At 71.4% G+C, this 115,343-nt stretch carries 86 protein-coding genes and 2 pseudogenes (1 of these 88 only partly in view); 45 read left to right on the forward strand and 43 right to left on the reverse strand.

Annotation, left to right across the window (positions count from 1 at the left end):
• Positions 1–25: 25 nt before the first annotated feature.
• Complete coding sequence (locus ACIRJT_RS06110; protein ID WP_403905127.1) at positions 26–526, forward strand: NUDIX domain-containing protein; 501 nt, start codon at positions 26–28, stop codon at positions 524–526.
• 218 nt (positions 527–744) lie between these two features.
• On the opposite strand, the gene ACIRJT_RS06115 is transcribed toward ACIRJT_RS06110, so the two are convergent.
• The gene (locus tag ACIRJT_RS06115; RefSeq protein ID WP_403905129.1) at positions 745–2,079 is read right to left on the reverse strand and encodes an ROK family protein; all 1,335 of its coding nucleotides are present in this window, start codon (positions 2,077–2,079) and stop codon (positions 745–747) included.
• Between the two features lie 142 nt (positions 2,080–2,221).
• Here ACIRJT_RS06115 and ACIRJT_RS06120 point away from each other — a divergent pair, with 142 nt between their 5' ends.
• From ACIRJT_RS06120 to ACIRJT_RS06140, 5 genes are all read left to right on the forward strand, one after another.
• Positions 2,222–3,532 (forward strand): ABC transporter substrate-binding protein, encoded by a 1,311-nt coding sequence (locus ACIRJT_RS06120; RefSeq protein WP_403905131.1) that lies wholly within the window; start codon positions 2,222–2,224, stop codon positions 3,530–3,532.
• Positions 3,533–3,543: 11 nt separating this feature from the next.
• On the forward strand, positions 3,544–4,557 hold the full coding sequence (locus ACIRJT_RS06125) for a carbohydrate ABC transporter permease (protein ID WP_403905134.1): 1,014 nt from the start codon (positions 3,544–3,546) through the stop codon (positions 4,555–4,557).
• Entirely contained in the window at positions 4,550–5,443 is an 894-nt protein-coding gene (locus tag ACIRJT_RS06130) for a carbohydrate ABC transporter permease (RefSeq protein ID WP_403905137.1), read from the forward strand. The genes ACIRJT_RS06125 and ACIRJT_RS06130 overlap by 8 nt, the downstream gene beginning before the upstream one ends.
• Before the next feature lie 47 nt (positions 5,444–5,490).
• Positions 5,491–6,849 carry a GH1 family beta-glucosidase gene (locus tag ACIRJT_RS06135; protein WP_403905138.1) on the forward strand — a complete coding sequence of 453 codons (1,359 nt, stop codon included), beginning with the start codon at positions 5,491–5,493 and terminating at the stop codon, positions 6,847–6,849.
• A 262-nt stretch (positions 6,850–7,111) separates the two neighbouring features.
• Positions 7,112–7,948 carry an alpha/beta fold hydrolase gene (locus ACIRJT_RS06140; protein WP_403905141.1) on the forward strand — a complete coding sequence of 279 codons (837 nt, stop codon included), beginning with the start codon at positions 7,112–7,114 and terminating at the stop codon, positions 7,946–7,948.
• Between the two features lie 530 nt (positions 7,949–8,478).
• Here the strand turns inward: ACIRJT_RS06140 and ACIRJT_RS06145 are convergent.
• From ACIRJT_RS06145 to ACIRJT_RS06160, 4 genes are all read right to left on the reverse strand, one after another.
• Positions 8,479–9,240, reverse strand: coding sequence for an isocitrate lyase/phosphoenolpyruvate mutase family protein (locus tag ACIRJT_RS06145; RefSeq protein WP_403905144.1), 762 nt, complete (start codon positions 9,238–9,240; stop codon positions 8,479–8,481).
• 156 nt (positions 9,241–9,396) lie between these two features.
• Positions 9,397–11,163, reverse strand: a complete 1,767-nt coding sequence (locus ACIRJT_RS06150) for a discoidin domain-containing protein (RefSeq protein WP_403905146.1) — start codon at positions 11,161–11,163, stop codon at positions 9,397–9,399.
• A gap of 188 nt (positions 11,164–11,351) precedes the next feature.
• A complete protein-coding gene (locus ACIRJT_RS06155; protein ID WP_403905147.1) occupies positions 11,352–12,452 on the reverse strand; it encodes a DUF1996 domain-containing protein in 1,101 nt (366 codons plus the stop codon).
• A 406-nt stretch (positions 12,453–12,858) separates the two neighbouring features.
• On the reverse strand, positions 12,859–14,004 hold the full coding sequence (locus ACIRJT_RS06160; RefSeq protein ID WP_403905149.1) for a S1 family peptidase: 1,146 nt from the start codon (positions 14,002–14,004) through the stop codon (positions 12,859–12,861).
• Between the two features lie 275 nt (positions 14,005–14,279).
• On the opposite strand from ACIRJT_RS06160, the gene ACIRJT_RS06165 reads away from it, so the two are divergent.
• Together ACIRJT_RS06165 and ACIRJT_RS06170 are read left to right on the forward strand one after the other, a co-directional pair.
• Positions 14,280–15,320, forward strand: coding sequence for an SCO7460 family lipoprotein (locus ACIRJT_RS06165; RefSeq protein ID WP_403905152.1), 1,041 nt, complete (start codon positions 14,280–14,282; stop codon positions 15,318–15,320).
• A gap of 159 nt (positions 15,321–15,479) precedes the next feature.
• On the forward strand, positions 15,480–16,055 hold the full coding sequence (locus ACIRJT_RS06170; RefSeq protein WP_403905153.1) for a GNAT family N-acetyltransferase: 576 nt from the start codon (positions 15,480–15,482) through the stop codon (positions 16,053–16,055).
• A gap of 142 nt (positions 16,056–16,197) precedes the next feature.
• Here ACIRJT_RS06170 and sigJ read toward each other — a convergent pair whose 3' ends face one another.
• Entirely contained in the window at positions 16,198–17,166 is a 969-nt protein-coding gene (sigJ, locus tag ACIRJT_RS06175; protein WP_403905156.1) for an RNA polymerase sigma factor SigJ, read from the reverse strand.
• A 96-nt stretch (positions 17,167–17,262) separates the two neighbouring features.
• Here sigJ and ACIRJT_RS06180 point away from each other — a divergent pair, with 96 nt between their 5' ends.
• Positions 17,263–17,625: a hypothetical protein gene (locus tag ACIRJT_RS06180; RefSeq protein WP_403905159.1), complete on the forward strand. Its 363-nt coding sequence runs from the start codon at positions 17,263–17,265 to the stop codon at positions 17,623–17,625.
• A gap of 145 nt (positions 17,626–17,770) precedes the next feature.
• Positions 17,771–18,589, forward strand: a complete 819-nt coding sequence (locus ACIRJT_RS06185) for an ABC transporter ATP-binding protein (RefSeq protein WP_403905161.1) — start codon at positions 17,771–17,773, stop codon at positions 18,587–18,589.
• 416 nt (positions 18,590–19,005) lie between these two features.
• On the opposite strand, the gene ACIRJT_RS06190 is transcribed toward ACIRJT_RS06185, so the two are convergent.
• Complete coding sequence (locus tag ACIRJT_RS06190) at positions 19,006–20,511, reverse strand: UDP-N-acetylmuramoyl-L-alanyl-D-glutamate--2,6-diaminopimelate ligase (RefSeq protein WP_403905164.1); 1,506 nt, start codon at positions 20,509–20,511, stop codon at positions 19,006–19,008.
• 1,097 nt (positions 20,512–21,608) lie between these two features.
• On the opposite strand from ACIRJT_RS06190, the gene ACIRJT_RS06195 reads away from it, so the two are divergent.
• The 6 genes from ACIRJT_RS06195 (at position 21,609) to ACIRJT_RS06220 (ending at position 28,915) form a co-directional block, all read left to right on the forward strand.
• Positions 21,609–22,148, forward strand: coding sequence for a DUF5709 domain-containing protein (locus ACIRJT_RS06195; protein WP_403905167.1), 540 nt, complete (start codon positions 21,609–21,611; stop codon positions 22,146–22,148).
• A gap of 239 nt (positions 22,149–22,387) precedes the next feature.
• A complete protein-coding gene (gene gndA / locus ACIRJT_RS06200; protein ID WP_403905169.1) occupies positions 22,388–23,827 on the forward strand; it encodes an NADP-dependent phosphogluconate dehydrogenase in 1,440 nt (479 codons plus the stop codon).
• 453 nt (positions 23,828–24,280) lie between these two features.
• Positions 24,281–25,354, forward strand: coding sequence for a Dyp-type peroxidase (locus tag ACIRJT_RS06205; protein ID WP_403905172.1), 1,074 nt, complete (start codon positions 24,281–24,283; stop codon positions 25,352–25,354).
• Positions 25,354–26,151 carry a family 1 encapsulin nanocompartment shell protein gene (locus tag ACIRJT_RS06210; RefSeq protein WP_403905174.1) on the forward strand — a complete coding sequence of 266 codons (798 nt, stop codon included), beginning with the start codon at positions 25,354–25,356 and terminating at the stop codon, positions 26,149–26,151. The genes ACIRJT_RS06205 and ACIRJT_RS06210 overlap by 1 nt, the downstream gene beginning before the upstream one ends.
• Positions 26,152–26,242: 91 nt before the next feature.
• Positions 26,243–27,649 carry a diaminopimelate decarboxylase gene (locus tag ACIRJT_RS06215; RefSeq protein WP_403905177.1) on the forward strand — a complete coding sequence of 469 codons (1,407 nt, stop codon included), beginning with the start codon at positions 26,243–26,245 and terminating at the stop codon, positions 27,647–27,649.
• A 495-nt stretch (positions 27,650–28,144) separates the two neighbouring features.
• Positions 28,145–28,915: a PIG-L family deacetylase gene (locus ACIRJT_RS06220; protein ID WP_403905180.1), complete on the forward strand. Its 771-nt coding sequence runs from the start codon at positions 28,145–28,147 to the stop codon at positions 28,913–28,915.
• Between the two features lie 73 nt (positions 28,916–28,988).
• Here the strand turns inward: ACIRJT_RS06220 and ACIRJT_RS06225 are convergent, their stop codons facing one another.
• From ACIRJT_RS06225 to ACIRJT_RS06260, 8 genes and pseudogenes are all read right to left on the reverse strand, one after another.
• Complete coding sequence (locus ACIRJT_RS06225) at positions 28,989–29,342, reverse strand: GNAT family N-acetyltransferase (protein WP_403905182.1); 354 nt, start codon at positions 29,340–29,342, stop codon at positions 28,989–28,991.
• 61 nt (positions 29,343–29,403) lie between these two features.
• Positions 29,404–29,829: an aspartate 1-decarboxylase gene (gene panD / locus ACIRJT_RS06230; RefSeq protein WP_403905185.1), complete on the reverse strand. Its 426-nt coding sequence runs from the start codon at positions 29,827–29,829 to the stop codon at positions 29,404–29,406.
• Between the two features lie 302 nt (positions 29,830–30,131).
• The gene (locus ACIRJT_RS06235) at positions 30,132–32,477 is read right to left on the reverse strand and encodes an ATP-binding protein (RefSeq protein ID WP_403905187.1); all 2,346 of its coding nucleotides are present in this window, start codon (positions 32,475–32,477) and stop codon (positions 30,132–30,134) included.
• Positions 32,474–35,668 carry a hypothetical protein gene (locus ACIRJT_RS06240; RefSeq protein ID WP_403905189.1) on the reverse strand — a complete coding sequence of 1,065 codons (3,195 nt, stop codon included), beginning with the start codon at positions 35,666–35,668 and terminating at the stop codon, positions 32,474–32,476. Before ACIRJT_RS06240 ends, ACIRJT_RS06235 begins: the two co-directional genes overlap by 4 nt.
• Positions 35,665–39,336 carry an AAA domain-containing protein gene (locus ACIRJT_RS06245; RefSeq protein WP_403905191.1) on the reverse strand — a complete coding sequence of 1,224 codons (3,672 nt, stop codon included), beginning with the start codon at positions 39,334–39,336 and terminating at the stop codon, positions 35,665–35,667. Before ACIRJT_RS06245 ends, ACIRJT_RS06240 begins: the two co-directional genes overlap by 4 nt.
• Before the next feature lie 49 nt (positions 39,337–39,385).
• On the reverse strand, positions 39,386–43,636 hold the full coding sequence (locus tag ACIRJT_RS06250) for a hypothetical protein (protein WP_403905194.1): 4,251 nt from the start codon (positions 43,634–43,636) through the stop codon (positions 39,386–39,388).
• Positions 43,637–43,647: 11 nt separating this feature from the next.
• Positions 43,648–45,135 (reverse strand): esterase/lipase family protein, encoded by a 1,488-nt coding sequence (locus ACIRJT_RS06255; protein ID WP_403905197.1) that lies wholly within the window; start codon positions 45,133–45,135, stop codon positions 43,648–43,650.
• Between the two features lie 203 nt (positions 45,136–45,338).
• A pseudogene (locus ACIRJT_RS06260) lies at positions 45,339–46,044 on the reverse strand (transposase family protein); the annotation flags it as partial.
• Between the two features lie 97 nt (positions 46,045–46,141).
• Here ACIRJT_RS06260 and ACIRJT_RS06265 point away from each other — a divergent pair.
• The 3 genes from ACIRJT_RS06265 (at position 46,142) to ACIRJT_RS06275 (ending at position 48,373) form a co-directional block, all read left to right on the forward strand.
• Complete coding sequence (locus tag ACIRJT_RS06265; RefSeq protein WP_403905199.1) at positions 46,142–46,756, forward strand: ArsR/SmtB family transcription factor; 615 nt, start codon at positions 46,142–46,144, stop codon at positions 46,754–46,756.
• Positions 46,753–48,009, forward strand: coding sequence for an MFS transporter (locus ACIRJT_RS06270; protein ID WP_403905203.1), 1,257 nt, complete (start codon positions 46,753–46,755; stop codon positions 48,007–48,009). The genes ACIRJT_RS06265 and ACIRJT_RS06270 overlap by 4 nt, the downstream gene beginning before the upstream one ends.
• Before the next feature lie 190 nt (positions 48,010–48,199).
• Positions 48,200–48,373, forward strand: a complete 174-nt coding sequence (locus ACIRJT_RS06275; RefSeq protein ID WP_403905206.1) for a hypothetical protein — start codon at positions 48,200–48,202, stop codon at positions 48,371–48,373.
• Between the two features lie 384 nt (positions 48,374–48,757).
• Here the strand turns inward: ACIRJT_RS06275 and ACIRJT_RS06280 are convergent, their stop codons facing one another.
• Both ACIRJT_RS06280 and ACIRJT_RS06285 read right to left on the reverse strand, forming a co-directional pair.
• Positions 48,758–49,096, reverse strand: a complete 339-nt coding sequence (locus ACIRJT_RS06280; RefSeq protein WP_403905208.1) for a thioredoxin family protein — start codon at positions 49,094–49,096, stop codon at positions 48,758–48,760.
• Positions 49,097–49,443: 347 nt separating this feature from the next.
• Complete coding sequence (locus ACIRJT_RS06285; protein ID WP_403905211.1) at positions 49,444–50,583, reverse strand: helix-turn-helix domain-containing protein; 1,140 nt, start codon at positions 50,581–50,583, stop codon at positions 49,444–49,446.
• A gap of 132 nt (positions 50,584–50,715) precedes the next feature.
• Between ACIRJT_RS06285 and ACIRJT_RS06290 the strand changes: the two genes are divergently transcribed.
• A complete protein-coding gene (locus ACIRJT_RS06290; RefSeq protein WP_403905480.1) occupies positions 50,716–51,726 on the forward strand; it encodes a ferredoxin reductase in 1,011 nt (336 codons plus the stop codon).
• A 7-nt stretch (positions 51,727–51,733) separates the two neighbouring features.
• Positions 51,734–52,852, forward strand: a complete 1,119-nt coding sequence (locus ACIRJT_RS06295; protein ID WP_403905213.1) for a fatty acid desaturase family protein — start codon at positions 51,734–51,736, stop codon at positions 52,850–52,852.
• A 340-nt stretch (positions 52,853–53,192) separates the two neighbouring features.
• Here ACIRJT_RS06295 and ACIRJT_RS06300 read toward each other — a convergent pair.
• A pseudogene (locus tag ACIRJT_RS06300) lies at positions 53,193–54,947 on the reverse strand (SulP family inorganic anion transporter).
• Positions 54,948–55,001: 54 nt separating this feature from the next.
• Positions 55,002–55,487: a DUF1269 domain-containing protein gene (locus ACIRJT_RS06305; protein ID WP_403905217.1), complete on the reverse strand. Its 486-nt coding sequence runs from the start codon at positions 55,485–55,487 to the stop codon at positions 55,002–55,004.
• A gap of 369 nt (positions 55,488–55,856) precedes the next feature.
• Between ACIRJT_RS06305 and ACIRJT_RS06310 the strand changes: the two genes are divergently transcribed.
• From ACIRJT_RS06310 to ACIRJT_RS06320, 3 genes are all read left to right on the forward strand, one after another.
• Complete coding sequence (locus ACIRJT_RS06310; protein WP_403905220.1) at positions 55,857–56,534, forward strand: GAP family protein; 678 nt, start codon at positions 55,857–55,859, stop codon at positions 56,532–56,534.
• Positions 56,535–56,854: 320 nt separating this feature from the next.
• A complete protein-coding gene (locus ACIRJT_RS06315; protein WP_403905223.1) occupies positions 56,855–56,992 on the forward strand; it encodes a hypothetical protein in 138 nt (45 codons plus the stop codon).
• A 271-nt stretch (positions 56,993–57,263) separates the two neighbouring features.
• Positions 57,264–58,397 carry an EcsC family protein gene (locus ACIRJT_RS06320; protein ID WP_403905225.1) on the forward strand — a complete coding sequence of 378 codons (1,134 nt, stop codon included), beginning with the start codon at positions 57,264–57,266 and terminating at the stop codon, positions 58,395–58,397.
• Positions 58,398–58,611: 214 nt separating this feature from the next.
• Here the strand turns inward: ACIRJT_RS06320 and ACIRJT_RS06325 are convergent, their stop codons facing one another.
• On the reverse strand, positions 58,612–60,264 hold the full coding sequence (locus tag ACIRJT_RS06325) for an N-6 DNA methylase (RefSeq protein ID WP_403905228.1): 1,653 nt from the start codon (positions 60,262–60,264) through the stop codon (positions 58,612–58,614).
• Positions 60,265–60,524: 260 nt separating this feature from the next.
• Between ACIRJT_RS06325 and ACIRJT_RS06330 the strand changes: the two genes are divergently transcribed.
• Positions 60,525–61,463: an SDR family oxidoreductase gene (locus ACIRJT_RS06330; RefSeq protein ID WP_403905231.1), complete on the forward strand. Its 939-nt coding sequence runs from the start codon at positions 60,525–60,527 to the stop codon at positions 61,461–61,463.
• 131 nt (positions 61,464–61,594) lie between these two features.
• On the opposite strand, the gene ACIRJT_RS06335 is transcribed toward ACIRJT_RS06330, so the two are convergent.
• The gene (locus ACIRJT_RS06335) at positions 61,595–62,857 is read right to left on the reverse strand and encodes a tetratricopeptide repeat protein (protein ID WP_403905234.1); all 1,263 of its coding nucleotides are present in this window, start codon (positions 62,855–62,857) and stop codon (positions 61,595–61,597) included.
• Positions 62,854–64,341, reverse strand: coding sequence for a DUF4331 domain-containing protein (locus ACIRJT_RS06340; RefSeq protein ID WP_403905237.1), 1,488 nt, complete (start codon positions 64,339–64,341; stop codon positions 62,854–62,856). Before ACIRJT_RS06340 ends, ACIRJT_RS06335 begins: the two co-directional genes overlap by 4 nt.
• A gap of 296 nt (positions 64,342–64,637) precedes the next feature.
• Between ACIRJT_RS06340 and ACIRJT_RS06345 the strand changes: the two genes are divergently transcribed.
• Entirely contained in the window at positions 64,638–65,339 is a 702-nt protein-coding gene (locus ACIRJT_RS06345; RefSeq protein ID WP_403905240.1) for a hypothetical protein, read from the forward strand.
• A gap of 161 nt (positions 65,340–65,500) precedes the next feature.
• On the opposite strand, the gene ACIRJT_RS06350 is transcribed toward ACIRJT_RS06345, so the two are convergent.
• The 7 genes from ACIRJT_RS06350 to ACIRJT_RS06380 all read right to left on the reverse strand — a co-directional run bounded on the left by ACIRJT_RS06350 (position 65,501) and on the right by ACIRJT_RS06380 (position 83,216).
• On the reverse strand, positions 65,501–66,778 hold the full coding sequence (locus ACIRJT_RS06350) for a pyroglutamyl peptidase (protein WP_403905243.1): 1,278 nt from the start codon (positions 66,776–66,778) through the stop codon (positions 65,501–65,503).
• Positions 66,779–67,062: 284 nt separating this feature from the next.
• Positions 67,063–68,253, reverse strand: coding sequence for a cytochrome P450 (locus ACIRJT_RS06355; protein WP_403905246.1), 1,191 nt, complete (start codon positions 68,251–68,253; stop codon positions 67,063–67,065).
• A gap of 48 nt (positions 68,254–68,301) precedes the next feature.
• Positions 68,302–69,357: an MDR family NADP-dependent oxidoreductase gene (locus ACIRJT_RS06360; protein ID WP_403905250.1), complete on the reverse strand. Its 1,056-nt coding sequence runs from the start codon at positions 69,355–69,357 to the stop codon at positions 68,302–68,304.
• Entirely contained in the window at positions 69,354–71,078 is a 1,725-nt protein-coding gene (locus tag ACIRJT_RS06365; RefSeq protein WP_403905252.1) for a phytoene desaturase family protein, read from the reverse strand. The genes ACIRJT_RS06360 and ACIRJT_RS06365 overlap by 4 nt, the downstream gene beginning before the upstream one ends.
• Entirely contained in the window at positions 71,075–72,757 is a 1,683-nt protein-coding gene (locus ACIRJT_RS06370; RefSeq protein ID WP_403905255.1) for a phytoene desaturase family protein, read from the reverse strand. The genes ACIRJT_RS06365 and ACIRJT_RS06370 overlap by 4 nt, the downstream gene beginning before the upstream one ends.
• Positions 72,747–82,214: an amino acid adenylation domain-containing protein gene (locus ACIRJT_RS06375; protein ID WP_403905258.1), complete on the reverse strand. Its 9,468-nt coding sequence runs from the start codon at positions 82,212–82,214 to the stop codon at positions 72,747–72,749. The genes ACIRJT_RS06370 and ACIRJT_RS06375 overlap by 11 nt, the downstream gene beginning before the upstream one ends.
• A gap of 57 nt (positions 82,215–82,271) precedes the next feature.
• A complete protein-coding gene (locus tag ACIRJT_RS06380; protein WP_403905262.1) occupies positions 82,272–83,216 on the reverse strand; it encodes a sterol desaturase family protein in 945 nt (314 codons plus the stop codon).
• A 567-nt stretch (positions 83,217–83,783) separates the two neighbouring features.
• On the opposite strand from ACIRJT_RS06380, the gene ACIRJT_RS06385 reads away from it, so the two are divergent.
• Positions 83,784–84,983, forward strand: coding sequence for a cysteine desulfurase-like protein (locus ACIRJT_RS06385; protein ID WP_403905265.1), 1,200 nt, complete (start codon positions 83,784–83,786; stop codon positions 84,981–84,983).
• A gap of 33 nt (positions 84,984–85,016) precedes the next feature.
• Here ACIRJT_RS06385 and ACIRJT_RS06390 read toward each other — a convergent pair whose 3' ends face one another.
• Complete coding sequence (locus ACIRJT_RS06390) at positions 85,017–85,988, reverse strand: MerR family transcriptional regulator (RefSeq protein WP_403905482.1); 972 nt, start codon at positions 85,986–85,988, stop codon at positions 85,017–85,019.
• Positions 85,989–86,195: 207 nt separating this feature from the next.
• Between ACIRJT_RS06390 and ACIRJT_RS06395 the strand changes: the two genes are divergently transcribed.
• Positions 86,196–86,741, forward strand: a complete 546-nt coding sequence (locus tag ACIRJT_RS06395) for a DUF4383 domain-containing protein (RefSeq protein WP_403905267.1) — start codon at positions 86,196–86,198, stop codon at positions 86,739–86,741.
• Here ACIRJT_RS06395 and ACIRJT_RS06400 read toward each other — a convergent pair.
• Positions 86,726–87,568 carry a DUF1206 domain-containing protein gene (locus ACIRJT_RS06400; protein WP_403905269.1) on the reverse strand — a complete coding sequence of 281 codons (843 nt, stop codon included), beginning with the start codon at positions 87,566–87,568 and terminating at the stop codon, positions 86,726–86,728. The genes ACIRJT_RS06395 and ACIRJT_RS06400 overlap by 16 nt on opposite strands.
• A gap of 152 nt (positions 87,569–87,720) precedes the next feature.
• Between ACIRJT_RS06400 and ACIRJT_RS06405 the strand changes: the two genes are divergently transcribed.
• From ACIRJT_RS06405 to ACIRJT_RS06415, 3 genes are all read left to right on the forward strand, one after another.
• A complete protein-coding gene (locus tag ACIRJT_RS06405) occupies positions 87,721–88,299 on the forward strand; it encodes a fasciclin domain-containing protein (protein ID WP_403905272.1) in 579 nt (192 codons plus the stop codon).
• A gap of 100 nt (positions 88,300–88,399) precedes the next feature.
• Positions 88,400–88,900 (forward strand): MarR family winged helix-turn-helix transcriptional regulator, encoded by a 501-nt coding sequence (locus ACIRJT_RS06410; protein WP_403905275.1) that lies wholly within the window; start codon positions 88,400–88,402, stop codon positions 88,898–88,900.
• A 147-nt stretch (positions 88,901–89,047) separates the two neighbouring features.
• Positions 89,048–91,189: an MMPL family transporter gene (locus ACIRJT_RS06415; RefSeq protein WP_403905277.1), complete on the forward strand. Its 2,142-nt coding sequence runs from the start codon at positions 89,048–89,050 to the stop codon at positions 91,187–91,189.
• Here the strand turns inward: ACIRJT_RS06415 and ACIRJT_RS06420 are convergent.
• Together ACIRJT_RS06420 and ACIRJT_RS06425 are read right to left on the reverse strand one after the other, a co-directional pair.
• Positions 91,147–91,722: a hypothetical protein gene (locus tag ACIRJT_RS06420; RefSeq protein ID WP_403905280.1), complete on the reverse strand. Its 576-nt coding sequence runs from the start codon at positions 91,720–91,722 to the stop codon at positions 91,147–91,149. The two genes, ACIRJT_RS06415 and ACIRJT_RS06420, sit on opposite strands and share 43 nt — an antisense overlap.
• Positions 91,722–92,249 (reverse strand): DoxX family protein, encoded by a 528-nt coding sequence (locus tag ACIRJT_RS06425; RefSeq protein WP_403905282.1) that lies wholly within the window; start codon positions 92,247–92,249, stop codon positions 91,722–91,724. Before ACIRJT_RS06425 ends, ACIRJT_RS06420 begins: the two co-directional genes overlap by 1 nt.
• A gap of 202 nt (positions 92,250–92,451) precedes the next feature.
• Between ACIRJT_RS06425 and ACIRJT_RS06430 the strand changes: the two genes are divergently transcribed.
• On the forward strand, positions 92,452–94,467 hold the full coding sequence (locus ACIRJT_RS06430; protein WP_403905284.1) for an FAD-dependent oxidoreductase: 2,016 nt from the start codon (positions 92,452–92,454) through the stop codon (positions 94,465–94,467).
• A 73-nt stretch (positions 94,468–94,540) separates the two neighbouring features.
• The gene (locus ACIRJT_RS06435) at positions 94,541–95,071 is read left to right on the forward strand and encodes a PadR family transcriptional regulator (protein ID WP_403905287.1); all 531 of its coding nucleotides are present in this window, start codon (positions 94,541–94,543) and stop codon (positions 95,069–95,071) included.
• Between the two features lie 57 nt (positions 95,072–95,128).
• Here ACIRJT_RS06435 and ACIRJT_RS06440 read toward each other — a convergent pair whose 3' ends face one another.
• Together ACIRJT_RS06440 and ACIRJT_RS06445 are read right to left on the reverse strand one after the other, a co-directional pair.
• Complete coding sequence (locus ACIRJT_RS06440) at positions 95,129–96,097, reverse strand: hypothetical protein (RefSeq protein WP_403905289.1); 969 nt, start codon at positions 96,095–96,097, stop codon at positions 95,129–95,131.
• On the reverse strand, positions 96,094–97,086 hold the full coding sequence (locus ACIRJT_RS06445) for a phosphatase PAP2 family protein (RefSeq protein ID WP_403905292.1): 993 nt from the start codon (positions 97,084–97,086) through the stop codon (positions 96,094–96,096). The genes ACIRJT_RS06440 and ACIRJT_RS06445 overlap by 4 nt, the downstream gene beginning before the upstream one ends.
• Before the next feature lie 160 nt (positions 97,087–97,246).
• Between ACIRJT_RS06445 and ACIRJT_RS06450 the strand changes: the two genes are divergently transcribed.
• The 10 genes from ACIRJT_RS06450 to ACIRJT_RS06495 all read left to right on the forward strand — a co-directional run bounded on the left by ACIRJT_RS06450 (position 97,247) and on the right by ACIRJT_RS06495 (position 103,982).
• The gene (locus ACIRJT_RS06450) at positions 97,247–97,876 is read left to right on the forward strand and encodes a TetR/AcrR family transcriptional regulator (protein ID WP_403905294.1); all 630 of its coding nucleotides are present in this window, start codon (positions 97,247–97,249) and stop codon (positions 97,874–97,876) included.
• Positions 97,877–98,174: 298 nt separating this feature from the next.
• Positions 98,175–98,969: an SDR family oxidoreductase gene (locus ACIRJT_RS06455; RefSeq protein ID WP_403905296.1), complete on the forward strand. Its 795-nt coding sequence runs from the start codon at positions 98,175–98,177 to the stop codon at positions 98,967–98,969.
• A gap of 55 nt (positions 98,970–99,024) precedes the next feature.
• Entirely contained in the window at positions 99,025–100,038 is a 1,014-nt protein-coding gene (locus tag ACIRJT_RS06460) for an SPFH domain-containing protein (protein ID WP_403905299.1), read from the forward strand.
• A complete protein-coding gene (locus ACIRJT_RS06465) occupies positions 100,035–100,934 on the forward strand; it encodes a hypothetical protein (RefSeq protein WP_403905301.1) in 900 nt (299 codons plus the stop codon). Before ACIRJT_RS06460 ends, ACIRJT_RS06465 begins: the two co-directional genes overlap by 4 nt.
• A 100-nt stretch (positions 100,935–101,034) precedes the next feature.
• Positions 101,035–101,535 (forward strand): NUDIX hydrolase, encoded by a 501-nt coding sequence (locus tag ACIRJT_RS06470; protein ID WP_403905304.1) that lies wholly within the window; start codon positions 101,035–101,037, stop codon positions 101,533–101,535.
• Positions 101,536–101,639: 104 nt separating this feature from the next.
• A complete protein-coding gene (locus ACIRJT_RS06475) occupies positions 101,640–102,044 on the forward strand; it encodes an SHOCT domain-containing protein (protein WP_403905306.1) in 405 nt (134 codons plus the stop codon).
• A gap of 76 nt (positions 102,045–102,120) precedes the next feature.
• Positions 102,121–102,537, forward strand: coding sequence for a hypothetical protein (locus ACIRJT_RS06480; RefSeq protein ID WP_403905309.1), 417 nt, complete (start codon positions 102,121–102,123; stop codon positions 102,535–102,537).
• A 56-nt stretch (positions 102,538–102,593) separates the two neighbouring features.
• Positions 102,594–103,103, forward strand: a complete 510-nt coding sequence (locus ACIRJT_RS06485) for a hypothetical protein (RefSeq protein WP_403905312.1) — start codon at positions 102,594–102,596, stop codon at positions 103,101–103,103.
• A 106-nt stretch (positions 103,104–103,209) separates the two neighbouring features.
• A complete protein-coding gene (locus ACIRJT_RS06490; protein WP_403905314.1) occupies positions 103,210–103,524 on the forward strand; it encodes a hypothetical protein in 315 nt (104 codons plus the stop codon).
• A 32-nt stretch (positions 103,525–103,556) separates the two neighbouring features.
• A complete protein-coding gene (locus ACIRJT_RS06495; protein ID WP_403905484.1) occupies positions 103,557–103,982 on the forward strand; it encodes a tail fiber domain-containing protein in 426 nt (141 codons plus the stop codon).
• Positions 103,983–104,023: 41 nt separating this feature from the next.
• Here ACIRJT_RS06495 and ACIRJT_RS06500 read toward each other — a convergent pair whose 3' ends face one another.
• Positions 104,024–105,397, reverse strand: coding sequence for an alkaline phosphatase (locus ACIRJT_RS06500; RefSeq protein WP_403905487.1), 1,374 nt, complete (start codon positions 105,395–105,397; stop codon positions 104,024–104,026).
• 360 nt (positions 105,398–105,757) lie between these two features.
• On the opposite strand from ACIRJT_RS06500, the gene ACIRJT_RS06505 reads away from it, so the two are divergent.
• Entirely contained in the window at positions 105,758–106,492 is a 735-nt protein-coding gene (locus ACIRJT_RS06505) for a LuxR C-terminal-related transcriptional regulator (RefSeq protein ID WP_403905317.1), read from the forward strand.
• A 67-nt stretch (positions 106,493–106,559) separates the two neighbouring features.
• Here the strand turns inward: ACIRJT_RS06505 and ACIRJT_RS06510 are convergent, their stop codons facing one another.
• Positions 106,560–107,555: a Rieske 2Fe-2S domain-containing protein gene (locus ACIRJT_RS06510; RefSeq protein WP_403905319.1), complete on the reverse strand. Its 996-nt coding sequence runs from the start codon at positions 107,553–107,555 to the stop codon at positions 106,560–106,562.
• A gap of 89 nt (positions 107,556–107,644) precedes the next feature.
• Between ACIRJT_RS06510 and vph the strand changes: the two genes are divergently transcribed.
• Entirely contained in the window at positions 107,645–108,508 is an 864-nt protein-coding gene (gene vph, locus ACIRJT_RS06515; RefSeq protein WP_403905321.1) for a viomycin phosphotransferase, read from the forward strand.
• 248 nt (positions 108,509–108,756) lie between these two features.
• Here the strand turns inward: vph and ACIRJT_RS06520 are convergent, their stop codons facing one another.
• The 6 genes in view from ACIRJT_RS06520 to ACIRJT_RS06545 are tightly spaced (at most 5 nt apart) and all read right to left on the reverse strand, a layout consistent with a single transcriptional unit that may run on beyond the window.
• Positions 108,757–110,172, reverse strand: coding sequence for a KamA family radical SAM protein (locus ACIRJT_RS06520; RefSeq protein WP_403905324.1), 1,416 nt, complete (start codon positions 110,170–110,172; stop codon positions 108,757–108,759).
• The gene (locus tag ACIRJT_RS06525) at positions 110,156–112,075 is read right to left on the reverse strand and encodes a non-ribosomal peptide synthetase (protein ID WP_403905326.1); all 1,920 of its coding nucleotides are present in this window, start codon (positions 112,073–112,075) and stop codon (positions 110,156–110,158) included. Before ACIRJT_RS06525 ends, ACIRJT_RS06520 begins: the two co-directional genes overlap by 17 nt.
• Complete coding sequence (locus tag ACIRJT_RS06530; protein WP_403905328.1) at positions 112,072–112,263, reverse strand: MbtH family protein; 192 nt, start codon at positions 112,261–112,263, stop codon at positions 112,072–112,074. The genes ACIRJT_RS06525 and ACIRJT_RS06530 overlap by 4 nt, the downstream gene beginning before the upstream one ends.
• The gene (locus ACIRJT_RS06535) at positions 112,260–113,585 is read right to left on the reverse strand and encodes a condensation domain-containing protein (protein ID WP_403905330.1); all 1,326 of its coding nucleotides are present in this window, start codon (positions 113,583–113,585) and stop codon (positions 112,260–112,262) included. Before ACIRJT_RS06535 ends, ACIRJT_RS06530 begins: the two co-directional genes overlap by 4 nt.
• 5 nt (positions 113,586–113,590) lie before the next feature.
• Positions 113,591–114,520: an ornithine carbamoyltransferase gene (locus ACIRJT_RS06540; protein ID WP_403905333.1), complete on the reverse strand. Its 930-nt coding sequence runs from the start codon at positions 114,518–114,520 to the stop codon at positions 113,591–113,593.
• Positions 114,517–115,343, reverse strand: partial view of a hypothetical protein gene (locus tag ACIRJT_RS06545; RefSeq protein WP_403905335.1) — the 3' portion only. Its footprint extends 253 nt past the window's final position; the window shows 827 of its 1,080 coding nt (coding positions 254–1,080); its start codon lies beyond the right edge, outside the window — the gene reads right to left on this strand; its stop codon occupies positions 114,517–114,519. Before ACIRJT_RS06545 ends, ACIRJT_RS06540 begins: the two co-directional genes overlap by 4 nt.

Raw genomic sequence — 115,343 nt, forward strand, 5'->3', positions numbered from 1 at the left:
GCGGGCATGGGCGAGGATGCCCTGCATGACCTCACCTCCGACCGGCCCCCGCCTCCGGGTCGCCGCCTATGTGATCCGGCGTCACCCCTTCCCCGCTCTGCTGGTGTTCGACCATGGGGACGCTCCCGAGGCGGGTACCCAGGTACCGGCGGGCGGCGTCGTGCCGGGCGAGGATCCGGAGCGGGCCGTCCTGCGCGAGGTCGCCGAGGAGACCGGGCTGACGGGCACCCGCGTGGTCCGGCGGATCGCGGTGGACGCGCGGCCCCACCCCGAGACCGGGCAACCCCGGCTGACCACCTTCCTCCTGCTCGACGCCCCGCCGGACGGGCCTTCGGCGTGGGAGCACCGGGTCGGCGGCGACGGAGCCGACGCGGGGATGCGGTTCGCCTGTCGGTTCGCGCCGCTCCCCCTGGAGCATCCGCTGGCCGACGCCCAGGACGCGTGGCTGGGCCTGGTGGATCCGCACTGGTCCGCGTCGGGCGGCGCGGCCGGGCGCCCCGGCCCCGCGCGGGACACGGCCCGCTGAAGCGCGGCAGCGACGACGCACGACAGGCCGACGCCTCGGCGGGCGCACGGGCAGACGCGCGACGGGCAGTCGGCGCACGGGCAGACGCGCGGGGCGGGCAGACGCGGCGCGTGAGCCGACGCGGCGCGTGAGCCGACGCGGCGCGTGAGCCGACGCGGCGCGTGAGCCGACGCGGCGCGTGAGCATCCCCGGACCTCGCTCCCGGTCCCGGTCGGCGCTCAGTTCACCGCCGTGCGGTGTCGTTCCCGGACCGCCTGGACCGGCGTACGGGGCGGCACGCCGGCGCCGCCCGGCCCGGGGCGGCTGCCGCCCCGGGTGAGGAAGTCGGCGAGCGGGAGCGTCGCCGCGCCCACGGTGACCGCGTCCGGGCCGAGGCGGCCCATCTCGATGGTGGTGCGGGCCGCCGCGTGGCGCAGGGCGTACTCGTTCGCGTACCGGCGGATGTCGGGCAGCAGGCGGGGGCCGATGAGCAGGCCCGCCCAGCCGCCGATCAGGATGCGCTCGGGCAGGAAGAGGTTGATCAGGTCGGCGAGGGCCGCGCCGAGGCATTCGGCCGTCTCGTCGAGCAGCGAGAGCGCCACCGGGTCCGGGGCGGGGCCGTCGCCTACCGGGTAGGCGGCGGCGAGGAGCGCGGCGAGCGCCGTCTCGTCGTCGGCGTCCTCGGGCAGCGGGCCACCCGCCTCGCGCCAGCGCTCACGCAGGGCTTGCGCGCCCGCGTACGCCTCCAGGCAGCCGATGGAGCCGCAGCGGCACCGGCGGCCGCGCAACTGGACAATGGTGTGCCCCCATTCGAGGGCGAGGCTCGTGCGGTCCTCGTCGAGGATGTCGCCGTGGTCGACGCACGCGCCCACGCCCGAGCCGATCAGGGCGATGGCGGCGGCGCCCGCGCCCCGGCCGCCGCCGAACCACATCTCGGCCTGGCCGAGCGTCTTGGCGCCGTTGTCGATGAACAGCGGCACCTCGGGCGGCACGTCGACGGCCTCGCGCAGCAACTGCTCGAAGGGGACCGCGCGCCAGCCTATGGTCTGGCCGTGGACCACCGCGCTCCGGGAGCCGTCGGGCCCTTCGGGGCCGTCGCGCTCGATGATGCCGGGGACCCCGATGCCGATGCCGAGCAGCCGGCTCGGGTCGGCGCCCGCGTCGCGCAGCACGTCCGCGACGCCGGTGCGGACGTGGGCGACGATGCGGTCGACGTCGTAGCCGTGCTGGGCCAGCAGCCTTTCGGTGCGGGCCAGTTCGGTCAGGGAGAGGTCGAACAGCTCGACGCGGACCCGGGTCTCGCCGATGTCGATGCCGACGAGCAGCCCGCCGTCCGGGGCGACACGCAGCAGCGTACGGGGGCGGCCACCGTCGGAGTCGACGACGCCGGCCTCCTCCAGGAGTCCCTCGGCGGAGAGTTCCGCAACGACGTTGCTGATGGAGCCTGAACTCAGCCCCGTGACCGGTCCGAGCTCCTGGCGGCTCAGCGGGCCGTCGAAATACAACCGTTGCAATACCCTCGCCCGATTGCCCCTTCGCAGGTCACGCACGGTCCGTCTGTTGCGCTCGGCCATGTTGCTCCTTCCCGTCCAGGAACATACCCCGGTCCCAGGCCTTGACGCGACCTTCTCTCACCTCTTAAATCACGGCATAAATTAAGTCATGGAGGCCGTTCGGTTCCCGAACGCAGCCATCCCCGGAAAGGGGCCACCTCACATGCGTCACGTCAGAGCCGCAAGCGCTGCCACCCTCGCCCTCGCCATCGCCGTAGCCGCCACCGGCTGCGGTGGCGGGACCACCTCGGGCGGCAGCAACGAGTCGCCGAAGACCCTCACCTACTGGGCGTCCAACCAGGGCCCCAGTATCGAGGCCGACAAGAAGATCCTCACTCCCGAGCTGAAGAAGTTCGAGAAGGAGACCGGGATCAAGGTGAAGCTGGAGGTCGTGCCGTGGGCCGACCTGCTGAACCGGATCCTCGCCGCCACCAGCTCGGGCCAGGGCCCGGACGTGCTGAACATCGGCAACACCTGGTCGGCCTCGCTCCAGGCGACCGGCGCGCTCCTGCCGTGGGACGAGAAGAACTTCGAGGCCATCGGCGGCCGGGACCGCTTCGTCGACTCGGCGGTCGCCTCGGCCGGCAAGGAGGGCGAGCCGCCCGCCGCGGTCCCGCTGTACTCGCTGGCGTACGCCCTCTACTACAACAAGAAGATGTTCGCAGAGGCCGGCGTCGAGAAGCCGCCGGCCACCTGGGACGAGCTGGTCGCGGCGGGCAGGAAGATATCCAAGGACGGCAAGTGGGGGCTGGGCGCCGAGGGCGGCAACCTCTCCAACAACATCCACCAGACCTTCGTCCTGGGCCAGCAGCACGGCGCCGACTTCTTCGACCAGGACGGCAAGGCGACCTTCACCTCCGACGGCGCGGTCGCGGCGGTGAAGCAGTACATCGACTTCATGGCCAAGGACAAGATCATCGCTCCGGGCAACGCGGAGTACGCCCAGAACCAGTCCCTCACCGACTTCGCCAAGGGCAAGACGGCCATGGTGCTGTGGCAGGCCGCCGCCTCCACCTTCGCCGCCCAGGGCATGAAGCCCGAGGACTGGGGCGCGGCCCCGGTGCCGGTCCCCTCGGGCGTACCGGGCGCGGACAAGCAGACCAACTCCATGGTCGCGGGCATCAACATGGCCGTCTTCAAGAACACCAAGAACATCGACGGCGCGAAGAAGTTCGTGAAGTTCATGACGAGCGACGCCGAGCAGAAGCTGCTCAACAAGACCTACGGCTCGATCCCGCCGGTCAAGGCCGCCCAGGCCGACGAGGCCTTCGGGGCTCCCGACCTCGAGGTCCTGCGCGACACCCTCGCCACCAGCGCCGCCCCGCTCCCCCAGGTCCCGAACGAGTCGCAGTTCGAGACGGCCGTGGGTACGGCCGTCAAGGAACTGTGGGCGGACGCCGCGGCCGGACGCCCCGTGACCGAGGAATCCGTCAAGGCGCGCCTGGAAAAGGCCCAGCAGACGATGCAGCAGTGAGGCCCTGATCCATGACCGCCACCGTCACCACGAACCCCGAGGTCGACAAGTCGACCGGCAAGGGTACGAGCCGGGGCACCGGGGGTGCGCGCAGGAGACTGCCGCGCATCCCCGACCGGATCCGCCAAGGCGGACTGCCCTATCTCCTGCTCCTGCCCGCCGTCCTGCTCGAACTCCTCATCCACATCATCCCGATGGTCATCGGGATCGTGATGAGCTTCCGGCAGCTCACGCAGTTCTTCATCAGCAACTGGGGCGCGGCGCCCTGGATCGGCCTCGACAACTACAGCATCGCCGTCGACTTCGACGCTCCGATCGGTGAGGCCCTGCTCCACTCGTTCTTCGTGACCTGCGTCTTCACGTTCTTCTCGGTCGGGTTCGCCTGGCTGTTCGGCACCGCGGCGGCGATCCTCCTCCAGGAGAGCTTCCGGGGCCGGGGCATCCTGCGGGCGATCTTCCTCGTCCCGTACGCCCTGCCGGTCTACGCGGCCGTCATCACCTGGGCGTTCATGTTCCAGCGGGACAACGGGCTGATCAACCACGTCCTGCACGACCAGCTCGGCATCACCGACGAGCCGTCGTTCTGGCTGATCGGCGACAACAGCATCTACGCCCTGATCATCGTCTCGGTGTGGAAGGGCTGGCCGTTCGCCTTCCTCATGCTGATGGCCGGGCTCCAGAACATCCCGCGCGAGCTGTACGAGGCCGCCTCGATCGACGGCGCCGGCATCTGGCAGCAGATCCGCCGGATCACGCTGCCCTCGCTGCGCCCGGTCAACCAGGTCCTGGTCCTCGTGCTCTTCCTGTGGACGTTCAACGACTTCAACACCCCGTACGTCCTGTTCGGGAAATCGGCCCCGGAGAGCGCGGACCTGATCTCGATCCACATCTACCAGTCGTCGTTCGTCACCTGGAACTTCGGCACCGGATCCGCGATGTCGGTCCTGCTGCTGCTCTTCCTGCTGGTCGTGACGGCCGTCTACCTGTTCCTCACCTCGCGCGGAAGGAAGGGCGCCGATGTCTAGCCTCACGCGGCCGACCCGCACCACCCGGTCGCGGACCCGCTCGCCGATGGCCGCGCCGCAGTCCTTCCTCTGGACCCGCCGCATCGTCCTGAGCCTGCTCGCCGGCTTCGTCCTGCTGCCCGTCTACGTGATGGTCAGCAGTTCGCTGAAGCCGCTCCAGGACGTGTCGGGGAAGTTCCAGTGGATCCCGTCCACGCTGACGATCCAGCCGTACTTCGACATCTGGGAGACCGTTCCGCTCGCCAAGTACTTCGTCAACTCGCTGATCGTTGCGGGCTCGGCGACGGTGCTGTCGGTGACGATCGCGGTGTTCTCCGCCTACGCGGTGAGCCGCTACCGGTTCCGGGGCAAGCGGGTCTTCACCGTCACGGTGCTGTCCACGCAGATGTTCCCGGGGATTCTCTTCCTGCTCCCGCTGTTCCTCATCTTCGTCAACATCGGCAACAGCACCGGCGTCGCTCTGTACGGCTCGCGCGGCGGGCTCATCCTCACGTACCTGACGTTCTCGCTGCCGTTCTCCATCTGGATGCTGATCGGGTACTTCGACTCCATCCCGCGGGACCTCGACGAAGCGGCCCTGGTCGACGGCTGCGGACCCGTCCGCGCCCTCTTCCAGGTCGTCGTGCCGGCCGCCGTCCCGGGAATCGTGGCGGTGTCGGTGTACTCCTTCATGACGGCCTGGGGCGAGGTCCTCTTCGCCTCCGTCATGACGAACGACGCCACCCGGACCCTCTCCGTCGGCCTCCAGGGCTACGCCACGCAGAACGACGTGTACTGGAACCAGGTCATGGCCGCGTCCCTCGTCGTCAGCGTCCCGATCGTCGCCGGATTCCTCCTCCTCCAGCGCTACCTGGTCGCCGGTCTCACCGCGGGAGCCGTGAAGTGAGCTCCACCGGCGAACGCCGCCCCTCGTCCCCCGCAGAAAGGCAGCACGTGTCCGACCTCAACGCCCTCCCGGCCGATTTCACCTGGGGCGTCGCCACCGCCGCGTACCAGATCGAGGGAGCCGTGGCCGAGGACGGCCGCTCCCCCTCGATCTGGGACACGTTCTCGCACACCCCCGGCACGATCGACAACGGCGACACGGGCGACGTGGCCTGCGACCACTACCACCGGGTCCCCGAGGACATCGGCCTGGTCAAGCGGCTCGGCGCGGACGCGTACCGCTTCTCGGTCGCCTGGCCGCGCGTCGTGCCCGGCGGCGACGGGCCGGTCAACAAGGCGGGCCTGGACTTCTACGACCGGCTCGTGGACGGTCTGCTGGAGGCGGGCGTCACCCCGTTCGCCACCCTCTACCACTGGGACCTTCCGCAGGCGCTCCAGGACCGGGGCGGCTGGACCGTACGGGAGACCTCGGAGCACTTCGCGGCGTACGCCTCCCACGTGGTGGAGCGGCTCGGCGATCGGGTCAAGGACTGGGCCACGTTGAACGAGCCGCTGTGCTCGGCCTGGATCGGGCACCTGGAGGGCCGGATGGCGCCGGGTCTCAGCGACCTGACCGCCGCCGTACGGGCCTCCTACCACCTGCACCTGGGCCATGGCCTGGCCGTACGGGCGATCAGGGCGGCCTCCTCGGACGCCCGGATCGGCATCGTCAACAACCTCAGCCCCATCGAGCCGGCGAGCACGGGCGCGCCCGACCTCGCCGCGGCCCGCCGCGCCGACGGCCACATCAACCGCTGGTGGCTGGACCCGATCCTGGGCCGCGGCTACCCGCAGGACATGGTGGAGCTGTACGGGGTCGAACTCCCGGTCCGGCCGGGCGACCTGGAGACGATCGCCGCACCGCTCGACTGGCTGGGGTTGAACTACTACTTCCGGCAGATCGTCACCGCCGACCCCGACGGGCCCGCACCGCACGCGAAGCAGGTCTCCGTCCCCGGCGCGCGGCTCACGCACATGGACTGGGAGGTCCACGCGCAGGGGCTCGAGCAGCTGCTGCTGCGCCTGACCGGGGAGTACGGCGTCTCGCGGATCTACGTCACCGAGAACGGCTCGGCGTACGAGGACGTCGTCGCGGCGGACGGTTCGGTGCACGACCCGGAACGCGTCCGCTATCTGGAGGAGCACCTCGCCGCCTGCGCCCGCGCGGTCGCCAAGGGCGCACCGCTGGCCGGGTACTTCGCCTGGTCGCTGATGGACAACTTCGAGTGGGCGTACGGCTACGACAAGCGGTTCGGCCTGGTCCACGTGGACTACGCGACCCAACGCCGTACGGTCAAGAGCAGCGGCCGCCGGTACGCCGAGCTGGTCCGGGAGCACGCGGAACGAAGCACCCACCCGGCCGCCTGACCAGGCACCCTTCAGCCCTCTCCTCCCACCCTCTCCCTTCCGGCCGCCCTCCGGCCGCGGCGCATCGCTCGCCGCGGCCGGAGGTTTTCGCGTCTCGGCCAGTGACGCGACGGGACGGGCGGACCACCACGATGACGGAAACCACGGCTGCTCGGCGGACGGTTCGGAATTCGATCCTGCGGGACCGGTGATTTTTCCGCCGAGCCGCAGTCACTGTCCGCGTCAGTAGGACAACGCCTTTACGTGAAGCGGAGAAACAAGCATGCCAGCAACTCGCAAGCCGACGGCCACCGTGAAGTCGACGGTCGTGTCGAGCGACGGAACCCCCATCGCGTTCGAGCAGTCCGGCAGCGGACCCACGGTGATTCTGGTGTCCTCGGCGCTGGCAGACCGCTCCGACACCAAGAAGCTCGCCGGCCTCCTCGCCCCGCACTTCACCGTCGTCAACTACGACCGCCGCGGCCGGGGCGCCAGTGGCAACAACGCCGACTACACGGTGCGGCGCGAGATCGACGACATCGCGGCGCTGATCGAGCATGCGGGCGGTTCTGCCTCGCTGTTCGGCAGTTCGTCCGGTGCGGTGCTCGCCCTGCGCGCCGCCGCGGCCGGCCTGAACGTCAAGCGGCTCGCGCTCTACGAGCCGCCCTTCGCCGTCGCCCCCAGCGACTTCGGACCGCCGCGGGACTTCGCACGGCACATCGACGGTCTGATCGCCGAGGACCGGCGCGGCGAGGCGGTCAAGACCTTCATGACGAAGGCCCAGGGCATGCCCGCGTTCATGGTCGGATCGATGCGGTTGATGCCCGGAGTGTGGTCGAACCTCAAGGCAATGGCCCATACCCTGCCCTACGACATCGCGGTCATGGGCGACACCCAGCAGGGCAAACCCCTCGCCGCGGAAGTGTGGTCGCCCGCGGCCGCACCGACACTCGTCATCACCGGTTCCAAGAGCCCGGACGGCTTTCGGAGCGCCGCGCGAGCGGTCACGGAGGTGCTGCCCGACGCCGACCATCACACGCTCCAGGGCCTCAATCACGGCGCGGTGGTCATGGCGCCCAAGAAGCTCGCGCCGAAGCTCATCGAGTTCCTTCGAGGCTGAGCCTGTTCTTGACCTTCTCGCTTCGAACGGCGTCCCGGACTTGATCACCCGGGCGAGGGTTCACCGGATATGGAGGCGGCCTTCGTCCGATTCCGCGCTCCGGCCAAGGTACACATGCCCGCGGCGGAGGCCGTGAGGGTGGGTCTGCCGCCTGATGCTGTCCGGACGGAGGCATTCGCTACGAGCCCCGTCCCACGGCAGCACACGGACAGAGGCCGACTGGGCGGGCGAGAGCCGAAGCCGTCGCGCGGGTACCGGTCGGCGAAGTGCGCGTCACGCCACAGCCCTCCCCCGTGGTCTCTCACCCATATCGCCGTCGTACCAAGCCGGTTGCTCACTCACGCCATCTGCGCGGCAGGAGAGGGAACTTGCTCACCGGAGCGAGCACGGAGCGGCAACGGGCACCTCGACCACTGCGCCGGTTCTCGAACAGGGCCGAGCATGCCCGCTGATCATGCTGCCCTGTCGGGGTCCTCAAGATCCCCGACAGGGTCGAGCTCAGGAGGGTGTCCGGGCGAAGGGGGCGCCCGCTAAGGGGCCCACGGCCCGAGCATGCCCTTCATCGCGTCCGTCATCGCGAACTGCAGCAGGGGGCCGTAGGTGATCCGGCGGACGCCGAGGCGGCGGAAGCGCTCAAGATCGTGCTTGACCGGATGGGCCGTGGAGTTCACCGGCACGGAGACGGCGGCCGTCACCGCCGCGAGCAGTTCGTCGTTGTCCTGGATGCGCACCGGGTAGACACTGTCCGCGCCTGCCTGCTCCAGGGCCCGCAGCCGCTCGATCGCCTCGTCGAGAACGGCGGAGGCGTCCTCCGCGTACACGAACAGGTCGGTGCGGCCGTTGATCCAGACCGGGACTCCCGCCTCGTCGGCCGCCGCGCGCAGTCCGGCGACGTAGTTCGCGTGCTCCTGCGTGCTGCGCACGCGTCCGCCCTCGGAGTGGACGGTGTCCTCGATGTTGAGGCCGACACCGCCGACCTCGATGAGACCGGCGACGAGGTCCGCGGGCTTCTGCCCGTAGCCGGCCTCCAGGTCCACGGAGACGGGGACGTCGACCGCCGCGATGATCGGCCCGACGGCGGCGAGCACCTCCTCGAAGGTCTGCCCCTCCTGGTCCGCGGCCCCCCGGGAATCGGCGAGCGGATGGCTGCCGATCGTCAGGGCGGGGAACCCGGCGTCGGCCGCTGTCCGCGCCGACCAGACGTCCCAGACGGTCGGCAGCACGAGGGGCCGGTGATCGGCGTGCAGTTGCTTGAGTCGTTGAGCGCGCTCAACGGTGGTACGAAGGTCCATGCCGAGCAGGCTACCCGCCACATCGTGCCGGAGGGCGTCGCCCAGTGCGCGAGCAAGACGAGCCCGCGGCGGTCACGGATGTCCGTGGCCGCCGCGGGCTCCCTCCGCGCCGACAGCGGGGACGGGACGGCGCGGAGGGCTCGCCGGCCTGCCGGATCAGCTCCGGTAGACGCCGAACTCGTAGAGCGAGTAGCCCCACGGGGTGCCGCGCTCGGAGGTGCTCACGCGGACGTAGCGGGCGTTGCCCGCGACCTCGATGTCATCGATGCCGCCGTTGCCCGCCGCCTGGGTGTGGACGGTGGTCCAGTCCTGCCCGTTGTCCGAGGTCTGGACCGTGTACGCCTTGGCGTAGGCCGCCTCCCAGGCCAGCTGGACATGGTCGAAGGAGGTGGTCGCGCCCAGGTCGACCTGGATCCACTGCCGGTCGCCCCACTCGCTGGCCCAGCGGGTGTCGAAGGATCCGTCGACGGCGTTGGCCGCCGGGCAGGGGCAGCCGACGCCGTCCGGCTGGTAGGACGACGCCTCGGCGGGCTTCCCGGAGGACAGGTTCACCCCGTCGACCTTGGGCGGCACCACCTTGAAGGACTTCGTCTCGATGCCGACGTTGCCCTTGCCGTCGGTCGACTTGAGGTAGACCTTCCAGACGCCGAGCTTGTCCGGTGCGGTGACCTCGAACGTCCCGTCACCCCGGTCGGTGAAGGCCGTTTCCGTCAACTGGCCAGCTTCGTCGATGTACTTGGAGTTGACCAGCACCTGATGGGTGAGCGGGTCACCGTCCGGGTCGGAGACGGATGCCTTGAACGTGAACGGCTTGCCCGCCTGAACGGCGGAGGCGTTGTCGACGGTCATACCGCTGATGACCGGCGGGGTGTTGTCGCCGGAGGTGTCCGCGCCGTAGGCCTCCTTCACCGCGTAGTAGGAGAGCCGCTTCTGGCCCGCGGGGAGCAGATTGAACCAGACGCCGCCGAAGTCGTACTCGGTCCCGTAGTGGAACAGCGTGGCGCCGAGCGCCACCCCCTCGTGCCCGTCGACGCAGTCCCAGGCCCGCTGGTAGCCCTCGGCCTTCGCCACGTCGCCGGGCTCGTCCGGTACGCCGTTGGCGTCGTCCGGCACCTCCCACTCACCGGCGGGCCCGCCCTCGGTGACGATGTAGGGCTTGTCGTAGCCGCCGCTCTCCCAGGTGTCCTTGATGTCGCAGACGGCGTCGTAGGAGTTCACCGCGTACAGGTCGAGGTCGGGCGCGTTCTTCTTGTAGTACGGCCAGGCCCCGGTCCACGCGTCGGTCGAGGTGACCGGGTGGTTCGGGTCGACCGCGTGGATCTTCTTGGCGACCTCGTTGACGAACGTGGTGTAGGCGTCGCGCTGCTGCTCCAACTCGGCGCCGCTGTAGCAGTTCTGCAGACCGAGCACCGACTCGTTGCCGACGTTCCACATCAGGACGCCCTCGTGGTCCTTGTAGGTCTGGACCCACTTCGGGAACTCGGCGAGCATGTCGTTCTTGTACGCGGTGTCCGTCAGGTAGTTCACACAGCCGCCGCTGCCGGGACCGCCGCCCGGTTGCAGCCAGAACCCGGCGATCACCTTGATGCCGTTCGCCGCCGCGGTGTCCAGCAGGGGCGCCGTCGTGGCGTCGGTGCCCCACGTACGGATCGTGTTGACACCCATCGACTTCACGTCGGGCATGTACTGCCCGGCGTCCGCGACGGACGGCCCCCAGGTCAGGCCCTTCACGGTGTACGGGGCACCGTTCACGGTCAGCTGCCAGGTGCCCTGGGAGCCGGTCACCTTCACCACGCTGCCGGCGGCCTGAGCGGCGGGCACCGGAAGCGCGGCCGCCGCGGCGGCCAGGAGTGCGGCGACGGCGAGGCGTGCGGTGGTACGGCCCCGGGCGCGGGCCGGTCGTCGGAATCGCGACGTGATCATGGGGGGAGGGTCTCCTCACGGGAGTGCGGGCGGGGTGGGAAGCGTAGGAAGGGTGGGCCAGGAGGCCATTGATGACGGGACGGCCGGGGCAGAGCGGGCAAGCAGGTCGTGGAGAGCCGGGAGAGCACGGGGAGAGCGCTCTCCCTCATGGGTACGGTGCGCCCACGAGGGAGACGCGACAGGCAGGGTCAGGGCAGTTCGTAGTTCTCGTCCAGAACCGCGCCCTCACCCGGGTTGTTCTCGTCGTAGCCACGGGCGTTGCACTGGAGAGCACCGACGATGCAGTGGTCGACCAGGGCGTCGAGCGTGGCGTTGTCCCAGGCGTTGAAGAAGTCGTAGTGGAAGGAGTGGCCGGTGCCGCTGGCCAGTCTCACCTGCGACATGTCACCGTTGACCGGCCACGCCATCTTGAACTCGATCATCGGCAGGGCGACCGGGTGGCTCGTCGGGCAGACGTCCTGGTTGGCCCCCATCACGACCGGATAGGCCATGTGGGCCTTGTGGTCGGGGGTGTCCAGATGCTTGCCGTCCCAGCAACTGGGCGCCTGCATACGCAGGTTGAGCTGGGCGTCCCGGCTGGTCGGGCAGGCGGCCGGGAAGTCGTAGTTGTGGTAGCTCTCGCCACACTCGTACCCCTCGACCATGCCGGGGTGGTCACGGAACTCCTGGGCGGTCTGCGTGGGGCTGCCGACGACGAACCGCAGCCCTTTGGGGAAGGGGCGTACGGTGCGGTAGTCGGTGACTCCGGCCTTGTAGTAGATGGTCTGGGGGCCGACCGGGCGGATCTCCTCGTTCCCGTCGTAGAGGGTCGGCATCCAGTAGGCGGACAGGTCGCCGGGGGCGAGGCAGGCGGTTCCGCCGGCGCCCAGGGAGGCGGTGGTGCTGTTCGCGTCCGTGGTGTCGTTGCCCATGAACGTGTGGTCGTGCGAGGCGCCGGCCCGGCCCGGGTAGACGATCGGGTCGTCCGGGGCGGTGTGGTTGACCGAGCAGTTGGCCTGGAACTCGTGGAAGTAGCGGTGCGGCGGGATCTCGTCGGACGGCTCCACTCCCGTGACCGGCGGGTCCGCCGGTATGTAGCCGTCGCCGTCGGGGTCGTCCCCGAAGGCGACGGGCTTCGCCGGGGCCATCTTGTGGCCCTGCATGACGTGCGAGGCCGCCGCGGACTTGTCGGACGCAGGCGGGGCCGCCCCGGCGTTCGTGATCGCGGTGAGCCCGAGCGCGACCAGCGCCAGGGCGGTCGCCACGATCAGGGCGGACACCAGGGTCGTTCTGTTGAGTCTTGTCACCATAGGGACCTCCATGCCGCTCTTCATCCCTGCACATCGGGTGCACGGTGGGGGGAAAGGGTGAGCTGGACGGTGCAGCCGGGAAGAGACTCCGCCCGGCGGTCACGAGGCCGGCGGACCGCGGAACCCTTCGGGAGAGCGCTCTCCAAGGCGGTGTCAGTGTTGCGCCGGTGTCGAGAGGGTGTCAATAGCTTGTGAACGATGCGCTGGGCAGAGGCTGTTGGGCATCGGGAAAACGCTCTCCCGGGAGGCCCGCGCAAGGAAGCGGCCCCGCACGCAGGCGGGGCCGCTCACAGTGCCTTCGCCGAGCCGAGTGGATCCGGCCGACCCGGACCGCTCGCGGCCCGGCTCCCCCACCCATCGGCGGGAGCCGCACCGCCGGGGAGGACGGCGGGACGGCTCCCCCGGATCACGCGGTGTGCAGGGTCAGCCCGTAACGGTTGAGGATCTCGTTGACCGGCTGGTACCAGGTCTCCCCGCCGCCGGAGCAGTTGCCCCAGCCGCCGGAGGTGACGCCCTGGGCCTGGTCGCCGCTGATGAACGATCCGCCGGAGTCGCCTCCCTCGGCGCAGACGCTCGTCTTGGTCATCTGGTGCACAGCGCCCTGGCTGTAGTTGACGGTCTCGTTCTTGGCGAGGACGTTGCCGCAGTGCCAGTGGGTGGTGGAGCCGGAGCGGCAGATCGAGGCACCGATCGGCGCTTCGTTCGACCCGCGGACGAGCCGGTCGGAGACGGCGCCCCAGCCGATGACGACCGGCACGGTCCACCAGCCGTTGGCCACGTGCACCCAGGCATAGTCGTCGCCGGGGAAGGACGAGCCCTGGAAGTTACCGATGGCCGAGCCGTCCCAGCCGCGCACGGACTGGCCGGCACCGCCGCAGTGCCCGGCGGTGACGAAGCCGCCGTGGACGGAGAAGCCGATCGAGCAACGCACGTTGCCCGTGTAGTACGGGTCGCCTCCGACCGTTCCCGCGGCGAAGGTCTGCGGCGCCTCGGCGGTCGTCTCGACGGTCACAGGCCCGGCCTCGCGGGCTTCGGCGACGAAGGAGCGGACATCGTTGTCACGCTGCTCGGAGGCCACGACATTCACGACGACACTGCTGGTCACCGGGTCGACGTGCCAGCTGCTCACGCCGGACGGTGCGGGCAGGGCGTCGATGCGGGCCTTCGCCGCGTCGAGCCGCTCGGCCGAGTGCTCGACGAGCCGGGCGTCGGCACCGGCGGCCCGTACGGCCTCGGCCCTCCGGGCGTCCGTGACGGCGACGATCAGCTTGCCGGTCTTCGCGTCGAACCAGGACCCACCGAAGGCGGAGCCCGCGGCACGCCGCGCTTTCGGCTCCAGGGCGGTGGCCGCCTTCTCGTCGGCGAGCCTCGCGACCGCTTCGCCCTCGGTGAGGCCGAAGTCGCGCTGCATCGCGGTGAGCAGGGCCGCGGAGGCGGGGGCTTCCGCGGAGTCGGTGGGGGCGGCGGAGGCGGTAGACGGGCCGGCGGCGGCCCAGGCACCGAGGAGCAGGAGTGCGGACAGACCGGTCCGCAGCACGGTTGCGTGTCTCAAGGGAGTGGCCCTTCCTGTTGTTCCAGCGACGTGGGGGTGGAACGGGAGGCGTCCGGGAGCGCATGGTGATCGCGACTCTTGAGAGCGCTCTCAGATATACCGTCCCGGACTGTAGCGGAGTTCGATAGTCAGGTCCATGCCAACAGCGACGATGGGGCGGAAGAGGTGCGCGAGGACGCCGAACACCCGGGTTGAGTAGGCGTACTCATCCGGCCCGCAGGCACGCGTCCTACTGTCACAGGAACAGGGGACGGGGCCAGGTGGAGGAGCTCATCATGACCGGATCGCACCGCAGACGGTGGAGAGCCGCACTGACCGGCACGCTGGCGGGTTCGCTGGTCGTGCTGCTGGGGGCGTGCGGAGTGGTCGACACCGATGACGACCGCCGGGCGGCGGAGGAACTGGCCGAGGAGCACTTCCCGGGGCAGCTCAAGGCAATCGGAGCGCGCACGCTCTTCCCGGGCTCGGGCGGCTCGGAGGTCACGTTCGCGGTGGCCGACGACCGCGACGCCGTGGTCCGGCTCCGCATCGACACGGACCGGGCCGACGAGGGCAGGTGCGACCGCGAGGACTGCGCGGGCGTCCTGGCCGAAGCCGTGAAGCGCGGGCGGCAGCAGGCCGAGGACTTCCGTACGCTCAAGGGCGCCTTCGACGCCTGCGGTTACGAGGTCGTCGCCCTGGGCCCGACCGGCACCCCGCCCTACGTCGTGGCCGAGCTGACGAACGCCACCGTCGCGAAGGTTCTCGGCGAGATCGGGGAGTGCGTCCAACGCTGGGTCACGGCGAGCGGGGCCGACAGCACGTTGGCGAAGGCTCAGGGGGCGTACGTGAACGTGGTCTCCCCGTCCGTCGCCGACCGGCGTGCCCGGGGCAAGGATTCCTGGCCCACCGTGATGCGGCTGACCCGGCAGGACCTCCTGGCCTCGCTCACCGAGCAGGCCTACTTCTCGGCGAGTTACGAGATCGGGGCGGGCCGGGTCGACACGACGGGCAGCGCCCGGGTCGTCCGCCCGTTCGGGGAGCGCCAGAAGTTCGGTGACACGGTGCAGGAGGCGGTGAGGGAGCGACTGCGCGCCACCTACCCCCGGGTGGTCATGAGCACCTATCAATGGATCTGGCGGCTGGAGCCGGGCCGCGTCGACCGGCAGACCGGCTACGTACTGTTCTGCCCCGAGCCGGACGCGCGCGGGCGGTGCGTCAACAGCGATGACGCGGCGCTGGTGACCACGGACGAGCACGGCAGTCCGGTGGGGAAGATCCGGCTGGTGCACGACGTACGCGAGGGCACCGGGACGCTGCGTCTGCCGCCGTACTGAGGACGGGCGGACGGAGGCCCGGCTGTCCGTGCTCAGCCGCGGGCACCCGGGACCTCAGCCGTTCACGCCCGGCGTGCGCGGGACACCTCTGGACCTGGACCAGTTCGCTCCCGACGCTCCCCGCGGGCGTGGCCGGGTGTGTCATGGCATCGTGGCGCCATGACCATCGCAGTTCGCCCGGCTTCGGCATTCGAGGATGTGCGTACCCTGGTCGGCCCGAAGTCGCCCGATGCCAACGTCTGTTGGTGCCTGAGCTACCGGATTCCGTCCAAGCTCAACACCGAGCTCCGCGGTGCGGCACGTGGCGATTACGTCGCCGGGCTCTGCCGCGCGGAGCCTCCGCCGGGGGTACTCGCCTACGACGGCGACGAGCCGGTCGGCTGGGCCGCCGTGGCGCCGCGCTCGGACACCTCCTTCGCCCGCGGCCGAACGATCCCGCACGTCGACGACCTGCCGGTCCGGTCCCTGTGGTGCATCCGGGTTCGCCCCGGCCATCGCGGGAAGGGGATCTCGCGCGAGCTGATCTCCGGCGCGGTCGAGTTCGCCCGCGCCCACGGTGCGCCGGCGATCGAGGCGTACCCACTCGACAGCGGTGACGCCAAGGTCGACCTGACGATGGCGTACCCCGGGATCCGGAAGAACTTCGAACGCGCCGGGTTCACCCACGCCTCCGACACCACCTCGGTGCTGGCCCGTCACCCGCGCGTCCTGATGCGGCTCGACCTGCGCCGGTAGAACCGACATGCCCCCATGACTCCGCGGCTCTGTGGCTCCGCAGCTCCGTGGTTCCGCGTCTCCGCGTCTCCGTGGCTCTGTGCCTCCGTGGCCGGTGGACCCGACCGAGTTCGATCCAGAGCAGACGTCACCCCCAGGGGCATCACAGCGGTCGGCGGTCGAAAGCGGTCAGCGACCCCGAGACGCCCCGGACTTCCTCGTCGTCACGCCTGCGGGTCGCCCACGGCCGCAGCTTCTCCGGGTTGCGGACCACCCAGATCCGGCCGACGCGCCCGTCGGTCATGTCGAACGAGGCCACGGTCAGGACGACACCGTCCCGTAGCGCCACCAGGCCCGGCGCACCATTGACCGACCGCTCCCACAGCACCAGCCCCGGGGCCCGGTCGGCGATGGCGACCATGTACGAAGCGATGCGCGCGTCACCTTCGATCGGGTGCGGGGCGGCACCGACCAGGCCACCGCCGTCGGCGGTCATCACGGCGGTCGGGTCGAGGAGGTCGACGAGGGCCGCGATGTCCTTGTTCTCCCACGCCTCCTTGACCCGCCGCACCACCTCGGTCCGCGTGTCCGCCGTCACCGGAGCCCCGGCGTCGGGCACCCGCCGCCTGGCGGAGGACGCGAGTTGCTTGCAGGCGGCGGGCGTCCGGCCGAGGACGTCGGCGATCTCGGCGAAGGGGTAGCGGAAGACATCGTGCAGGACGAACGACACGCGCTCGGCGGGGGTCATCGTCTCCAGGACGACGAGGAAGGCCATGGTCACCGACTCGTCCAGAACCATCCGGTCGGCGGGGTCGGAGCCCTGGCCGTCGCCGCGTTCGACCGGGTCGGGCAGCGGATCGGGCAGCCACGCACCGACGTAGCGTTCGCGCCGGACCCGCGCCGAGCCGAGCACATCCAGGCAGATGCGGCCGGTCACCGTCGTCAGCCAGGCGCCGGGCGACACGATCTCGTCCCGCCGGCTCAGCGGCAGCGCGTACCAGCGCGCGAAGGCCTCCTGCACGGCGTCCTCGGACTCGGCGAGAGATCCGAGCAACCGGTAGGCCACGTTGATCAGTCGGCCGCGCTCACCAGCTGTCCCCCCGGCGTCCGCCCCCTCCCCCTGCGCCTCCATGCTCCCGACCTCCTGGCCTTACCTTTCGCCGGCCCGCGTCGTCGGGTTGGTGAGACCTTATCGATCGACTGCCCACGGGCGGAAAAGGGGCGTGGCATGGCCACTCCGGTGACGACACGGCGCGCGTTCCCGTTTCTGCGGATCGCGATCGCCCTGCAGACACTCACGATCTTCCTTCAGGCGGTCTCCTCCGGGCTGCTGATGACCTCGTCCTACGGGGAGACGCTGCACAGCGCCGGAGCGCGCGTGATGTACGGGGCGTCGATGCTGTACGTGCTCGCGGCGGTACTGGCCTGGAAGCCGGGCGGCGGCTCGCCCCGGCCCGTCCTGTACGCGTCCGGTTTCCTGGTCCTGGCCTCGCTCCAGGTCGCCGTCGGCATCGCCCACCTTCCGTCGGTCCATCTCCCCCTGGGAGTGCTGATGTTCGGGCTGAGCCTGCTCGCCCTGGCCCGGCGCTGAGGTCCGCCGCGAAGGGGCACGGGGAGCGGCGGCCAGGACCGGCCCGTGCCCGCGATGCAGTCACCCACGCCGATGAATGCCGCCTACAGCTACCCTCCGTGCGGTAGACCGGGTACTCACCGACGCGAAGGGGCCGCACGACAGCATGGACGGGAACACCGGCAACAGTCAGGGGCGTGTCGTCGCCGCCCTCGACGGCGTGAGCATGCGCCGCCACACCACCGACCAGGTCATCCTCGACAGCATCGGCTGGACCGTCCGGGCCGGCGAGCACTGGGCGCTGCTCGGCCCCAACGGAGCGGGCAAGACCAGCATCCTGCGGCTCGTCGGCGCCACCGTCTTCCCCACCTCCGGCACGGTCGACGTCCTCGGCCACCGGCTCGGCCGCGTCGACGTGCGGGAGTTGCGCGCCCGCATCGGCCACGTCTCCACCTCCCAGCGCGTCCCCGGGGACCTGACCTGCCGCGCCACCGTCCTCACCGGCCATTCCGGCACCGTCCAGCCGCTGTGGAAGTCGTACGACGACGAGGTGCGCGAGCGTGCCGACGGATTGCTCGCCGAGCTCCGGATCAAGGACCTCACCGACCGCCCGTACGGCGTCTGCTCGGGCGGCCAGCGCGCCCGGATCCTCATCGCCCGCGCCCTCATGGCGGATCCGGCGCTCTTGCTGCTCGACGAACCGTTCAACGCTCTCGATCTGCCCTCGCGCGAGGACCTCATCGACACCATGAGCCATCTCGCTCTGAAACGACCTGAGTTGTCGACAGTGACCGTCACCCACCACCTGGAGGAGCTCTCCCCGGCGATCAGTCACGCCCTGCTCCTACGTGAGGGGCGCGTGCTCGCGGCAGGGGCGGTCGAGGACGTCCTCACGGAAGAGCGCATGACCGCCTGCTTCGGTCGCCCCGTCGAGGTGTCACGGCACGCGGGCCGCTGGCTGGCCCGCTCGGGCGGCTTCGCGTAGGAGCGAGCCCGGCTTCGGCTCCGGCTCCGGCTCCGGGTGGACGAGAGTCCGGCGCGGACTTCGCCTAGCCGGGGGCCGCCCGCCGCCCGGACCGAGGCCTCACGCCGAGCTTCCTGTCGAGTTCAGCCTGTCGCAAGCAGAGGGGCACCGAACCTGCGGAAGCGGACCGCCCCGGCGACGGCGATATACCCACTACTCAGTACGGCGACGATGCCGCGGTCCCGAGCGGCGCGACGCCCCCGTACCCTCCCGGGTACGTCGTGAAGACGTCCATGGCTCCCGCCCCCGTGCGTGCCCCGTCCGGCGCTCCGCGCGGCCCGGCCAGCATGCCGGACCCCCCGGTGCCACCACCACTGGATCGATCTGGTCCTAGCGCCCCGCTCCCGCGCCCTCCTGCGCCTCTGCGCGCGTGCGCGTCAGCCCGTCTTTCCGCTATCCCTCATCCCCTGTCCGCCGATCAGTTCACGCACGGTGGCCATGTCGCTGAACGGCAGCAGCTCGCCCCGGATGCTCTGGTGCGGTTCGCTGCCCTTGCCCGCGATGAGCACGATGTCGGACGGCCCCGCCTCCGTCAGCGCCGCGGCGATGGCCAGGCGGCGGTCGGTGATCCGCTCGAACGGCGTTCCGGTCGACGCGATGCCGGGGGCGATCTCGTCGAGGATGGCCTCGGGGTCCTCGTAGCGGGGATTGTCCGAAGTGAGGACGCACAGGTCGGAGTGGTCGCCCGCGATGGCGCCCATCTCGGCGCGCTTGGTGGTGTCGCGGTCCCCGCCACAGCCGAAGACGGTGATGACCCGGCCCCGGGCGAAGCCCCGGATCGTGGTGAGCACCTTGCTGAGGGAGTCCGGCGAGTGTGCGTAGTCCACGATCACCGAGGTGCCGCCGGGAGTGTGGAGGCGTTCGAAGCGGCCGGGGATCTGAGGCATCCGCTCCAGCGCGTCGACCAGCCCGGCCAGATCGTGGCCGAGGAGGTGGCAGGCCGCCACCGTGGCCAGCGCGTTGGAGACCGAGAACCGGCCCGGCGAGGGGATCGCTGCCGGGTACTTGCGGCCGTCGTGGTGCAGCGTGAACCGGGTGCCCGAGGCGTCCACGGTGAGATCGCTCGCGCGGTAGTCCGCGTCGCCGTCCAGCGCGAACGTGGTCACGGCGTCGGGCATCAGCTTCCGGATCCCGGCGCCCACCGGGTCGTCGGCGTTGACCACGGCGCGGCGGCACAGCCCCTGGAAGAGGCGGAGTTTGGCGTCCCGGTAGTTCTCCATGGTGCCGTGGTCGTCGAGGTGGTCCTGGGTGAGGTTGGTGAAGACGCCCACGTCGATGAACGTACGGTCCAGACGGTGCGTCAGCAGCCCCATGGAGGTGGCCTCCAGGACGACGCTGCCGGTGGCGCGGTCGCGCATGTGCCCCAGCAGATACTGCATATCAGGTGATTCCGGGGTGGTGAGCACCGAGGGGGGCATCGGGATGGGCTCGTCCCCGATGCGGCTGCCCGCGGTGCCGATCACCCCGACCCGGGCCCCTTCGGCGATCCGCAGCACCGACTCGGTCATGTAGGAGACGGAGGTCTTGCCGTTGGTGCCGGTGATGGCGATCAGGTCCATCGCCCGGCCCGGTTCGCCGAAGTAGCGTGAGGCGAGGACCGCCGCGGCCCTGCGGACGTCGGGGACGCGTACGGCGCACACGTCGCCCAGCGCGGCGGGCAGCGGCGGCGCCTGTTCGTCGACGAGTACGGCTACCGCGCCGCGGGCGACCGCCGGGGCGACGGCTTCCGGGCCGCCGGCGGCGTGGCCGGGCACCGCGGCGAAGACGGAGCCGGGGGTGACCCGGTCCGCGTCGAACGTCGCTCCGGCGGTGACGTCCGTGCGGGCGGGGGTTCCCCGCAGCACGTGGTGGTCCTGCCCGGCCATGAGGTCGCTCAGCTTCACGATGATCCCTTCGAGTGCGGCGCCGGCCAAGTGGTGCGGCCGTCGCCGGGAAGCGGCACGGCGGGTGCGCCGTGGGCCGCGTGGTGCTGTGGAGCCGATCGTGACTCGCGCGTCCGGCGAGGGCCGGAGGCGACGGTGAGCTCCGGCGCTCAGCGGGCCGGAGTGGTGGGTGTGGCGATGGGGGGTGTAGTGCCGGAGGGGGGTGGTGCCGGAGAGGGTGTGGGGGTGTGGGTGAGGAGGCGGCGGGCCGGGGCGGTTACGCCGGGGCCGGGAACGCTGGATACCGCTGCCGGGAACCGTCGCGTGGACCGCTAGCCGTGGCCGTGCAGTGCGGTACGGCCCGTTCCGGGCGCCGCGTCCGCGGGCGCCGGGGGCGCAGCCGCGCGGGAGGCGGCCGGAGGCAGCGCGGAGGCCGCCCGGTGCGGGCATCTCCTCGGTTCGGCGCTGCGTCCCATGGGCCGAGTGTACGTGCGGTGGGAAGGGCCCGGTCCGCCGCAGGGCCGCCCCGACCGGGGCGAACGCCCGGAACGGACTCCCGGGCAGGGACCGGCCTCCTCGTCAGGGGGTGCGGGGCGTCAGTCCGGGGGCGCGGGCGTCAGGCGATGCGGGCGTCAGGCGATGCTGTCGACCAGCCGGCTGGTGCTGACGATCGTCCGCACGGTCGGTTCCGGAACCCGGTGATCCCGGCGGGCGGCACCACGGCGGTGGCCACGACGACGGCGACGACCGCGCTCCAGCGGCTCCCGCCGGCCTGGAACTGCGCGGGGCACGGGGACTGCACGGGGCGCGGGGACTGCACGGAGGGAACGGTCTGCGCGCTCCGGGCCGCCGGACGGTCGCTGTACGTCCTCCATGGGACGTCACCCTGTGCGGGGCCGTCGGACGATGCGAACGCCCCGCGCCCAGGCTCTCCGGCCAGGACACGCCCGGCTCTCCGGATGCGCGGCGAACGAGGCCGCGACCTGCGTACGGACCGGTCCGCGATGCCCGCCCCGCGCACCGAAATCCGATCTTCCCTTTGCGGCCGGAGCGGGACCGGAGTGGAATTGCGTACAGGGGACAGTGGCAATCGGTACTCCCTGAGGAAAGGACGCGCCATGAGCGACACCGACTGGGGAGACGACGTCTACCAGCCCCAGGAACCCGAGGCTTCCGACCCCGGCGAACAGCTCGACGCCGGAGACACGCTCATGGATCCGTCCGGCACCGGGGACCCGCTGGACGAGGGCTACGCACCGCCGGACCGCCCCTGGGTGGTCGACGGCCTCGGCACCACGGCCAACGAGCGGCACACCGGTGAGACCCTCGAAGCCCGGCTGACCAGGGAAGTGCCCGAGCCGGGCGGTTCCGCCGGCGACGGCGTGGGCGATCTCGCAGGCGGCGACGGCGAGCCCTGGGACGACGAGGTCGGGGTCGCCCGCGCCGGACGGCTGACCCAGCAGGCGGACGGAAGCGCCCCGGCCACCCTCACCGCCAGCGACGTGGGCATCGACGGGGCGGCGGCGTCGGCCGAGGAGGCCGCGATGCACGTGATTCCCGAGCCCGGGGACGACGAAGCACTCCTGGAGGCCGGTCCGGCCCCCGGAACCGGCCCGGCCACCGGGGCCGGGGGCACGGCCGCCTCGTCCTCGCCCTGAGCAGGCCGTCGGCGAGGCCGTCCGCGAGCGCCCGCGCGTGGACCCGGCCGTCCCCCGGCCTGTACTCCCCCGACCGAAGCGCACCACACGCCCGGCCGAACCTCACCACGCACCGCCGAACGCACCACGCGCCTCCTCGCGCACCGAGCGCACCCCGCCGCGCACCCCTGTAGCCCAGCAGCCCCGCATCGACCGCACATCGACCGCACCCACATATTCGGATCTCCAGGAGCACACAAATGAGCGGCACTGCTCAGATCGGCGTCACCGGACTCGCCGTCATGGGACGCAACCTGGCCCGGAACTTCGCCCGCAACGGATACACCGTCGCTCTGCACAACCGCACGACCGCACGCATCCATGAACTCGTCGAACAGTTCGGCGATGAGGGGGATTTCATCGCCGCCGAACGTGCCGAGGAGTTCGTGGCGGCCTTGGAAAGGCCACGACGCCTGGTCATCATGGTGAAGGCCGGAGAGGCCACGGACGCGGTGATCGCGGAGTTCGCGCCTCTCCTGGAAACCGGCGACGTCATCATCGACGGAGGCAACGCGCACTTCGAGGACACGCGCCGCCGGGAGCGCGAACTGCGCGAGCAGGGCATTCACTTCGTCGGCACCGGCATCTCCGGCGGCGAGGAAGGCGCGCTCGACGGACCGAGCATCATGCCGGGCGGCAGCGAGGAGTCCTACGACTCACTCGGGCCGATGCTGGAGAAGATCTCCGCGAAGGCCAAGGACGGTGCTCCGTGCGTCACGCACATCGGGCCGGACGGCGCAGGGCACTTCGTGAAAATGACGCACAACGGCATCGAGTACGCGGACATGCAGCTGATCGGCGAGGCGTACCAACTGCTCCGCGACGTGGCCGGGTACTCCCCCGCGCAGATCGCGGACATCTTCCGTACCTGGAACACCGGGCGCCTGGAGTCCTACCTCATCGAGATCACCGCCGAAGTGCTCTCACATGTCGACGCGGCGACCGGCAAACCCTTCGTGGACGTCGTGCTCGACCAGGCGGAACAGAAGGGCACCGGCCGCTGGACCGTGCAGATCGCCCTCGATCTGGGTGTTCCCGTCTCCGGGATCGCCGAAGCCGTCTTCGCCCGCTCCGTCTCCGGCCACGCCGACCTCCGCGACGCCTCGCGCCACCTGGCCGGACCGACCATCCGCACCCTCGGCGAGGACGAGGCGGCGGCTTTCGCCGACCAGGTCGAGCAGGCGCTGTACGCCTCGAAGATCGTCGCCTACACCCAGGGCTTCCACGAGATCGCGGCCGGCAGCGAGCAGTACGGCTGGAGCATCGACCTCGGCGAGGTCGCCTCGATCTGGCGCGGCGGATGCATCATCCGGGCCGCTTTTCTCGACAGGATCACCGGCGCCTACGAAGCCCGGCCCCGGATGCCGAGCCTCCTCGCCGACGAGAGTTTCGCGGAGGAGATCGCCGCCGCACAGGGCGACTGGCGCACCGTGATCGCCACCGCCGTCACCCAGGGCGTCCCCACCCCGGCCTTCGCCGCCGCCCTCGCCTACTACGACTCGCTGCGTGCCGAACGCCTCCCCGCCGCTCTCACCCAGGGCCAGCGCGACTACTTCGGCGCACACACCTACCACCGCACCGACCGCGACGGCACGTTCCACACCCGCTGGGGCGGCGACAGGACCGAAGTCGACGCCTGAGGACCGGGTCGGCAAGGTACGTCCGCACCATCGTCCGCGACACCTTCCCCGGCGTCGACGTCGACGCCGACGCGGACACGGACGCCCAGCCGGCCACGGTACGGGCCCTCGTCCGCGGTCCCGCGTTCCTGCACCCCGACGGCAAACTGACAGCTCCACCCCGAGGCCGTCGCCGCCCAGGTCGACTCCGCCGTCCACCCGCTGTTCAGCCACTCCCCCACGATGTCCCGGACGGCTGCCGCGCGATCAGCCGGCATCCGCGCGCTCCCCCGGCCGGGCGCTCCCGGCGTGCGGACGTAGACAAAACGTGGGTTAGTGGCTGCGAGTCCTGTTCATCGCGGCCCGCCGACCGACCGCAGACCATCCGCCGACCGTCCGCCAGCGTTGATTCACCGCCGTGCGTACACCGTCTGATTCGCCGCCGTCCGTACACCGTCCCAGTGGAGTGCGCGCATGCCCGACGCCGTGCCTGATCCCGTCTCCGTACAGCCCGTCGTGGCGCCGCTGACCAGCGCGGCGCTGTTTCTGGTCGGCACGATCGAGCCGGGCGGCGAGGGCGCGGTGCGCGACGTGCTGCCGGATATCGCGGCTGTCGCCCGGTCGCTCGGCTTCCGCTACCCGGACTCCGGTCTCGCCTGTGTCGCGGGCTTCGGCTCCACCGCCTGGGACCGGCTGTTCGCCGGGCCGCGCCCGGCTCACCTCCACCCGTTCCCGGAACTGCGAGGACCGATTCACCACGCCCCGGCGACCCCCGGCGACGTGCTGCTGCACATCCGGGCCGAGCGGATGGACGTCTGCTACGCGTGGGCGGCCCAGCTGCTCGACAAGCTCGGCGGAGCCCTGCGGATCGTGGACGAGACGCACGGCTTCCGCTACCTGGACCACCGGGACCTGCTCGGCTTCGTGGACGGTACGGAGAACCCGGTGGGCGACGACGCCCGTGCGGCGGCGCTCGTCGGGGCGGAGGGCGACCCGGAGTTCGAGGGCGGCAGCTACGTCGTCGTACAGAAGTACCTGCACGACCTGACGTCCTGGAACGCGCTCTCCGTGGAGGAGCAGGAACGCGTCATCGGCCGCACCAAGCTGGACGACGTGGAGTTCCCCGACGACGAGAAGCCCGCCGACTCCCACCTCACGCTCAACACGATCACCGACCCGGACGGCACCGATCGGGACATCCTGCGGGCGAACATGCCGTTCGGGAGCTTCGGGAAGGGCGAGTTCGGTACGTACTTCATCGGGTACGCCGCCGATCCCGACGTGACCGAGCGGATGCTCCGCAACATGTTCCTCGGCGATCCGCCCGGGACGCACGACCGCATCCTCGACTTCTCCACGGCGGTCACCGGCTCCCTCTTCTTCGCCCCCCGCGCCGACTTCCTCGACGCTCCGCCGCCCCCGCCCGTCCTGGCCCGCTCCGGGGACCGGCCGGAACCCGTGCCCGCACCGGTCCGGCAGGAGCCCCTCGCGGCCGGGGCGGACCACGGTTCGCTGCGCATCGGCAGCCTGCAAGAAAGCGCCCAGTGATGAACAATCTGCACCGCGAACTCGCGCCGGTCACCCCGTCCGCCTGGGACGAGATCGAGGAGGAGGCCCGGCGCACCTTCCGCCGTCATGTCGCCGGCCGCCGTGTCGTCGACGTGTCCGATCCGGGAGGTCCCACTCTCGCCGCTGTCGGCGACGGCCATCTGACCGACATCGATCCGCCCACCCCGGACGTGGCGGCCCGGGCCCGTACATCGACGCCGGTCATCGAGTGGCGGGTGCCGTTCACGGTGACCCGCCAGGCCGTGGACGACGTGGAGCGCGGCTCCGCCGACAGCGACTGGCAGCCCGTCAAGGATGCCGCACGCACCTGCGCGTTCGCCGAGGACATGGCGGTCATCGACGGGTACGGGGCAGCCGGGATCACCGGCCTGCGGGACGGTTCCTCGCACGATCCCCTCCCGCTGCCCGCCGACGCGCGGGACTATCCGGTGGCGGTCAGCCAGGCCGTGACGCGGCTGCGGCTGGCCGGTGTCGACGGTCCGTACCGGCTGCTGCTCGGCGCGGACGCGTTCACCGAGGCCGCCGAGACCTCCGACCACGGCTATCCGGTCAAGACGCACCTGAGCCGGCTGGTGGACGACGAGATCCTGTGGGCACCCGCGGTCAAGGGTGGCGTGCTCCTGTCGACCCGGGGCGGGGACTTCGAGCTCTGCCTGGGCCAGGACCTGTCGATCGGCTACGCGGACCACGACGCCACGAGCGTCCACCTCTACTTCCAGCAGGCCTTCACCTTCCGGATGCTGACACCGGAGGCCGTGGTCGGCCTGATCGCCTGATCCCCGGGGGCGCTCACCGGCGCGTGGCCGGGCGACCGAGCGCCCCCGTTCCGCCGAAGACCCGGGGGCAGCCATCAGGGACTCTGGCCGTATGACGCAGACGACTTCCGCTTCCGGGCACCACGAGGACGGCACGGCACCGCCGCCCGCCCGCTTCGACGCCGTTGTCCGGGCGGCCGTGGGACAGGGACTGCTGGGCGAGAGCAGCCCGGTCGCCGGATTCATCGACACGGAGGGCGTGCGCGCCTCCGTCGAGGCCCTGCACGACGCCTTCGCCGCCACGCCCGGGGTACTGCACACCTTCGCGGCCAAGGCCTGCTCCCTCGTCCCGGTGCTGAGACTGCTCGCCGAATGCGGGATGGGGTGCGAGGTGGCGAGCCCCGGTGAACTGCGGCTGGCCGTGGAGGCCGGTTTCGCCGCGGCCCGGGTCGTGCTGGACTCCCCCGCCAAGACCCGCGAGGAGATCCGGCTGGCGCTCGCGCTCGGCGTCGCCGTCAACGCCGACAGCCTCGACGAACTGCGCCGCATCGACGCCCTCCGCGACCCGGGCACCGCCTCGGTCCTCGGGCTGCGGGTCAACCCCCAGGTGGGCGGTGGCTCGATCGGGCCGATGAGCACGGCGACGGACACCTCGAAATTCGGAGTCGCGCTGCGCGACCCGGGGGCCCGCGAGGCGATCGTCGCGGCCTTCCGGGAGCGACCGTGGCTGACCCGGCTGCACGCTCATGTGGGCTCCCAGGGCTGCCCGTTGGAGCTGATCGCGAACGGGGTGGCGCGGACGTACGAGCTGGCCGAGGAGATCAACGCGACGCTGGGCGTCCGACAGGTCACCAGCCTGGACATCGGCGGCGGCCTTCCGGTCAACTTCGCAGACGAGACCGTACGCCCCAGCTACGCGGACTACGTGGCGGCGCTGGCGGCGGCCGCCCCCGGCCTCTTCTCCGGCCGCTACTCCCTGGTCACGGAGTTCGGCCGGTCGCTGCTGGCGAAGAACGGGTTCATCGGGGCCCGGGTGGAGTACACGAAGGAGGCAGGGGGCCGCCGGATCGCGCTCACCCACGCGGGAGCGCAGACCGCCACCCGTACCGTCCTCATGCCCGACGCCTGGCCCTTGCGGATCGGAGCGTTCGGCCCGGACGGCACTCCCAAGAGCGGGCCGTCGCTGGCACAGGACATCGCGGGACCGTGCTGCTTCGCGGGGGACGTGGTGGCGTACGGCAGGGAGCTGCCGGAGCTGGCCGAGGACGATGTGGTCGTGCTGTACGACACGGGGGCGTACTACTTCTCCACTCCGTGGGCGTACAACAGCCTGCCCCGTCCCGCGGTATACGGATTCCGGGCTGCGGCGGGGCAGGAGCACGACGATTCACGGCACGACCGTTCGCGGCACGACGAACCGGTGGCGTTCGTGACGGTGCGGGACGCTCAGTCGCTGGACGACATCGCGGCGGAGAGCGGCCTCGCGCACGCGGACGCGCTGATCGGGCGGGACGACTGAACAGGCGGGCCGGGCCCCGGCACCGGTCGGAACCGGTCCCGGACCCGGCCCCCGGTCACGTCCCGGCGGGCTGCGGCTCGGGCTCCGGATCCGGTACGGGGTCCGGGCCCGGCGCGGGCGGCTGCGGGATCGGGTCCGGCGCGGGCCCGGGCGGCACCGGCCCGGGACCCGGCGGCACGGGTGGCGGGCCGGGCACCGGAGTGGGCGGGCCCGGTACGGGCGGAGGCGTCGGCGAGGGCGGTACGGGGTCGGGGTACGGGTGGGTCATCGCGATCCTCCAGAACGGCACGAAATGGATAGATGAAGCTTTCCTCCACCGTCTCCCGGAGCGGCTGCCCGCGCCTGCCGAGTCCACACATGCGCCGTGCGGCAGCGCGGCGCGGGCCGACGTACGCCGAGCCGTCCCGAGTGGGTAGGACTCCGGCAAGCCGCCCGGACATCGCCGGAGTCCGGCCGGATCCACGACCGGCGCCGTCGACGCGAGAGGTGTCCCTCATGCCCCTGCCGAGCGTTCTCGCCATCCACGCCCATCCGGACGACGAGTCGCTGTTCTGCGGGGGCGTCCTCGCCCAGCACGCGGCCACCGGCGCCCGGACCGCGGTGGTCACGGCGACCTGGGCGGAGGGCACACACCGGGCCGCCGAACTCGCCGAGGCCCTCGACGCCCTGGGTGCGGGCGCCCCACGGCTCCTCGGCTACGCGGACGCCCGCGTGCCGGAGTCGGCACCTGGCCGGCCACGGTTCCTCGACGCCCCGCTGGACGAGGCCGTGGAGGCCGTCGTCGGCCATATCCGTGACGTCCGGCCGGAGGTCGTGATCACGACGGACGCCTACGGAGGCATGACCGGCCACCCCGACCACGTACACGCCCACCGGATCACCGCACTGGCGGTCCGGGCGGCCGGCCTCCCCCGCTACTGTCCTGAATCCGGTGATCCCTGGCAGCCGAGCGCTCTTCACCTCGCCACACATCCCCGCTCGGCGGCCGTCCCGGTGGGCGGGCGGCTGGCCCGGCCGGGAACGCCGACCGACGCGCTGTACTGCTCGGAGGACGCGTGGATCACCACGACCGTCGACGTCGGTCCCTGGCTTCCGCAGAAGTTGGCCGCGATCCTCGCGCACCGCAGCGAGGTGGAACGAGGAGCGGCGCCCGGCCGGATCGCCGCTCTACCGCCGGCGGTTCAGCGCGAGGTGCTGGGCACCGAGTGGTACATCCGCCACGACCTCGCACCCAGGAGCGGGCCAGCCACGGAGCTGAGCGCGTGACGGGAAGGGCGGCGGACGGCAGACGGTATAGCGCCCCGAGCGCCGCCGGCCGCATCCACACCGGTCTTGGAGCTCAGAACAGCTCGGGGTGGCTCCTGAGCTGCCGCTCGGCCTCCTCGACGAGCTCGGCCGACGCTTCGGGCGCCTCCTCGGGGTGACGCTGCGCCCACGTCGCCGCGTACGGGCACAGCGGAACGACGGGGACTCCCTCGCGGGCGGCCATCGCGTAGAACTCCCGGACGAGCGCCCCCGCGATGCCCTTGCCCTCGTGCTCGGGCCGGACGACGGTATGCACGGCCACCAGCGCGCCGGGAGCCGGGGCCATGACGAAGTACGCGATGGTCCCGGTCGGCTTGCCCTCCTCGTACGCAACGAGACTGCCGTGCTCCCGATCGTCCCTGATCTCTACCGCTGCCTTCTCGGCCATGACTCCTGCTTTCTCGTTCGTGGACATGGACGGCGCTCGCCCGGGAACACGGACGGCGACGTCAGCCGCCCGCGACGACAGCCTGCGGGCTCCGCTCCGTACGAGTCCCGGGAACCGGCGCCGAGGCGTCGGCGCCGAGAGCCACGATCCGGTTGTCCGCGTCCACGTGCACGACCTTCGGCACGAGGGCACGGGCCTCCGCGTCGTCGACCTGTGCGTAGCTGATCAGGATGACCAGATCACCGGGGTGCACGAGGTGCGCGGCCGCGCCGTTGATCCCGATGACACCGGAGCCGCGCTCTCCTTCGATGACGTACGTCTCCAGGCGGGCGCCGTTGTCGATGTCAACGATATGGACCAGTTCGCCGGGCAGCAGGTCGGCGGCCTCCATCAGGGCGGCGTCGATCGTCACGGAACCGACGTAGTGCAGGTCGGCCTGGGTGACGGTGGCCCGGTGGATCTTGGACTTGAACATGGTGCGCAGCACCTGGGACTCCTCTAAGACGGCTCCCTGCCAGCTTTGTGCAGGTCAAGGGCGGTCTCACTCTACACGGACACGTGTAGAGTCGATGATTGTGCGGAACATCGCTTCGCGCTGACGAGAAGGCTCCCCACCAGCGCTTCCGTATCAACCAGGCGCCTATACCGCCGTCGACCAACACCTGTTCGAACACCGGTCTCGGAATGCGCGAGGACTGATGCTGTCCAGATGCTGACTTACCTGACGTTATGTTAGTTAGGTGCTATCTCGAGTACTGGGCCACCTTCGTCTCCGGACCCGGAAATCGTTCACCCCGCTCCGTCGACCGGAGGCGTCGCCCGCCTTTGAGCAGGTGGCAGCTGGATTGGTTCGCGCGGCAGTGCGAGGAGAAAGCATGCCCCATGCAGCGAGTGGCTGCCCCCCTGCGTCGTGAGAACAAGTTGGGCGTCGATGCGGCGGGCGAGTTCCGCAGCGTCGAACAGGCCCCGCCCCCGCGAAGGCCCGCGGGTACCACGCCCCAGCCTGAAAGCCGCGTGGGGGTTGGCAAAGCCCACGCCGTTACCGTCGTCTGCGATGTCAATGATGATGTCGTCAGGATCGCTGCTGACGGTGATCTGAACCCGGTCACGCTGGGCTTCGGCGAGTTCGTCGACCGCGTTCTGCAGCACCTCGGCCAGAATCGTGCGAAGGGCGTTCAGCGGCACCGCGGCCGACGCGTGTGCGGGCAGGTCGAGGTCGACTCGTAGGGTCGGGAACGCCTTCCGACAGTCCGCCACGACGGCTTCGATCGTCGGGATCACGTCGTGCGGCTCGGGCGCCGGGCCGCACGAGGCTATCGCTCGGGCTCGGTTTTCCAGCGTCGACTCGAGCGTGTGATCGCCGAAACCTTCGAGTAGCAGTGCCCACCGGTGCCCGCTCCACGCCTGCGTGTCGTTCGACGGGGCGGTGACGGCGAGCGCCTCCAGCAACATGCTTGGCGCTTCTTGCCGCATCCTGCTCAGCACAGCACAACGGCGCAGCAGGATTCCGGACTCGGATTCGGGCTCTGTCCTGCTATCGACCAGCGGATGGCGGGTCAGCGCCCGCACGCCCTCCTTCAGCAGGTCTTCCGACGCGTCGCCGCCCTCGATGGCGACCGACAGTTGCAAGTCGGGCACCTGCAGGGGTGTGCCGAACCCGTCCGCGGCGAGGAGGGCCAGGAACGCGATGCGCCCCGCAGGGCCGGGCATCAGCGACGGCAGGACGGCCGCGCCGAGCTGGCTGGTCATGTCTATCGTCGCCCAGCGCTCTCGGCGAGAGTCCCGCGTTCGGCCTCCGCCCGCGCGCAGCAGACTTTCGATCAGGATGTACAGGCCGTTCGGGTGCAGGCCGACCTGGTCGATCAGCTCACGGACCAGCTCCGTGCCACCCAAGTCGAGAACGTCGAGTAGCCAGGACAGTCGGCCCCATGCAACCGGCTCGGGGTGGCCGACGAGCAGGGGTTCGAGTGCACCGCCGCTGCCGATACCGAGGGCGTGCGACGTCCAGTTGCGACCGAGCAGACGCAGCAGCTGGAGTGCCCGGTGTTGTGTGACGGTGCTGAGCCGGATGAGATCGCCCGGTGAGAGGACAGCCACGTTCGAGCGACCATGCAGGCGCTCCGTCCCGGTGCCGCAGTCGATCACGATGAGCCGTTCCTCGGCGCTTGTGTCCGGCAAGGGCGACTCATCCTCCATGTGAAGAACCATCCTGATGTCCGAAAGCCAGGACAGCGGCAGGGCCCGGGTCGCCGACGACAGGTCGAAGCGGAACGAGTACCCGCCGGAGCAGGGGATCGGCGGCCGTCTTCTCGTCCCGCCCACGAACTCGGCCAGTGTGGCACTGAAGTCTTCCGCGTCCCGCTCCGCCCTGCTGGCGCGGAGCGCGGCATAACTCTCCAACAGGAGCTGTCCGTCGAGGCCGGGCATCCATTCGCCGCCGTACGACCGTTGGCTCATGCGTTCCAGCACAGTGTGCGCGTCTACGGTCGGATCCCAGGCACGGACCCGTGGCACCGTGTCGGGTGGGGCCACCTCACTGTCGCCCACAGCCAGCAGGCGTTCCGCTGCCACAAGTTGCCCCCGTTTGACGCGCTGTTCCCAGGCGGCGAAGAGCGCCTTCGATACCCCCGCCCTCCGGTTGTGCAGCGTCATGCGACGCTTCGCTTCGTTGCGCGCCTCCCCGATATCCGTGTCCAGCTCCTCGGCGAGGGAAGTCAGCCGTTCCCGAAGTCGGGGCAGACGCGATTCCGCAGCGTCGGTCAGGAGATCGGAGATACCGGCCGGCGCTGGCACACCGGCGGCTTCCGCTCGGTCCAGCAGGTGTTCGATCTCCCCACCGAGCTCTGCCCGCACCTCGGTCTCTCGTCGGCTCAGCCGCTCTTGGGCGTCTCGAAGCATCTCCAGGTCGGTGACCACCGCGGGCGATTCGGTGATCAGCGCTGCCGCACTGGGGAACTCACCCTGCTCCAGGAGCCAGTCCAACGCGCCCGCGTCATCGAGATCCGACGCCAGGTCCCGGAGCAGCGCCGTAGTGATCCGCTCCCCGTCGAGGCCGCCGGTCGAGAGCTCGACGCAGACACGGGGCAGGCACAGCCTGCCGGCCCAGCCGCTCAGATAGGACTCCGGCAGCGTCACAACTGCGTCTCCTGCCATGCTACGAGTGGTCGAAGGCGATCAGACATCGCCAGGAGCGGAAGATGGTAGGGAGCGGGCATACTCTCGGCCTGACTCCTCAACCCGTCCCATGCTTCGCTGAGCCACCGCGCGGCGGCCAGGTCGGCCGTACGCAGCGGGATCGGTTCGTCGGCGCTCGGTGTGTACGCCGCCTCAGCCGCACGGGCGGCCCGGAACACCTGCTCGACCTTTTCGAGGAAGCTGCGGTGCCGAGCCCAAAATATGGCCGTCTCGCCTTCGCGCGTGACAATCTCATCGAAGTAGGGGGTGACCTTCTTCGGTAGTTCGGCGACCACCGTGCGACGCAGTTGCGCGTCGTCGGACGTCGCGGCAGACAGAAGGCGCGTCAGAACGCCGTCTTTGGCGGTGATGCGTCGGTACAGTACCTTGCCCGACCGGAAGGTGAACCGCGTATGCAGCGCGATCAGCTTCTCGGTCTCCGTCGCCACCGCCTCCCACTGGGCACGGCGCGCGGCGATGCCGGTGTTCTGGTCCAGGAGGGACGCGACGTCCACCACCGGCAGGGGCGACTCGATCTCCCCGTAGAGCCGCACGACGGTCGACGCCAGGTCGCGCCACGTCGGTGGCAGCGAAGTCGCCAGGAGGCCGATGCCGTCCGCTGCGGCGGCGTGTCCGCCCAGGAGGTAGTCGGCCAATAGACCAGCGGCGCCCGCTGACCGTCCCAGGGCTGTGTGGGCCCACTCGGCGTTCCGCTCGACCAGCTCGATCGTGGCTGGGTCCGGATCCATCTGGAGCGGGGCGTGCTCGATCGCCGCTGCCAGCAGACAGGCCGCAGCGGGCATGGAATCGGGGCCGTCCGGCACCGAAGCGCCCAGGAGCGCGGCTGACACGTACGATCCACGTTCCCACAGGTGCCCGACGAGCCAGTTCGTCCACTTCGTGCTCTGCCGCTCGGATGTGTCCGGGCGCTGCAGAACGGTGGCGATCGCGGAAGCGAGCAACCGCGGATCGACGCTGGTCTCCTGCAACCGTTCCATGACGGACCAGGGGTCCTCGTGGTCGTCGAGCGCACGGTGGAGATAGGCGTCGACCGGAAGCCGGTCACGGCGGGCCAACTGCGCGCCCTGGGCCAGCGTGAGTGCGTCGCCCGCTCCGCGGTGTCCCGCACCGGCAGCCTGGTCCGGGACCGTCGAGCCGCTCGGCGCAAAGACCCCGAGCCAGTCCGCCATCTCGTCGGACAGCGTACGGCTGTGAATCCGCAGCACGATCTGGCTGCGGCGGGCGGCGCCAGCGTGAAGAGGGGCTGTCAACGGCCTGGCGGAGCCCAGAATGACCTGGTCGTCCGCCACCACCACGCGGCCGCGCGGCGAACCGGGCGCCCGGAAGCCGTTCGGGATCCGATGGAACAGAGGGTCGGCGCTGTCCTCGGGTGGCGGAGGACAGTCCACCCGAACTGTCACTCCTTGGAGCCGTTTGTCGTCCATGTCGGCGAGGAGCTTGTTGCGCAACGGCAGTGCGTCAGTGCTGTCATCGGCGATCGCCAGTCGTCGGGTGGACTCACTCACAGCGTCGGCGACGGCCTCGGCGATTTCGCCGTCCATCAGCAGCTCGACGACCGGCTGCCCCTCCGGGACCGCCCTGACCGCTTCGGCCAGCATGTTCCGGTACTCCACCCAGCTGTTGCGCCATATGGGCATCAGCGCGGCGTCGGCGTTCTCGGGAATGGTCGGGAAGCTCAGGTCGCGGCTCACCGTCACCGCGTCGCGAGGACGGTCGGCGAGTTCGGCCGCGGTGAGGATGGTCCTGCCGAGCACCCAGTCGGGGCAACGGCTGCGGGCCCAGGCGAGGAGCTCCAGGACGGCCTGCGGGGGTCGGGCCGCCCGTCCGGCCTCCGTGGCGCGGATCCAGGCCGCCGCCAGGGCGGAATCACGCGAGTCCAGCAGGCCGTCAGAGCCCACGAGCGCCGCCTGGTTGTCTGCGATCACCAGGTTCGCCGAGATCTGGGCGGCGGACTCCGGAACGGTCAGCTGCCCGGGGAACCGACTGCGCCACGCCGTCAACTGGGCGACCACCGGGGCGGGCAGGGTGCCTTTGCCCGCCGGGCCCCAGAGCAAGACCAGCTGGACGTTGCGGTCCAGGGCCCGCTCCACCCCCGAGTCGATCAGCATCCGCAGGCTCGCGGCGCGTACCGCCGGACAGACGACGACCAGTTGCTGTCTGGCCTGCCCGATCACGGCGCGCAGAGCCGCGACCCGGGCCGGCGAGTTGGTGAGCAGATCCGCTCGCGCGCGCAACCGGGACAGCGTGTCGAGATGCTGGCTGATGCTGCGGGCGCTGGCCGCAAGGCTGTTCTGACGGTCCCGCCACGACGCGATCTTGTCCTGTTTGACCGGTCGTTCGAGGTCCTCGGTGAGCCTGCCGAGGAGGCTATGTACTCCGGGGAACCGTTCGAGCTGCTCCGTGGCACGGCTGCGCAGCTGGTTGCTAAACCGGCTCTGAGGCCAGCGTTCCACGTAGTCGGCGAGACGGTTACTTAGCCTGGCGACGGCCTGGACCGGCCAGGTGGACGTGGGATCGACGGCCTGGACGAACAGTCGGCCCGTGTTCTCGTTCGTGGCGACACCGACCTTCAGCGACACCCACCGCAGGCTCGCGTCCTGCCGCTCACCCAGTCCGGCCGGCAGAACCGACAGCACCACGCTGTCCGAAGCCGTCCGCTGCTCCTCGAGCATGAGGCGCTGCACCGCGCCGCGCAGTTCCGCCGGGGCGGTGTCCGCCAGCGTCAGGCTCACCTCGGCGTCGGCCGGCACCTCCAGTTGGTCGCGGTGTGGCCGCCGGGTGCCTTCCCGCTGGGAGAACACCAGCTGGGAGAGCGGTTCATACAGATACTCCCGGCGCTCGGTCCGTGCTCCTGGGTCGCTCGCCGGATCAACGGAACGTTCCCGTTCCGTCAGGCCGATCCGGCCGGTGTCGAAGTCGATCCATATCCAACCGCCGTTCCATAGACTGTGCACGACATCGCCGATGACCGGTTCGGGGATGGCGAAGAAGTCCGCCAGGCTCCGCGTGGTGTCGTGTTGCAGTTTGATCGCCTCCGAAACCAGGGCTTCGAGGGTCGTTCCGCCTTTCGCCGGCCCCAGTTGCACGTTGAGGGTGATCACCCGGCAAGGCAGGCTGAGCTCCAGGCTCACCCGGTCACCTCTCCGTCCGTCAGCTCCTTGGCCGGCACCACTTTGCCGAACTGCTGGACGCCTTGGACGACACGCCGCCAGGAGTCCGTTCCGTGGTTCCAGAAGTGTTCGAGGTCGCCCACGATGACCAGAAGGCGCCGGGCCCGCGAAAGCATCACGTTCACCAGCTGGTCCTGGCCGACGAAGCCGATGTTCGACTGCGTCGAGGCGCCGCGTTGTGTCTGCCGTACGAGCGAGACCAGCACCTGGTCCGCCTCACGTCCCTGGAAGGAGTGGACCGTGTGCAGGCGTCCGGCGTCCTTGAGCTCGGGTGCCATGTCCCCGATTTCCTTGAGTTGTCTGCGGTAGGGCGAGAGCACCGCGAGGCTTCCTGGTCCCTCCGGCGCATCATCGACCCACCGGGGACGCAGCTGTCGCGCAAGGCTCGCGACCAGTGCGGCCTCGCCGGGGTTGACCCAGCTCGGCTCGTCTTCGCAGTCGCTCAGGCCGTTGGTGTTCAACCAGATCAGGGGCCTTCCCACCACGAACGGCGGCGCCGTGAGGTCGTGGTCGAGATCCACGGCGTACGTGGAGTCGATGACGGTGGGGGGAAGTCCGGCGGAACGCTCGCCCCGTCGTTCCGCCAACTGTTCCTTCTTGGCGTCGGGCTCGCTCCTCGGGTAGAAGACGCGGCCCACGACCTCCGCGATGCTCCTGTGCATGCGGAACTGATAGGCCAGCCGCCCGACCGGACCGGGGGTAACGTTGCCAGCGTCCGAGGTGCCGCATTCCGCCATCTCTCCGGTCTTCTCCGACTCGCCGGCCGGCGGGAGGAACATGGACCCGAAGATGTTGAGGAAGCGCAGGTGCTGCGTTTTGAGGCCGGCGTGCAGTTGCGCGGCTTCCGTTCCCTGGTCAGCGAGGTGGTCGAGGAAGTGGTCGAGTTCCTCGCCGCGGAACGCGCCGAGCTGCCGGTGGTCGCCGATCAACGTCCAGCGCAGCCCTTGCACCAGGGGGATGAGTAGTTCGTTGGGCCACGCCTTGGCTGCCTCTTCCACGAGAACCCAGTCGAAGACCGCGGCACCGTCGCGTGAGTGGTCCAGGACCTGCGCCGAGACGGAGCAGGTCGCCAGAGTAATCTGCGCCGCCCTGCGCAGACGCTCGCCGAGCTCGACTGCATTGCCGTCGACGCGTTCCATCCAGCGTTTGAGCAGAGCGTCTTCGGGGGACTCGAGCGCCAGGTCGTCGGCTTGGTCGCGGGCCAGCCGTGCCCGCACCGATTTCTTGATGTTGGCCCGGTAGCGTTCCTGCACCTTGTCCAGCGTGTAGTCGGCCACCACCTTGTCGTCGACTTCCCCGCGCTTCGACGTGGCACGGATGACCACGATCTCGCTCGGGTCCACGTTCTTGACTATTTTGGCGGCCAGGCTGTCCAGCGCGAAGTTCGACTGCGCGCTCACGAGCAGGCGCGTATAGGGGTGGCGGCGAAGGTACTCGACGACCGCCCGGGTGGCCACCGTCGACTTGCCCGTTCCCGGCGGGCCCTGCAGGGCGTAGAGCGGTTCGACCGTGCAGATGTCGCGGACGATGGCCGGAGCCGTGCCGTCCAGCCCCTCCCCGGCCGAGCCGTCAATGAACTGCACCGCGGTGTCGACCGCCTTCGGACTGGTCAACTGCTCGATGAGTCCCGGACGCTCATCGAGCATGCGGCGGGCCCGCGCCTGCCGGTCCATCTGGACGTCGGTGCCCCCTTCCTCCGCTGAGCGGAGCCAGCCCTTGTGCGGCACGGCCATACCCGTCTCCGGCCGGACCTTGACCACGTCCGGATCGGCGGTGCTGGTCGCTGACACCTTGACAGCGTCGTGGAAGCCGGGTCTGCCGTTCAGGTCGCGGCCGAGCATGACCGTGGCCGACTCGCCGTCGAGTTCCAGCCCGTCCACGAAATCACTCAAGGTCGGCCGGGCCCGCGGAAGACCGAGATACGCCGCCAGCAGCGCGTTGCGCCGGGCGCGGTCGCGATCACGGCCGTGGTCGTGGCGGATGACGACGCCGTCCTCGGTGGACACCCGCTCGTACGGGTACCAGCGGGCGCGACGTTGCGCCTCCTGGTATTCCTGCAGGAAGTCGATCGACTGGAGGAACTCACGGCCGACGGCCTTCTCACGTCTGCGCAGGGGATCCGCCAGGGGCCGCCACGACGGATGCGCGGTGACATCGACGCCGAGGGGTTGTCCCGGCTTGTAGGGAACCAACCGGACTCGCTCGATCTCGCGGCGTGGCAGGGCACGCAGCAGCGGCGCCGCGGCCCATGACTCCTTCTCGAGCACGAACCGGATGACGAGGATGCGCGGGTCCGGCGGATCGTCGTGTCGCGGCTCGCGAAGGTAACTGGCGAACCAGAGCGCCCGCTCACCGATCAGCACCCATTCGGCCTGCCGCTTGACCTCCGCGCTGAGACCGCCGGAGACGAGTCCGTCCGCGCCTCTCGGCGAATGGACGAGTTCCGCGCGGCGCAGATCGCGTTCCAGCAGCTCGACTAGTTCACCGCGGCCGGCTTCACTGTGCGGGTCGTGGGAAATCCACTCGAAGTGACGCCACAGGGTCGGGCCGAACTGCTTGGCCATATAGGCCAGGAGCAACGGGCTTTCCGATTCCCGGGTCTCGAAGGCGGCGCGCACCGACGGCCAGCAGGCGGTCAGGGCCGCGGCCGCCTCGTACGGGGTGGACCGAGCCGCCGGATTCTGGTCGATCATCTCCCGCAGCAGGCGGGCGAGTTGTTTCGGGATCGACGCCCGGGTCAGGTGGCGGCGCATCTCCTGCTGGAGTTCCTCGACGGCCGTGTGCAACTCGTCGGCCCCGGCAGCGGCGAGGCGTTGGTAGTGCTCGGGGAGGATTTCCGCGACCGGCCCGCAGAACCACTCCCAGCCGATGACGCCGAGCCCGAAGACGTCCGTGGTGGCCCTGTCCGTGCGCAGTGTCGCGGTGGTGCCGAACAGATACGGGAGCAGTTCAGGGGCCAGCCCCGCAAGGTGTCGGGCCCGGTCCACGCCGTCGGGTGGCCGCAGTGTCAGTTCGCGCAGGCCGCCGTGCGCGTCCGGGGCGGTCGGGTCCGGGCGCATCCCCATGAGTCCGCGGACCAGCCCGCTGACCTCGAATCGGCTCAGTTGGCAACGGTACCGGTCGTCGAGCTCCTCGTCGCGGAAGACGCGGACCGCGCCGAGGTGGATGTTGCGATGGTGGATGCCGATGCTGTGGAGCTGGCTGAGCGCGTCGAGGAGCACGGCAAACTGCTCGACCGCCTGGAGACGTTCGTCCTCCCGCCAGCGATGCCGCGCCTCGGCCAGGCTGCGGCCCTGCACGGTGGTCACGGCGTAGGCTACCCGCTCGTCGGGATCGTGTCGGCCCGCGTGCAGGATCGGCAGGCCCGGATGCCCGAGTGCGCGCAACCGGAGCAGGCAACGCAGTTGGCGGTTCCACATCGGCGCGGCGCCGGGCCCGATCCCTTTGAACAGGACCGCCTCGAAGAGACGGGAGGGATCGTCGGCCGAGCTCAACTCGACCCGGGCGAGTCGGTCGGGCAGCAGGATGACGGGTTCCGAGCGCTGGTCGAACAGCCTGCCCTCAGTCGGGCTCCGTGAGAACAGCCGGTTGACCAGCTGGTCCCAGTACTCCTGCTCGCCGTGAGTCACCGACTGCCGTCCTCAATGGCGCCGTGCCGGCGCCTGTTCATGGATCCAGTCACCCTGGTCCCTCCACCTCGTCGTCGAGATCGATGGCGACGGCGCCTTCCCGTGCGCCTACCAACAGGGACCGCCGGCCGTCGGAGACCATGGTGGTGAGGCAGTTGATGCCGAGCCCTGTCGGGATGGTGCGCGTGGGCCGACCGTCGGCTCCGTCGAACAGCGAGATCTGTCCGGTCCGGCTGCCCACGGCCAGGCGGATCCCGCCGGTACCGTCGCGCCAGGCGCACGCGCCTCGTGGTGTCGGCCCCGGTGCGTCGCCGCGCCACACGATGTCGCTGGTACCGGCCGCGCACAGGATCCGTTCGGAGGTGACCACGAAGAGCCGACCGGGATCACCGTGTGCGTCGCCGCTGACCGCACAGAGGGCAAGCGGGAGTCTCACGCAGTTCACATCCGCCAGGCGCGTCCACGTCGGATGTCCCTGAGCCCGGCATTGCCAGCGCTGCACGACGCCCTCGCCGCCGACCGCGACCACGATGCCGCCCTCGTCCTGGTGACAGGCCATCCCGACCGCGTTGGCGATGAGGGTCTCAGCGGTCTGCGGCTCGGGGCTCCCGTGGCGCACGTCCCAGCGCCGCAGCACACCGTCCACATCCAAGCTGACGACGAGGTCCTGCTCGGGCACCGCAGTCACGGCCCTGACCGGCTCGGGGTGCGGCCAGCTCCGCGTGTCCGAGAGGTCGTGCGCTCGCCAGGTCCTCAGCCGGGTCCGGGTCGCCGCGACGATCAGGGGGTCGTTCCCGCCGACGGCGGTGAGCCCCTCGACCCGTTCGAGAGCCAGCGGGTTCGCCGACGGCGATCCCTGGTATACGTCCAGGAACGTGAGCTCGGTGCGGCCGGCCAGCACTGCCAGTGGACCCGCGACCGCGGCTTTCGCGACCTGTCTCTCGCCGGGCGGGCCGGTCGGCACTTCCAGCGCCGACACGGGCCAGATCCGTGCCACGCCCGCGCCCTTGGCGATGGTCGCCAGCGCCCAACCGGAGCCGTCCGCCGGCTCGCCGGCGACCAGCGCGTCCAACGGGTCGCGGTGTGACTGCCAGCCGGCGATCGCGTCACCTGGGTGATCCGGGTCCCAGAGCTTGACTCCGCCGTTCTCGTCGGCGGTGGCGAGTAGCCGACGGCCGTCGGCCTTGTGCAGTGTGATGACCCGGTGAGCCCGCTCGGATCGAGCCAGGACGTCCCGTTCACCGGGGTGTACGGCCTCTTGGGCGTCCGGTCGCACGCGGCATCGGTAACAGGTACCGGTGCTGTCGAGTACGGCAAGGAGGATGCCCGTGTCGCCGACTTCGAGGACGGTCATGCTCACCCCCGCCCTGGCGACGCGTGCGCCTCTGCTCCAGGCACGACCGCTGTTCGCGTTCCATGCAGAGACCGCACCAGACTGCGCGAGGACCACGACCACAGCGGTGCCGGCGACTTCGACGGCGAGGACCGTGCTGATCGGTCCGCCCGCGTCGAGCGCCGGCCCCTCGATGCGGCCGGTCATCGGATCGATGCGTTCCACCTTGCCGCCGGCTCGTGCGAGGACCAGCCGTGCGCTGCCGTCTGGCGCGCGGTATGCGGCGATCCCGTCCACAGCGGCACCGGAAGGGATCGAGGTCGGTTCGCGGCGGCCGGTGAACGGATCCCAGACGACCACCTGTCCGCCCATGGGGGCGCCGGCGAGCAGCCCGCGCCCGCGATGTTCGAGGACTGCGAGCGCTGCGACACCGTGGCCGAACGGTGGCAGTGGCTGGCCGGACCTCACGTCGAAGGAAGCGCCGGCGGGCTGGCCGGTGACCGGATCCCAGATCCGCACCATGGTGCCCCCGGCGGCCACGGCGAGGACGCTTCGTGCCCCGTCCCGTGGCACTCGGACCAGGGCGCGGGCCCCCGTCAGATTCTGGTCGGCCTCGCCTACGGGCAGGTGCACGGGTTGCTGTGGCAGCGATGACCAGCGCACTGACCACGTGCCCGGTGCCGCGGTCTCCGACCGGCGCGTCCCGCCGAGGACCCGTCCCTCGCCGAGCATGCGCAGACCGGGGCGGTCGTCCCCGTCTCCCTGGCGGACCAGGTGCGCGGTGGTGATCGTGCCGAGCACCGCACCAGGCAGCCGATCCACGTGATCCGCGCGCAGGGCGTCGCTCGCCACCGCGTACGGGTCGAGCCGGTCCAGGACGTCTGGTCGCCCACCCAGCTCTGCCCAGGCTGCGGGCAGCGCGTGCGCGGCATGAGTGGACAAGCGGATCCGCAGGTAGGGGTTGAGCTCCTGGTCCGGGCGTACGCGGGCGAGGAGTTGCCGGAAGACGTAGAGCCGCTTGCTCGGGAGTTCGTCCGCCTCCTCGAGCAGGTGCTCCTGCAGCACCCGATGGACCAGGCGATACGCCCCCTGGCCGTGTTCGTGGTCGAGCATGATGTAGGCGCCGGCCGCGTCGAGTACGTCGTTGAGGTCGGTGAGGGTGACGGGCTGGTGGTCCGGGGATAGCGCGCTCGTCGCCTCCTCCCAGACGCGGTCCCGCCGCGGAAGTCCGCGGCCGTGAGCCAGAGCGAGGGCGAGCAGCGCCGTGCGGGTCAGGTCGGAGCTCTTGTCCAGCCGTTCGAGTGCGAGGCGGAACAGCCCGCGGTGGTCGGTGTCCAGGAGCCGGTGAAGCAGCTCCGGGTCGCGGCGCAGCTCGGCAGAGCGCGTGTTGAGCTCTTCCGCCGCCATCGCCGCCCACAGGAACTGGTGTCTCGGCGTCCCGTCCTGAAGGTCGGTCTCGGCCGAACGGCGGGCGAGCGATCTCCTGACCAGGTCGCGCAGTTGCTCGTCCCGTACCCGGACCGCCAGGGAGTTGGCCACGTCGCCCGGCGAGGGTTCGAGCCGCAGGGTGTCGCGCCCGATCGCTCCCTGGTTGGTCAGGATGGCCGTCAGGTCGGTGCGGCCGTCGGCTGAGTGTGTGCGGGTGCCGATGATCATGTGGATGCCGGGGGCCCTCAGTAACTCGTCGAAGAAGTGCGCCAGGGCGATGGGCTCCTCGGACTCGTCGAGCGCGTCGGCCATGACAAGCAGCGGCTCCCGGCGCGCTTCAGCCTGGCGGTAGACCTCGGTGACGGGATCGGCGGGGTCGACGGCGTCCTCGCCGCCGCGGAGCCGGGCGAGAATCTGCGTGACGATCCCCCGCACGGTGGCCCCGGTCAGGTGCAGGATCAGATCGAAGGCCGGGAGAGGGGCGGCGGGCACCTCGATGCCGCGCTTGCCGATGACCCTCTCGAGCCCCTCCGCCAGGTCCGGGTGGCAGTCGATGAGAACGCTGCCGAGAAGTGCCGACTTGCCCGACCCCGGCGGCCCGCAGACGACGAGCAGCGCGGCGTCCCGCTGCTGCTCCGCCAGTCGCAGCCAGCGGAAGATCTCGCGTCGTTCGCGCAGACGTCCGACGAAGTGCCAGGCGAACTCGCCCAGGTCCGTGCCCGTGCCCTTGGTGGCAAAGTGGATGAGGGCCTGGTAGCCGTCGCTATCCGCGGAGATGCCGTCCAGCGCCTGCCGCAGCTCCTTGTAGTCGCTCCACACCGCGGTGACCGGACCGGGTATGACCCGCCTGAGTCGGCTGTCGGCGAGGTTGTGGCCATGGACGGAGTAGCGCTGACGGTCGTCGGCGTCGGTGATGCACGCCAGCAGCGAGGCAAGGCGGTCGAGGGGTAGGACATCCTCGGTCACCTGGCTCAGGGCCGCTTTCAGATCCGCTGCCAGCGTGTCCGGGTACTGCGAAGCGTTCCCCCGGCCCGAACCGATGACCAGGGTGCGTCGGCCCCACTCCTGCTTCATCAGCTCGATGTCGACCTCGGTGGCGAAGCGGGCGCCGCCACAGGCTTCGACGACCACGATCGTCCACGCGTCGCCGGAATGGCGTTCTCTCAGATGATCGCGGATCCTCTCGGCGAGCCAGACGGGCAAGACCGTGACATCGACGCTCGTACCGGGATCACCGCGAACGAACAGTTGGGCTCTGCGGGTCGCCAGGTCGGTCGCACCGTGCCCCATCCAGACGAGGAGGGTGTTCGCGGACCGTCCGCGCTCGTGCCAGTGCCTCAGTCGGACTTCGGTCCGCCCGACGGTCCGTGGCACGTCCCCGGAGGCCCACGCGTCGAGTCGGCCGCCCCACGGACGCAGCAGCCCGGCGATCGTCGCCGCAGCGGCGTCAGCCGGAACGGCGGGTCGGACAGGATCCTCGTATTCCGGATGGGTGCAGGCGACGACCTCGAACGCGGGTGGCCGCGACGGCTCAACCATCGCCGAACCGCCTACGACGCCGCATGGTCATCGAGCCCGAAGGCCACCACGGCGTCCTGGACCGGCTCCACGCCGTTGGACACCTCCAGCACATGGATGCCGGGCTTGTCGAGCGTGATGTCAAGGACATAGTCGTCCCCGTCGCGACGCGCGAAGGGGTATTCGAGGACCGCGCCGTCGAGGTCCTTCACCACGCAGCTGAAGTCGCCCGCAGCGCGCGCCCCGCTGACGCGGGCGGTCGTCACCGTGCCCGCGGGCGCGTATTCGGGCAGTTCCACACCAATGCCGGCCCGTCCGCCAAGCCCTTCGCCGAGCGTGCGACCCTCGATCTGTGCCTGGATGTTCCGGATCACGCTCCTAGTGGCCTGGAGCGCCCCGTGCTTCTGGACATAGCCGGTCGCGTCGGCCAGCCTCGCCGACTGCCACTGCACCGTGCCGTCACCGTGCAGCTTCATCGGGATGAACCCACCGGTGACGGCGTCGCGCGCCAGCCCGCCGGCCTCGTCGCGCTCGTATCCGTGTCGCTGCGCGTGGAGCACACCGGCATCCACACGGAAGCAGATATCGGTGGGCTGGTGCGTGCCTGCCAGACTGATCAGGCCCGGCAGGCGCACCGACGCGAGCTGGGCGTGTCGTGCGAAGGACTCGCGGGCCAGCTCGCTGTCTCCGCCCAGCGCCGCCACCGTTTCCGGGTCGAGTGCGACGAGGTCGTCGCCTGTGAACAGACATCGATAGGTCGGCAGCAGATCGTGCAGCCCCGGGAGCGTGATGGCGAGTTCGCGAGCGTGCTCGACGGGCAGCCCCACGCTGCTGCGGCCGCTGTTGAGCATCGTCGCCGCGTCGACCGAGCCGCGGAACGGAGTGCCGATCGTGATCACCGTGCGCACGGAGTCGAGCGCGCCGGCGTGCGTTCCCGCCGCCCGGGCGACCAGGCCACCCATGGAGTGAGCGACGATGACCACTCGTGGCTCGGTCGTGTCGCGCCGTGACCGCCGCCACTCGGCCAGCGCACGGTGCCGGCGCCACGTGGCCAGACGCCGGTCAATCGCCTCGGCCAGCAGCCGTCCGTTGTGCTCGACTGACAGCCGCCAGTCGTATGCGAACTCGAGCAGCGCATCCGGGTGTAGGACCAACTCGCCGAGTTCATCGGCCAACTGCCGGTAGCCGAAGTTCATCCGGAAGGTCGGGCCCCAGACCGGTTCCTTGATCAAGCCGTCCGGTGCGAGCCGCTTCGCGGCGCCGTCCCTTTCCTCGTCGGTCACCACCAGATCGGCGAGCCGTCCCGCCGCCCACTTGTCCAGAATGTTCCCAGCCGCCTTGAGCGCGCCAATCCGCCCTACCCCCCACACACTCTTGCGCGTTTTGGTGTCGATGAGCCGGCTCCCCATGATCCCTGGAACGATCACGATCATGTCGATCACCGCGTTACCCCTCCCCTTGGAATGCGCCACAAGCAGCGGCAGCTCTCGCTCATCACCGAGGCGCTCGTGCTCAAGCACCGCCTCATGGCTGACAGCACCCTTTGAACCCGTGGCCGATCCTGCGGATGGTGACAGCCAAACTCAATGCTCCATCGAGTTCCTTGCGCATGTCGGACTGTTCTCGAAACGAAACAATCTATCTTGACTGAGCGAGTCCCATCCGAACGCACTGCCCCGGCCTTCTGACGGCTCCAATAGGTACTGAGCCCTTTCCATCCTCGGTCTGAGCTGGCCAGATGCAGGCAGAGCACGGCTTTGACGAGGCTCGTGATGCGGGTGGTCGAGCACCGGAGCTTGCGGAGGAGCCGCCAGGACTTGAAGGTGGCGACAGCCTGCTCGACCAGGGCGCGGATCTTCGCGTGGGACCGGTTGACCGCCTTCTGTCCTGTGGAAAGGGCTTCCCAGCGGCCCCAGCACGGGACACGGACCGTACCCCCGGCACGTCGGTACCCCTTGTCTGCCCAGCACTTGACGTCAGCATCCGCGAGAGCGCCGATGATGCCGTGCTCACGGGCGACCTTGATGTCCGGCACCGGGCAGAGCCGACGAGGCCCACAGCAGCCGGCCGGATGGATCGCCCAGGATCTGCACGTCCATACCGTGCCTCTTGATGCTTTCCCGAGCAGAAGGGCCGGTCCGCTGCGATCCGGTCGATCGGCAGCAGCGTGCCGTCCAGCAACACGAACGCCTTCGTCGATGCCGTCCGGGCCGCCTCCGCAAGGGTGGGGGCGAGGGCGGCCAGGAGGTCGACGGTCTCGGCGATGTACCGGTACGCGGTCGTGGTCCCGACGCCGAACCCAGCCGCGAGCTGGGCATACGGGGCCGACCCGTGCTCAGGCGCCGCCAACGGGTACCTTTCTGACACCGTCTCATGAGCGCGATCTGTATCGATTCGCCCGCGCGCTGCCACTTTCCGATCTTGCTCATCAATCGGTCGATTCCTGAACGCGAGGAGCTACGCCGGAACTTGGAACAGTTCACAACAACTCTTTTGAAACAACTGTTGTAGGTCTACGCTCTGCGCATGGTCGCTTCCTCTGCCGCATCCCCTGAGTCCTCGGGACGGGACATCGAACTCGACACCGCTGCCTTGCGCGTGCTCGCTCACCCGATGCGCCTGAACGTCCTCACCCTGCTGCGACAGCGTGGTCCGTCCACTGCCACCCGGATCGGCGACGAACTCGGCATCAACCCCGGCGCGGCGAGCTACCACCTGCGCCGCCTTGCCGCGGGCGGGCTCATCGTGGAGGAGCCGGACCGTGGCACCGGGCGTGAGCGGTGGTGGAGGTCTGCCCATCGCCAGTCGATCCACGATCCCGCGGCCGCGCCCTCGGAGCAGCGCGAGGCCGGGCGCGCGTACACGCATGCGGTCGCCCTCGCCGCTGCCGATCGTCTGCGGCGGGCCGCGCACGAGGTGCCGCTGCTCCCTCAGGAGTGGCTCGACGTCGCGGCCTTCGGGGACTTCCTCCTGTACCTGACCCCGGGCGACGTGGACCGGATGCGGGCCGAGATCTTCGAGGTGGTCTCGCGATATCGGCATGAGGAGGACGGGGCACCCGAAGGATCCTCTCCGGTAGCACTGCAGGTACAGGCGTTCCCGGTGCCCGGCACGGCGCTGCCGCCGGCCGGTGAGGCATGAGCGCGCACGGCATAGCCGCGTCCCCGCGGCCCGCCTACCGGGACACGGGCGTCCTGCGCTGGCTCACCGCCTACACGGCCTCGGTCACTGGCGACGTCGTGTACTTCCTCGCCCTGTCCTGGGCCGCCACACGCGCCGGCGGGCCGTCACAGGTGGGCCTGGTGGTCGCTGCCGGAGCTCTTCCCCGTGCGGTGCTCATGCTCGGTGGCGGCGTGGTGGCAGACCGGTTCGGGCCGCGCCGGGTCGCTGTCGTCAGCGACACGGTTCGCTGCGTGGTGATCCTCGCCGCCGCCGCGGCAGTCGTGCTGGCGTCCCCGAGCGTGTGGCTACTGGCCGCGGTCGCGTTGGTCTTCGGCGTGGTGGACGCGGTATTCATGCCGGCAGTGGGCGCGCTGCCGCCGCTCATCACGGCACCCGAGCAGCTCGCCCGGGTCCAGGGGATGCGCGGCTTGTCGATCCGGCTGAGCAATGCCGTCGGCCCCCTCCTGGCGGGAGCCGTGCTGGTGATCGGCGGCACGGCCGGTGCGTTCACCGCCGCAGGCGCGCTCTTCGCTCTCTCGCTCGTCACTCTGCTCACTCTGCGGACCGCATCGAGAGCGGAGGTACCCCGGCGCGGCTCCGCGTGGGATGAACTGCGTGACGGTCTGCGGTACGTCCGCCGCCACCGGATGCTCGCCCCGCTGGTCACGATGATCGGGCTGAGCGAAATGTGCTTCAGCGGCCCGGTCGCCACCGGCCTGGTCCTCCTGGCCGACGAACGCGGCTGGGGCGCCTCAGGCATGGGGTGGATCGCGAGCGCGTTCAGCGCCGGCGCCGCAGCCTCGGCCCTACTGCTCACCGTCTTGACCCGGATACCGCGCGCCGGGCTGGCGATGTGCTGCGCGCTGCTCGTCACGGCTGCGGGAGCGGTCGCCCTGGGGCACGCTCCCTCACTGCCCGTCGCCGTCGTGTTCGGCTTCTCGATCGGCCTGACCAGCGGGTTCACGACCACCGTGACCGGCGCGTTCGTCCAGACGGAGACGGACCCCCGCTACCTCGGACGGGTCACCTCGGTCACGACCCTGTGCACGCTCGGCCTCGCACCCGTGCTCTTCCCCGCAGTCGGGATGACGGTGGCCCTGTGGGGAGCGGAGGTGTTCTTCATCGGATGCGGTGCGATCAGCCTGCTCGCCGCAGCGCTCGGCCTCGGTGTCCCCCTGATACGACGCGCCGAACTCCACCCGACCAGGCCCGCGTCGACAGCCGACCGGTGACGGGACCGGACGGGCTCACACGTCCGTACGTTCGTCGGCCGGCGCCTCATCGGCCGCCGCACGGGGGCCGGGCATCGCGACCGCGGTGAGGTTGAGGCGGGCGGCGATTTCCAGTACGCAAGCGTGGCACTGGACCCCGGCACCGGACGCGTCTACGCGTTCGGCGGTGGGTCATAGGTTGTTGGCCTCCGTGGCCGCTTCGTGCACGACACCGAAGCTCTTCACCTCGACGAACGTCTCCAACCAGCCGATGCAGCGACTGCTTCAAAAGGCCAGCCCGGCCGGCCTTCTGCACGGTCTCGATGAGGGCGACCCCGAGCTGTTCTACCTCTGCCGACCACAGACCGGGCGGCCGCACCTGTGACCTGAAGCGGACAGCACCCTCACGCCGGGCTACCGCATCTCCGCGCCGCACGCGGCGCACGCGCCGTTCGACGTCAGCGACCCAAGCTGTTCACGAACCCGTGCGGGCCGACGCCGTCGCGCTCCTGGCCGCCGCTGTCGAAGCGGTGACGCCATGAACACGACCTCGTGCGCGATCGGGAGCATGGAGAGCGACGAATGCCGGCCCCCACGCCGCCGGACTCCCGGAAGGTCACGGACTTCACCGCTTCTTCCCTGCCGTACGCTCCGGTGCCGGACGCAGCCGCGCTGGACAGGGCTCTACGCCCTGTGGGCGGTCCCAAGCAGCGCAGCTCCTACAGACGGAACCTGGCCGGGCATCGCGACCAGGTGCTGCGGCGGCCGCTCAGAGGTGACCCTCCAAGAACATCCGTACCTCCTCGATGGTCATGAGCCCCGTGCTGTGCGCCACCGCCTCTCCCTCCTTCAGCAGGAGGCAGGACGGGGCTCCGGTGATCCCGTATCGCTCGGTTGCCGCCGGGCAACGTGTGATGTCGGTGCGGACGACCGTCAGGCGGCCCATGTGGTCGTCGGCGATGTCGCCCACGACGAGGTCCATCACCCGGCAGGGCTCGATCGCCTTGGGCCATGCCCCGGTGAAGTATGCGAGGACCGGAACTCTGCTCATCCCGAGGATGAAATTGAACTCCGCGTCCTCACGAGGTCGGTGAACCGGCTGTGCCATGGAAGCTCCTGACCTCACGTTTCGTATTCCATCCCATCATCCCTCGCCCGGTGTGCCAGCTCGGCCCCGGTCGGTCGTCCGGCTGACCCGGCGGGAGGGAGGCGCGGGGCCACCGCGGAGCCACGGTGGTCCCCGGGGCGAGCGGCCCGGTTCCTTGCCTCTGGTGACCCGGCCTGGCCGCCCTGGCGCTCACCTGGCTGCGGCTCCACGCGCGCTCGTGTGTCCGCTGGTGCCGGGGCAGCGCCGTCCACGCGATGAAGGCCGTTCTCACGGTCGAAGCGGCATGGCACCGAGAGCGAGACACGGTTCCTGGAAGCTCGCGGACGCAGCGGTGAACGGGGGACGCGTCAGCTGCCCCGGAGACCGACTGCCAGCGTCAGCTCGAGCACCCGGTGTGGTGATGCGAGATCGGGAAACAGCTCCCGCAGTTGCGACATCCGGTACCGGACTGTCTGGGGATGGACGAACAACGCCGCCGCGACCTCGTCCCGCCTTCCCTGGTGCAACAGCCACGCCCGCAACGTCTCCTCCAGCCGTCGCGCGGTTGCGGCGGGCAAGGTCTGCAAGGGTGCGAGGGCGCGGGCACACAGGTCTGCGAACGCGTCCACGTCGGCACTGAGCACCAGTTCGGGCAGGTGGTCCTCGGTGTCGCGAATGTGGGACGAGAGGGAGCGCGCGCGGGCGGCTCGCGCGTACGAGGCGAACGCACGAGTCCATGGCCGGGCCGGGCCGACCACGGCGGCGCGGTCGGTCAGCTGCCGCAGGAGGCGTGATCGGTCGGCATCGGGAACGAGGAGCACACCGGTGGCATCGGGCAGATCGTCGAGGACGAGGGTGCTCGGGTCGAGTGTCCGGTAGGCAGGCCGGGCCTGGTCGGCGGGCAGCAGGACGGCGGTCAGCGAAACGGGAGGCTGCCACCTGGCCCGTTGACCGGAGGCCAGCAGTACGTCCGGGCTCGCGCCGGCGAGGAGGTCGCGGGCCAGGTGCTCCAGGTGACGCTCGTGGGCTCTGCCCCGGGCCGCAAGTTCGTCGGCGTGGCCCGCGGCGCTCGCGGCGGAGAGCTCGTCGATGTAGGCGAAGGTCAGCTCCGCGAACTTGGCGACGTCGGCGGCGGGCAGACCCGCGGGTACGGCACCCGCTGCCAGGCAGCGCCAGGCGACGCGGGCGCCGACCCGGTAGGCGCTGAGCAGAGCGTCCATCGAACGGCCGTCGCGTACCTCGCCGCGGCCCAGCTCGTAGGCGGCGTCACCGGCATCGCCGCCCGTGGCGTTCCCGGTCGCGAGGTCCAAGTAGTGCCCCAGGGCGGTGCGAACGGCTCTGCGGATGGTGGCGCCCATGCGACCCGAAAGGGCATTGGCGTAGGGAGGGACCTCGTCGATGATCGCCTGGACGACTTCGTCGGCGGTGGACCTCAGTGCGGCCCGAAGGGCGGTGACCGTCGTTTCGTCCAAGGCGAGCTCGCTGGCTCTCCGGAGTGCATAGCTCACGTTTTTGTTCCCTGCGAACAATTCTGCCGACCAGATTCACGTCTTGCGGTCAGGACTTTACGCCATGGGGCGCAGCAAGCTGAGGTCATGACGAGTGCAGCCCTCCGCAGCAGGGCGTGGAAACTGCTGGAGATGGTCACGACGCCGCTGCTGCCGTCGGACTACCTCGACCTGGTCAGCCCGCTGCGTGCGGGCGCTGACCTGTGTGGGCGCATCGAGGCCGTGCACCCCGAGACGGGTGACGCCGCGACTGTCGTGATCAGGCCGGGGCGGGGCTGGCGCGGCCACACAGCCGGTCAGTACGTGAGGGTCGGGGTAGACGTCGACGGAGTGCGCCTGTGGCGTGCCTACTCCATCACCTCGCCGACAGACCGCAGGGACGGCCGTATCACGATCACCGTGAAGGCGATCCCGGACGGCAAGGTCAGCAACCACCTGGTCCGCAGGGCAAAACCGGGCACGCTGATCCAGCTCGACCAGCCGACCGGTGACTTCGTACTGCCGCAGACCAAGCCCGCCAAGGTGCTCTTCCTCACGGCCGGCAGCGGCATCACGCCCGTGATGGGCATGCTGCGCGACACCGGGCTGGACGACGTCGTCATGGTCCACTGCGCGCCACGGCCGCACGACGTGATCTTCCGCAGGGAACTGCACGGCCTGGTCGCGGACAAGAAGCTTCGGCTCACCGAGGTGCACACCGACACGGACGGCAAGCTCCACATCGCCCGTCTCGACGAACTCGTGCCCGACTGGGCCGAGCGCGAGACCTGGGCCTGCGGGCCCGCAGGCCTGCTCGACGCCGCCGAAGCGCACTGGACCGAGCACGGCGTCCGAGAATGTCTGCACACCGAACGCTTCCGCCCCAGCATCGTCGTCGCCGGCGACGGCGGCGAGGTCACGTTCAGCGCCACCGGCAGGACCATCGACGCGGACGGCGCCACGCCGTTGCTGGAGATCGGGGAGGAGGCCGGCGTGCTCATGCCCTCCGGGTGCCGCATGGGCATCTGCTTCGGCTGCGTCACGCCGCTCAAGGCGGGCGCCGTCCGCGACCTGCGCACCGGCGGGATCACCGAGGCCGAGCCGGGCGTCCTCATCCAGACCTGCGTGTCCGCCGCCGCGGGCCCGTGCGACATCGAACGGTAGGAGCGCCTTGACCGCCATCGACCCCACCGCCCACCTGACCTCGGAGCAGATCGAGGAGCTGGGCCGCGAGCTGGACGCGATCCGCGACGAGGTGATCGCCGACCGCGGCGAGAAGGACGCCGCCTACATCCGTAAGGTGATCGCGGCGCAGCGCAAGCTCGAGCTGGTCAGCAGAGGTGTGCTGCTGTTCTCGATCTTCCCGCCCGCGTGGCTGCTCGGCACCGCCGGGCTGTCCGTGGCGAAGATCATGGACAACATGGAGATCGGCCACAACATCCTGCACGGCCAGTGGGACTGGATGCGGGACCCGAAGATCCACTCCACCACCTGGGAGTGGGATCACGTCTCGCCGTCCGAGCAGTGGAAGCACTCGCACAACGAGCTGCACCACACGTACACCAACGTGATCGGCAAGGACAACGACCTCGGCTACGGCATCATGCGCGTCGACGAGGACCAGAAGTGGCACCCCTTCCACCTCGGCCAGCCGCTGTGGAACTTCCTCAACGCCTGCTTCTTCGAGTACGGCATCGCGGCGTACGACCTGGAGCTCGGCAAGAACCTCCACAAGCGCCGCCGCAAGAACCCGGAGTTCCGCGCGCGGGCCAAGGCCGTGGGACGCAAGATCCGCAAGCAGGTGCTGAAGGACTACGTGATCCACCCACTGTTGTCGGGACCGTCGTTCCTCCCCACACTCGCCGCCACGTTCACCGCGAACCTGGTCCGCAACGTCTGGACCCATTCGGTGATCATGTGCGGACACTTCCCCGAGGGCGTTCAGGTCTTCGAGCGCCGGTCGATCGTGGGCGAGACGCGCGGCCAGTGGTACCTGCGCCAGATGATGGGCTCGGCGAACATCAGCGGCAGCAAGGCCATGCACTTCATGACCGGCAACCTGTCGCACCAGATCGAGCACCACCTGTTCCCGGACCTGCCGAGCAACCGGTACGCCGAGGTCGCGGTGAAGGTGCGCGCGCTGTTCGAGAAGTACGAGCTGGAGTACGTCACCGGCCCGCTGCCCAAGCAGGTGTTCTCCGCGTGGCACAAGGTCTTCCGGCTCGCGCTGCCGAACAAGGAGACCAAGGTCAGCACGCCGGACCGCGAGCAGGAGCTCGTCGCCGCCTGACTCCTGGTACTGGTTCAGATCCAGCCTCCGCACGTACACCTCGCCGTCGTCCGTCACCCCGTCCTCGGCTCGCCCCGGCGCCTCCCCCGCCGATACGGCCGCCGTGTGTCCCTGGTCACCGGCGTGTACGAGGCCCAAGTCGCCGGGAAGCGGGCGCGCATCGACGCCTGCCTCGGCCCCGGGGCCACGATCTGGACTCCGCCGGCGGGCCGCTGGTCGAGGGGCGGACCGAGCGGGACATGCTGCGGGCGGAGCGTCCGGCTGCCGGGGATCGTGCAGAGGGCCCCGGCGGACAGGACCCAGCCGATGTCGCAGTTGCGGGCGGCACTGGCGTCGAGCCTCACGCAGGGCGGCGGGGTGAGCCAGGAGGACGGGGGTGTTCGGGTGAGTGGGCCGACGCCCATCGACGGGCGTCGTCGAGAGCGGCGTCGAGGGGACCGAACAGGTCGGGGGCCGCGGGTACGATCCCGCCGTCACCGAGCCGGGCGGCGACCCCGGACCGTCCCAGGAGCCTCACGAGCGAGGGATGGACGCCGCACAGGACCAGGCGGCCGCCCTGGTCCGCGAGGCCGTTCGCGTACCGGTCGAGGAGTTTGAGCATGGCGGAGGACGGCACGTCGGGCAGCGCCCGCACGGCGAGGATCAGGACTGCCCCGCGGGCCCCGTCCGTGGCGGGCAGCTGCGTCTCGATCCGGGGAAGTTCGGCGAAGAACGACGAGCCGGCGTAGTCGAGGACGGTGACCGTGCCGGGTGCGAGGGCCTTCGGCGGTCCGGCGGTCTCCCACCGGCCGCTGTCCCGCCGCACGAGAGCGACGAGCGTCGCCCGGCGGGCGGACTGCGCGCAGTACAGCAACAGCGACAGGACGGCGCCGAGGACGATGGCCTGCTGGAGTGGGAGCTGGGTGGTGGCGAGGAAGGTCAGCACCATCGCACCGGCCGACATCCACGACGTACGGAACACCAGCAGGATGTCGTGCCGCTTGCCCCAGATCAGCTCACCGCCCACCACCAGGATCAGGCCGCCGATCACCGGCATGGGGATGCGCTCGGCGAGCGAGCCGCACATCAGCACGACCAGGGCGAGGAAGACGCCGGAGACGACGCCGGCCCAGCCGGTACGAGCACCGGCGGAGACCGCCACGCCCGTACGGGACAGGGAGCCACCGGACGGCAGGGCCTGGAAGAGGCCGCCGGCGAGGTTGGCGTAACCCTGCGAGCGGAAGTCGCCGTCGATGTCGGAGCGCGTGCCGTCCGGATTGGGCATGGACGGGGCGATGCCGGCGGCCTGGGCGAGGGCGACGAGAACGACCGGGACCGCGCCCCACGCGAGGTCGGGGACGGCGGACAGGTCGGGGGCGGTGAAGGAGGGCAGGGCGGCGGGGATGGAGGCGATGTCCTTCACCTACTCCACGTCGGTGCCGAACAGGACGACGCCCGCGGTGACCGCCACCGTCGCGATCAGCAGTGCGACCGGTTGCAGACGCTTCACCGCGCGGGCGAGCACCCAGACGGCGATGGTGGCGAGTGCGGTGAGGGTGGCGGCGAGCTGCCGGTCGCCGATGTGCCAGAGCCAGTCGCCGAGCTGGTGAAGCCTGTTGTACCCGTGCTGCTCGTAGCCGGTGGCGTCCTTGAGGACACCGGCCATGATCTGCACGGCGATGCCGGCGGAGAAGCCGGTCATGACGGCGTTGGAGACGAAGCTCATCACCGCACCGAGCCGCAGTGCCCCCATCAGCAGCATCACCACGCCGACCATGACGGTCAGCAGTGCGACGTTCCCGGCGTCCTTCGCATCGAGGCCGGCTTCCGAGAGAACGCTCTGGGAGGTCAGGGCGATGGCGCTGGTCAGCGTCGTGACCATGAGGACCGTACGGGAGGTGAGTGAGCCGACGATCGCCGGTACGACGCCCGCGTACAGGCCGGCCACCGGGGTGAAACCGGCGATCGACGCGTACGCCATCCCTTCCGGGATCGAGAAGAGTCCGGTCACCGCGCCCGAGCCGAGATCCGAGGGTTTCGGCTTTCCCGGTCGGCGGGCCCCGCGCCGCAGCGCCGTCCATGGTCCGGGCACGCGGGCCCACCCCTTTCCGAGCACAGGGGCCGCCGTGCGTCACCTCGCACGGCGGGCTCACGGGATGCGGGGCGAGGGTCAGTCGGCGAAGACCTCGCGGAGCTTGGCCTCCTTCTCGCTGTCCAGGTTCGACTGGATCAGCTCGGAGTGGCCGCCGGGGAAGGCCGCTCGCACACGGTCGACCACGGCGTCCTGCGACAGGAGGAAGAGCGCGGACGTGCCGGGCGTGACCTTCGACTTGACCGAGTCGATGAAGTCGTCGTCGATCCCCACGTCGGACAGTTTGCCGCCGAGCGCGCCCGCCGCCGCGCCGACCGCGGCGCCGAGCAGCGGCACGAAGAAGAGCAGGCCGAAGAGCATGCCCCAGAAGGTGCCGGAGAGCGCCCCGACGCCCGCGAGGTTTCTCAGCTGATTCGTCTTCGGCTTGACCGCCTCGGCCGGCCAGCTGACCGTGGCCGCGTCGAGCACCTTGATCAGTTCCTGCTTCTGCAGGTCCAGCAGCGAGCTCTCGACACCGGCGGCGCCTTCGGGCGAGTCGAACTTCCAGACGGTCAGCGTGGCCATGGATCCTCCGCGGGACGCGAGCAGACGAGGACGCCGGAGAAGGCGTCCGGACAGCGCCCATTCAAAGCCTGACAGCCGAATCGCGCACCCCGGGAGCTACAACAGCAATTCATCCAATTTCTCCCAGGCCACTCGTACGGCCCCACACCGCCGGGCCCAGCACCGGAATGCCGACAAGGATCGGCACACCGAAGCCGCATGTGTGCGGCAGCCAGGAGGACACAGATGAACCGGCTCCGCCCGAGGACCGACACCGCCACGCCGAACCTCCTTGATCCCACCGGCCGGACCGTCGACGGCGCACTCGCCGGGCCCGGCTGCCCGTGACCCCGCCGCACACCCGACCCGGGCGACGGAAGGAACGTCGTCATGGGTGACGCGATCGGGCAGATGCTGACCTCGGCCGTCGGCATCGCCATCAGCCCGCTGCCCCTCATCGCCGTGATCCTCATGCTCGCCACACCCAAGGGCCGACCCAACGGCATGGCGTTCACCGCCGGTTGGATCGTCGCCGTCGCGGCCGTGGTCACGCTCGTGGTGCTCGCCGGGTCCGGCGCGGACGCCGCCGGCGACGACGGACCGGCGACCTGGACACTCTGGCTCAAGCTGGCCCTCGGCGCACTCTTCCTGCTGCTCGGCGCCAAGCAGTGGAAGGACCGGCCGCGCGAAGGCCATGAGTCGGCCGCCCCGGGCTGGATGAGGGCCATCGACACCTTCACGCCCGTCAAAGCCGCCGGACTCGCCGTCGCCCTCGTCGTCGCCAACCCCAAGAACCTCGTCCTGGCGGTCGGCGGCGCCGTGTCCATCGCCGGCTCCACCGCCACGGCGGGCGGCAGGACCGTCGCCGCCGTCCTCATGGTGCTGATCGCCTCGCTCTGCACGCTGCTCCCGCTCGGCGTCTACCTCGCCGGCGGTACGAGGTCGGCGCGGGTGCTCGGCGACTGGAAGGCGTGGATGGCCCGGCACAACAGCGCGATCATGACCACCCTTCTGCTGGTCCTGGGCGTGAAGTACATCGGCGACGCCCTCAGCGGTCTCACCTCATGACTCCGCCCAAGGCGACTCCTTCACGAGCGGTACGGACGCTTCGGCGGACCTGCCCCGGGCACGCACGGCCGGTGGCCCCGACCGGGACCCCGGCCACGACGTGGCTGACGCTCGCCCTCACGACGCCCCGTCGGTGGCGAGCTCCACAATCGAAGCCACGGCGCCCTCGCCCCCCATCCGCGCCCCGGCCCGCAGGGGCGCCACGTCATGCCCAGTCCGACCAACCGGACCACGCCGTCCGGGGCGCGCCGGAGGAGGAGGAGGAGGAGGAGGCAGACCCCGGACACATCTTCTTCACGGAACAGCGCAACCTTTTCCGTATGCGGACGGTCACCCTCTGCATGCATCACCGCACCCAGGACGGGCAACTCCAGCTCGGCCGGCTCCACTCGCTGCCGCTCGCGCTCGACCTCGCCGAACCCCGACACGCGGACCTTTTCCACCCGCCCCCTCCCTGATCACCAGAGAGGAGACAGCGACTCGTTGACGATGTCAACGCACTGACATCGCTCTGTCACCAGGTCGATTCGTGTACAGTCGCGGCCACCGGTCTTCCGCTCCGCAACAATGAGCGGGGCGGCCTGGAGAACCCGCTCATCGACGGCTGGAGCCATGCCTCCGCCCTCACCGACTCCGGGCCACGACCCCCGCCGCCCCGCCCGACAGCTCTCGACGAACCACCTGCCGGGTCACCACCCGCGCATCACCATCCACGTCCCAGGGGGGACCATGAGCAACCCGCGGCAGCCTGATCAGCTGCCCTCGGACTACGAACTCGACGCCTGGCGCGCCGTCCAGGAGTTCACAGGCCGACCTCTGTCCCGAGCCATGAGGAACGCCGGCGAGCAAGTGGCCAACGGCGTCTCGCGACTCGGCAAGCATGCCGCGCAGCAGCTGGAGAACCGGCCCAGGGCGAAGGCCGCACTCTCACGTGGACAGGGGTTCGTCGCCAAGGGCGCACAGAAGGTCGGTGCCGGGGCACGCGTGGCCGCCGACGCCCTCCCGGACTGGAGTGGCACTGCCGCTCAATCCGTGCGTCGGACCGTGGGGCGGGCCTCGCGAGCGGGCCTCTCACCCAAGCGCGTGGTGACGCTCCACCAGAAGCGGGGACACGACGTCGAGTCACTGCTGGACCTGCGCCGTCTCGACCTCGAACAGGTCGACGCGGTCCGCGGGCGGGCGGCCGGCTGGTACTTTCCGGCGGCGGCCGCACTCTCGGGAGCGGGTGCGGGGCTGGTGATCTCGGGAGGAGAGCTCGTCATCGCCGCCTCCGCCGGCGCCGCGGCAGCACCTTCGGGGGGAGCCATCGTCGGCGCTTTCGCCGTCGATACGGCAGTCGTCCTCGGACTCGCGTCCCGCGCGGTCGGACAGGTCTCCCTGTCCTACGGCTACGACCCCGAGGAGCCAGCCGAGAAGCTCTTCGTGATGTCGGTCGTCAACGTCGGGACGGCAAGTTCGGCCACGGCCAAGAACGCCGCGATGGCCGATATCTCGCGGCTCACGCAAGCACTCTTCCGCGGCAAGACGTGGGAGGTCCTGAACGAAGCGGTGGTCACCAAGGTCTCCCAGCAGTTCGCGAAGGCGTTCGGCTTCCGCCTCACGAAGAAGGGACTCGGCAAGGCGGTTCCCGCATTCGGGATCGTCGTCGGAGGCACCCTCAACTGGACCACGCTGGAGGGGATCGTCGACGCCGCCGATATGGCGTACCGGCGGCGGTTCCTCCTGGAGAAGTACCCGCAGCTCGCCGACGACGAGACATCCGGATCATTTCCCGACGCCGGCCCGGACACCCCGGACGACGCCGACGAGGACATCAGCCTGCTCACCGAGCTGGCCGAGGCGGGCGGACCCGACCTCCGTTGACCTATCGTCCCGGCGGTGAGCGACACCACGCTACCGCCGGGACGAACAGGCCCTCGCCGCGAACCGCCACCGGCCCTCAGCTCCGAAGCCCGCCCTGGTAGTCGTCCCGCCGGCGACCGTCGTGTCACAGACCGGCCCGCTCCAGCAGGATCTTCGACGCCCCGGCGTGACCTGCCGCACGAACCGCCGAGAGCAGGCGGTATGACGCTCCCCGTCAGCTGTCCGGGGCGAGCGCGCCGTTGCCGAGCCCGTCCCTGGCCAGTGCCGCCGCGTCCCGGCTCAGCTCCACCACTCTCCGCGCCCGCTCCTCGAACTCCTGGAGCGCCCGGAAGGCGGCCCCGTATCGCCGTTGCTCGGTGATGTCCATCTGCGGGATGCGGGCGCCCCTGCCGTCGAGGCGAAACGTTCCGCTGGTGCTCGTGGAGCGTCGGATGTTGGCTGCGCCGCGCAGGAAGCCCTGGAGGTAGTCGGTGTCGAGCCGGTCGCTGATCGAGACCGGTTCCGGATGGCCGTACTCCACGAGTCCCGCGCGCGCGAGGTCGGCGACGCCGACGGTGGGCCCGTCCAGCGAGCTCGGGCCGTCGCCCGCGATCAGCGTCGGCAGCAGTTCCGCCAACAGCCCTACCTGTGCCGCCAGTTCTTGTCGCAGAGTCTCGTACTCGACCGCGTAGTCACGATGGGAATCCTTGACATGACGGCCGGGCGTGAGGTCGACGGCATCGTCGAGCAGATCGATCAGGGGGACGTTCGCCGTCCGGTCGGGGCCCGGCTCCAGGGAACCGTCCGGGTCGCTCGCCATCAGATCGACCATACGGACGCTGGTGAGGGCGTCCCGCGGTGTCCGCGGCCGACGGAGCTGCCAGAGGTGGACGGGAAGCGCATGCGAGGCAGCCGTGCCCGACGGCAGGGCGATGACCTTCTCGATGACGCCCCGCCGCACGAGCTCGGCCCTGATCCGGCGGCCGGCCTTGCGGTAGGCGACCGAGGCGGGCAGCACGATCAGGACGCGACCGCCGGGCGCGGTGTGCGCGTAGGCGTGCTGCAACCAGGCGAGTTCGCCTTCGGCACGGGACGGGGTGCCGAACTCCCAGCGTGAGTCGAGCAGCAGATCCTCGCGGCCCCAGTCGGGGTCGCCGACGGGGGGATCACAGACGACCAGGTCGGCCGCGACGTTCGCCCATCGGTCGTCGCGCAGGGAGTCCCCCGTGACGACGCCCACGCCTGTGCGCCCGTCGAGGTCGGCTCGCAGTCGCGTGAACTCGGCCCTGGCCGCGTCGGACTCCTGCCCACAGCGCCGCGGGCCGCGATCGGGGCCGACGGCGAGCAGGAGGGAGCCGATACCGCAGGCCGGGTCGAAGATGGTCGCGTCACGTGTCACCTCGCCGGCGAAGTGGTGGACGGCCCGGATGACACGGGGTGAGGTGGCCTGGTCCGATCCGGCCCTGCGCACGGAGTCGGTGAAACGCTCCGAGAGGGCGGTCACGGCGGCTCCGGCGCCCTCGCTCTCCGCCAGACTCCGTGCGAGCCGGACGATGTCCGGCGGCATCCGCTCAGGCGCCTCTCCTCCGGCGAGGAGACGAGCGGTCTCCACAAGTCCGCCCAGCATGTCGTCGCCGTACACGCCGCGCAGCGCCTGCCACAGCCGCACCTCCACGGAGACTTCCTGCCCCTTGCGCTGCCCGTCGAGCCACGCCCGCACCTCCGCAAGGTCGAACAGCGGGCTGTTGGCTCCTCCGCCGACGGGCCTGGGGAAGTCGTCGTAACGTCGCCGCCAGTTCGAGACGGCGGCACGGGTGACGCCCGCCAGCCTCGCGATCTCGGACCCGGTGACCAGGGGATTGGCCTGTCGGGCAGGGGTGTCCGTCATGCGCGCAACCGTACACAGCGCGACTTTCACTCTCAACGCGGAGGTTCGTTGACGACGTTCACAACATCGAGGGCACACGCGGAGGCCAGGGGACGAGCGGGACGCGCGACCGGCACGCCGCTCTCCCCTGATCCGACTCCGTATCCGGCCCCGCCGCCGCCCGGGCCCCGTCGGCCCGGTTGCGGTGGACGACGGGTGGCCTGACGGTGGGGCGGGGGCCGCAGCCCGTGGCGGGCGCGGCCAGGAAGCGAGGAGAGCCGATGCACGACAACCCGGACGGGCGCGGGGCACACCGCGCTCCCGCCCGTCCACCGCACGGGCGGGTCGCGGTCGTCACCGGCGCGGCTCGCGGCGTCGGCGAGGCACTCGCCCGCAGCCTCTCCGACGCCGGGATGCAGGTCGCCCTGCTCGGCCGGGAGCGGGCGACCCTGCTGGAGACCGCAGCGTCCCTCCCCGGTCCGAGCATCTGCGTCGAGTGCGACATCACCGACCGCGCGACGCTGGCCGATGCGGCACGCCGCGTGGAGACGGAACTCGGGCCCGCGAGTGTGGTCGTGGCCAACGCGGGGATCGCGGTGAGCGGTCCGTTCGACCGTACCGCGGCCGAACTCTGGCAACGCGTCATCGATGTCAACCTCATCGGATCCGCCAACACCGCCCGCGCGTTCCTGCCCCAACTCGCCGCGACCCGCGGATACCTCCTCCAGATCGCCTCCACCGCCGCATTCGGCGCCGCACCCATGATGAGCGCGTACTGCGCCTCCAAAGCGGGAGCGGAGTCGTTCGCCCTCTCCCTGCGCGGCGAGGTCGAACCGGACGGCATCCAGGTCGGCATCGCCTACCTGCACTGGACCGGCACCGACATGCTCACCGGCCTCGACGACGACCCCGTCCTCAAAGCCCTGCGCCGTAACCAACCCCGTCCCGCCCGCCGCGTCCACAGTGCCGCCCAGGTCGCCCAGTGGCTGACCCGAGGCATCGCCCGCCGCAGCCGCCAGGTCTACGCACCGCCGTGGCTCCGCTGGTGCCAGCCTCTCCGGCCCCTGTTTCCGGCACTCGTCGCCCGGACCGCCCGCCGCGAACTACGGGCCCGCCCCAACGTGCGGCTGTCCTCCCGCGGCGAGGTCCTGGGCACCGGAGGGCGAGCCGACTGGAGCTCCTACCAGAACTCCCGCTCCACTCCCCCGCCCGACCGGTAGTGACGTCCGACCGGTCGTACCGTGACAGCACGGTCGTGGTGCCCCGGGCGGAGCGGAGGCGAGACCGGCTCCCGCGGTGAGGAACGGTGCCCATCGGGCCATCGGCACCGTGGCCGGGCCGGGCTCATCGACTACCCGTCCGCGTCAGGTCGGTACAGGGAGAGGTGAGGGTTCAGGGCATGGGCCTCGCTCAGATGGCGGGACCCTTCGGGCAGCGCGAGGGACTGCTCGATCACGCCCCGGTGGTAGCGGAACAGAGCGTTCTTCCAGTCGGTGGCGGCTGCCCGGCGTGCGTGTACGAGGGCTTCGGTGTCGCGTCCCGCGCGGTGCAGGGCCCAGGCCAGCGCATCGGCGACGATGACGCTTCGAGCGTGCTGCCACTCCCTGCGCGCGAGCTCCACCGCGACCTTCGGGTCGCCGTGGTCGGCCGCGTAGAGGATGAGATGCGGGTCGACGGGGCCGCCGTCCGCACGGGCCAGCCGCACCTGCGCCGACAGGACCGCCCGCTCGCTCCCCCGGTGGGAATCCCCGCTCGCGCGCCGAAGGTCCAGGCTCTCCAGCAGGAACTGGGGCAGCGGCACCCGCTCGACGAGCCGCGTGTACAGCTCAAGTGCTCTGCCGCGGTGGCCGCGTGCGGCGGCCACCCGGGCGATTCCGGCCTGCCCGTAGGGGTGGTCCGGCACGGCGCTCAGGGCACGCCGGTAGTGTCCCTCAGCCCGGTCCGCCTCGCCCTGGGACCAGGCCAGGTCGCCCAGGCGGGCCTCGGCGAAGGCTCGTTCGTCCTGGGTGACCGCGCTGTCCACGGCGCGCTGGAGTGCGATGGCGGCGTCCTCGGGCCGCCCGCGGGTCTCCAGGTCGTAGGCGGCTCTGCTGTAGGCGGCCGCGGCCGGGGCGATGTCGAGCATCCGCTGTACGGCGTGACGCGCCTGCGGATAGTTCCCGAGCTGGATCTCGGCGTCCGCCAGGACGGCGTACCCGTCCGGCCGGTCGGGCGCCATCCGGGTGGCGCTCAGCCCGTGCACGCGCCCCTCGGCGAAGTCGTGCCGGGCGTTGGCGAGCAGTCCCCGGCCTGTCACGGCCCGGTAGTTGTCCGTGCCGTCGAGGGCGAGGGAGCGGCGCAGCGCCTGGTCGGCGGTGTCGAGCGGGCCGGCGTCGAAGGCAGTGCGGGCCCGTTCGATCTCGGCGTGCGCCAGGTCGGCCCAGGCCGCCGGGTCGTCGGGGTAGGTCTCCGTCCTCCTGCGGGCGGTGTCGGCGGAGCCGACGCCCTCGCTGAAGGCGCCCGCGGGCGCGGCGGTGGACGGCGGCCGGGAGGTTTCGGGACCGAGATGGAGGAGCCCCGCCACGCACCCGGCCACGGCCGCCGCCGCGCCCGCGGCGGTGATCAGACGCCTCACGGGCCCGCGTGGGGCAGATTGAGGTACGGGAAGACGGCCTGCGCGTCGGCGGGTTGGAGACTGAGGACGGGCCTCGGGAGCAGGTCCGCGGCGGACGGCCCTGCGGGCTCGCCCTCCAGCATGCGGATCAGTGGCCCGTCGATGTTGTCGTTGAGCCGCCGTCCGTTCGGAAAGCCCTGGAGATCGCCGTCGAGAACGCCTTGGGCCTTCGGGACGGCGGTGACGGGGGTGCCGAGATTCAGGCGCAACTGCTCGGCGAGCACGATGCGTTCGGGATCGGCGTCGGCGTTCATCGTGTGGGTGTTGAGGTCGAGGCCGAACATGGATCCGTTGTCCTTGCCGATGCCCTTCATGAACAGGGCCTGGATGTCGCGGCGCGGGGTGGCCGGCGCGGTGCGGCCCTGGGCCTTTTCGATGCGGTGCGGCGGTACGGGGTCGAGCGTGGCGGCCAGGAAGTCGCTCTCCAGGTGGTCGTCCTTCGGCTGACGCGCCTGGAAGCGGTCCTCGGGCCCGCCGGGTCGGGCCAGGCCGACGGTGGAGCCGTACAGGGCGAACGCGATGTGCGGGGTGCCCTGCCGGGATACCTGCCGGAAGGCGGGGGCCTGCTTCGAGAGGCTGCGCTCCAGGTTCGCGCCCTGCCGGGAGACGGAGGCCCACACGCCGACGACCGGGTTGCGCTTCGGGTCGCCCTTCAGGGCGACCTCCTTCTTGGGCACTTGCAGGATGAGACTGTTCACGTTCATCGCCGAGAGCGGCTGGGCATCGGGCAGCCATCCGGGCACCGGTCCGCTGGTGCCGACCGTGTACAGGCCGAAGACCTGGGTGTCCGCCTTGAACGCCTCGGCCGCCTGGGTGGCCACGGTCCGTCCGCCGCCGGGAAGCCGGCGGGTCGCCTGCTTCCGCAGCTTGCCGTAGTCGGGCATCAGGGTCCGGCCGGTGTGGGTGGGCGAGGCGATCGCGTCCGTCAGGAGCGTCCGGCCGGCGCCGCCCGCCTCGATCTTTTCCAGCGTGTACTTCTGGCGTACCCCCAGCGACCGGTCGTCGAGCGAGTTCACCGGCAGCGGCCCGACCTTCGGTCCCACCCCGAAGGGCCTGCGGTCCTCGTCCCGGAAGGTCCACCGGTAGGTGGTGTCGGATGCCCCGTCTCCGTCGGCGTCCGTGTGGATCTCGTACCGGGCGCCGGTCGCGAACGGGAAGTCCACCAGCGCGTTGGCCGCGGTGCCGGGGACCTGGAAAGGGCGTACGTTCGCGATGAGCGTGACCATGTCCGCGTCGTCCGGGCTGGTGAAGGCGTACACGTCGGTCAGGTCCGCCGGGGAGTCCAGTACGGCCGAGGGGGCGTCGATGTGCCCGCCCGCCCGGCCGACGCCCATGAACTGCCCGGACAGGGCGGCTGCGGTGAGCGCGGCCGTGGTGGCGGCGAGGAGGGCGAGCCGTGGACGGGGCGGTGAGCTGATCGCGGACGTTCCGGGGGCTCCAGGCATGCGTGTCTCCAGGGCTGTTGTGGGAGTGGAGTCACAACAGCCAACGGCACGGGCGATCTTGGAGTGACTGCCCCGCGTCGCGCACCACTCGCCGCGTGGCACTTTCCCCCCGGATGGACCAACGACCAGCGCGCATGGTCGCGAACCCATGCGTCGATGGGCATACTCATCGCGAAGTCGATCTTCGACCGCTTCATCGTCCCGACGCCGAACTCTGCTCCGTTCCCGCGTTCGTGGCCGTCTCGGGAAGTGCATCCGACGCCTTCCCCCACCCTCCTCACAGACTGGAACCCTCCATGGGTATGCACGCGATCCGCCGTCTCATCGCCGTGGCCGCCGTGGCCGCGCTCTCCGTCCCGCTCGGCCTGACGTCGTCCGGAGCGGCCGCCCAGCAGCCGGCCGCCGCCACCGGGACGGCAGCCGTCTCGGCGCCGCTGCCGGGCGCCTACATCTCCCCGTGGGGCGACGCCCAGGTGGCGATCGGTGACGAGACCCTCGCCTGGATGGAACGCGAGGGCATCACCCTGGAGGCCATCAGCCCGTTCGTGATGGACGCCGACGGCCGGGGCTTCAGCATGCCCATCGGCTCGACGGCCGGTGACGGACTCGACTCCAAGGGGCGCATCTTCTATCCCGGTGGCCTCAGGATCCAGCACCAGGAGTCCGGCAGGTCCATCACCCTGAAGTCCACCTTCATCCGCGTCATGCCGACACCCGCCTACTCCGCGGGCGTATCGATCGACGGCGAGAAGGTCAGCGAGGAAGTGGTGATCGCCGAGTCCACCTACGTCGAGGTCATGGCCGGCGCCCGCCCCAGCCCCACGGGCTTCCGCATCAAGAAGGCGCCGTTCTACGTCACTCAGGAAGCCGCGGATCTCTTCTCGGCGGCCACCGGAGCCACCGCTCCGCGCGCCGGCAGCCTCTTCGGCACACTCACGCCCAACTTCGACTACGTCCCGGGCGCGGCGACGCCGCCGGCGTTCCCGACCTTCCCGTAACCCGCAGCCCGTAGCCCGTCACGCCGACCCGTGGCGCTCGACCGGCGTCGTGTGTCGCCGGACCGGCCGACGCCGGTCGAGCAGCCGACCTCTCGGACGGCCTGAACGATGAGCCAGGTCCGGAACGGCCCCGGGTGGGTGCGGTCCACCACGTGACGGGGTTACGGGCGTGGAGCCGGGTTTCCCAGCGCCGTCCTCACCAACTCCCTCACCTGGCCGACGATGTCCGAGCGGTTACGCTCGAAGTCCGGGTCGGTGACAACGCCCGTCCGCGGGTTCGTGTTCTCCGCGCCGAACTGCAGCACCGGCGTGTGGAGATGGCCGCCCGGCAGCTGCGGCAGCCCCAGCCGGTCGCGCAGCAGGGTGGCCCGGTAGGCGATCTCGTTGGAGAGGTAGTCGCCGCCGCCGCCGGCCCGCGCCACCGAGCCGGGCGTGGGGCCTTCCGGCCTGGTCACCGGTTGGGTGCCGCCCGCCGGGATCTCGGTGACCTCGGTGTTGTCGTACACCGGGAAGCGGCCCGTGTCCGCCGTGGTGAGCCGGCCGTACGGGAGTGTGGTGGTCGTCCACTGCGGCTGCGTACCGAGGTCGTCGACGGGGACGGTTCCGGTGCTCGACGCGTTCTCGTTGTCGGGGAAACCGCCCCGCCAGGCGCCGTTGGCGCGCTCCACGTCGAAGCGGCCCTGGCGGCCCTGGCTGACGGTGGTGAACAGGTCCAGGCGGGGCAGTTGCCGGGCGAGGACGCGCTCGACGGCTCCCTCCGCGAAGTCCGCCCAGCGCACCGGGAAGACGACCGTCTCGATCCGGGCCGGACCATCGGCGGTCCGCACCAGGGTGCCGTCCAGGGCGAGCGCACTCGCGCCCGAGGGATTGCCGATCCGGGTGTCCCTGTCCAGCGTGAACGGGTCGAAGCCGGTGACGAGGACCCGCTTCACCCGGTGCCCCGGGAAGCGGATGTCGTCCTGGCCGCGCGAGGAGGTCTCCAAGGCGGTGTGCAACGCTCTGCGCTGCTCGCCGGTCAGCTCGAACCGGGGTGTCCACGAACGCAGTTCGCGGCTGAGCGCGAGTCGGGCCCAGTACAGCGGGCGGTCGTCGCCCCGGCTCAGATCGCCCGTGGCGGGTCCTCGGCCCTGGGCACGGTCGACGGCGCGCCGCCACAGCGCCGAGGCGTGGCGGGTCACCGTTCGCCCGGCCTGCGCGTAGCCGCCGGAGCCCCGCAGGGCACGCTCGAAGCGCGGGGCGAGGGCGTCGAATCCGCTGCGCCGCAGGATCTCCCGCGGCGCGGCCCGGTCGAGGCGCTGCTCCTCGACGGTCGTCGCCGTGGCGGCGCGGGCGGTGCCCGAGGTGGACGCGGCGGCGTGCGTCGCGGGGCCCGCGAGGACGAGCAGGAACGCCACGCCGCCGAGGCCGAGCCGGGTGGTCGCGGAGAATCGGTGCGTCACGGTGGTCCTTTCGGGTCTACGACTCGTCGCAGTATCGCGGCACCTCCAAAGGCGAAGCCAGAGGGCAAGAACCGTGCAAGCACGTGGAGATGGGGACGGAGCACGCAGAAACGGACGCTGTTCGCAGGCGGGGCGGGCCCCGGCGGCGCGCGAGGGCCGCCGCCGTCCACCCGGGGCTCCCGGTGCACGACTTCGGCATCCAGGAGCGCCGGCACCGCGCCCCGCTCACCGACGCGGGGTCTCCAGCACGCGGTACGCGCCGCGGCGGGCGGCTCTCGGCGGCCCTACCATCGGACGCCGAGCCGCTGCGGGCTGCGGGAGGTCGTCCCGGTCCGCCACACGACCGTGTCCACGGGTGCGGCCAGACGCAGGTCCGGGAAGCGGGCGGCCAGGCGGTGCAGGGCGAGCTGAAGTTCCGTGCGGGCCAGCCAGGCGCCGAGGCAGTAGTGGGGGCCGGCGCCGAAGGAGAGCGTGGGGGCCTCCAGCGGGGCGAACAGGTCGTGGAGGGTGGCGGGCGGGAAGACCTCCGGGTCGCGGTTGGCCATGCCGCAGTCGGCGAGCACGATCGCGCCGGCCGGGATCGTCACCCCGCCGACCTCGACGTCCTCATCGGCATGGCGGGTGCTGCCCCGGTCGTCGCCCAGCGGGACGAGGTGGACGAGGCGGTCCACGAGGCGTCCGGCGGCCTCCTCGTCGGTGCCGAGGCGGGACCAGGCCTCACGGCGTTCGCCCAGCAGGCAGAGCAGCGCGTTGCCGAGCATGGTCATGGTGCTGTCGTGGCCGCCGACGACCAGGCCGCACACGAGGCTGACCAACTGGGCCTCGGGGACGCCTCCCTCCTCGTCGGCCGCGGCGACCAGACCGCTGATCAGGTCCTCGCCCGGCGTCCGGCGCCGCTCGGCGAGGAGGCCCGCGCCGAACGCGCTGAACTCCTCGAGGGCCGACGCCACCCGTTCGCCCTCATGGGTGCCGTCGGAGAAGGCGTGTTCGCTCCAGTGCCGCATCCGGTCCCACGCGGACTCGTCGAGCCCCATGAGGCGGCTGATCACCGCCACCGGCAGCGGGAGAGTGAACTCCGCGACGATATCGGTCGGTTGGGGTCGAGTCTCCAGCCGGTCGAGGAGCTCCTCCACCATCGCGCCGATCCACGGCCGCCAGCGGGCGACGGCCCTCGGGGTGAACGCGCGCCGCAGGGTGCGGCGCAGCCGCAGATGGTCGTGGCCGTCCTGGTTGAACATCAGGTCGGGATTGTTCACGAGGTCGGGTACGCCGGAGAGGGCGGGCGCCTCGGGGGCGTACAACCGGGCCCGGCCGAACCGCGGGTCGGAGAGCACCTGGCGCACGTCCTCGTACCGGCTGACCAGCCAGGCGGGGCCGCCGTCCGGCCGCTCGGCGGGACGTGGCGGCCCGGGTTCCGCGAAGAACAGGCGGTGCATCGGCTCCGGGGTCGGTTGCGTGGGATCGATGGCGGTCAACGCGCCTCCTGGGCAGGGACGTCGGATCGAGCGGGGAGGGGGCCGTGCTCAGAGCCGGACGAGCACCTTGCCCCGGTTGGCGGCCCGGTCGCCGTAGAGGCTGCCGTAGGCGGCGGGGATCCTGTCGAAGCCGTGGTGCAGGGTGTGGTCGCAGACGACCTCGCCGCGCCGGACGCGGCCGCCCAGGTCGGTGTGGAGGTCCTGCCAGTTCTGTTCGGTGAACCATTCCAGGGAGAAGATGCCGCGGACCGTGGCGCGCGGGAACATCAGGTAGGGCAGGAGGCGGGGTCCCGTGCCCTCGTTGCCGACCTGGGTGGCCCACTGCCAGCACACCGCCACCTGACTCCCGATGTTGAGCATGGAGAACACGGCGTCGGTGACCGCGCCGCCGAGATTGTCGAAGTAGCGGTCGACGCCGTCGGGAGCGGCCCGGACGAGTGCGTCGCGGACGGTCTCCGCACTGTCCCCGTGGCGGTAGACGATCACGGCGTCGAACCCGAGCCCGGTGAGGTAGTCCGCCTTCTCCGGGGACGAGGTGGTGCCGATCACCCGGGCCCCGGAGAGCGCGGCGAGCTGGCCGACGAGCGCGCCCACCGAGCCGGAGGCCCCGCTGATCACGAGGGTCTCGCCCGGGCTGATCGTCATGTACTTGGTGAGGGTCCCCCAGGCGGTCATGCCGGGGCCGCCCATCACGCTGAGGGCGGTCGTCAGCGGCAGGGCGTCGTCGTACCACCGGGGGTCGAGCCTGCGGTAGGCGGGGAAGACCATGGGGAACGTGCCGGTCTGCCAGAGTTCGGGGATGCCCGTGCTGATCACATGGCTGCGCCAGCCGCCGAAGCCCTGGACGAGGTCGCCGACGCGGTGGGCGGCGCGCGGTCCCGCCTCCACCACCTCCATGATCGAGTCGGCGCCCATGTGCCGGCCGATCGGGGTGTCGAGGGCGATGCCCTGGAGGTAGGGGTCGACGGAGACGTACAGGGTGCGCAGGAGCATCTCGTCGGGGGCGAGCGTCACGTCGACGTTCTCGACGACCTTCTCGTAGACGCGGTCCACGTCGGGGACTCCTTCGACGTGTTCGCGGACGACCCATTTCGCGATCTTCATCGTTTCCTCTCGGTCGGTGCCGCGGGGCGAGCGGGCACGGGGATGACCCGGTGGGTCGGTGGTGGTGCGGTGAGGTCGAGCGAGGCGGTGAAGGGCCGGTCGTCGTCGCGGCAGACGAACTGCATGACGTGGCGTCCGGCGGCGGCGGCCCGGATGAGCCCGCCGGTGGTGGCCCAGACGCCGGACTGGTAGAAGTCGCGCAGTCCGGGGAGACCCGGGCCGTGCTTCTTGATCAGCTCTTCGAGGGTCTCGCCGCTCTCGACGAAGGGCTGCCAGCCGAGGACGGTGCCGTCGTAGTTGCCGGTGTAGCGGACCTGGGTGAGGGGGCTGGAGACGTCACGGACGACGATCGCGTCCCGCAGTCCGGGGTAGCGCTGTTCCAGGAAGCCGACGAGTGTTTCGCGGGCCCGCCGTTTCGCCGCGTAGTAACCGCGCCCGTGCCGTACGGGCAGGGTGTGCAGCTCCTGGCCGCCGCGGGTGCGGGTGATCTGTTCGGGGCCCTCGTCCAGGGCGCGCCAGGGGGCGATGTCGCAGAAGTAGGTGGCGTAGACGACGGTGGTGCCGTCCGGGGACAGTTCGGGGTAGTGGCGGCTGCGGAACTGGACGTTGATGCTGGGGTGGCGGATGCCGGTCAGTTCGGCGGCCGTCGCCTCGTCGAGGAGGTAGGTGGTGCAGGGATCGCCCTCGGGGAAGGGGCGGGAGAGGCCGAGGAAGAGGGTGAAGTAGCCGGGGAAGACCATGCCGGGTTCGTGGATGGTCTCCGTGTAGAGCTTGCGGTAGTCCTCGCCCAGGTACTTGCCCTCCAGGAACCGCATGGTCGTGGTGTAGCCGTCGCAGGCCGACACGACGATGTCGGCGCGCAGTTCCTCGCCGCCGCTGAGCCGCACCCCCACCGCCCGGTCGTCCTCGACGATCACCGTCTCGACCTTGGTGTTGTAGGAGACCTCGCCGCCGAGCCGCCGGTAGCGCGCCTCGATCGACTCGGCGAGACCGAGGGAGCCGCCCTCGGGGACTCCGGCGGAGAGGTTGGCGTGCGAGGCGAGCTGGAAGTGGAAGGGGAGGACGGGGAAGGCCGGGTGCTTCTCGTACAGGATGAAGTTGAAGGCCTCCCGCAGGAGGGGGTCCTTGAACTTCGCGGAGAAGTCGCTCATCAGGACGGTGATCGTGGTGCGGACGGAGTTGAAGTACGGCAGGAACGAGGCGAGCATCCGCCAGCGCTCCCGGCGTCCCATCAGTCCGACGGGCTTGAGGAAGGGATAGACCGCGAGCGCCTTGCGGAAGCTGCGCAGTTGCGCGCAGAACTTCCGTACGAGGCGGGCGTCGGCGGGCGAGATGTCGATGAGGTGGGCTTCGAGGCGGTCGGGGTCGGAGTAGAAGTGGACGGCCCGGCCGTCCGTGCCGCGCACGATGTTGAAGACGTCGAAGTGGCGGATCTCCTTGCCCTGGAGGGCGCCGAGCTCCAGCCAGATCTGGTGCATCTCGTTGCCGGGGCCGCTGCCGAGGAGCCAGCTGACGCAGGCGTCCAGGGTGAAGCCGCCGCGCTCCCAGGCGGTGCAGCAGCCGCCGGGGATCTCGTGCATCTCCAGGATGCGGGTGCGGTAGCCGTTCATCTGGGCGTAGCAGCCGGTGGAGAGCCCGCCGAGGCCGGCCCCGATGATGATCATCGTCTCCCGGGGCCGGCGCGCGCCGGCGGCCCGGTGCCCGTTCGTGTCGCCGCTCATGAGCCCTCGCTCTCCCGTGCGGACCACCGGTCGAGCTGGGGCAGGTGTCCCAGCTTCCCGGGGTGCCAGGGCTCGGCGCCCTTGCTCTCCCAGGCCCGGAATTCCAGGCCCAGGTCGCGGCAGAGGTACTGGACGGCGAAGCGGCCGGTGGAGGCGGCGCGGATCAGGCCGCCCATGCCGACCCACTGTCCGGCCATGGAGAAGTTGCTCAGTCCCGGCAGCCGCATCCGGTCCTTGCCGACGAGGCGTGCCGCGACGTCGTCGGCGTCGGAGAACGCCTTCCAGGCGAGGATGGAGCCGCCGAGATTGCCGGTGTAGCGGTGGGTCGTGGCGGGCGTGGCGACCTCGACGATCTCGATGCGCTCCGCGATGCCGGGGGTGCGGCGCTCCAGGAAGTCGCGGACGAAGTGGGCGACTTCGCGCTTGCGCCGGCGGTATTCCTTGCGGTCCCTGGTGCGCAGGTCCTTCCAGTGGGCGTAGTCGCTGAAGTAGGTGCAGTGCAGGACGGAGTGGCCCGGCGGTGCGAAGCCGCCGGAGTAGCGGGAGCGGGCCTGCACGACGAGGCTGTCCTGGAGGGCCCCGGGGAGGTGGGCCGCGTCGTCCGGTCCGAGGAGGTGTGTGGTGCTGTGCGCCTCCTCGGGTTCCAGGTCTCCGCGCAGGCCGACGAAGGCGGAGACGACGGCGGGGAAGAGGGTGCCGGGACGGTGGAGGAGGTCGGTGTAGAGCTTGTCGATCCGGGGACCGGTGTACCGGCCGCCGAGAAGTCCGTAGACGGTGGTGTGGCCGTCGCATGCGGAGACGACGTGTTCGGCGAAGTACCGCCTGCCGTTACGGAGTTCGATGCCGATCGCCCGGTCGTCCTCGACCAGGATCCGCTCGGTCCGGGCCCGGTAGGTGACCGTTCCGCCCAGGCTCTTGTAGCGCTCCTCGACCGAGCGGGCGAGGCCGAGCGAACCGCCCTGCGGGAAGCCCGCGTTGCCGTGGTGGGCGGCCGCCATGTTGAAGAGGTACGGCAGCATCGGGAAGCCCTCGGGGTCCTGGAAGAAGATGTTGCGGAACGCCTTGCGCAGCAGCGGGTCCTGGAACCGGTCGGCGAACACGTGCATCGGGGTGGCCGCGGTCCGCCAGAACAGCCGGAACACGGGGAGCACCGTGCGCAGGGTCTGGGCCCTCTCCGTCACGGTCCTGAGCGCGGGCGCGGTCAGGAACGGGTACAGCTCGACGTCGATGAAGCGCCGCAGGTCCCGGGTGAAGGCCCGGATGAGCGGGGCGTCGGCGGGTGAGACCTCCAGGAGGTGGGCCTCCAGCCGGTCGGGGTCGTTGTAGAACGTCACCGACCGGCCCGAGGCGTCCTCGACCTTGTTGAACAACTCGAAGTTGGTGACCGTCTTGCCGTCGAGTGCGCCGAGTTCGCTCCACACCCGGTGGGCGTCGTTGCCCGGGGCGGTGCCGATGAGCCACTCGATGCAGTAGTCGAAGAGGTACCCGTCGCGCGACCAGGCGGTGCAGCAGCCGCCGGGCAGCACGTGCTTCTCGAAGATGCGGGTCCTGGCTCCGCTCATCTGCGCGTAGACGCCGGTGGAGAGGCCGGCCACGCCCGCGCCGATGACGATGACGCGGGGCGGGGTGCCCGGGGCGCGTTCCCTGCTGGTCCAGTCGGTTCCGTCGTCATCCGCCATGGGCCGCGCCTCCCCTCAGGACCGAGCGCACCAGCTCGGCGTTGCGGGGCAGGTGTTTGGCGTCGAGCATGTCGGCGTGGATGCCGGAGCCGCGCAGCACGGCGGTGGCCCCGGTGGAGCTGCCGTGCCAGGTGCCGTGCTCCCCGGCGGCGTAGAGGGCGGCCTTCTCCTCGTCGGTGATCACGCTGACCGTCGCGGCGACCGTGCCGGTGTTGGGGGTGCGCCCGCAGAAGGCCAGGTATTCGGCCGCGTGGGCGAGGGTCTCGCGGGCGACGGCCTCGGAGCCGGTGTGCTTGCGCACGTGGTCGGCGAGTTCGCTCTCGAAGGCGGCGATGCCCGAGGCGTCCGGTTCGTAGGCGGCGAGGATGCGGCGCGAGTCGAGGATGACGACGTGGGCGACGTGGCGGCCGCGCCGCTCCAGCTCCTTGGCCGTCTCGAAGGCGAGGTTGCCTCCGAGGGAGTAGCCGAGGAGCAGATAGGGGCCGTCGGGCCGGGCGGCCTCGATCAGGTCGGCGTAGCGGCGGACCTTGTCGTCGCCGGGGAGGTAGTTGAAGCCGGTGACGGAGTAGTCGGGGAGCTGTGCGGCCAGGCCCCGGTAGACGAGCCCGTGGCCGCCGGCCGGCGGGAAGCAGAAGAGGGCGGGGGCCTGTCCGGCGTTGAAGGTGAGGCTCGGCAGTTCGTCGGCGGTGGTGCCGAGCAGGACGTCCTCCACGGTGGCGGCCATCCCGTGCAGGGTGGTGACCTGGTAGAGCCTGCTGACGGGGACGCCGACGCCGAACTCGGTGCGCAGGTGGTGGAGGAGTTCGATGAGCTTGATCGAGCTGCCGCCGAGTTCGAAGAAGTCGTCCTCCAGGCCGATCTGTTCGCGGCCGAGCAGGGTCTTCCAGTGGCGGGCGACGCTGACCTCGTACAGCGTCACGGGTTCCTCGTGCGGCCGGTCCCCCGCCCCGGCCCGAGGTGCGGGCAGGGCGGCCGTGTCGACCTTGCCGTTGGCCGTCAGCGGCAGGGCGGACAGCTCGGTGAAGTGGGAGGGGATCATGTACGAGGGCAGCGAGCGCGCAAGGTGGCGGCGCAGGGCCCGGACGTCCAGTGCGGCGCCCGGCTGCGGTACGCAGTAGGCGCAGAGCGCCGCGTCTCCCCCGGTGTCGGTGCGTACGGTGACGACGGCCCGGGCGAGCGGGGGCCACTGGGCGAGCTGCGCCTCGATCTCACCGATCTCGATGCGGTGGCCGCGCAGTTTGACCTGTCCGTCCGTGCGGCCGAGCAGGTGGACCCGGCCGTGCGCGTCCCAGCGGGCGATGTCGCCGGTGCGGTAGAGCCGTTCGGGCCGGGCGTCGGCGGTCCGGCCGAGCGCCCGGGTGACGAAGCGCTCCTCGGTCTGTTCGGGGTCTCCGGCATAGCCGAGGGCGACGCCGTCGCCGCCGATCCAGAGTTCGCCGGGTACACCGGGCGGGACGGGCTCGCCGTGGGCGTCGAGGACGTGGAGGGTGCTGTTGGACAGGGGCCGGCCGATCGGGACCATCGCGCCGGGTTCCAGGTCGTCGACGGGCCCCTCGAAGAAGGCGCTGTCGATGGTGGCCTCGGTGAGGCCGTAGGAGTTGACGAGACGGGTGCCGGGTCCGCACAGCTCGGCCAGCCGGCGGTACTCCCCCACGCTCCAGGCGTCCGAGCCGACCACCAGCAGCCGCAGGAAGTCCAGCCGCAGTCCCTCCCGTGCGCAGTGGTCCATCAGTCCGCGGACGACGGCGGGGACGAACTCCGCGCAGTCGACGCGCTCCTGGCGCATCGTCCGGTAGAGCCGGGTGGTGTCGAAGAGGAGGTCGCGGTCGGCCAGGACGAGGGTGCCGCCCGAGCACAGGGCGCGCACCAGGTCGCCGGTGAACACGTCGAAGGACGGTTCGGCCATCTGGAGGTGGGTCGTCACGTCGGTGCCCAGCCGGTACTCCTGGTGCCACGCGGCGTGGGCGGAGGCGAGGTTGCGGTGGCTGACGCGGACGGCCTTGGGCCGGCCGGTGGATCCGGAGGTGGTGATGACGTAGGCGGGCGAGTCGGGGCCGGCCTCGGCCGGGGGGCCTTCCCGGTGCGGTTCGGTGCGTCCGAGCGCGGCGAGGGTGAGCGTCGGGACGGTCAGGGCCCCGGTCTGCTCCGGCGTGGCGTCTTCCGCGACGAGGACGAGTGCAGCGCCGGTGGTCGTCACGAGGTGGGCGAGCCGGTCGGCGGGCTGGTCGGGCCGGAGCGGGAGGTAGGCGGCGCCCGCCTTGAGCACGCCGAGCAGGGCGACGATCAGCTCGGGCGACTTGTCCAGGCACAGGACGACCACCGAGCCCTCGCCGACGCCGAGCGCCCGCAGCCGGGCGGCGGTGCCGGCCGCCCGCCGGTCCAGCTCCGCGTAGGTCAGCCGGTGCGCCCCGCCGTGCGCGGTGGGCAGGGTGACGGCGACGGCCGCGGGGTGTTCCGCGGCGACGCGGCCGATCAGTGTCTGGACCGGGGTGAACGGCTCCGCCCCGGGTCCGGCGGACGGCAGGGCCGGGCGGCTCCACTCGGCGACGAGCCGTTCCCGCTCGCGGTCGCCGAGCATCTCCAGCCGGGAGGCGGGCTGTTCGCCCGGCACCCGGGTCATCCGGTCGAGGAGCCGGGTGTAGTGGGCGGCCATGCGGCGCATGGTCTCGGGGAGGAAGAGGTCGGTGTTGTACTTGAACACGCAGTGGAAGCGGCCTTCGGCCTCGTCCTCGTAGGCGGACAGCGTTATGTCGAACTGCCCTTCTTCCTCCGGTAGTTCGATGTACTCCAGGCGATAGCCGTACTGCTCGGTGGCCACCTTGTGGGTGAGGAGGATGAACATCGCCTGGAAGACGGCGGAGCGGCTGGGGTCGTGCTGGAGGCCCAGCTCCTCGACGAGGAGGACGAAGGGGTACTCCTGGTTGTCCAGGCCGCCGAGCACGGTTTGCCGAACCTGTTGCAGCAGTTCGGCGACGGTCGGGTCATCGGACAGGTCGACGTGCAGGGGCAGCGGGTTGACGAAGTAGCCGTAGACGGAGGCGAAGTCCTGCCGGGTGCGGCCGGTGACCGGGCTGCCGACGACGATGTGGTCCTGCCCGGAGTAGCGGTGCAGCAGGAGGTAGTACGCGCTCAGCAGCACCATGAACGGCGTGACGCCGTGGGCGCGGGCCAGGGCGTGGACGCGGGCGCTGAGGGCGTCGTCCAGGACGAAGAACTCGGAGGCCCCGTTGTGGGTCTGGACCGCCGGGCGCGGCTTGTCGACGGGCAGGTCCAGGAGCGGGACCTCGGCCGGCAGGTGGGCGCGCCAGTAGTCGAGCATGCCCGCCGCCTCCGGTCCGGCCAGGAAGGCGTTCTGCTGATTGAGGAAGTCGAGGTAGCGGGCCTCGATCGGCGGGAGCTGGGGTTCCTGGTTGCGGCGCAGCGCCTCGTAGACGGCGAGGAGTTCCTCGATGAAGGTGAAGGTGGAGATGGCGTCGGAGACGATGTGGTGGACGGCCTTCATGATGATCCAGCGGTCCGGGCCCCGCTTGAAGAGCCGGAAGCGGACCAGCGGATCCTGGGCGAGGTCGTAGGGCTTGCGGTACTCCTGGACGATCGTCGCGTGGATGGACTCCCAGTCCTCGCCCCGGACGTCGAAGAGGGCGAGGTCCGTCGCGGCGCTCTCGGAGACCCGCTGGACGGCCTGTCCGTCCACCAGGAGGAAGTTGGTGCGGAGTGCGGGGTGCCGGGCGATGAGCCGGCGGACGGCCTCGAACATCAGGTCCGGTTCGAGCGTGACGTTCACCTCGACGGCCCCGCCGATGTTGTACGCGTAGCCGTCCGGGTTGAGGTGCTTGAGGAACCAGAGCGCCTTCTGGTTCTGGGTCAGCGGGTACTGCCGTTCGTCACTGTGGAGTTCCACCGCGCCCGGGGCTCCGTCGGAGGCGTCGGCCGCGGCCAGCGCGGTGAGGCCGTCGTGGAGCTGGGCGGCCAGTTCCCCGGCCGGGGTGCCGCTGAGCAGGGCGACCACGGGCAGGGCGACGCCGAGTTCGGCGTGGATCCGGGCCCGTAGCTCCATGGCGAGGAGCGAGTCGAGTCCGAGTTCGCCGAGTCCGGTGGCGGGGTCGATGCGGTCCGTGCCGGTGCGCAGCACGGCGGCGGAGAGCGCGGCGAAGCGCTCGGCGACCAGGGTGCGGCGGGTCTGCTCGTCGGCGGCGCGGAAGGTGTCGAGGAAGCCGTTGCCCGCGGCGGCGTCCGCCGGCGGGGCGGCGGCTGCCGCGAGGTCGGCGACCAGGGGCGGCGGGGACGGGTACCAGGCGAGGAAGACGGGCCAGTCGACGACGGTGGCGACGACCAGTTGGGCGTGGTCCTGGCCGATGACGCGTTCCAGGACGGCCATGCCGGTGTCCGGGGACAGCGAGCTCATGCCGCGGCTGTGCAGATAGTGGTCGACCAGGCCGAGTTCCTCGATCATTCCGGTGGCCCAGGGACCCCAGTCCAGGCTGAGCGCGGGCAGCCCCCGGGCGCGGCGGTGGTGGGCGAGGGCGTCCAGGAACGCGTTGCCCGCCGCGTAGTTGGTCTGGCCGGCCGTGGTCAGCAGCGAGGCGATCGAGGCGAAGAGCACGAAGTGTTCGAGGGGTTCGTCCCGCAGGTGCCGGTGCAGGAGGTGGGCGCCGACGGTCTTGGGGTCGTGCACGGCGTCGAAGGCTGCCCGGTCCAGGTCGGCGACGAGCGTGTCGCGGACCTGTCCCGCGAGGTGGAACACCCCGCGTACGGGTGGTGCTCCGCTGTGCCGGTGGGCGTCGAGCCAGCCGGCCAGGGCGTCCTCGTCGGTGATGTCGAGGGTCGCGAGCACGGGCTGCGCGCCGAGCGCCTCCAGCTCGCGGAGCAGAGCCACGGCCCGGCCCTCGGCGGTGGCGGGGTCGGTGCCGGCCCACTTCTCGCGGGCCGGGACGGGGGTGCGCCCGACCAGGATGATCCGGCGGGCCCCGCGGCGTACGAGGGTGCGGCACAGCAGTCGGCCGAGCGCGCCGAACGCGCCGGTGACCAGATAGCTTCCGTCCGCCCGCAGGCGCAGCGGCAGCGGGCGGGTCAGGTCCTCGGCGGGGCGGAGGCGGCTGGTGCGGCGGCCGCCGTCGCGCAGGGCGATCTCCTCCTCGTCGTCGCTGAGAACCTCGCGCAGGAGTGCCTCGGCCTCCGCCCGGTCGCCGTCGGGTCCCGGCTGCCGCCGGGGGTCGAGGTCGATGAGTTTGCCGGGGTGTTCGGTCAGCTCCTGGTGCCGCAGCACGCGGCCGATGCCCCAGGCGGGTGCGCCGAGGGGTTCGGGCCCTTCGCCGGGCAGGGCGGGCTGGGCGCCGCGGGTGACGATGTGCAGGCGGCCTCCGTCGCCCCGGGCGGACAGGAGTCGGGCCAGGGCGATCAGTGAGTACGCGCCCGCGCCGGTGTGGTCGGTCAGGGAAGTGCGGTCGCAGGCGGCGAGGGCGGGCGCGTCGAGGTTCCACAGGTGCACGACGGCCCCCCGGAAGGGGCCCCCGTCGCGGTCCAGGTCGGCGAGGAGGCGGCGCAGATCGGCGTCGGACGCGGGGTCGACGGTGAACGTGGCGCCGTCGCCGGACGCGGTGTAGGCCGCGCCCCGGCGCACCAGGCGGCAGCGTTCGCCCCGGGCGGCGGCCAGGGCGGCGAAGGCGTCCGCGACGCCCCCGGTGTCGGCGAGGACCAGCCATTCGGGAGAGCGGGCCACTGTCGCGGGTGCCGGCCGGCGGTCGGGGCCGCCCCCCGGTCCGTCGCGTACGTCACCGTCGTTGACGTCCCTGGGCAGGGTGTCGGCGTCCTCGGCGGGCAGCGGCGGGCAGTCGGTCCAGACGGGTTCGGCGAGCCAGGAGTCGATCGTGGTCCGGGCGACCGCGGTGGCCGCCTTCTCCACGTCGGCGGCGCGGAAGCCGAGGACACGGCCGAGCGGCGCCCCGCCGTCGGCGTACAGGGCGATGTTCCCGAGGGTGGTGTCGGCGTCACCGGGGAGCAGGGTGGCGTGGGCCCAGAACGGCTGGTCGCCGATGGGTTCGAGGGCGACCTCGTCCAGGGAGAGCGGCAGCCTGATCCCGGTGTCCGGTGCGGGATCCTCCGAGGTCAGCGGGATCAGCGGGATCAGCGGAGTAAGGAGAGTCTGGAAGCAGGCGTCGAGGAGGACGGGGTGGAGGTGGTGAGCGGCGGCGTCGTCGCCGATCGCCCGGGGCGGGCGGATCCGGGCGAGGACCTCTCCGGCGCCGATCCAGACCTCCTCGATGGCCTGGAAGGCGGGGCCGTAGTGATAGCCGAGGGCGGCCAGCGCGGTGTAGCAGTCGGGACCTTCGAGGCGTCGGAGGGACCTGGCCCGGATCGCGGGGGCGTCGAGCGGCGGGGCGGTGCGGCGGCGTTGCCCGGTGCGGACGATCCCGCTCGCGTGCACGGCCCGTTCCCCGTCGTCCCCGGTCGGGGAGGCGATCGTGAAGGCGGCGTTCTCCAGGGAGAGGGATACCTCCACGGTCCGGTCCTCGCCGTCGGGCAGGAAGAGGGCCTTGCGCAGATCGACGTCGGCGAGGACGGCGGTGGTGCCGCCGGTGAGCCGCAGGACGGCCTGGGCGGCCATTTCCAGATAGCCGGCGGCGGGGAAGACCACGGTGTCCTGGATGCGGTGGTCGGCGAGGTAGGGCAGGTCCTCGGTGTCCAGGCGGGCCTGCCAGGTGGGCTCCGTTCGGTCGGTGCGGCGGCCCAGGAGGGGGTGGTCGCGGTGGCCGAGCCGGACCTGGGCGACCGGCCGGGGTTCGGTCCAGTGGCGGTCGCGCCGGAAGGGGTGGCGGGGCAGGGTGACCGGGCGGCCGGCCGGCTGGAGGACGCTCCAGTCGACGGCGACGCCCAGGTTGTGGAGCGAGCCGAGGGAGGCGGCGAAGCGCTCGCTCTCGTTCTCCCGGCGGCGGATCGAGGGCAGGGTAAGTCCGCTCGTCCCGCCCGCGTCGAGGCATTCGCGGATCGCGTGGCCAAGGACCGGGTGCGGGCCGATCTCCAGGAACACCTGGTGGCCGTCGTCGGCGATGCGGTCCACGGCGGAGCGGAAGCGCACCCGCTCGCGGACGTTCTTCCACCAGTACGCGGCGTCCAGTTCCTCACCCCGGGCGATGCCCTCGACACCTGTCAGGTACAGCGGAAGCTGGGCCGTGCGCGGCTCCAACGGCGCCAGCTCGGCCAGCAGTTCGCCCTTGATCCGCTCCATGACGACGCTGTGGTAGGGCACTTCGACGGTGAGGAACTTCGCGAACTGCTGCTCGGCCCGCAACTCCTCGGCCAGCAGGGTCAACGCGGCCTCGTCCCCGGCCAGGGTGATCGCGGTGGGGCTGTTGACGGCGGCGATGGAGATCCGGTCGCTGTAGGGGCGTACACGGCGCTCCGCCTCGTCCTCCGAGAGGCTGACGGCGAGCATGGCGCCGGTGCCGGCCAGGGTCTGCTGGAGGCGGCTGCGGTGCACGACGATCCTGGCCGCGTCCCGCAGGGAGTAGACGCCCGCCGCGTGGAAGGCGGCGATCTCACCGGTGCTGTGGCCGACCACGGCGTCCGGGCGCACTCCGTGGGACCGCCACAGGGCCGCCAGGGCGACCTGCACGGCGAAGTTCGCGGGCTGGGCGAGCCAGGTCTCCCCCATCCGGGAGACGGACTCGTCGGCGGTCATCTCCTCGATGAGGGACCAGTCGGCGAACTCCCGCAGCGCCCGGTCGCACGCGGCGACGGCGTCACGGAAGACCGGCTCCTCCTCCAGCAGTTGGCGGCCCATGCCCCACCACTGGGGGCCCATGCCGGTGAAGACCCAGACCAGCCGCCGGTCGGCGGCGTCCCGGGCGCGGCCGTGGACGGCCCGGGGGTGGGCCTCACCGCGCGCGTGCGCGGCCAGGGCCTCGTCGAGGGAGGCGCGCGAGGTGTAGGCGACGGACAGCCGCTCGGGGAGGTGCTGGCGGCGGTGGGCCAGGGTGTGTCCGAGGTCGTCGAGGGCCACGGCCGGGCCGTCGTCGCCCGCCAGCTCGCCCCGGATCCCGGCCGCCATCTCCGCCAGGGCGTCGGGGTTGCGGGCGCTGAGGGGCAGGATGCTCCAGCGTCGTCCGGCGGGCTCGGCGGGGCGGAGGTCCGGCAGGGGCGCGGGGGCCTCCTCCAGGACGACATGGGCGTTGGTGCCGCCGAACCCGAAGGAGTTGACCCCGGCGCGGGCGGGCCCTTCGTGCTCCGGCCAGGCGGTGGGCCGGGTGGGGATCTCGTAGGGCAGGGTCGCCGGGTCGATGGCGGGGTTGAGGTTCTCCAGGTTGATGTGGGGCGGGATCGTGCGGTGCTTGATGCTCAGGACGGTCTTGATCAACCCGGCCACCCCGGCGGCGGATTCGGTGTGGCCGATGTTCGTCTTGACCGAGCCGACGTAGGCACGGGCGCCCGGGGACCGGCCGATGGCCAGCGCGCGGGCCAGGGCATTGGCCTCGATCGGGTCGCCGACCGGGGTCGAGGTGCCGTGCGCCTCCATGTACTGGAGCGCCCCGGGGGTGATGCCCGCCTCGGCGCAGACCCGGCGGATGAGGTCGACCTGGGCGTCGGCGTTGGGCACGGTGATGCCGTTGGTGTGGCCGTCCTGGTTGACGCCGCTGCCGGCGATCACGGCGTGGATCCGGTCCCCGTCCCGTACGGCGTCGTCCAGCCGCTTCAGCGCGACCAGGCCGACGCCTTCGGCCCGCACATAGCCGTCTGCGGCGGCGTCGAACGTACGGGAGCGGCCCTCGGGCGACAGGAACCCGCCCTTCGTCTCCGCGATGGTGTACTGCGGGGCCATGTGCAGCAGGGTGCCGCCGGCCAGCGCGAGGTCGCTCTCCCCGTTGTTGAGGGCCTGGCAGGCCAGGTGGACGGCGACCAGGGAGGAGCTGCACGCGGTGTCGATGGAGAGGCTGGGGCCGCGGAAGTCGAAGCAGTACGAGATGCGGTTCGACACCATCGTCATCATGGTGCCGGTCGCGGTGTGGGCGGCCAGCGAGGTGAAGCCCAGGTCGGCGAACTGCAGGATCTTGTAGTCCAGGGTGAACGCGCCGACGTAGACGGCGACGTTGCCGCCGGCGAGGTCGGCGGGCCGCTGACCGCCGTCCTCCAGGGCCTCCCACGCCACTTCGAGAAGCTTTCGCTGCTGCGGGTCCATGTGGTCGGCCTCGCGGGGGCTGATGCCGAAGAACGCGGGGTCGAACTCGTCGAAACCGTCGATGTATCCACCGCGGCCGCCGACGAGGCGCCCTGGTTTGTCGCGGAACCGGCTGCCGAGCGTGCTGACGTCGTACCGGTCGGGCGGGGTGGGCGTGATGCAGTCCTTGCCCTCCACCAGATTGCGCCAGTAGGTGCGGTGGTCCGAGGCGCCGCCGGGCAGGCGGCAGCCCATCCCGATGATCGCCACCTTGTTCCGTGACGCCCGGTTGTTCGCGTCGGCCATGTCGAACTCCTCAAGTCGTGGTGGAGCAAGTCGTGGTGGAGCGTCAGGAGGCGGTGGTCACTCCGGCCGGGGGGCCGCCCGTGCCGGTCGGCGTCGCCAGGGATGTGTGAGAGCGGCGAGGATCTCGCCGGTGCCGGGGAACGACGTGGGGTCGTGCAGGCCCACGGCGGCGGGCTCGCGGCCGGGGTGCCAGGTGAAGCTGCCGAAGAGGTGGTCCCAGCACGACAGGTCGGAGCCGTAGTGGCCGGCTTCGGACAGATCGGTGCTGTGGTGCAGGCGGTGCTGTTCGGGACTGGCCAGCAGATGGTTGAGCCGTCCGATGCGGACATCGATGTTGGCGTGGATGAAATAGCCCTGGGCGGCGACGAAGAGTCCGACCACCAGCACCGCGGGGCGGGAGAATCCCACGAACGCCAGAGTCAGCTGGACGAGGGCCTGCGCCAGGACGATGTCCAGCACATGGTTGACCCCGTTGTTGGCGACGTTGACCTTCTGCGGCACGTGATGCACTCCGTGCAGGCGCCAGAGCAGGGCGTTCTGGTGGCCCAGCCGGTGCACCGCGTAGCTGACGAGTGATCCGGCGAGGAGCGCGCCCGGGATCTCGACCCCGAGATGGCGGGCCGATTCCGCGGGCGAGATCAGACCGACGGCCAGCGCGACCAGTAGTTGCGCCAGTCCACTTCCGGCCATGGTGAGGAGGAAGTAGATGCCGTACCAGCGCCATTCGGCCTTTCCGGGGTGCCAGTTCCGGTCATAAGGAATCAGCCGTTCCAGGAGAGCCAGATAGGCGATGGCCCCGACCACGAAAAGCGAACTGACCCAGGCCGGATCCCACTGCAGCCGCAATGCGGCCACACCCACGGATACGACCGCGAGGAGGAGAACCGGGTATGCGGCGGCGCGAAGAAGTCGCGCAGAAGAATTACCGGCCCCCCTCTTCCGGTCGACCGAATAGCTGGCCGAATAGATTCCGCCATCGGCGGAGTGCTCGCGCTCGTCCATCCGTGACCCTCCACAAGCGACAGTGACGGGGAGAGAGACCATGGCATCGCATCAGAGCAGGCCAGGGCCCCTAGGACGTGACAGGAAACCCCGGGCGGTGGACACAGCCCCCGCGCTGGCGACTTTCGGACACCCGACCCCGATGAATTCGGCCGTGGCGCGAACTGATGCCCCCGACCCCATCAGCCCAGATCATCTATTTCCCGTTCCCACCGCTTTAATCACGCCCGACTCGCAGAAATCATCCGGCGCATTTATCCGGGACGGTAATGCGAAAAGGATCGCACAACCGAGGCGAGTTCATTTGTGCGAACAATTCTTTCGTAGGATCATCGCGGCGTTTGATGACGGCGCATTCCGATGCGCCGGGAGACGTCGTCTCACGCTCGGCGCGTATTCGGTCACGGGGCGGTGCGCCCGCGCGAAACCCGCTCCGCCGAAAGCGCCCCCGAGGCAAGGCCTCGGAGCGGGGCTCCGCCGGAGGGCCCCACTCCTTCCACCGGAGGACACCGCCCTGCGATGATCACAGGGAGATCAGGCAGCACATCAGCGAATCGAGGAGCCTCCTTGCCGTACGACGTCCGCGCGGTGCGCGCACAGTTCCCCGCCCTGCGGTCCGGTACGGCGCACTTCGACGGGCCGGGCGGCACCCAGACTCCGGCCTCCGTCATCGCCGCGATCGGCGAGGCGATGAGCGGGCCCCTGTCGATCCGGGGCGCCGGCCTGCCCGGGGAGGTGAACGCGGAGGAGATCGTGCGCGGGTTCCGGCAGGCGATGGCGGACCTGCTGGGCGCGGACCCGGGCGGGATCGTGTACGGCCGAAGCGCCACCCAGCTCACGTACGACTTCTCACGCACACTCTCCAGGGCCTGGAGCCCGGGGGACGAGGTGGTGGTCAGCCGACTGGACCACGATGCCAACATCCGGCCGTGGGTGCACGCGGCCGAGCGGGCGGGGGCGGTCGTGCGATGGGCGGACTTCGATCCGTCGACCGGCGAGCTGTCCCCCGAGGCAGTCGGCGCGCAGATCACCGGTCGGACCCGGCTGGTCGCGGTGACCGGCGGCTCCAACCTCATCGGCACCCGACCCGACATCCCGGCCATCGCCGGGCTCGTCCACCGGGCCGGCGCACTGCTGTACGTGGACGGGGTCCATCTGACGGCCCACCACCCGGTGGACGTGGAACGGCTCGGGGCGGACTTCTTCGTCTGCTCCCCGTACAAGTTCTTCGGGCCCCATCACGGGGTGCTCGCCGCCCGTCCCGAACTGCTCGACACCCTCCGCCCCGACAAGCTGGCGCCGTCCACCGACGACGTGCCCGAACGCTTCGAACTCGGCACGCTCCCCTACGAGTCGATGGCGGGCACCCGAGCGGCGGTGGACTTCCTGGCGGGGCTGGGCGCCGGGGCGGGCGACCGTCGAGAGCGGCTGCGGTCGGCGTACGCGGCGATCGGCGCCCACGAGACGGAATTGCGGGAGAACATCGAGAAGGCGGTGCGCGAACTGGGCGGTGTGACGGTCCACTCCCGTGCCGCCGAACGCACCCCCACCCTGCTGCTCACCTTCGAGGGCCGGGACGCGGCGGACGCCTACCGCTCGCTCGCCCGCTCCGGGGTCCACGCGCCCGCCGGTTCCTTCTACGCCCTGGAGGCCTCCCGCCACCTGGGGCTCGGCGACGGCGGCGGCCTGCGCGTCGGGCTCTGCGCGTACAACGACGCGGACGACGTGGAGCGCCTTCTGACGGGATTGTCGGACTGGCTGCGGTGACGTCGGGGGCCGCGACCGCGGTGACGGCCGTGGTCACCGCGCACCGAGTGTGGCCAGTGCGTCCACCGCGTCGGCGAGCCGTGACGGGTGCCGGGTTCCCGGGGGCTGTCGCCCGGCCCAGCCGGGACCGGCGGTGAAGACGACGGGCCGCCTGCGCGCGCCTCGTACGCCCCACTCGACGGCCCCCACCCGGGCCGCGAGCGCATGGCTCGCCGTGTCGCGCGACTGCGCCCAGAGCACCACCGCGTCGGGGCCGGTGCGGCGGACCGCCTCCTCCAGCGCCACGACGGGCAGGGCGGCGCCGAACATGCGGACCGGCAGACCGTGTCGGGTGAGCGTGGCGGCGAGTGCCTCCAGGGCCAGTGTGTGGGTCTCACCGGGCGCGCAGGCCAGCAGCGAGAGGCCCGCGCCGGGTACGGGAGGGCGGGCGGGCGAGACACCGCGCAGCGCGCCGGAGACGTGCCAGGACAGCAGGTGCTCGACCTCGACGTATCGCTCCCCCGCGGTCTCCCACTTGCGGCCCACCGCGTGCAGCGCCGGCACCATCACCTCATCCCAGGCGACCGGCAAACCGTAGCGGTCGAGCACCTGCGCGAGCAGTTCCTCCATGGCCGGCGCGTCCAGGCGGAGCGCCGCCCGGGCGAGGCCGCGGCACTCCCGGCGGGCACTGCCGAGCGGAGGCGCTCCGGAGCCCCGGGAGGCTCCCCCGGCCCCTGGCGCGACCGTGGTGCGGGGCGCTCCGGCCAGGACGGCACGAGCGGCCTCGGCCGGCGGCAGGCCCGCGCTCGTCAGGCGGCACATGCTCCGCAGAGCGGCGATGTCGGCCCCGGTCCAGCGGCGGTGCCGGCCGTCCTCCCGTGCGGCCGGGCCGATGCCGTAGCGGCGGTCCCACGAGCGCAGCGTCGTCGGCGCGACCCCCAGCAGGCGGGCCACCGCACCCGTGGTCAGCCCTCCGTCGGCCGCCGCTCGCGGGGACCGACCGCCCGCGCGGGGAGCCGGGCTCATCGCCGAGTCCGCCACGGGGTCCGTCAAGGGGGCCATCACGAAGTCCTTCACAGGGTCCACAAAGCCCACCATACGATGCAAAAACGATGCATGTTGCCCGGTTTGTCGGAGCGCGGTTCGCTGGAGGCACCGGGGCCATGCTCGATGCCCTCGCCCAGCCCCCACACTGCCCCGCCCCGGCCGCGGCAGGACGGACAGGAGACGGCCATGAGACTGAGCAACGAACTCCCCGTAGATCACCGGCTGGCGAAGGTGTACCGGATCGGCGCGGGCCTCTGCGGCGCCATCCTGCTGATCTTCGGCATCCTCGGCTTCACGAGTCGGCTGAGCTTCTTCGACACCAGCGGCGATCACATCGCCGGGCTGTCGACCAACGGCCTGCTGAGCCTGATCTCGGTGGTCGTCGGCGTGCTGCTGATCGCCGGGGCCGCGGTGGGCGGAAACGTCGCGTCCACCCTGAACATGACGATCGGCACGCTCTTCCTGCTGAGCGGCTTCGGCCACCTCTTCATCCTGGACCGGGCCGCGAACATCCTGGACTTCGGGATGCCGAACGTCGTCTTCAGTTTCGTGATGGGGCTGCTGATCCTCACGTTCGGCATGTACGGACGGGTGACGGGCGGCCTGCCGCACGACAATCCGTACTGGCGCAGCCGCCACCCGGAGCAGGCGGACCGCGAGGCCGCCGCCGCCCGCAGGAGTGCGGCGGCGGGCGGACAGCTCGGGCGGAGTGGCGCTCAGACCTTGCGATAGCGGCCGGTGAACCAGGAGAAGACGCCGAAAGCGATCAGTCCGAGGGCGATAATCACCAAAAGATACGGGCCGACGGGGGTGTCGGTGAAGGAACGCAGGGTGTCGTCCATGCCCTTGGACTTGTCCGGCTGGTGCTCGATCGCTGCGGCCACCGCGAATCCCCCCGCCGTGGCGAACACGATGCCGCGCGCCGTACCGCCGAAGACTCCGGTGAAGTCGACCGCCTGCCGAACCCGCTTGGACATCTCGGACATCTTCAGGTGCTTGTGGTATTTCCGCATGAGCGCCCGGACCGCGATCCAGAGACCGGCGCAAGCCACCCCCACGCCCGCGATCCCGACGATCCACTGGCCTCCGGGCCAGCCGAGCGCCTTGGCGGTGATGTCCTTCGACTGCTGGTCCGACGATCCGCTCCCGCTGCCCGAGTCACCGGCGGCGAAGGACAGGACGGAGTAGGCGACGAATCCGTAGAAGACGGCACGGCCCGCCGCCATGGCCCGCTTGGTGGGCTTGCGACCGTCGGCCCCGGCCGCGCCGAACAGTGCCTCGGACAGTCGCCAGAGCGCCATCCCCACCAGCGCGATGCCCAGCACCCACAACAGGATCTTCCCGAAGGGCTTCTCGGCTATCTCGCCGATCGCGCCGCCCCGGTCGGCCTGTTTCCCGCCGCCTCCGGACAGCGCGATCTGCAGGGCGAGGGCGCCCACGAGGACGTAGATCACCCCGCGTGCCACGAAGCCCGCGCGGGCTCCTGCCTCCATCGCGGTGCTGTTGGCGGCTCTTCTCGCCTGGCCGCGTCCCTGCGCTGTTACTGAACGGGTATTCATGCATCCCGGTTGCCCCGGTCCGGCGGATCAATGTCATGAGCGCGCCGGAGCATGACTTTCGACGCAGAAACGACGCGGCGAGCGGTCCGGGCGAAGGCGCGTCAGCGTGGAGAGAAGGAGAAGACCCACCCCCGCTCGCCGGAGGAGACATCATGACGATCACCCGTCTGCAGCGCACCGCGGCGGCCGCCGCGGCACTGGCCCTTCCCGCCTCTCTGGCGTTCTTCGCTCCGCAGGCCCAGGCCGAGGCACCTGCCGAACCGTACGGCCCCGCCTGCTCCTCCGTACCGAAGGAGGGCGCGGGCAGCCTGGAAGGCATGGCGAAGGACCCGGTCGCCACCGCCGCGTCCAACAACCCCGAACTCTCCACCCTCGTCAGCGCGGTGAAGAAGGCCGGCCTGGTCGACACGCTCAACAACGCGAAGAACATCACGGTGTTCGCGCCGACCAACGCCGCCTTCGAGAAGATCCCGCAGGCTGATCTGGAGGCTCTCCTCAACGACAAGGCCCAGCTCACCAAGGTGTTGACGTACCACGTGGTGGGCGAGAAGGTCACGACCCAGCAGATGGAGGACGGCACCTTCAAGACGCTGGAGGGCAGCGAACTCACGACGAAGGGCTCAGGCACCGAGTTCACGGTGAACGACTCCTCGAAGATCGTCTGCGGCAATGTGCCGACCGCCAACGCCACGGTGAACCTGGTCGACACCGTGCTCATGCCGCCGTCGTAGTGACGGTTGCGCCGCCGCCTCCGCGCACGGCGGGTCCCGCGCCCGGACCCCACGACGGTCCGGGCACGGCTCCCGCGCGCCCGTTCTATACGCTGAGCGCGTGACCAGCGCCGACGACCGACCGACCCACAGCGGCGCCCCGGAGCCCGGGGCGCCGCTCGCGGACCTCCAGGCGTTCGCGGTGGAGCTCCGCCGGATGAACGGCGAGATCAACCGGATGACTCACGGTTTCGCGGCGCACCAGCAGCTGCATCCCACGGACGTGAGCGCGCTCGCTGCCATCCTCGACGCCCCGTCGCCCCTCACCCCGGGGGCGCTGCGCGAGCATCTGGGTCTCACCTCCGGCGCGGTGACCGCCTGCCTGGACCGGCTGGAGCGGGCCGGTCATGTCCGCCGGGCCCGGGAGAGCAGCGACCGCCGGGTCGTGCACGTGTACTACGAGGCGAGCGCCCGGACAGCCGCCCGCGACTACTTCATGCCGCTCGCCGAGGCCACGGCACGAGCCAGAGCCCGCTTCAGCGAGACGGAGCTGACGACCGTCCTGCGCTTCCTCGCCGCCATGAACGAGGAGCTGGGCGAAGTCCCCACGGCGCGTCGCTGAGCTTCAACTGCCGGGTCGGGTGCGTCCATGGATGGACCCGCGGCCGCCGAACCCACCCCCCTGCGGTTGCCCGCGCGAGCGTTCCCGTAATGTATTTCAACGATTGAGATTGTTCATTACTGAGATATCTCCACCCCCGGGAGAGACATGTCCACCCCTGCACGCTCCGCACGGTCGATCCGCTGGCTTGTCCCCGTCGTGCTGCTGATCGCGTGGCTCGGCATCGGCGGCGGGCTCGGCCCGTACGCCGGAAAGCTCGGTGAGGTCGCCACCAACGACCAGGCCGCTTTCCTGCCCCAGAACGCCGAGTCCACCCAAGTCATCGACGCGCAGAAGGCGTTCCAGCAGAACGAGACCCTGCCGGCCATCGTCGTCTGGACGTCGGCGAAGAAGGACGCGCCGGTGAACGACGAGCAGCGGGAGGCCGCCACCGGCGCCCTCGCCTCGCTCGCCGGGAGCGACGGTGTCGTCGGAGCGCCCTCCCCCGCACTGCCCTCGAAGGACGGCCTCGCGCTCCAGGGCATCGTGCAGTTGAGCCCCGGTCTCGGGGACGAACTGCCGACGGTGCTGGAGAGGATCGAGGAGGCGGGTGCGTCCGTGCCCGGCACGACGGTCCAGCTGGCGGGGCCCGCCGCGAGCCAGGCCGACCTGTCCGACGCCTTCGCGGGCATCGACGGGCTGCTGCTCGGAGTCGCCCTGATCACGGTGCTCGTCATCCTGCTGCTGGTCTACCGCAGCGTGCTGCTGCCCTTCGTCATCATCCTCGGCGCCGTGTTCGCCCTGGCCCTGTCCTGTGCGATCGTCTACGTCCTCGCCGACCACGACATCGTGCGCGTGGACGGTCAGGTGCAGGGCATCCTGTCGATCCTGGTGATCGGCGCGGCGACGGACTACGCGCTGCTGCTCACCGCCCGGTTCCGGGAGGAACTCGCCGTCCACGGCGATCGGTTCACCGCGATGCGCGTCGCGCTGCGTGAGTCCTTCGGCCCGATCACGGCCAGCGCCGCGACGGTGGCCGCGGGGCTGCTCGCCCTGCTGCTCAGCGACCTCACCAACAACCGGGCCCTCGGGCCGGTGGGCGCGATCGGCATCGTCTGCTCGGTCCTGAGCGCCCTCACCTTCCTGCCCGCCGCCCTGGTGCTGCTCGGCCGGAAGGCCTACTGGCCGGCGAAGCCCAAGCCCGCCGACGACGAGGTGTCCGGCGGCCACGGCATCTGGCACAAGGTCGCCGCCCTCGTCGACCGGGCGCCCCGCAAGGTGTGGGCGATCACCCTGGCGGCCCTGATCGCCTGTGCCGCGTTCGCCCCCACGCTCACCTCCAAGGGGGTTCCGCTCGACGAGATCTTCGTCAACGACGCCCCGTCCGTGGCCGCCCAGGAGACGCTGAGCGAACACTTCCCCGGCGGTTCGGGCAATCCGGCCGTGATCATCGCCGCGGCGGACCGCCTGCCCGAGGTCACCGAGGCCGCCGAACGCACCGAAGGAGTGGCTTCGGTCGCACCGGTGAGCGCGGGCGGGCGGCCGGGCGGCGAACCCCTCGTCGTCGACGGCAAGGTCCGCGTCGACGCGACCCTCAAGGACGCGGCCGACAGCGACGGGGCCAAGGAGGCGGTGGCCGCGCTGCGCACCGCGGTCCACGCCGTGCCCGGTTCGGACGCACTCGTCGGCGGCTACACCGCCCAGCAGTACGACACCCAGCGGACGGCGGAGGACGACCGCATGCTGATCGTGCCGGTGGTGCTGGCGATCATCCTGGTGATCCTCGTCTTCCTCCTGCGGTCACTGCTGATGCCGGTGCTGCTCGTGGCGACCGTGGCGCTGAACTTCCTCGCCACCCTCGGCATCTCCTCGCTGGTCTTCACCCATGTGTTCGGCTTCAGCGGCACGGACTCGTCGGTACCGCTGTACGGGTTCGTGTTCCTGGTCGCCCTCGGCGTCGACTACAACATCTTCCTGATGTCCCGGGTCCGGGAGGAGTCGCTGCGCCACGGCACCAGGGAGGGCATCCTGCGCGGGCTCACCACGACCGGCGGGGTCATCACGTCGGCGGGCGTCGTCCTGGCGGCCACCTTCGCCGCGTTGGGCGTGATCCCGCTGGCGTTCCTGCTCCAGATCGCGTTCATCGTGGCCTTCGGCGTCCTGCTGGACACGCTGGTCGTCCGGTCGCTCCTCGTCCCGGCCCTGGTGCGGGACATCGGACCGAAGGCGTGGTGGCCGGGTGCCCTGAGCCGGGAAGGGGCGGACGGTCAGCGCGGCACGGTCGCGGAAACCGGGTCCGGGTCCCGGTAGGCGGCCAGGGCCCAGATGACGAAGAGGTCCAGGGCGACGACGATCACCGACCAGAGGGGCGCGTACGGCAGGAAGAGGAAGTGCGCGAAGAGGCTCAGGGAGGCGAAGAGGATGCCGGCCACCCGCGCCCACCCCGCCCCCTTGAGCAGCGCGGCCCCGGTGACGGCCACGCAGACGCCGAGCACCAGGTGGATCCAGCCCCAGCCGGTGAGGCTGATCCGGTAGAGGTACTCGCCGACGTCGCCGTAGACGTCCCCGTCGGCAAGGGCCGCGACGCCCTCCAGAGCCGCCACCACGCCTTGGCAGAGCATCAGGATCCCGGCGAAGAGCACCCCGCCGGTCACCCAGGGGCTGTCCGGATCGGGCGCCGGTGCGTGGCCGGCCGGTCCGTCGACGCGCTGCCACGGCGTGTCCCCCTGCCCGGGTCCGGTCCGGGGCTCCTGTGCGAAGCCGGCCGGTGGCGGCGGGGCGCCGGCGCCGGACGGGTCGACGGCACGGGAGGAGTCGGCTGCACGGGAGGGGTCCTCGGCCATCAGGACTCCTCCCGCGCCTGGTCGGCCTGTCCCTTCGCGCGCCTGCCGACCACCGCCGCGGCGGCGACCGCACTGCCCGCGAAGGCCAGCGCGACCATCCAGGGGCGGTCGAAGACATGGCAGGTGGCGTGGTCCACGGAGTAACGGCCGGGGCCGGTCAGACCGATGGCCGCGGCGGTGAAGCCGAGGAACGCCGGGTACTCGTAGCCGCCGCCCTGGGCGAAGAAGCCCGCCGGGGCGTGCACGGCCACCGCGCCGGCCATCGCCCCGGCGGCCGCCGCGCCCGCCGCCGGGGTGGCGAGGCCCAGGGCCAGCAGGACGCCGCCGCCCGCCTCGCCGAGCCCGGCGGCCACGGCGCTGTGCTTGGGCGGGTGGAATCCCATCGCCTCCATCGCGGCCGTGGTGCCCTGGATGCCTCCGCCGCCGAACCAGCCGGCCAGCTTCTGGCTGCCGTGGGCGGCGAGCACCGCGCCGGTGCCGACGCGCAGGGCGAGCAGACCGAGATCACGCCGGTTGACGCAGACCATGAGGACTCCCGGGGTGAGGGGTATCGGGTACGGACCCACTCTCGTCCGCGGGAGGCGGGCGGGCGCGGCCGGGTACGCCGTCCGTGGCACGGGCCCGGCGCCCCAAGGGCGGGGTGCGACGCAGATCATTGTGCAACTCGTTGCATAAGCGCTTGGCGGTGGTCTACAACTGACCCGACGACCCTGTGCGGAGGAGACCCCCATGAGCCTGTACCCGACCCTGCTGAGCCCCCTGGACCTCGGGTTCACCACCCTGCCCAACCGGGTGCTCATGGGATCGATGCACATCGGCCTGGAGGAGGCCGAACGCGGCTTCGAGCGGATGGCCGCGTTCTACGCCGAGCGCGCCCGGGGCGGCGTCGGCCTCATGGTCACCGGCGGCATCGCCCCCAGCGAACGGGCCTGCTCCTTCCCCGGCGGGGCCAAGATGACGACCGGGGCGGAGGCCGAACAGCACCGGGAGATCACCTCGGCGGTGCACGCGGCGGGCGGCCGGATCGCCATGCAGATCCTGCACTTCGGGCGGTACGCGCACCACCCCGACCTGGTGGCACCGAGCGCGCTCAAGGCCCCGATCAGCGGTTTCACCCCGAACGCGCTCACCGACGACCAGGTCGAGGAGACCATCGAGGAGTTCGTGCGAGCGGCCGGTCTCGCACGCCTCGCGGGCTACGACGGCGTCGAGATCATGGGCTCCGAGGGCTATCTGATCAACGAGTTCATCGTCTCCGCGACCAATCACCGCACCGACCGCTGGGGCGGCGGTTACGAGAACCGCATGCGCCTGCCCGTCGAGATCGTGCGCCGGGTCCGCGAGCGGGTCGGCGACGACTTCATCCTGATCTACCGGCTCTCCATGCTCGACCTGGTGCCGGGCGGCTCGACGCTGGAGGAGGTCGTGACGCTCGCGAAGGCGATCGAGGCGGCGGGCGCGACGATCATCAACACCGGCATCGGCTGGCACGAGGCGCGGATCCCGACCATCGCCACCTCCGTACCGCGCGGCGCGTTCAGCTGGGTGACCGAGAAGGTGCGCGGCGCGGTCTCCGTACCGCTGGTGACGAGCAACCGCATCAACACCCCCGAGGTCGCCGAGGAGATCCTCGCCTCCGGCCGGGCCGACATGGTCTCCATGGCCCGCCCTTTCCTGGCCGACCCGGAGTTCGTCGCGAAGGCGGCGGCGGGCCGGGCCGACGCCATCAACACCTGCATCGGTTGCAACCAGGCCTGCCTGGACCACATCTTCAGCCTCCAGATCACCTCCTGTCTGGTCAATCCGCGCGCCTGCCACGAGACCGAGCTGATCCTGAGCCCGACCCGGACCCGTAAGCGCGTCGCCGTGGTCGGCGCCGGGCCGGCGGGCCTCGCGTGCTCCGTGACGGCGGCCGAGCGGGGGCACGCGGTGACCCTGTTCGACACGGCGGACGAGATCGGCGGGCAGCTGAACGTGGCGCGCCGGGTGCCGGGCAAGGAGGAGTTCGACGAGACGCTGCGCTACTTCCGCACGCGACTGGCCGAGCTGGGCGTCGACGTCCGGCTGGGCACCCGGGCGGACGCCGGTTCGCTCGGAGGCTTCGACGAGATCGTGCTCGCCACCGGCGTCGAGCCGCGTACCCCGGCGATCCCCGGCACGGACCACCCGAACGTCGTCAGCTACCTGGACGTGCTGCGCGACGGGGCGACGGTCGGCGACCGCGTCGCCATCGTCGGCGCGGGCGGCATCGGCTTCGACGTCGCGGAGTTCCTGACCGACGGCGGTGACGCGGCGAGCCTGGACGCGGACACGTTCTTCCGGCAGTGGGGCGTCGACACCTCCTACGCGGAGCGCGGCGGGCTGCGCGCGCCCGAGCGTCCCAAGTCGCCGCGCACGGTCCACCTGGTCCAGCGCAGGACCACCAAGGTCGGTGCGGGGCTCGGCAAGACGACGGGGTGGATCCACCGCACCGAACTGCGCCACCGGGGCGTCGAGATGATCGCCGGAGCCTCCTACGACCTCATCGACGACGAGGGACTCCACCTCACCGTCGACGGTGAGCGACGGGTGCTGCCGGTCGACACGGTGGTGCTGTGCGCGGGCCAGGAACCGCGCCGCGAGCTGTACGAGGAGCTGCGCGCGGGCGCCGTCCCGGTCCATCTGATCGGCGGCGCGGACGTGGCGGCCGAGCTGGACGCGAAGCGGGCCATCCGCCAGGGCACGGAGCTGGCCGCCGCGCTGTGAGCGCCCGGGCGCCCGGGGCGCAGGCGAAAGGGCCTGCGCGCCCCGGTCTCCGTACGTCCTTAGGATGCACCCCATGTCACTGCCGCACGCGATTCTCACCGCTCTGCTGGAGAAGCCGTCCTCGGGTCTGGAACTGACCCGCAGGTTCGACCGGTCGATCGGCTACTTCTGGTCCTCGACACACCAGCAGATCTATCGCGAGCTGGGAAAACTGGAGCAGGCCGGTCGGATCAGGGCGCTGCCCGCGGCGGTGCCGGCCCGGGGGCAGAAGAAGGAGTACGAGGTCCTGCCCGCGGGCCGCGAGGAACTGGCGGCATGGGTGGCCCTCCCCGAGGATCCCCGGCCGGTCCGCGACCCGCTCCTGCTGCGGATGCGGGCGGCGGCGGTGGTCGGCGCGGACGGCATGGGCGTGGAACTGCGCCGGCATCTCGCCCTGCACGAAAACCAGTTGGCGGAGTACCGGGAGATCGAGCAGCGGAACTTCACCCCCGCGCCGACGACCGACGAGGACCGGCTGCGGTATCTGGTGCTGCGCGGCGGCATCGACCTGGAGACGTTCTGGATCAGCTGGCTGACCCGGGCCATCGCCGACCTGGAGGACTGAACGGCAGAGCCGGACGGCCCGGTCGCCCCGTCGGTCACGCTCCCGCCGCGGGGCCGGTCAGCCGCTCGCGTGGGCGGGGACGGGTTCCGGGACGCCCGCCGGCGGTGCGGGGTCCGCGCGCCGGGGGCTGCCGATGACGACCCTGGAGGGGACCTGGTCCCCCGGGACAGGGACCTCGGGCGGGGCCTCCGGACCCGTGTTCCGCCCCTGGGCCCGGCTGAGGAGGATCACCCCGCGCACCGCCGCCGCCGAGCCGAGGAGGGCGAGCACCAGGCTGACCGGCCCGCCCTGGAGGCGCTCGCCGAGCAGGGCCAGGCCGATCGCGGCGGCGGCGACCGGGTTGGCGAGGGTGACCACGGCGAGCGGCGCGCCGAGCCCGCCCCGGTACGCGGTCTGGGACAGCAGCAGGCCGCCCATCGCGAAGGCGGAGACGAGCAGCGCCACCGTCAGCAGCCGCCAGCTGAACAGCGGCCCGCCGGAGTGGTCGGTGACCGCGACGGTGAGGGTCTGGGTGAGCGCGGACGCGACCCCGGAGGTGATCCCGGAGGCCGCCGCGTGCCGCAGCCCCGGGCGGGCCCCGGGCCTGCCGAGTCCGGCGACGACCGCCATGGTCGCCGCGCCCACGCCCAGCGCCTCGGGAAGGCTGAGGGTCTCGTGGGGCGCGGAGCCGCCCGCGGTCAGGAGCAGTGCGCCGAGGCCGAGCAGGGTCAGGGCCGTACCGCGCCACTCGACGCGGCCGACCCGGCGTCCGGCGGCGCGCGCCCCGAGCGGGACGGCGACGACGAGGGTGAGCGCGCCCAGCGGCTGGACGAGGGTGAGCGGGCCGTAGTTGAGCGCGGCGACGTGCAGCAGCGCTCCCCCGGCGTTGAGGCCGACCGCCGACCACCAGGCGCCACGGCCCAGGAGGCGCAGGACTCCGGTGGACGGGTCGGTGCGGCCGGCGAGCCGGGACTGCGCCACGGCGGCGGCCGCGTAGGCGCCGGCCGAGACGAGGGAGAGCGCGACGGCGAGCAGCGTGGCGCTCATCGCACCGCTCCGGCCCGGGCGGGCGCCCGTGATCCGGCATCCGAGCCGGTGGCGGGCTCGGCGGAGCCGCCGACGGCTCCGAGGGACGGCGGCACACCGGCCGCCGCGAAGGTCCCGGGCGCCGTGACGGGCCCGGCGGACCCCGCCGGGGCGGCCGACGCGAAGTCCCCGGGCCTCGCGCCACCCGCGTACGCCGGTACGGGAGGTGCGTCGCCGCTCCTCCACCGGCCCTGCCCGGGCGGCCGCGCGGGAACGGTCCGGGCGGTCAGCGGCAGCCGGAAGACGGCGAGGGCGAGGGCGAGCATCGCCCCGACGACGATCGCGTCGAGCCAGTAGTGGTTGGCCGTGCCCACGACGACGAGCAGCGTCAGCGCCGGGTGCAGCAGCCACAGCCAGCGCCACCGGGAACGGGTGGCGAGGATCAGCCCGACCGCGACCATCACGGCCCAGCCGACGTGCAGCGAGGGCATCGCGGCGAACTGGTTCGCCATCGTGTCGGTCGCGGGCGTCTGTCCGTACACCGTCGGTCCGTAGACCTGACCGGTGTCGACGAGTCCGGCGACCGACAGCATCCGGGGCGGGGCCAGCGGGAACAGCAGGTGCAGGACCAGGGCGGCGGCGGTGAGCGCGGCGAGAACCCGGCGCGACCGGACGTAGTGGCGGGGGCGGCGCCAGTAGAGCCAGACCAGGAAGAGGACCGTGGCCGGGAAGTGCACGGTGGCGTAGTAGGTGTTCGCCGCGTGGATCAGGGGCCGGCCGTGCAGCAGCAGCCCCTGGACCGCGCCCTCGCCGGGAAGGTGCAGGGCGCGTTCAAGGTCCCACACGTTCCGCGCGTTGCGGAACGCCTCCTCGACATGACCGTTGGCGGCCCGGCGGCCGAACTTGTAGGCCAGGAAGAGTCCGGCCACGAGAAGGAACTCGCGGACGAGGGGCGGTCGGGCACGTATGTCCGGCTCCTGGTCCGTGGGCTCGGTGCGGGCGCAGGTCACCCGGTGCCCCCTTGGATGCGAAGCGGTGCAGGGACGGCCCGGTGAGATCCACGCCGTATCGATACGCCAGTGTACCGATACGGCGGCGTATCGGTACACGCGCGTATCGGTACACTGGCGTATCGAGAACCTCACCGCACCGCCGCAGGAGGTACAGCCCATGCCGTCGCCCGATTCCGCGCAGGAGTCAGCCCTCACGTCCCGCCGGTCGAAGATCACACCGGAGCGGGCGCAGGAGCTCTACGCGGCGGTCCTGGAGCTGCTGCGGGAGAGCGGTTACGAGTCGCTGACGATGGAGGGCGTCGCCTCGCGCACCCGGTGCGGGAAGTCGACGCTGTACCGGCAGTGGGGCTCCAAGCCGGAGCTGGTCGTGGCCGCGCTGCACGGCACCCGGCGGATGCGGCTCCCGAACATCGACACCGGGACACTGGCCGGGGACCTGTTGGAGGCCGCGCGGGCGATCGGTGAGGCCTCGGGGAGCGACACCCCGCTGATGCACGCCCTCAGCCATGCCGCGCTCCAGAGCCCGGATCTGCTGTGCGCACTGCGTGAGGCGCTGATCCTGCCGGAGATCGCGGCGATCGACACGATGGTCCGGCGGGGTCGGGAGCGCGGCGAGATCGCGGCGGACCTCCCGGGGGCGGAGTTCGTCGCGGCCCAGCTGCTCGGCGTGATGCGCGCCCGGCCGCTGCTGGAGGGGCGTTACGCCGACGCGGCGTATCTGACCCGGTTCGTCGAGATGGCGATCCTTCCGAGCCTCGGACTCACGGCGGGAGCGCCGGAGTCCTGACAGACGTGGACCGCCCGCCCCAGCGGATGGGCGGCGGCCCACCCGCGCGCCGCACCGTGGGGACGGGGGCGGCGCACCGCCCGGCCGGCCGGTGACCTCTGCGGAGGCCACCGGCCGCCCGTGTGTCCGCCCCTCCGCCCGCACGTCAGTGCCTCTTCACGGTGCGTCCGCGGTCTTCACGGCCCAGCCAGTCATCACGGCGCAGCTATGGATGACCTAACAAGCGCTTGGTAGCTTTGCACGGCCGGGCGCCGGGCGCGCTCCGGCGAAGCTCCGGAACCAGGGCGAAGGGCGGACCATGGACCAGTACCGTGCGATGGACCTCACCGGGCGGGTGGCACTGGTCACCGGCGGCACCAGGGGCCTGGGGGCCGCGTTGGCGAGAGCCTTCCTCGCGAGCGGCGCGGACGTCATGGTCTGCGGGCGCCGCACCCCGCACGCGCCGCCGTCCACGGGCGGGCGCGCGGCCTCGTTCCGGGCCGCGGACCTGCGGGATCCCGCGGCGGCAGCGGATCTCGTCCGCACGACCGCCGAGCGGTTCGGCCGCCTGGACGTGCTCGTGAACAACGCGGGCGGCTCCCCGGACGCAGACGCGGCGACTGTCTCACCGCGCTTCGTCGAGAAGGTGGTCGCGCTCAACCTCCTCGCGCCCTTCCACACGGCACAGGCGGCGAATCTGGTGATGCGGGAGCAGCCGGACGGCGGGTGCGTGATCAACATCGGCAGCGTCTCCGCCCACGACCCGCAACCGGGCACCGCCGCCTACACCGCGGCCAAGGCGGGCCTGCTCGGACTGACCCGCGCACTGGCCCTCGAATGGGCGCCGCGGGTCCGGGTCAACCACATCACCGCGGGCCCCATCCGCACCGAGAACGCCACCGCGCTGTACGGCGACGACGAGGGAGCCGCGGTGGCGGACATCGTCCCGATGGGACGACTGGCGGAACCGGACGACGTGGCGCGGGCCTGCCTCTGGCTGGCCTGCGACCTCTCCTCGTACGTCAACGGCGCCGATCTCGCCGTGCACGGGGGAGGCGAGATCCCGGCCAGGTATGCGACCCGCCGGACCATGCCCCCCTTCTCGTCACCTTGACTCTATTCACCTCCACCGCTTATCGTCGTACTGACGAAATTCAGGGGGTCTCATCATGGCCGACATCACTCGGCGCTTCGGCTGGCGCCATCTGCGCTCCGCACCCACCGCCCACATCCGCCACCACAAGCGCGGCCGGCTCACCCACGACGGTCAAGGGCTCAGCTTCTGGTACCGGTCGCTGTCGGCGGCGCTCTCCGAAGTGCCGGTCGACGACCGGGAGCTGGCCATGGCGTTCCACGCCCGTACGGCCGACTTCCAGGACGTCACCGTGCAGGCCACCGTCACCTACCGGATCAGCGATCCGGCCGAGGCGGCGAACCGGCTCGACTTCTCCGTGGACCCGGACACCGGGAGCTGGCGCGGCGCACCGCTGGAACAGATCGCCACCCTGCTCACCGAGACCGCGCAGCAGCACACGCTGGACGTGCTGGCCCGCACCCCGCTCGCGGCGGCCCTGGTCGACGGGGTCGCGTCCGTACGCGAACGGGTCGCCACCGGTCTCGCCGCCGAGCCGCGCCTCCCGGCCACCGGCATCGACGTGGTGGCCGTGCGCGTCGTCGCGATCCGCCCCGAGGCCGAGGTGGAGCGTGCCCTGCGCACCCCGGCCCGCGAGCAGATCCAGCAGGAGGCGGACCGGGCCACCTACGAGCGGCGGGCCGTGGCCGTCGAGCGCGAACGCGCCATCGCCGAGAACGAGCTGGCCAGCCAGATCGAACTGGCCCGGCGCGAGGAGCAGCTGGTCGACCAGCGCGGCACCAACGCCCGCCGCGAGGCCGAGGAGAAGGCCGCGGCCGACGGCGTGCGGACCGAGGCGGAGGCGGCCCGCAAGGTGCGCCTGGCCCGCGCGGAGGCCGAGTCGGCGCGCGAGACGGGCGCGGCGCGGGCCGAGGCCCAGGCCGCCTGGCTGCGGGTGCACGGCGAGGCCGATCCGGCCACACTGCACGCCCTGGCGGCGACCCGGCTCGCGGAGAACCTGCCGCGCGTCGAGAGCATCACCCTCTCCCCCGACGTGCTCACCGGGCTGCTCGCCAAGCTCGCCCGTCCGGAAGGCGGGGCGGGCACGTGAGCCTGGCGCCCCGGGCGGTGCTCGTCCACCGGCGGACGGAGTACGAGGAACTGCTCGCCCGGCACGGGACGCATGGACAGGCCGCGTTCTTCCTGTCCAGTCGGGGCCGCTCGATCGACGAGGTGGCCCGCCGCCACGAGGACACCCGGCAGGCGCTGCGGGAGGTGGCGGCGGCGGTGCCCCTCACCTGGCGCAGCTCCCGGGTGGAGCGGGCGGACCTGGACCGCTTCCTGTTCGCCCCGCAGGACGTGGTGGTCGTGGTCGGCCAGGACGGACTGGTCGCCAACACCGCGAAGTACCTGTCCGGGCAGCCGGTGGTGGGCATCGACACCGACCCGGGGCGCAACCCCGGGGTCCTGGTCCGCCACCGCCGGGCCGACGCGGCCGCCCTGCTGCGCGCCGCGACCACCGCCGGGGGCAGTGCCGAGGAGCTGACGATGGTCGAGGCGGTGGCCGACGACACGCAGCGCCTCCTCGCCCTGAACGAGATCTACCTCGGGCCGCCCGGCCACCAGACGGCCCGCTACCGCCTGGGCCCCGACGGCGAGAGCGCCCCGGGCGAGGCCCAGGCCTCCTCCGGGGTGCTGGTCGGCACCGGCACGGGCGCCACCGGCTGGCTGCGTTCGCTGTGGCTGGAGCGCGGCGGCACCCTGCCGCTGCCCGCGCCGTGCGACCCGCGCCTCCTGTGGTTCGTCCGCGAGGCCTGGCCCTCCCCGGCGACCGGGACGTCCAGGGTGGCGGGCGCGCTGGGGCGCGGGCAGGGGCTGCGGCTGACCGTGGAGTCGGACCGGGTCGTGGTCTTCGGGGACGGAATGGAGTCCGACGCCCTGGAGCTGACCTGGGGTCAGAGCGTACGGCTCGGCATCGCGGAGAGGTCGCTGCGCCTGGTGACATGAGCGCACCCGCGCTGCCGCGCCGCCCGCAGCCGCCCCGGCGGCCCCGGCCGCTTCGCTACGGTGGTCCGAACCCGGCACCGGAGAGCGGAGAACCAGCACCATGTCAGCCGAACCTGTCACCGAGCCCGCCCGCAACACCCGCCCGCCCACGGCACAGGCGGCCCTCGGGGTCGGCGTGATCGTCGAGGACGGCCGGGGGCGCGTGCTGCTGGGCCGGCACCACAGCGGTACGTGGGAGCTGCCGGGCGGGAAGGTCGACGCGACGCACGAGTCGATCGCCGCGGCGGCAGCCCGGGAGCTGCGCGAGGAGACGGGCCTGGAGGTCGACGAGACGGCCGTGGGCGTCGTCGCGATGGTCCACGACGTGATCGGCGGGATCAACCGCGTCAGCATGGCGGCCGTCGTGCGGCTCGCCTCCGGCGTCCCCGAGGTGACCGAACCTCACCTGATCAGTGCCTGGCGGTGGACCGTGCCCGAGGAACTGCCGACCCCGTTGTTCGACCCGTCGGCACAGATCCTCGCGGCGTGGCGACCGGAGCTGGGCATCACCCACCGGCCCGCGCACGTGCTGCGGATCGCCCCGGACGAGAACCGCGCCTGACGCACCGCCCTCCACGCCGGCACACCTCCCCTGTACCCACAGATGCGGACCAATCGGACCCACTGTATGAATAAGGGACCATCCGTACGACAGGGAGTAGCCCCATGGACGACTACCCACTCCTGGACGTCTTTCTGACCATGCTGTACCTGTTCCTCTGGGTCATGTGGTTCTTCCTGCTGTTCAAGGTCGTCACCGACCTCTTCCGGGACCACTCGCTGAACGGCTGGGCCAAGGCGGGCTGGCTGGTCCTCGTCATCCTGCTGCCGTATCTGGGCGTACTGATCTACCTGATCGTCCGCGGTCGCAGCATGCACGAACGCGACGAGAAGCTGGCCAAGGACTCGGAGGCGGCGTTCCGCACCTACGTGCGCGAAGCCGCGACGAGCCAGGGCGGATCCGGCGGCAGCGACCACGTGAAGGATCTGGCGAAACTCGCCGAGCTCAAGGAAAAGGGCGCGCTCAACCCCGAGGAGTACGAGCGGGCGAAGGCGAAGCTGCTCGCCTGAGGCCGGGCTCCGGCCCTCGCCCTCGGCGTCCCGCGAGGGCGAGGGCGGGAGCGCCGCTCGGGTGTTCTATCGTGGGGTGACCTCCGAGGAAGAGCAGGCGCACATGAGGCGAGCGACGACCCCCGCGGCGGCCACCGTCGCGCAGCGCGGGCTGCTCGCGCTCCTGGTGGCCGTGGTCGGCCTGCTCTGCCTGCTCGGCCGCCCCTCGCCGCAGGACGCGCCCCCTGCCGGCGCGACGTCCGTGTCGCAGGCGGCCGCGGCTACCGCCGTGCAGCCCTCGGCTGACGAGGGTTCGGCTCCGTGCGGCAAGAAGCTGGTGGCCGCCGAGGACGTCGCGCCCCGCTCCGCCGCCGCCACCGGGACCCTCCCGGCGCCCGGTTCGCCGCAGTGGACGGACGGCCCCGTGCCGACGGCCGGTTCGGGCGCCTCGTTCTGCCGCGGCGGCCCCGCGCCACCTCATCCCGTCACCACCTTCTCCGTTCTGCGGATGTAGGCCGGCCCTCGCGGTCGCGTCCTTGATCCCTTCCATCCGGAAACGGAGATTTCCGCATGTCCTCTTCCCGGCGCTCCTTGAGCCGGGCGGGTGAGGCGCTGCGCGCGTGGCAGGCCAGGCAGTGGCTGGTGGCGGGGCTCGGCGCCCTGGCCACGGCCGTCGCCGTCGGCGTGCCCACCGATGTGGTGCCCACCTCCCTGTTCGGCCGCTCGGTCCCGGTGCAGTGGTGGAACTATCCCGCCCTCGCCCTCACCGCCGTCCTGGCCGGCCTCGTGCTGAGCACGTACGTCCGCCCGCCTGCCGCAGCCCCGACCGCGTCCCCGGCCGCACGACCTCCCGGGACCGTCCGGGACGGCCGTATGGGGGCCGCCGGCGGCGTGCTGTCGTTCTTCGCCGTGGGCTGCCCCGTGTGCAACAAGCTCGTGCTCGTCCTCCTCGGGTCGTCCGGTGCGCTGAGCTACTGGGCACCCCTGCAGCCGTTGATCGCCGTCGCGTCCGTCGCCCTGCTCGCGGAAGCGGCGCTGCGGCGCCTCTCCGCCCAGAGCCGGTGCACGGTCACGGCCTGACCTTCCGGGCCGGCTCCCCGGGCCGGAGACGTACGTGCCTTTTTGCGGCATGGGCCGTTAGGGGTGTCGCGGACGCACCTGGCGTCCCGGCCCGGAAGGATGCTCGATGTCCACGAAGCGCGTTGCCAGCCGTCTGCTGGTACTGACAGCCACGGCGGCTGCCGGTACGGGTGCGTGGAGCGGCCAGGCCCTGGCAAGCACGAACATTCTTGCGGTCGGCAACGACGCTCACGACACCACGATGATCAACAGGGACGGTGAGGTCGGGGCGGTCGGCAGGACGACGTACAGCAGTGGGGTGGGCAGCGGCCTGGTCCAACTGCCGGTGAGCAGCCCCGAGAACCGCGGCGGCGGGGGCAGCCTGCTCTTTTCGGACCGCCGGCTGAAGACCGGGGTCACCGCGGTGGTCTGGGAGCGATGAGCCACGGGCGGTTCAAAGGGGCCGTGGTCAGGATGCTGATGTCGGCCCTGGCCGGGTTGGGCGTGCGACAGGGGGCTTCTGCCGCTGGTCTGGCCTCCGATGCCGTGTCGGGTGCGGTGTGCGGCAGCGGACCGGTCAACGGCTACCGGGTGCTGGAGCAGGTGGCCGGGCTGCCGGTGAGCACATGGCGGTATCACTGGGACCCGCCGCACGTACGTCACCTGGGGCCCATGGCGCAGGACTGGTGGAAGGCGTTCGGGGTCGGTGAGAACGACCGGACGATCTGCTGCACCGACGCCAACGGAGTGGCCCTCGTCGCCATTCAGGCACTGCACCGAGAGCTGATCGAACTTCGGGGCGAGGTCGAGGCCCTGAGAACCGGGAGTGCACGGCAAGCGCGGTCGAACCGCGCGCCCGCGGATCCGAGTTCCGGGAGGAACGCATCGGATCAGGCGTAGGTGTGTCCTGCGTTTCGACCTCGCTGCCCGGTGGTGGGTGGTCAGTTCAGTCCGAGTGACAGACGCAGGGTGGTGAAGAGTTCGGTCTGGTCATGGCTGCCGAGTACCCGGTGGGACTGGGGCCCCTCGGCGGCGACGCGAACCTGAACACCGCTGTGCTCCTGGCCCTCCTCGCCCACGTGCGTGGCGTAGCCGACTTTCATCAGCGCGCCCTCGTCCGTGACCAGCGTTGCGGACAGCCCACCGGGCCTGGCCGCCATCGGCACGATCTGGCTGCTGTGTCCGTGGTCGGCGGTGGTGATGACCAGGGTGTCGGGATGCCGTGCGGCGTACTCCCTGGCCGCCTTGACGGCGCGGTCGAAGGCGACGGTCTCGCCGATCTGGCCGCAGGGGTCGGCGTCGTGGTTCTGCTTGTCGATGGAGGCTCCTTCGACCTGGAGGAAGAAGCCCTTGCCGTGGCCCTTGCGGCTCGCGCCCGCTTCGAGGAGTTCGATCGCCTTGCGCGTCTGGGCCTCCAGGCTCGGGATGCGTGAGCTGCGCCCTGGGTTGGTCCGAACGCAGCGCTGGGGCGCCGTGCCCGCCGCCGCGGCGGGCCTGCCCGTCCACTCGACCGGCACGGACTCCGCGGAGAAGAGGCCCAGCACCGGCCTCCCCCGGCGTGCGGCGCCGAGGCCGTCTGCGTCCGTCACCACCTGATAGCCACGCTGGCGGGCGCGGTGCACCACGGTGGCGCCACGCTCGGGGCCTTCCGTGATGGTCTGCTCGAAACGCTGCCTGCCACCGCCGAGCAGGACATCGATCCGTCGGGCGACCGTCTGCTCCGCGATGGATCCGGGGCCGCCCTCGCTCCGGGCGTCCGCCGGGCACAGCGCCATGTCGGCGGGGCCCTGGCAGCTGCGATCGGTGACGTGCGCGGCGATGGCCGCGGGGGTGGCGTCGGTCAGCTCGGCGGTCGTGACGCTGCCGGTGGCGAACCCGCCGCGCTGGGCGAGTTCCAGAATGGTCGGGACCGCCCGGTCGGTGTCGGGGGTCTTGGACACCCGGTCGTTCACGGTCTTGCGGCCGGTGGCCCAAGCGGTGGCACTCGCCGCGGAGTCGGTGACGTAGTTGGGCTTGCCCCGCGCGTCGACGGAGTAGGTGGTGTACGTCCCTGTCATCGGGAAGCGGTCCATGTGGAGCTCGCCCCCCGCGCCCACCGTGTAGTTGCGGGCGAGGGTGATCTCGGAGTCACCCATGCCGTCGCCGATCAACAGGATCACACTGCGCGCGGCAGTCGTGGAGCCGGCTGCCGGGACGCCCGGGCCGATTCCGGTTGTGCTGGAAGCGAGGAGGGCCATCGCTCCCGCGGCAAGCACCGCGTGGGCGACGATCCGTCGACGGTAAGGGTCTCTCCGCAGTACCGCATATTTCACCATCATAAACCTCCATTGACTCGCCAATAGCGTTAGAGTTTTTTCCTTGACCTGATTTTCACATTCACCCAGCAAAAGAAAACGCGAATACATCGCCCGCACGCCGACCGTCAAGCGCCCGACTCGGCCATCTCGAAAATGGTGACCCCAACTCCGCCTTCACCTCTTCGGCACACCACTGAACAGGCATCGACGGGAAGAAGATCCCTGGCCGAGGATCGAGAACAGGCCGGTGTCCGAATATCCGCTGTCGATTATCAGTCAATTGATTTCACGGCAAAGCAGCCTCCCCTTTTCAGTCTTAGCATTACTGACGATTCCGGGCTTCAACGAGGGACGACCGAACTGACCGAAGGGGTAGTCGTGGGACAGATCTCTAGGGACGAGGCCGCACCGGTACGGCGGTCCGCGTCGACGGAGCCGGAGCCGGTCCCCGAAGTCCGGATCCTGCTGGCGGAGGACAAGGACGTCCACCGGAACGGGCTGCTCGTCCTGCTCTCGCAGATCGCCGGCGCCCAGGTGGTCGGAACGGCGGTCGACCGCGAGGAACTGGCACACCGCGCGGCCGAACTGCTGCCGGACGTCCTGGTCGTCGGGGCCTCCATGATGGTCTCCGACGGCATCGCGACGGTCTGCCGCCTGCCCGGCGGGGTGTCCCGCGGGACCGTCATGGTGGCCGACCGCGACACCGACGAACTGCTGCTCGCGGCGCTCGCCGCCGGAGTCCGCGGCTACCTCCCCCTCAGCGCCCCGCGCGAGGACTTCGGCTCCGCGATCCGGGCCGTCGCGGCCGACGGCGCGTTCCTGCCGACCGGCGTCACCCGCCGTCTCTTCGGAAACTTCCGCCTCATTCCCCGCCAGGCGGACGAGCCGGTCGAACTCCGCCTGCTCAGCGAGCGCGAGAGGCAGGTGCTCCTCCATATCGGCGGTGGCCGCAGCAACCGGGAGATCGCCCGAAGCCTCCGGCTCAGTGAGGCGACGGTGAAGAGCCACGTCTCGCGCATCCTGACCAAGCTGAAACTGCGCGACCGGGTGCATGTCGCCCAACTGGTGTGGCGGCTCGGCCTCGACGGCCCCCGCACCCTCCAACAGCTCTGACCCGTACCGGAGAACGCCATTCATGCCCCAGCCGCACCGGACACGGCCGCACCTGCCGCCGACGCCCTCATCGTCGTCCCGCCTTGTAACTCTCCAGCAGCTCCGCGTAAACCCGTCGGTAGGTGATGCTGAACCTGTCCGCGGCGGTGTGCACTTGGGAGTGCAGGTCCATGGGCGCCTCGATCGGGCGCTGGTTCTCCACGATCGGGTGGTCCTCCTCGAAGACCTGCCGCTCGTAGCCGAGCACATCCGCCAACTCCGCGCCCTGCTCGGCGGAGACCGCGTCCGTGCCGGCCAGCCAGAACTGCCGTACGCGCAGCCCGTCCGCCGAGACCGGGGCGGTCACCTGCGCGACCAGTCGGCGTCCGCCGGACGGCGAGGAGACACAGATCGACGCGAACATCGGAAGGGTGAGGCGGTAGTCCAGGTGATGGTCGAACTCCTCGGCGAGGTCCTCGGGCATCTTCTCGGAGCCCATCGAGGAGGTCCATCCGAGGCGCCAGCCGTCCCGCGCGATGCGGTAGGGCTCCACCACCTGGGCCACGTCCCCCATCGTGTCCCCGTGCACGAAGGGGAAGTGGGCCCTGTCCCGGAAGTTCTCGGTCAGCTGCCGCATGCCGCAGTTCAGGGTGTAGGGCTCGCCCGCGCCGATCTGCCAGGACTCGTCGACGTACCCGGGCAGCCGCGGCAGCGGAAGGAAGGGGGCGGCGAGGCAGCTCCACACCAGGCCGTAGGCGATCTCGGCGGGGTAGGTGCGCAGCGCCGTGTGCGGCCGGTCGCGGCCCGGCGGCAACGAGGGAACGCGCGTGCACCGCCCACTTCCCGCCTCGAAGAGCCAGCCGTGGTACGGGCATTGCAGGGCGCCGTCGCTCACCTGCCCCAGCCGCAGTGCCACACCGCGGTGCGGGCAGAAGCCCTCGGCCACGGTGACGGAAGCCCCGTCGCCGTACACCACCAGTTCTTCTCCGAGAATGCTGCCGCTCGTGACGCCGTTCTTGAGATCGGCGACCCGGGCGACCGGGAACCACGTGTGCCGCAACATCTCGTATTCGACCGCATCCATCGTCGTACCCCTGCTTCAGCTGATTCAGCACGTCAACGCACTTACATCGAGAGCTTGCGAAAGCCTGAGAAGTGGAGAGTTCACCCACCATGGAAATCATGGAGACGCACCGCGACCTGTTGGTCCGCCTGCTGCCCGACGACAAGGAGGACGAACTCGCCCTCCATCAGGGGCAGTTCCACCACGTGGTCGTCGGCTCGGAGCGCGTGGTGTGCTTCGCCCGCACCGAGGCCGCCGCGGCGCGGTTGCCCGCGCGGGCAACCGTCCTGCATGCCCTCGCCGGGCTCGACCTCGGTTTCCGCACCCCGCGCCCGCTCGCCCAGGGCGGCGACCGCGACACGGACGAACCGCCCCACCTGGTGCTGAGCCGGATCCCCGGGGCACCTTTGGAGGACGACGCGCTGGAGCGCCCCGAGGTCGCCGAAGCGGCGGCCGAGCAGTACGCCGAACTCCTCTCCGGGCTCATCGCCGCGGGCAAGGACGAGCGGGTCCGCGCCGCGCTGCCGACGGCCCCCGAGAACCAGTGGCAGACATTCGCGGCGGACGTGCGCGCCGAACTGTTCCCGCTGATGGCCGACCACGGCCGCGAGCGCGCCGCACGGGAACTCGCCGCGCTCGACAGCCTTCCCCCGCTCACCTCCGCGGTGGTCCACGGCGATCTCGGCGGCGAGAACGTCCTGTGGGAGATCTCCGACGGTGTACCGCGCCTCAGCGGCGTCATCGACTGGGACGAGGTCAGCCTGGGCGACCCCGCCGAGGACCTGGCGGCCGTCGGAGCCAGCTACGGGGAGGAGTTGCTGGACCGGGTGCTGACGCTCGGCGGCTGGAACGACGGTCCGACGGCCCGGCGGATTGCCGCGATCCGCGGCACCTTCGCCCTCCAACAGGCTCTCTACGCCCGGCGTGACGGCGACGAGGAGGAGCTGGCGGACGGCCTCACCGGCTATCGGTAGGCCCGGCCCGTCGTAGCCGGGGGACCGCGGGACCAGGGCGTGTTTCGAAAGTAGCGCCGTCCGCCCGGAGGGCGGGCTCGGCGGCGTCCGGTGCGTGCGATCGCACGGCGGAGGGTCGCCCCGATACCGGCTGTATCGGGGCGATCCCGACAACGTGGCGAGGGATGGGGCCTCCCCTGCTCGAGCGAAGCCGAGAGCCTGGGGAAGTGCCAGGCGTCGCCGAGCAGGCGGGACTTTCGAAACGCGCCCTAGACGCATTCCCGCGGCTCCTCGGCGGTGACCCGCGTCTCCCACCAGCGCCACCCCTTCTCGGGCAGCGTGGACAGCGGGTCGTAGAAGGGGTAGCGGCGGGTCAGCGCGTCGGGGTCGTCGAGTTCGACCCGGGTGCGGTAGTTCTTCGTCCAGTACGAGACACCGCGCTCCCGGTCGTACTCGACGGCCTGGTGCACCCACCGCTTGCCCACGTACGGCACGTCGCAGACGATGCGCGGAGTGGCGTAACCGGGCAGATACCCCATGATCGCGTGCTGGAGTTCCTGGGCCTCGGTGAGCGAGGTCCGCCAGTGCTCGGCGCCGGGCACCATGTCGCACATGTAGAAGTAGTACGGCAGGATGCCCGCTTCGCCCTGGAGCGCGAAGCACAGGTCCAGCAGGGCCGCCGCGCTGTCGTTGACCCCCCGCATCAGCACGCCCTGGTTGCGCACGTCGCGGGTCCCGGCGTCGAGCAGGGCCCGGGTGGCCTCCGCGACCAGCGGCGTCACGGACTGGACGTGGTTGGCGTGGGTGTGGACGGCCAGGTGGACACCGCGCCGTGAGGCGACGCCCGCGACCCGCTCCAGGCCGGCCACCACCTTCGGCTGGAGCCAGTGCTGCGGCAGTCCCACCAGAGCCTTGGTGGCCAGCCGGATGTCGCGGACCGTATCGATCTCCAGCAGCCGCATGAGGAACGACTCCAGCCGCGGCCAGGGTACGTTGGCCACGTCGCCGCCGGAGACGACCACGTCGCGGACGCCCGGGGTGCGGCGGAGGTGGCCGAGGATCGCCTCCTGCCGGTCGACGGGGCGCAGCAGCAGCCGTTGCTTGTCGACACTGGGGGTGGAGCCGCCGACCAGGTCCATCCGGGTGCAGTGCCCGCAGTACTGCGGGCACGTGGAGACCAGTTCGGCGAGCACCTTCGTGGGGTAGCGGCTGGTCAGCCCCTCCACCACCCACATCTCCGCCTCGTGCAGCGAGTCCCGGAGGGAGAGCGGGTGGCTGGGCCACCGCGGGTCGCGGTCGGAGCGCACCGGCACCATGTAGCGGCGGATCGGATCGGCGTAGAACGCGTCGCTGTAGCGCCTGGAGTCCGCCGCGGTCTCCGGGGCCATGGTGTTGAGCATCTGCGGCGTCACCAGCATGGCCATGGTGGCCATGTGCTCCTGGTCCTCGGCCAGGTCGTCGTAGAACTTCTCGTCGAGCCCGATGCCGGTCACCGCCCGTAACTGGCGGGCGTTCTTGACACAGTGGGCCCGCTGCCACTGGGCGTCGCGCCACTCGGCGGCGGTGACGTCCCGCCAGCCGGGCAGCCGTCGCCAGTCGGGTTCCACCAGCTCCTGGCGCCGGTAGTGGTAGGGCTGGGCGATGGGGGGCGCTTCGCGCACGGGAAGGTCACTGGGGTCGGTCACTGGAGGTCTCTCCTGGGGAGCGTCCGAAGACTCCGACGAGCTGCGCCAGCTCGTGCGGGCTCGGGTGGTCGAATACGTCCTGGAAGGTCAGGTCGGCTGCCAGTTCGCGGTGGACGAGGGAGATGAGGCGGGTCACCGTCAGCGAGTCGCCGCCCAGCTCGAAGAGCGAGTCGAACGGGCCGCAGGGCACACCCAGGCTCCGGCCGAAGAGCTCACCGAGGCGGCCGGCGAGGGGCGGCCCGACCGCCGTCGTACCGTCGTCCGGGGCTCTCCCGGTCGCCGGCGTGCCGGTGGGCGCCTCGCGGGAGGCGGAGGTGAGGCGGGCGCTCAGCGCCGCCCGGTCGACCTTTCCCGTACGCGTCAGGGGCAGCGCGTCCACGACGGATATCCGGTGCGGCAACAGGGCCCGGGGCAACCACCGGGCGCAGTGCTCCGCCACCTCGCGCTCGGTGGCGGGCTCGGCGTCCGAGGGCACGAACACGGCGCGGAGTCTGAGGTGTTGCGGGTCCTCCCCCACCGGCACGACGGCTGCGGCGGCGACTCCCGGGCAGGCCGTGAGCGCCCGTTCCACCTCGGCGGGCTCGACCCGCACCCCGCGCAGTTTGATCTGCCGGTCGGCGCGGCCCGCGTGGGTGAGCGAGCCGTCGCCGAGCTCCCGCACCAGATCGCCCGTACGGTAGAGCCGCCCGCCGGGCGCGGGGCAGAACCGCGCCGCTGTGAGACCGGGCCGGTCGGCGTACCCCCAGGCGAGGCCGGGGCCGCCGATCCAGAGTTCCTCGGCTTCGCCGGAGGCGCCGCCCCGGGGGACCAGCGTCTGGCGCACGTGGGGCAGCGGACGGCCGATCGGTACCGGGTCATCGTCCTGGAGCGCCCGGCCGGCCGGGCCGCCGAGCTCCGCCGCGTGGGTGACCATGACGGTCTCGGTCTGGCCGTAGGTGTTGAGCAGTCGGACCCGGTCCGGGACGCGACTCGACCAGAGCCGGACCGTTCGGGCCTGGGCCGCCTCGCCGCCGATGACCACCAGCCGCAGGTCGGGCGGCAGCTCCTCGTGCCCGGAGGCCAGGTGATCCACGAGCTCGTTCCACATGGCCGTCGGCAGGTCGGCCACCGTGACGCGGTGCTCGCGCACCACCGCGAGCAGGGCGGGTACGGAGCGTGCCTCGACCCGCCCGTCGACGACCAGGGCCGCGCCGCCGAGCAGGGCGGGATAGATCTCCTCGCCGCTGGTGTCCCAGATCAGCGAGGTCCAGTGCAGGACCCGGTCGGCCGGGGTGATGCCGAAGAGCCGGACCAGCGACCCGGCTGCCGAGGTGACGGCACCGTGCGGCACGAGCACGGCCTTGGGGGTACCGGTGGAGCCGGAGGTGAGCATGACGTACGCGAGGTCGTCGGGCGACGCGAGCACGGTGGCGGCCGCGGAGTCCGGCGGCCCGGGGCCGAGGCTCCGCGCGGGCGGGGCCGCGGCTCCGGCAGAAGGACCCGCCGGGGACTCGACGGGGATCAGGGGGACGCCGAGAGGGGGCAGTCCGGCAAGCAGCTCCCCCCTGCCCAGGACGGCGTCCGGAGCCGCGATCGCGACGACGGCCCTTAGCCGCTCCGGCGGGTCCGCCGGGTCGACGGGCACATGTGCGGCGCCCGCGCGCAGGACCGCGAGGAGGCTCACCACACCCTGCCAGGTCCGGTCGGCGAGCACCGCGACGCGGTTGCCCCGTCCGATGCCGTGCGTCCGCAGGACGTCGGCCAGCCCGCCCGTGAGAGCGTCGAGTTCGCGGTGTCCGACGGTGCGTTCCGGAGTGATGAGCGCGGGAGCGCCGGGGGTGCGCCGGGCGGTCGCCGCGAGGAGTGCGGGCACGGTGTCCACGCGGCCGGCGACCGCGCCGCCGACCGTGGAGAGCGCGGTCATGCGCGGGCGCTGAGCGGACGCAGGTCGGTCCAGATCGCCTCGATGCGGTCCAGACACTCCTGGCGCGTGCCGGTGCTGCCCTCGGCCCGCCATCCCGCCGGGAGCGGCCGGTCGACGGGCCACAGGGAGTACTGTTCCTCGTCGTTCACGACGACCTGGTGCACGGGGTCCATGGCGGTCTCGCTCATCGTGCGGGCTCCTCGCGGGAAGAAGGGGCGGGAAGGTGCAGGACCTCGTGCAGCAGCGCGAGGTAGTCGTCGGCCATCCGGTGGGCGGTGGCCGCCTCGTACAGATCGGTGCTGTACTCCAGGAAGCCGTGCAGCCGCTCGCCGTCCCGGCCGAGCTCCAGTTCCAGGTCGAACTTGCTGCTGCCGACCGGGAGGTCCCAGGGGGAGCAGAGGAGCCCGTCGAGTGCGAGCGCCTCCTCCTCGAAGTCCTGGAAGCTGAACATCACCTGGAAGAGCGGGGTTCGGGACAGATCGCGCGGCGGCCGCACCGCGTCCACCAGGTGTTCGAAGGGGACGTGGGCGTCCTGGTAGGCGGCCAGGGCCCGGGTGCGCACCCGGGCCAGCAGTTCCGCCAGGTCCCAGGTGCCCGACAGGTCGAGGCGCAGCACCACGGTGTTGGTGAACAGTCCGACCAGTGCCTCTTCCGCATGGTCGGCGCGGCCGGAGACGGGAGTGCCGACGCAGAGGTCCTGGCCGCCGCCGCGTCGGTGCAGCAGCATCGCCCACACCGCCAGCAGCAGCATGTAGAGGGTGACGCGGTGCCGGTTCGCTGCCGCCCGGGCCGTCCGTGCGGTCTCGGCGGGTACGACCACCCTGACGCGGTCGCCCCGGCCGGTACGCGTCCCGGGCCTGGCCCGGTCGGTGGGCAGCCGCAGGGGCTCCGCGCCCTCCAGCGTCCGCCGCCGGCGCTCCAGCGCCTGCCGGCCGGCGGGCGAAGCCGCCCGCTCGACGCGGGCGAGGACGGTGTCGCCGTATTGCGACGGCAGCGGTGGCAGGGCTTCCTCGGGACGCCGCCCGTTCCGCGCGGCCAGGTAGAGTGCGGCGAGTTCTTCGCCCATGACCGCGAGCGACAGTCCGTCGCAGCAGATGTGGTGCAGCGAGCACACCAGGACGTGGTCCTGCGGGCCCAGCCGGACGAGCAGGGTGCGCAGCGGGTCCTCGCCCGCCAGGTCGAAGGGGCGCAGGGCGAAGTCGGCGACCGCCCGCCCGGCCCCTTCCGGGTCCTTCGCGTGGTCCAGTCGCCGCAGCCGGGCCCGGCGCGGGCGGCGCACCGTGCGACGCGGTTCCCCGTCGATCTCGCCCGTGCGGGTGCGCAGTGGCTCGTGCCGCGCGACCAGCGCGTTCAGCGCGTCTTCCAGGGCCGTGGTGTCCAGCGGCCCCCGCAGCCGGTGCGCGTACGGCAGGATGTACTCGCTGGAGGGTCCGGAGAGCTGGTCGAGGAACCAGAGGCTCTGCTGCGCGGGCGCGAGCGGCGCCACCCGCTCGGCTCCGGGCGGAACCACCGCCCTCATCCGGTGCTCACCCATTCCAGTACGGCCATCGCGCCCGCCGCCTTCAGCCGCGCCTGCGTCCAGGCCAACGAGGACTTTCCGTCCAGCACCTCGCCCGAGACCTCCTCGCCCCGGTGGGCGGGCAGATCGTGCAGGAACATCGCCCCGGGCCAGCGGGCCATCAGGTCGGCGTCGACGTGGAAGGGGCGGAAGGCGTCCCGCCAGTAGGGATCGGGCTTGCTGCTGCCCGTGGTCTGCCAGCGCGAGGTGTAGACCGCGTGCACGTCGTCGCGGACGGCTGCCGGATCGTGCACCTCGGTGACGGACCCGCCGCAGCGTACGGCGGCGGCAGCGGTCTCGGCGAGCACGTCGCTCGGCAGGCCGTAGCCGGGTGGAGTGGCGAAGACGGCGTGGCAGCCGGACTGCCGGGACAGTACCCGGGCCAGCGCGACGGCGGTGTTGTTGCCCTCGCCGACGTACAGCACGCGGATGCCGTCGAGAGCGCCGAAGTGGTGGATCAGTGTGGCGAGGTCGGCCAGGCCCTGCGTGGGGTGCTCCTCCGCGGACATCGCGTTGACGACGGGGAGCGTTCCGCCGTCGGAGAGCTCGCGCAGTTCGTGCATGGGCCCCGCGGTGCGTACGACGAGCAGATCGAGCATCCCGGCGAGCATCCGGCCGGTGTCGGCGAGGGACTCCCCCGTGGCGGTCTGGAGGTCCGTGGGGCCGAAGGCGATGGGTGTCCCGCCCAGCCGGATGGTGCCCGCGGTGAACGCGGTACGGGTGCGGGTGGAGGTCCGGGTGAAGAGCAGGCCGGTGACCAGCCCGCTCAGCGGCCGGGTGTGGGCACGGCGGTCGACGTGCAGTTCGACGGTCCTGCGGACGAGGTGCTGGATGCTGTGGTCGTCGAGTTCGGCCAGGGTGTACAGACCGCGCGGGTCGCCGCTCATCGTTCGGCTCCCAGGAGGTCGAGGCGGGTGCCGATGCCCTCGGCCGTCGCGTGGGCGTGCACGCGGGCCAGCAGGCCGACGTCGAGGACGGCCATCCCGAAGGGGTTGCTGACGACGATCCCGTCGCCGGGCCGTTCGGCGGGCACGGCGCCCGCGAGGACGTCGCCGAGGCTGCCGCGGACGGTGGTGACACCGGGCTTCGTGGTCCCGGGGGGAAGTACCCTGCCCTCGTTGAGCAGCCGGCCCAGGACGCGGCGCGGATTCTCCTGGATCAGCTCGATGTCGTCGACGTACAGCGCCTGCGCCCGGTCGAACACTTCGGGCAGCAGGTCGTCCAGGGAGACGTGGGCGACGAACGTGCCGGGCCGCAGGTCGTCCGGCGTGAGGTAGCCGGTGTCGGTGATCGTCAGCGTGATGACGACCGTGCTCGCCGCCGCGGCTTCGGCGGCCCGGTGGTGCCGGGTCACCGTGAAGGGCAGGCCGCGGTGCTCCACCCATGCGGTGAACGCGGTCGCCCGCTCCGGCAGCAGGTCGTGGACGTGCAGGGTGTGGACGGCCGGGAAGCACCGGGCCAGCGACTCGGCGTGTGTGCGGGCCTGGGCGCCGCAGCCGATGAGGGTGACCTCCTCGAACTGCCGCGGGCCGAGGTGGCGCAGGCTCGACATGGTGTAGGCGGCGGTGCGCTGCGCGGAGAGGTAGGCGGCCTCGGCCAGTACGACGGGCCGTGCGGTCTCGGGGTCGAAGAGGAAGCTGACGCCACCAGCGCGGTCCCTTCCCTGGGCGGGGTTCGACGTGGCGGCGTTGATCAGTTTCATTCCGTACG

The sequence above is a fragment of the Streptomyces sp. NPDC102283 genome (genome assembly GCF_044766265.1).
Classification (GTDB): Bacteria; Actinomycetota; Actinomycetes; order Streptomycetales; family Streptomycetaceae; genus Streptomyces.

Coding starts and splice junctions, on each gene's coding strand:
- ACIRJT_RS06120 (WP_403905131.1), top strand. CDS start 2,222: ATGCGTCACGTCAGAGCCGCAAGCGCTGCCACCCTCGCCCTCGCCATC.
- ACIRJT_RS06185 (WP_403905161.1), top strand. CDS start 17,771: ATGGACGGGAACACCGGCAACAGTCAGGGGCGTGTCGTCGCCGCCCTC.
- ACIRJT_RS06450 (WP_403905294.1), top strand. CDS start 97,247: ATGCCGTCGCCCGATTCCGCGCAGGAGTCAGCCCTCACGTCCCGCCGG.
- ACIRJT_RS06400 (WP_403905269.1), bottom strand. CDS start 87,568: ATGAATACCCGTTCAGTAACAGCGCAGGGACGCGGCCAGGCGAGAAGA.
- ACIRJT_RS06365 (WP_403905252.1), bottom strand. CDS start 71,078: ATGAGCGGCGACACGAACGGGCACCGGGCCGCCGGCGCGCGCCGGCCC.
- ACIRJT_RS06405 (WP_403905272.1), top strand. CDS start 87,721: ATGACGATCACCCGTCTGCAGCGCACCGCGGCGGCCGCCGCGGCACTG.
- ACIRJT_RS06210 (WP_403905174.1), top strand. CDS start 25,354: ATGAACAATCTGCACCGCGAACTCGCGCCGGTCACCCCGTCCGCCTGG.
- ACIRJT_RS06150 (WP_403905146.1), bottom strand. CDS start 11,163: ATGATCACGTCGCGATTCCGACGACCGGCCCGCGCCCGGGGCCGTACC.
- ACIRJT_RS06250 (WP_403905194.1), bottom strand. CDS start 43,636: ATGGTTGAGCCGTCGCGGCCACCCGCGTTCGAGGTCGTCGCCTGCACC.
- ACIRJT_RS06155 (WP_403905147.1), bottom strand. CDS start 12,452: ATGGTGACAAGACTCAACAGAACGACCCTGGTGTCCGCCCTGATCGTG.
- ACIRJT_RS06360 (WP_403905250.1), bottom strand. CDS start 69,357: ATGAAGATCGCGAAATGGGTCGTCCGCGAACACGTCGAAGGAGTCCCC.
- gndA (WP_403905169.1), top strand. CDS start 22,388: ATGAGCGGCACTGCTCAGATCGGCGTCACCGGACTCGCCGTCATGGGA.
- ACIRJT_RS06145 (WP_403905144.1), bottom strand. CDS start 9,240: ATGGACCTTCGTACCACCGTTGAGCGCGCTCAACGACTCAAGCAACTG.
- ACIRJT_RS06125 (WP_403905134.1), top strand. CDS start 3,544: ATGACCGCCACCGTCACCACGAACCCCGAGGTCGACAAGTCGACCGGC.
- ACIRJT_RS06225 (WP_403905182.1), bottom strand. CDS start 29,342: ATGGCCGAGAAGGCAGCGGTAGAGATCAGGGACGATCGGGAGCACGGC.
- ACIRJT_RS06220 (WP_403905180.1), top strand. CDS start 28,145: ATGCCCCTGCCGAGCGTTCTCGCCATCCACGCCCATCCGGACGACGAG.
- sigJ (WP_403905156.1), bottom strand. CDS start 17,166: ATGGAGGCGCAGGGGGAGGGGGCGGACGCCGGGGGGACAGCTGGTGAG.
- vph (WP_403905321.1), top strand. CDS start 107,645: ATGGAAATCATGGAGACGCACCGCGACCTGTTGGTCCGCCTGCTGCCC.
- ACIRJT_RS06345 (WP_403905240.1), top strand. CDS start 64,638: ATGGGTATGCACGCGATCCGCCGTCTCATCGCCGTGGCCGCCGTGGCC.
- ACIRJT_RS06490 (WP_403905314.1), top strand. CDS start 103,210: ATGTCCACGAAGCGCGTTGCCAGCCGTCTGCTGGTACTGACAGCCACG.
- ACIRJT_RS06320 (WP_403905225.1), top strand. CDS start 57,264: ATGAGCAACCCGCGGCAGCCTGATCAGCTGCCCTCGGACTACGAACTC.
- ACIRJT_RS06140 (WP_403905141.1), top strand. CDS start 7,112: ATGCCAGCAACTCGCAAGCCGACGGCCACCGTGAAGTCGACGGTCGTG.
- ACIRJT_RS06375 (WP_403905258.1), bottom strand. CDS start 82,214: ATGGCCGACGCGAACAACCGGGCGTCACGGAACAAGGTGGCGATCATC.
- ACIRJT_RS06130 (WP_403905137.1), top strand. CDS start 4,550: ATGTCTAGCCTCACGCGGCCGACCCGCACCACCCGGTCGCGGACCCGC.
- ACIRJT_RS06265 (WP_403905199.1), top strand. CDS start 46,142: ATGGTCGCTTCCTCTGCCGCATCCCCTGAGTCCTCGGGACGGGACATC.
- ACIRJT_RS06370 (WP_403905255.1), bottom strand. CDS start 72,757: ATGGCGGATGACGACGGAACCGACTGGACCAGCAGGGAACGCGCCCCG.
- ACIRJT_RS06430 (WP_403905284.1), top strand. CDS start 92,452: ATGAGCCTGTACCCGACCCTGCTGAGCCCCCTGGACCTCGGGTTCACC.
- ACIRJT_RS06205 (WP_403905172.1), top strand. CDS start 24,281: ATGCCCGACGCCGTGCCTGATCCCGTCTCCGTACAGCCCGTCGTGGCG.
- ACIRJT_RS06325 (WP_403905228.1), bottom strand. CDS start 60,264: ATGACGGACACCCCTGCCCGACAGGCCAATCCCCTGGTCACCGGGTCC.
- ACIRJT_RS06540 (WP_403905333.1), bottom strand. CDS start 114,520: ATGAGCGGCGACCCGCGCGGTCTGTACACCCTGGCCGAACTCGACGAC.
- ACIRJT_RS06390 (WP_403905482.1), bottom strand. CDS start 85,988: ATGAGCCCGGCTCCCCGCGCGGGCGGTCGGTCCCCGCGAGCGGCGGCC.
- ACIRJT_RS06110 (WP_403905127.1), top strand. CDS start 26: ATGACCTCACCTCCGACCGGCCCCCGCCTCCGGGTCGCCGCCTATGTG.
- ACIRJT_RS06280 (WP_403905208.1), bottom strand. CDS start 49,096: ATGGCACAGCCGGTTCACCGACCTCGTGAGGACGCGGAGTTCAATTTC.
- ACIRJT_RS06315 (WP_403905223.1), top strand. CDS start 56,855: ATGCGGACGGTCACCCTCTGCATGCATCACCGCACCCAGGACGGGCAA.
- ACIRJT_RS06530 (WP_403905328.1), bottom strand. CDS start 112,263: ATGAGCGAGACCGCCATGGACCCCGTGCACCAGGTCGTCGTGAACGAC.
- ACIRJT_RS06420 (WP_403905280.1), bottom strand. CDS start 91,722: ATGGCCGAGGACCCCTCCCGTGCAGCCGACTCCTCCCGTGCCGTCGAC.
- ACIRJT_RS06270 (WP_403905203.1), top strand. CDS start 46,753: ATGAGCGCGCACGGCATAGCCGCGTCCCCGCGGCCCGCCTACCGGGAC.
- ACIRJT_RS06310 (WP_403905220.1), top strand. CDS start 55,857: ATGGGTGACGCGATCGGGCAGATGCTGACCTCGGCCGTCGGCATCGCC.
- ACIRJT_RS06455 (WP_403905296.1), top strand. CDS start 98,175: ATGGACCAGTACCGTGCGATGGACCTCACCGGGCGGGTGGCACTGGTC.
- ACIRJT_RS06435 (WP_403905287.1), top strand. CDS start 94,541: ATGTCACTGCCGCACGCGATTCTCACCGCTCTGCTGGAGAAGCCGTCC.
- ACIRJT_RS06500 (WP_403905487.1), bottom strand. CDS start 105,397: ATGGTGAAATATGCGGTACTGCGGAGAGACCCTTACCGTCGACGGATC.
- ACIRJT_RS06165 (WP_403905152.1), top strand. CDS start 14,280: ATGACCGGATCGCACCGCAGACGGTGGAGAGCCGCACTGACCGGCACG.
- ACIRJT_RS06305 (WP_403905217.1), bottom strand. CDS start 55,487: ATGGCCACGCTGACCGTCTGGAAGTTCGACTCGCCCGAAGGCGCCGCC.
- ACIRJT_RS06485 (WP_403905312.1), top strand. CDS start 102,594: ATGTCCTCTTCCCGGCGCTCCTTGAGCCGGGCGGGTGAGGCGCTGCGC.
- ACIRJT_RS06510 (WP_403905319.1), bottom strand. CDS start 107,555: ATGGATGCGGTCGAATACGAGATGTTGCGGCACACGTGGTTCCCGGTC.
- ACIRJT_RS06425 (WP_403905282.1), bottom strand. CDS start 92,249: ATGGTCTGCGTCAACCGGCGTGATCTCGGTCTGCTCGCCCTGCGCGTC.
- ACIRJT_RS06440 (WP_403905289.1), bottom strand. CDS start 96,097: ATGAGCGCCACGCTGCTCGCCGTCGCGCTCTCCCTCGTCTCGGCCGGC.
- ACIRJT_RS06195 (WP_403905167.1), top strand. CDS start 21,609: ATGAGCGACACCGACTGGGGAGACGACGTCTACCAGCCCCAGGAACCC.
- ACIRJT_RS06115 (WP_403905129.1), bottom strand. CDS start 2,079: ATGGCCGAGCGCAACAGACGGACCGTGCGTGACCTGCGAAGGGGCAAT.
- ACIRJT_RS06495 (WP_403905484.1), top strand. CDS start 103,557: ATGCTGATGTCGGCCCTGGCCGGGTTGGGCGTGCGACAGGGGGCTTCT.
- ACIRJT_RS06395 (WP_403905267.1), top strand. CDS start 86,196: ATGAGACTGAGCAACGAACTCCCCGTAGATCACCGGCTGGCGAAGGTG.
- ACIRJT_RS06340 (WP_403905237.1), bottom strand. CDS start 64,341: ATGCCTGGAGCCCCCGGAACGTCCGCGATCAGCTCACCGCCCCGTCCA.
- ACIRJT_RS06380 (WP_403905262.1), bottom strand. CDS start 83,216: ATGGACGAGCGCGAGCACTCCGCCGATGGCGGAATCTATTCGGCCAGC.
- ACIRJT_RS06525 (WP_403905326.1), bottom strand. CDS start 112,075: ATGACCGCGCTCTCCACGGTCGGCGGCGCGGTCGCCGGCCGCGTGGAC.
- ACIRJT_RS06475 (WP_403905306.1), top strand. CDS start 101,640: ATGGACGACTACCCACTCCTGGACGTCTTTCTGACCATGCTGTACCTG.
- ACIRJT_RS06470 (WP_403905304.1), top strand. CDS start 101,035: ATGTCAGCCGAACCTGTCACCGAGCCCGCCCGCAACACCCGCCCGCCC.
- ACIRJT_RS06415 (WP_403905277.1), top strand. CDS start 89,048: ATGTCCACCCCTGCACGCTCCGCACGGTCGATCCGCTGGCTTGTCCCC.
- ACIRJT_RS06170 (WP_403905153.1), top strand. CDS start 15,480: ATGACCATCGCAGTTCGCCCGGCTTCGGCATTCGAGGATGTGCGTACC.
- ACIRJT_RS06330 (WP_403905231.1), top strand. CDS start 60,525: ATGCACGACAACCCGGACGGGCGCGGGGCACACCGCGCTCCCGCCCGT.
- ACIRJT_RS06215 (WP_403905177.1), top strand. CDS start 26,243: ATGACGCAGACGACTTCCGCTTCCGGGCACCACGAGGACGGCACGGCA.
- ACIRJT_RS06460 (WP_403905299.1), top strand. CDS start 99,025: ATGGCCGACATCACTCGGCGCTTCGGCTGGCGCCATCTGCGCTCCGCA.
- ACIRJT_RS06180 (WP_403905159.1), top strand. CDS start 17,263: ATGGCCACTCCGGTGACGACACGGCGCGCGTTCCCGTTTCTGCGGATC.
- ACIRJT_RS06290 (WP_403905480.1), top strand. CDS start 50,716: ATGGTCACGACGCCGCTGCTGCCGTCGGACTACCTCGACCTGGTCAGC.